Origin of the sequence: Paenibacillus sp. FSL L8-0641, from assembly GCF_038006265.1 — a bacterium.
Taxonomy (GTDB): Bacteria; Bacillota; Bacilli; order Paenibacillales; family Paenibacillaceae; genus Paenibacillus; species Paenibacillus polymyxa_D.
In genome coordinates this window covers 1,935,416-2,050,758 of sequence record NZ_JBBOUW010000001.1, presented here as the reverse complement: position 1 = coordinate 2,050,758, position 115,343 = coordinate 1,935,416, and the positions used below count along the sequence as shown (strand labels likewise).

Below are 115,343 nucleotides of genomic sequence, written 5' to 3'. Positions count from 1 at the left end.
CTTAACGGGCCCGTTTCATATTTGTGCCACACTGCGACAGGCTCTGCTGTACTCAAGCCTTGAATAGTACTTGCTCGTCGAACCTCAATGCGGTCATACTCTGGTACAGATCCGGTGAAATAATAGTATCCGTCACTATGCTTGTAAATCCAAGGGTCTGCCCGTTGCTCAATGACCGGATTATTAAAGGGTACAGTTTGATTCATGGTTATTCTCTCCTCTATGTGTAGTATGTAGTTCATACAATTAATCGCTGATACGCTTTCCCCAAATGGAAATTCCCTTTTCATTCATACCCGTGAAAATTAAAGTATGGCGACCAAGCTCCCAGTCCCATGAAGGAAGCAATAACAATTCTTCCTTAGTTCCTTCGGATGTATTGCTCCAATCTATTGTTAGAGTACGCTTGCCATCAAAGCTCCAGTGACCTTCAAGAGAACCGCTGGTTGCCCGCCCTCCATCTTTCAGACGGAGCGGTTCAGCTTCCACTTGGCCGTCTACTTCCTGCTTTATCACGATGCGCTCCCAGTTGCCGGATAATAGCCTTTTGGGTATATCCTGCTCCTTTTCGCCGGCATAGCGCTCTGGAGAGACGACCGGCCAGCCCTCTGCCGTCCACAATATTCTGCGTACATGCAGGTACGGCCAGCTCTTGTCCGTTTCTCCTCGCGCATGATGTACAATATAATAATCCGCACCGTCCTTCAGGACAGAATTGTGACCTGGCGCAACCCAGCCTTCTCCTTCGCTGAACCGATAACCGCCCAATACCTTGTTTCCAATCTCGTATTGAGGCAAATAGCTGGTATCTGCCATATCATGTCCATTCATGTCCACATAAGGGCCTGTGATAGAATCTGAACGGGCAACGCGAACATTGTAGTCCTCAAACAAAGAATCATACGAGACGAACAAGTAGTATTTACGGAACATTGGATTGTACACAATGTATGGTCCTTCTACAGCACCGTCCTCAGTTGCCCGATCTCTGGCAGCGATATTTTTACCATAGCCAGATTCTTTGAGCTTTCCAGTCTGGGGATCAAGCGGTGTAATATAAATACCGCCGAAAAAAGAGCCGTATACCATCCATGGATTACCCTCTGCATCCAGCACCGGATTGGCATCAATCGCATTCAGCTTGTCATGCTCTTCCGTTTTAACGACCAGCCCCTCATCCTTCCAAGGGCCTTCCGGGGAGCTGGATGTCTGCAATCCGATCGCAGACCGTGTGCTGCCAAAGGTAGAAGCAGAGTAATACATCCGATAGGTATCACCCATCTTGATGATGTCCGGTGCCCACAGATTGGTTGCCGATGACCACGATTCTGCTTCCTTTGGAATGCCGGGGAGTGCATACTGCACCCAATTCCAATGAATCAGATCAGTCGATTTGCGTACCATAACACCAGGTCTCAATTCTCCACCTGTCTTTACATCCGTTGAGTAGACATAATAGCCTTGATCCGTTTTGATAATCGCCGGGTCATGTGCATTGTTAATGGTCCAGCGCTGTTCATCGTTAATCGTACTTTGATCATACAAGTGATCGGGAGGCGGAGCCTGCGGATACACAGGGTCCGGAGTGTTATCCCCACAGCCAGATAGACCCAGCATGAGCAGCATAACCATAACTGTTATTCTCCTCCTTCCTTTACCCATTACATATTGTAACTGCCTTACATCATTCATGCGTACCCTCCAAGTGTCAATTAACCTTTGACACCCGAAATAGCAACCGATTCAATAATTTGTTTCTGGAAGATCAAGAATATAATCAGTACAGGTAACAAGGCTATTATTGATGCTGCCATTATAAGCGGATAGTCCGTCTGAATGGCGTAAGTCGCATTAAAATTCGCGATAACCAGTTGCAGTGTCTGCGTTTCTGGTGAGTTCAAGTAAATAATCGGTGCCAAATAATCGTTCCAAATCCCCATGAACCATAAAATAAGCTGTGCCGCAACTGCTGGCTTAATGAGCGGGAACGTTATCGACGAATAGAGTCGGAAATAAGAACTTCCGTCAATTTTCGCAGCTTCGATAATGGCATCCGGTACACTAAGCAAGTACTGCCGCAGGAAAAAGATCATAACTACATTTCCGAACAAACCCGGAACGATCAGAGGCAAAAGTGTATCGACCCAGCCAAGTTTGGAAAACATCATAAACTGTGGAATCATAACCGTTGGGTATGGAATCATCATAGATGCGATGAGTGCCAAAAACAGTTTGTTTTTATGAGGGAATCTCAGCTTTGCAAATGCAAAAGCGGCCACACTGGATGTAAAGGTACCCACAACGGTAACACTTACAGCCACAATCACGCTGTTCTTGATCCCGCTTAACAAAGGTCCTGCTTCCCAAATTTCCTTATACTTGCCAAACTGGAACACCTCTGGTATCCATACTGGTGGAAGAGCAAAGACATCCTGCTTTTCTTTCACTGAAGTGGACAGCATCCAAAGCAGCGGGGCGATCATCACAATCGCTCCAATCGCTAGTGCAATAAAGATAATGATATTGGTAACTTTCGTTTTTTGACTATGGGACATAATCAGACTCACTCCTTTCCGCGAAAATCAATCCCCATCAAAGGACGATTTTTCATTCATTTTGAATTGAATCAAAGTTACGATAAAAATGAAGATGCCGAGAATCATAGCCATCGCGGAGGCATATCCCATTTGCAGGTTTTTAAATGCCTTATCCCAAATATAAAAGACGATTGAGGCGGATGAGTATTCCGGACCCCCTGTAGGTGTCATAATGTTCATTTCAGTAAAGATTTGCGAACCACCAATGATATTAGTTACGACCAGGAAGAAGGTTACTGGTTTCACCATTGGCCATGTGATATTGCGGAACATTTGGAATCCGCTAGCTCCATCTAGCTCTGCTGCTTCATAATAAGAGCGAGACACGCTCTGCAGGGCTGCCAAATATAGCAGCATCGTATATCCGAGACCCTTCCAGACGGTCATGAGAATCAAGGCCGGTTTGACCGTATCCTTATCCATCAGCCAGTTAGGACCCTTAATACCGAATATTTCGAGGAATTGGTTCACCAAACCATAGTCCCCGTTGTATGCCCAGTTCCACATAATAGAAACGGCAGCCAACGAAGAAATAACCGGGATATAGTAAATCACACGAAATGTTGTCGTACCTGGAATCTTGCGATTCAAACCTAGTGCCAGCAGTAAAGCTAGTACAAGACCGATTGGAATACCTAGCATTAAGAAAAGAGTATTGTACATCGATTTATAAAAGAGCTCATCGCTAAATAAATCTTTAAAATTGTCGAGACCAATAAAGTTCATTTGTCCCAATCCGTCCCAATCTGTAAAAGAGCCGTATAATGAATAGACAAACGGGAATAACGTAAAGATTAGCAGACCGAGAATAGGTGGAAGAATAAATAAGTATCCATATACCTTCTCTTTGCGGTAGAGATTAGATTTGGTTATCACAGGGCTCACCTCTGTTTCTAATTTGGAATGAAGATGATGTTAGCAGCATGATATTCAGCCACTAACATCATCCTTTTTTCCTCTATTTACGCATTATTTCTGTGATTTTTTCTCTTGCTCCACCGCTTTATCCAGCAGTTTCTGCATCTTCGGTTGTTCTTGTTTCACATAATCTGCCGCCGTAATTTTACCATCCAGCACAGGTTGAATATCTGTGAAGAAAATATCGTACCATTCTGCATTATACGTATAGTTGCCTGGTAATGAGCGTCCATAGTCATTTACGATATCAATAAATTCTTGTTTATTGTTAGGCTTGGTTTTCGTATCTTTGGACCATTCATCAGCCATGTCCAGCAGATTCGGAATTTGTACCTTGGCATCTACGAGCTGCTTCATTCCTTCTTTAGAAGTCGTCAGATAGTTAACCAGTTCAACAGCTTCATCCGGGTATTTTGTTTTAGAGGAAACGCCGATACCCAGAGAACCGATCCATGTTGCTGATTTGCCAGTCGATCCGGCTGGGAACGGCAGTAAATCATATTCGAATGGCAATTTTTCAAATGTACTCATATCCCAAGGACCTACCGGGAAGAATGCCATTTCGCCCTTCATCCAACGTTGGTATGTGTCCAATGTTTGTGATTGTTCAATACCAGGTGTGATTTTATATTTGTTTTGCATGTCAGCAAAGTACTGAAGCGCTTCCGCAAATTTCGGATCATCAATCGTTACTTTCGTTTTGCTCTCATCCAGCCAATCAGCCCCATTACTCCATACAAAGGCTTGCAATGCCCACTGAACGTTAAAACCTGTACCGTATTGATCTGGCTTGCCGTCACCATTGGTATCTTTGGTCAACTCTTGGCTAACCTTGATAAATTCATCCCATGTATACGGTTTGTCTTTGTCAGGCAATGGAACGCCCGCTTTTTCGAACATCGTTTTGTTGTAGCCAAGTGCGAATGGACCTAAGTCCTTCGGCATACCGTAAATATCTCCTTGACCGGCCATTTTACCGTCATAGCGATACAAATCTATACCGTATTTCCAGATGTTATCCAGTTTAATATCCTTGTTCTTCTCAATGTAAGGAGTGAGATTCTTCAATACCCCACTGTTTACATAAGCTTTCACATCTCCAGGGGCAAAGTAAAAGATATCTGGAAGATTATTTCCTGTGATCGCAGCTCTTAGCTTTGTAGCATATTGATCCGCTGCCGTCACGACCATTTTAACCTTTACGCCAGGATGTTCCTCTTCAAATTTCTTGATTACTTCCTTATAAGCCTTTTGTTCATCTGTGCCACCACGGAACATGAATGTCAGTTCCTTACTTCCATCACTACTGGAACTTCCCCCACTACAACCAGCCAGTGCAGCCACCATTAACAACAGAACAACCATTGTTATTGCAAAACCTTTTTTCTTTATCAACGCGACCCCTCCTAAATTTAAATGAAACCGCATACATTTAGTGTTAAAATAACTTCATACCACTCGGCCTAATCTTTAACTGTGCGGTACACAACCCGTTGTTGATTGCCGCTGTGATTATCATCCCTCTCATGTACCATATAATTAACATTTTACTTTATCAATAATGAATTCGTTTACAAACAAAATATAGCATGCCTTTCCTCGGTTCGTCAATGTATTTTTCAATCTTTTTAAATAATTATAAAACATAGATTAGAGTAACATGGAAAGCAAAATTAAATCGTATTTAAGTTAACTTTTATCGAAATAATCAGTGATAAAGCTTAAATACGATTTATTTTTGAAGTAATTCTTAATTCGGAGTTTAATTTGCTCCCCTCTTTATTTAGTAAAAAAAAATTTACAAAAAAGCAGTTTACTTCTTTTTGATTTTATTTTAACATAAATCAAAGTAAATATATAAGCGCTTACATCACAATTTTTATAGATAAGGATGGTCTATAGCTATGATTTATATTAAGGACTTAATGTCAGGATTAGATATTTTTAAAGCACTGGGTTCAGAAATCCGCATTCAAATTCTCGAGTTACTTGCCTACCAGGGACAAAGTATGAATGACATTGCTAACAAACTTAATTTGAGCAACGGTACCATTACAATGCATATTCGAAAATTGGAAGAATGCGGCCTTGTGGAGATCAATACCGTGAGCGGCAAGCACGGCACCCGAAAAATGTGCTATTTGAACAAGGATAAACTGATGGTAGATTTGCGCAGTAGAGAACAAAAAAATGTGTATGAGGTTGAGATTCGCGTAGGTCATTATAGTAACTATCAAGCGTCCCCCACTTGTGGATTGGTGACCCGAGACAGCATTATCGGCGATTTTGATGATCCACGCTATTTTGCAGATCCCGGGCGGCTGGAGTCGGAAATGATCTGGATGGCTGAGGGCTTTTTGGAATACCGTATCCCCAACTATCTGAAAGCGAATCAATCCTTTAAAGAAATTCAATTCTCCGCAGAACTGGGCTCAGAAGCACCCTGCTATTGTGAGGAATATCCCTCCGACATTTGTTTTCACATTAACGGTATCCCTATTGGGCACTGGACCAGCGCCGGAGATTTTGGAGAAGTGCCGGGGGTTCTCAATCCAGATTGGTGGCCACCGCATCTGAATCAATATGGTATGCTCAAATTAATTCGCATCAATCAACAAGGCAGCTTCATTGACGGGTGCCGCATTTCCGAGGTCACAATAGATGATATTAACCTTAACTATAAAAGCGACATTACACTCCGTCTATCTGTAACCGATGAATCAGAAAACAAAGGAGGACTCACTATTTTTGGCAAAAGATTCGGGAATTTCAGTCAGGATCTGCTTGTGCGCGTGCTTTACGATGTGCATGGGGAGGACAACGCCAACTCCTGACTCGCCACATGTAAAAATAGGCCGAAGCCTGTATTCATGGAATACATGTCCTCGGCCTAAACATCCTGATCCTCACTTAAAGAGATATAGATCAATAAATAAAAAATGACTGCTATCCCAAACACCAGCCAGCAAAAGGACAGCAAATGAAGCCTAGGTCCAGCATATACTCCCCATCTCCAAATATCCGTAAGGAGCACCAGTGGCTGCAACAACACATCCCAGCTATTCCAGCGAGCAAATCTGCCTATATATACGCCTATGCTGTCCAGCCACAACAACACCAAAACTACAGCCCATGCGAGCCCCTTTGAACAAATCCTCCTCAGCATATGATGGATCACCAACACACAAAGGGATGTAAGAAAAAGGCCAAGCCCTGCTGCTGAAAAAGACGTAAATAAGATTAACCAAAATTGGGTGTTCAACCAAAAACGTGTATCAGGATTCACATCGTAAAAACGAAACGCATGAAGTAACTCAGTCACCAAATAAAGAGCATTCGGCAGAAAAAACAACCATACCATTGAGGAGAAAAATAAAAGAATACTCCTCACTTTTGTACTTCGCAGTCTGGATAAAGCCATCATGCCGAGAGTGATAAAGACCGGAACCCAGGCCAGGAATATATCCCAGTACAGAAATTGATACATCCTCGTTCCGCTTGTGGACTGTAAATACATAATGAGCCCGAAACAGCCCAACGTAGCTACAAGCAGCACTCCCAACAAACCGGGCAGCTTGTAACCCTTCCTTCTTAACAGCAAGTTTCCATCTACCTCCTGCCTGAGTTACGTATATGCGTCTTTTCTAATCCTAATTTTATAACGCTTTCATATTAAGAAAGAGGGTCTTTGTCTGTTTACTCCACGTTTCGTATGTCCTCAGATACATGGTTTGTTATCGTCAAGGCATCAAAGGTAACAGCACAGCCCTCCCCCACGGGAGATTGAGCAACAACTCCGACTTTTAGCTGGTTAGGAACATTCATCCCAAAATATCTCGCCAGCTTCCAATGCTGACCATCTGATGAATAATGAAATGCAAAGCAATTTCCAGCTCGTGCCACTCGTAAATACGGATTGGACACGTCCATCGCCCCAGAGATACAATCATCAGATGTATCCCGAGTGACCACACTAAGAATAGATGGAGTGTTTTCGAAATATTCAAAACACAGCTTAGCCCAGCGGGTATCATCCGCCATTATCATCAAACATCCTGAATCATAAGGCTGCTTCATATCAACACGAACCCTCGTCCATATTGTAAAATCACCTTGAAGCGTTGTATGCAAAAAGGGTGCGGACGATTTAGTCGCTGCGCCGGACGGATCCCTAAAGAAATCTGCCTGTGAAGGTGCAAAAATTTGCAAAGACTTGGTATCATCAAATCTCCATTCTGTCGGCTCATTGTTCCAGCTCCAATCCGCCGGCAAAACTTCACCGCTAAAGCGTTCAAATACGTTCATATGGATACCATTCCTCTCTGGCAATATAGTCATATAATACATTGAAATCTGGGGCACAATCCCCTTGATACCACTATATACGTTATTTTCCAGTCGTCAATAATGATGATATGTCTTTAAAGTTTATGAAAAAAAGACTTGCCATCCTGAAATGTTGTGCTTATAATTACACCTAACTTGATACAGTAACAAATTTCAATGACGAGAACGAGTAAGCTATACAGCGGATTTGCAGAGAGTTGGGGCAGGTGAAAGCCAACATTCCGAGGGTAGCCGAACGCCATCTCTGAGAAGCGGGCTGAACCTGAAGTAAGCTCTGCCGCCTTTCCAGCGTTAACCGGAACACGTATTGATGGATACGTGAACAGAGTGTCATTTCCTATGGAATGAAACTAGGGTGGTAACACGGGTATAAACTCGTCCCTTTTACAGGGGCGGGTTTTTTTGTTTTTCAAAAAGGAGGAAATCATCATGACAAATGTATCGACAGTAGTATCTATAACCGATTTTTTGACTCCAGCTGTACGGGAAATGCCGCCTTCAGGCATCCGTAAGTTTTTCGAATATAGTACAGGCAGAAAAGATATTGTATCGCTTGGTGTCGGTGAACCCGACTTTGTAACCCCTCAACATGTCAGAAAGGCCTGTATCACAGCACTGGAAAATGGCAAAACATCATACACACCAAATGCCGGTCTTCCTGAGCTTCGTGAGGAGATTGCCGGGTATCTGGAGAGCAACTTCAACACATCCTACAACCCGACAGATGAAATCATGGTTACCATTGGCAGCAGTGAAGCCCTAGATTTGGCACTACGCGCCCTCATCTCAACACACGATGAAATACTCATTCCGGCTCCATGTTATATTTCGTATTCGCCCATCACGTTTCTGAACGGAGGACATACCGTAACGGTTGAAACCTCTGCGAATCAGCAGTTCAAGCTGACAGCTGAGGCACTTCAAGCCAAGCTGACTCCACGATCCAAAGTGCTTATTCTCTGTTACCCGAATAATCCAACGGGTGGGGTGATGACCTATGAGGATTGGCTACCGATTGCCCGCCTGGTTGAGGAGCATAATCTTGTCGTCATATCAGACGAAATTTATGCTGAACTGACCTATGGACAGAAGCATGTAAGCTTCGCTGCTCTGCCAGGAATGAAAGAGCGCACCCTGCTCATCAGCGGCTTTTCCAAAGCATTTGCGATGACAGGCTGGAGGGTCGGCTATGTGTGTGGCCCCAGAGAGTTGATTTCAGCTATGCTGAAGATTCATCAATATACCGCCATGTGCGCTCCTATTATCGGGCAAATTGCCGCTATTGAATCCCTGCGTAACGGGCTGGAGGAAAAAGATCGTATGATGGAGTCCTACAATCTGCGTAGAAAATGGTTCGTTGAAGGCCTATGTCAGACAGGACTGCCATGTCACGAACCAAACGGTGCCTTCTATGCTTTTCCCTCCATTATGCACACAGGGTTAAACTCAGAGCAGTTTGCCAAGCGGTTGCTGGAAGAAGAAGGAGTCATTACTGTACCCGGTTCCGCATTTGGCTCAGGCGGCGAGGGCTTTATCCGCTGCTCGTATGCATCATCGCGAGATCAGTTGGAAATGGCTTTGGAGCGCATTAGCGCATTTTTGAAGCGCCTGTAAATGCGATTTTTCCTATCTTGAAATGAACATGAGTACTGGATGAACCCTACTGTAACAGCTTCTGAATAAGCTTTTTCTGGTGTGCTGGCAAGCCTTCCGGCCATTCCCCTACACGGCAATAACAAATGTCGGAGATTTCGGCGCTTGGTCGGAAAGTACCCGGGATAACCCGGCCTGTGAAAATGAGATCCACACGGTTCGGCGTCTGACCAAACTGGGCTTGTGCTAATGAGGTGATCTCTACCTCCAGCCCGGTTTCTTCTCGGACTTCGCGCTGTAGTGCGATTTCCGGCTGCTCTAGCTCCATCCAGCCACCGGGAATTCCCCATGGTTGCTTCCGATATACGTGCTTTAATAGCAGCACTTCCCCGGCATCATTCGTAAAAATGCCCAACACAGCAATCAAAAATTTGTGCTGCGCCCGATACACCAATGCATTTTTCAATCGAGTGAACGGCGTGTGCTTATACATGAATACAAGCCAATCCCGTGGAATTTTATTTACCAGCTTAGCCAGCATCGTGCACCTCCTGTTGAGCATTACGGCTGTATAACTGAGCATTTTCCGCATCAAAACAAACAAAAATAATCTCATTCAAACCGGCATGTTCACGTACAAAACGTGTCACTTCCTGTATAGCAATATCCGCCGCCTTTTCTTTGGGGAAACGGTAGATGCCTGTGCTGATATTCGGAAAGGCAATGCTTCGTGCATTCAGTTTTAAAGCTAATTGGAGTGTATTATGGTAGCATTTCGCCAATAGCTCCTCTTCCCGATGGTCGCCACCATTCCACACAGGGCCGACGGTATGAATAACATATTGGGCATCCAGCTTGCCAGCTGTGGTATAAACTGCCTCTCCTACGGGACATCCACCCTTCTTGTTTCTGATACTTACACAATCTTCTAAGATAGCCGGACCGCCAGCCCTATGAATCGCGCCGTCTACGCCACCGCCACCCAGCAAGCTTGTATTGGCTGCATTGACAATAATATCCGCCTTACAACGGGTAATATCCCCTTGCATCACACGTATTGTCACGTTTAATAGTTCAATTTGGGTATCCATTGATCCTCTCTCTCTTCTAAAAATCAACTCGTTTATATAGTCATCTTATAGTCTCTACAGGCAATTTCTACTATATCGTCATAGGTTTTCAACATATAGTGCTTTAGATTTTTCCCCCGTGCGCTTGCTATTGTAGCTAATAACGGCGTATCTATAAGCTCATCAAAGCTGCTGCCCTGCGTATATTCCCGTTCAGACATGTGCAAAGCGACGTCCAATTCAATCATGTTGAAGTAGTAGACTTCTGTAAATATCAGTTCATAAGGCACAAAATCATCTGCTGCTTCCGTTGCCAGCCCCCCATTAATCTCTCCCTTTAAAATCAGCTCCTTCTTCGAATAATTCATATGCACATGGTCCAAATAGATCGCATCTCGTCCATACAATACTCCAATCGGGGTTTGAACGGCCTTTATCTGTGGCATCCACGCTACCCTCCCTTCATCTCTATTTCCCATCCAGCAACATAAGTGCGGTCGCAACCGCATGATCCACAAAAGAACGCTCTGGGCGTGATTTCATCATCACGGTAATCCCGATTAACAAAGAGACCAACATATGCGCCAAAGCCCGTGCATCCATAGTCGCCTCAAGCTCCCCAGATTGAATACCACGTTCGAGGGTCTCCTGAAAGACAGCAGAAAGATACATTTGATGTTCTCTAGTTAAAATTTCGAATTTTTCATCATGAGGGGCTAATTCTACCATCGTGTTGATGCAAAAACATCCCTTATTGGGTCCTTCCTCGTACTCTTCTGCCACCACTCCTCCAAAAAAATTGTAAAATGCTTCTTTTACAGATGAACTATTTTGCAGTTTAGTCCTTACACAAGCTGCATGAGATTGCGTATATTTGCGCAGTGCGGCTTCGAATAATTGCTTCTTGTCTCCAAAAGCAGCGTAAATGCTAGGACGCTGAATTCCCATTTTGAAGGTTAAATCGCTTAAAGAGGTAGCCTCGAATCCTTTTTCCCAAAAAATTTGCATCGCTGCATCCAACGCTTGATCTTCATCAAATTCCCGTGGTCGAACCATAAGCAGCTCCTTCTTTTCGTATCGTTCAGTATATTAAGATTGTATGATTACGAAAAGGAACTGTCAAATATGTGCAGAATAAACTCTTGACATAACATATATGCACGAGTTATATTGACCTAAATTAATTACATACCAATCGGTATATTATACTTAACGGTATGTAACTTACAGAAAGCGATGTGGTATGTGAAAATGAAGACGTCAGAAGAAAAAGCGGTACTCTTCCCTCATCAAACGGTAGCAAATGCTACCGAAACAGCCCCCATTCCCTCCCTGTCCCGATCTGTGGCACTCCTATTTGCCATAGCCTGCGGGCTGGCTGTCGCTAACATTTACTATGCACAGCCACTGCTGGATGCGCTGGCAAATGAATTTGGCATTACGCACTCATCGGTAGGCATGGTCATTACCATCACGCAAATTTGTTATGCATTGGGTTTATTGCTGCTCGTCCCGCTTGGCGATCTTTTGAATCGACGGCGGCTGATTGCTGGGCAAATGCTACTGTCCGTGCTGGCATTAAGCGTGGTTAGCTTTGCTCCTACTCGTACAATACTGCTTATGGGAATGGCAATGGTTGGACTGCTGGCTGTAGTTACTCAAACACTCGTGGCTTTCGCCTCTACCTTGGCTAATCCGACTGAACGGGGTAAGGTCGTAGGTCTGGTGACCAGTGGAGTCGTTATCGGCATTCTGCTTGCACGAACCGTGGCCGGTGTATTAACTGATCTGGCAGGCTGGCGTTCAGTTTACCTTGTTTCTGCTATACTTACGCTGTTTATGGCTGTAGCTCTGTTGCGGGTGTTGCCAAAGAACGAACCCACGAGTGCGGCACTTTCCTATCCGCAGCTGCTCCGATCGGTTATCTTGTTGTTCGTGCAAGAACGAATTCTACGCATTCGCGCTGTCCTTGCGTTGCTCATTTTTATGGCATTCAGCATATTGTGGACTTCGCTTGTGTTACCTCTCAGTGCCCCGCCTCTATCTCTTTCACATACAGCCATCGGAGCCTTTGGCCTGGCTGGAGTCGCCGGAGCATTAGCAGCAGCACGAGCAGGGCGTCTTGCTGATCAAGGCTTGGGACAACGGACGACAGGTATCGCACTCGTTGTATTGCTGCTGTCCTGGTTACCTATCCGCTACACCGAGCATTCTTTGTTCGCTTTAGTTCTTGGCGTAATACTTTTGGATTTGGCCGTACAGGCTGTACATGTCACCAACCAAAGCTTGATTTTCAATGTTCGCCCTGAGGCACGGAGCCGACTTACCGCAGGCTACATGATATTTTATTCCATCGGTAGCGCCACCGGGGCTATTGCTTCCACTCATATGTACATCTATGCCGGATGGAACGGGGTGTGTCTATTAGGAGCTGGTGTCAGTGCTCTGGCTCTCATCTTTTGGGCTGTGACCCGACGTTCAACTTGATGGGGAGAATGCTATGGATTGAATCAGAAAAAACCGCCGGGTCCACGACAATGACCGGGTGGTTCTCTTCTGTCACGACAAAATCATCACTTGATTGCGATATAAATCAAAACAGGTTCATCAGGACTGCCATACACTTCAAAATCACCTGTGTATGTCCGCTCCCCTTGTCCCGTGGCAGCCCACTCCCAGATCGTCTGCCATACTCGGAAGATAGAAGAGGGTTCCTGAGTTGTCTGAAAAATGGCGTAGCGTGCAGCCGGAATAACAAGTTCTTCAAGATCGTCAGGAGTTTGGAAATCAATAGCCGCTTCCTTCCCGATAAAGAATGTATACTCGCCCAAAGCTCCATTTTCATAGTCAGTATAGCAACCATAGACGGAAGCAGATCCTTCATGCCCCCTGATCCGACCTGGCACACCCTCGCTCCAAAAACGTTCCCACATATTTGGAATGATCCCGTGAGATGTTTGTTCCTTCTGATTATTTGTACGTGCTTTTAGTCCAATTAAATGGATTTCACCTCGGTATTCCTCCCGAATGGGTCCATCAAGTTGAAGCTCTGTATCCTCTAAAGACCTCCACCTTTTCAAATGCGGTAGGTAATTACGCAGCATCGAAGTCGCTTCTTCTGCCTGCATCCCCTCTTCTACCAGGATAGGCACACACTGCTGAATCATCCCCTCCATAGTCAATTCAGGCTGTACAAATTCGCCTTCCTTGTAACAATACTTGCAATACTCATCCGTTTTATGATGTTGTGCATCCGTTCCATATTGGTCCTCATGCTCCAGCGGCATCCCACAACTTTGACAAGCTTTATCCATCCTCGTAAATCCCCTTTCGCTATCTGATATCAGGTATGCCACCAGTATAACGAAACAAACCTGACAACTATGGGTCAGGTTTGTTTTACTTTAATCTAAGAATTCCTTTATGATTCCCGAACTTCTTCGTAATTAGACGCAATACGCAGCGCCATCTTATGAATCTTATCCCGCAAATGGGCTGGTTCTTTGACAACCACATCCGGTCCCAGGCTTAAAATAAATCCGTACGCCCATGCATCCTCAGGAAACGGGACCGAGACCGTATAGATCCCTTCCTCCTGCTCGGTCAATGCTTCTACGCCAAACCAGTCCTCCGCCAGATGCCTTGAGTTACGGTTAAATTGTAGCGTAAATGGTTGTACGGCCCTGGATACCTCCATCCGCCCCTCATTCCACGGCAACACTTCATAAGAAAGATCCCTGCGAGCAAAAACGGTCTCTGTAACCACAAGGTCACTCATGCGGGAAAGCTTGAATAGACGAAACTGCTCCCTATCGGGACAATATGCATATACAAACCATTGTTGTCCTTTCAGAACGAGCGTATGCGGTTCAACATTCCGTTCTGTAATGGCTCCCCCCGCATTTCGATAGGTAAAGGCGACAGTGCGCGCTTGGCTCATTGCTTCTTTTACCTTTATCAATTTGCCTTCCTGCGCAGCCCGATTTCCCCATCCCGAATGATCGACGATAAACTGTGTGGTATGGACACTAAATTGCTCTTTCCCAGACTCTGGTATAATACTTTCAAATTTATGAAGTAACCGCGACACATTCGGGCCACCCAACGACGAGGACAAACTCTGCAGCCCCATTACAATGTCCTTGACATCATGATCCGTCAACATACTACGATCCAGGCGGTATCCTTCCATCAAGCCGATCCCCCCATTGGCTCCCTGATAAGTCACCACCGGAATACCTGCCATACTAATCGCTTCAATATCTCTATAGATCGTCCGGATCGAAACCTCATATAAATCAGCCAGTTCCTTCGCTTGTATTCTATTTTTCTTTAGTAGCAAAATGACGATAGAAAGCAATCGGTCAATTTTCATTTTTTCAAAACCTTTCACCATTAATAAAAATAAGCCATGAACTCCTCATCGTATTCCTTCATCTTACTCTATCTCTTATCTTGGGATTTAGCAAAAATCCATTGAGCGACTTTCAATAAACAAGATATAGATCGAAATGGTTTAGTTCGTCTATATCTTGCACTTCAGAGCCACTAGTATCGAATTTTGCAAAATCCGGATCTAAAATGAATCTGTTATTCTTCAATTAAAATAACCTCAGGTACTCTATCCAGCCGAATAGAATGCCTGAGGTTTCAATAACTCCTTACAAATTATGATTCGTAGCGCTTCAGCACAATGACCGCATTATGACCACCGAAGCCGAAAGAATTAGATAGCCCAATATTTAGTAGAGCCTTGCGCGCTTCGTGAGGCACATAATCCAGATCGCAAGCCGGGTCCGGATTGTCCAGGTGCATCGTTGGTGGAATGATGCCCTCCCGTAGGCTTTGCACAAGCGCAATCGCTTCGACCCCGCCCGCAGCTCCCAGCATATGACCCAGCATGGACTTATTCGCAGTAACCGGAATCTGATAGGCATAGTCGCCAAACAGTTTGTGGATTGCCAAAGTTTCAGCGGTATCCCCTACAGCTGTACTCGTTGCGTGGGCACTGATCACGTCCACTTCTTCCGGGGAGATGTGAGCCGAACGAAGGGCCGCTTTCATCGCCAAGTAAGCTCCGGTTCCTTCGGGATGCGGTGCAACCATGTGATAAGCATCCGAACTCGCTCCATAACCGATGACCTCACCATAGATTTCCGCTCCCCTCCGGGTAGCGTGCTCCAGCGACTCCAGTACTAGGATGCCTGCTCCTTCGCTCATGACAAAACCGTCACGATCTTGATCAAACGGCCGGCTTGCTATCGAAGGCTCCTCGTTACGTGTGGACAAGGCTGTTGCATTAGCGAAACTTGCCAAGGCCAATCGGGACACCGCTGCTTCAGCTCCACCGGCAAAAATGACATCCGCATCTCCTGTACGAATCGTCCGAAACGCCTCTCCAATTGCTGTATTCCCAATAGAGCAAGCCGTCACGGGGGAAAGCGTAGGTCCCATCGCTCCAAACGCGATACTAATTTGAGCAGCAGCCATATTTGAGATCATCATGGGTACCAGCGTCGGGCTAACTCTGCCCGGTCCACGCTGTAGCAGTACATCTACATTGTCCACCAACGTATCCAAACCGCCGACTCCCGATCCCACATAAACACCGACACGCTCCAAATCGGTGTGATCCAGTTCCAGACCGGAATCCTTGAGCGCTTGCTCTGCCGCATATAGTGCAAACTGAGTAAACCGATCCATTCGTCTAGCATCTTTACGTCCCCATTGCTTTTCTGCATCAAAATCCTGTACCAGTCCAGCAATTTGTGCTTTCAAATCGGACACATCGAATGTATCAATTTTACGTATACCTGAATTGCCTTCCAGCAAATTCTTCCACAACGTGTCCACTTCATTACCCAGTGGGGAAACGACACCCATACCTGTTATCACTACTCTTTGCATAAGCTATTCATTCCTCCTGCTCGGTGACTTACTTATAATCCTCATTTTACCCTCGTCTTATCCTATTACAAGTGTTTGTTTATCCTGGTATAATGAACACTACTATAGTACACGCCTTATTGGCTCACTTCGGATATACCCATTGAATGGAGAGAAAATACCTATGAAAACGGAAGCACGTCTGGAAGCACTATCTGTTTTTCTAAAAACAAAAAGAGCCCGCCTACACCCACATATGGTCGGTCTTCCCCAAGGATCACGTCGGAGAACACCAGGCTTGCGCAGAGAAGAAGTCGCTCAGCTGGCTGGTGTCAGTACGACCTGGTATACCTGGCTGGAGCAAGGACGAGATATTAAGGTGTCCGCCTCTGTGTTGGATGCTATTGCTGCCGCATTGCAGTTGAACACAGACGAGCGCAAATATTTGTATGATTTGGCGATCGAGGCTGGGTCTCACAGCCTTCCTGCTCCTGCAGAGCAAGCCGTCATTTCCCCCTCTCTGCAAAAGATCGTACAAGAGCTGCACTACTGCCCTGCTATTATTTCAGATCGGCGCTGTCATATTGTTGGCTGGAACGCCGCTGCTGCTCATGTTTTTATGGATTTTGCCGAGCTACCACATGAGCAACGCAATATGATTGAACTGCTATTCACCAAAAAGGAGTTTAAAAGTCTAGCTGTGAATTGGGAACACTTTGTAAAGGGGTTCCTTGCTATTTTCCGCGCTTATTACGGGCAATACGTGACAGATCCCTGGTATGCACAATTTATACAAAATATGAGCCAGGCCTACCCGGAGTTTAACGAGCTTTGGAATCAGAGTGAAGTAAGCTCTGCACCGGAGGTGCTCATTGAATTTCGTCATGCGAAGGCTGGCAAAATGCTATTTGACCTAACTTCTCTTCAGGTACAAGGCAGTGTTGATCTCCGTTGCAGCATCTACACCCCCAATGCGCAAACCTCAACGGAAAGTAAACTCCAAAAGTTAATGGAAGGCAGCTAAAGGATTTCATCCCTCCTGTTATGAAGATATCATTTTCCGTCCATACTACATCTACGATCTGTGCAAAAATAGATGCCACGTATGTGACAGAACCAAGAGCTTCAACTGTGCTACTACCAGGAGGGAGGGAATCATCATGAAAGCCAAATCGACAAGTTCCCCGCACATACACAATCAAGCGCCACTGCCTGTTCCGGTGCAATTTGATCGAAGCTGGCAGGATGAGCTGGATCAACGCCTACGCAAAGGCGGCCCTTGGGGAGATTGGAATCTGTATCAGCTGGCCATTGAGGCAGAAAAAGTCAAACTGGTGCCGAACTTCGATGAGCTTCAATGTCTACAGCATTTGCAAGACCTCACTCCACTACCCCATCAGCTGGATACCGCTCGGAAGGTACTGTTTCAAATGTCCGGACGTGCCATTCTTGCCGATGAAGTCGGCCTGGGCAAAACGATCGAAGCTGGAATGATCCTAAAGGAATATCTGGTTCGCGGGCTGGCTTCCAAAGTGCTTATTCTCGTACCCGCATCCCTGGTCCTACAATGGGTGCGTGAGCTGAACAGCAAATTCGGTATTCCCGCTGTCGCCCAGAAAAAAGCGTATTCTTGGTCTTCCGAGGTCGTCGTGGCCTCTATGGATACCGCCAAGCGGGAGCCCCATAGTAACATCCTGCTAGATACCGATTATGACCTGCTCATTATAGACGAGGCTCATAAGCTGAAAAATAAAAAGACATCCAACTACCAGTTCATTATGAAGCTGCGTAAAAAATATTGTTTGCTTCTGACAGCAACACCTGTACAAAACGATCTGTCTGAGCTGTTTAACCTGATTACACTGCTCAAGCCCGGTCAATTGGGGAGACATGGCGATTTTTCAGCCAACTTTGTTGTAGATAAACGTCTGCCCAAAAATGAAGATCAGCTCAAGGATGAGCTATCTAAAGTTATGATCCGCAATCGTCGCGGAGAAGGCCCGGTTCAATTCACCAAACGAAATGTTTCCAACATTCACTTGGAACTTTCGCCGGAAGAGCAAGCACTGTACGATGGGGTGACCTCTTTTGTCAAAGAGCAATACCAGGCGAATGGCGGAAATCTAAGTAGCATGCTGTCTCTCGTCACCCTTCAACGGGAAGTGTGCAGCAGCCGGGACGCTGTGTTCGTGACGCTGGTCAATTTGTCTAAAAAGATGGCCCCAGACTCTCCCCTACGCGATCGTGTCTGGGATTTGGTTGCACACATTAAAGCGATCAAGGCCAATTCCAAAGCAGAAAAAGCGCTCGAGCTTATCCGTCAGATGAACGAAAAAGTGATCATTTTTACAGAATACCGGGCCACACAGGAGTATTTGCTAAACTATTTCCGTGACCGTGGCCTATCTGCTGTTCCTTACCGAGGCGGTATGAACCGTGGACGCAAGGATTGGATGATGGATCTGTTCCGTGGACGCATTCAGGTCATGATTGCCACCGAAGCGGGTGGTGAAGGCATTAACCTGCAATTTTGTCACCATATGATTAACTTCGATTTACCATGGAACCCCATGCGCGTGGAGCAGCGGATCGGACGGGTGCATCGACTTGGACAGACGCATGATGTTAATATTTTCAACTTGTCCACAACCGGAACGATTGAGGAGCATATCCTACATCTGCTGCATGAAAAAATAAATATGTTTGAGATGGTCATTGGCGGATTGGACGTTATTCTGGAGAAGTTTGAGAAGAAAGAATCTATTGAAAAAAGTTTGTATAAAATCATGCTTGAATCCAGTAGCGATGATGAAATTCGCAAAAAAATGCAAAAACTGGGCCACTCGCTGGATTCCATCAAACAGGAAATGGAACAACTGCGCACAGACCAGCCAAACACCGAGGATTTATTAGGCTTAGCAGGCAATACGGTTCCTCCGGGTAAAGCTCGACGCAGTGTGAAGGGAGGTCGCTAGTTTGACCATGGATGCACAGCAAGTCAAGCGTTTTGTCCACACTTATCTGGAAGCTACCGGATGCAGTGTCATTGAGAGGTCACCCCACCATGTAACCGTCAAGCTTTCTCCAGAAGCGGATAAAGCCTTAACAAACCGGCCCTACTATTGGGGATACGTAGAGCGTACTGGCGTTCCAGCGCAGACGATGTCCTTCACCTTCATCTTTGATGCGGAAGCCTATCGCACAGAACAGGAACGTTTAGCGGACCATACACCCCCAACTCCAGCATCAGGCAACGCAGCACAAGATCAGGTCATGGGGCGTTTCTTCGGTCATGTACCGACATTACCACAATTGGGACCTGGACGTATTTTGCAGGAGGAGCTTCGATATGGAAGCCGTCGGCTGCACCAAATTTTTGAAGCCGCACGGGATGGAGGAAAATATGTTTATTTGTTTGAGCAGCCTGATGCCCGTCAGTTGTCTGCCCGCTCTCCCGTAGTCTATGAAGCTTGGCTCAGCATCTGCTATAAAATTGAATTCGCTTGCGATTTGAAGCGTGAGGAACTTCATTGGCTAGGTATTTCGCTCAAAAGCGGCACCATTGTAACCGATTTTGGCGCCATGCTCGAAACCCGGCAGCTCAGCCCGCTGCTGGCGGGCAATATGCATGTACAGCCTGCCAAGCTATCTGTCCCGGAAGCTTCCACCTCGCTTGAAAGCTACCTCACTGAACAACTCCGTCAGCAAGATTATGGTTGGGCTGAGCAGGCGAAGGAACGATTGCGCGAGGAATTGGAGGTCATTGACCACTACTACGAAGATCTAATCAAGGAGCAGAAAGAGGAAGAGGAAAAAAAAGAAGCCATATCCGAGCAGCATCAAGCCCGCCGTAAAGAAATGGTATGGCAATATGAGCCAAAGGTACTCGTATCCGCCATTAACTGCGGGATATTTCATCTGCGGTAACCGATATCTCTCGCTCCTTCGCAGGAGAATTGCAGAGATATCGTCAGCTTGTAACATCTTGCTTCAGCCTACATCAGTTTCCGCTGCTGCAACCACGAGTTTGGTGAAACATGTCTCCTATGTATCGACAGCAAAAAGCGAACCTGGATACGACATTTGCGCCGACAAGGTGCAGCAGTCTTTTTATCGGACAGGCTGTATGCTGGATAAAAAAGAATGCCTCCGTCGGGCAATCAAGCCGACAGAAAGGTGGATTTCATTGAAGAAGAATCATTCCGGGCACTATAGCATAGGTATGATCGCAGCTGTTCTGATCGGCCTGTCCGCAGTCTGTCCGTTCACTTCCATTCATGCGGCTCCCTCAGTCGCTCAAGACAACAATTTAAACTCGGAGTCTCTTTACAACGATAGCTCGCGGGTTCCTCCATTGGAATCCGCGAGTCCTGCTACTCCTTCCCCTTCCCAGGATGACGTTTCCGCAAGTTTTCCTACACAGGAGCAAGGCGTACCTACGGGCGTAAAACAAGCTGCGGACAACAAGGTACAATCCTTATCGTCCCAACCCCCTTTTTCCTTGTGGAAAGATGCTGAGCTGAGCTATCATCCGCTCGGACCTGGAACCCATAGTTGGCTTGTTCAAGTAAACCGTGCAGGAGAATACATCGGCTACCTGATTATCGGATCAGACTCAAATGGCGCATATCAACTCAACGAATATGGGAATGGTCCAGGTGGACCTTATAGTATGGATGTACTTCGCCAATCTCTGGTGTCGCTCACAGAAACCGATCTTTCATCTATCGACAAGCTGCAAATCACACCTATGTATGAGGAACCGCTACTAGCCTACTGGCTGGTGCGTTCCTCTACAAGCAGCCAAATATGTATTGATGCTGTAACTGGCGATCCGTTACCTGTAGAAGTGGCAGATGGGAGTTGGAAACATAAGCTTCAGAACAACGTATTCTCTTCATCTGTTCCCTTTTTGAAAACACAGGCGCAGGCGGTTACGGTCTTGTCTGCTCCTTTCGATCCCTATGACGACCTGGGGTGGCTTCAACCCAAACAAAAGCTTTCCGTCCGTAACACAGGCCAATTTATGGATACACTGAGTATTTCGCCGCGTATTATATTTTCTGCCACAGGTATCAATTTTGCCTTTGGGGGTCCCTTATCTATTAGTGGGTATCAGTCCTGGATATCCCCAGATCATCCGTCCCAATCCAATTTATATGCGTTAACCTACCATCATGGACTTTCCCGATTTGTACCATTAAAAAAGTTATTATCAGCTGGCGAATTCTATCGTTTGGACTCCTAGTTATAAAGAAACATGATAATGATTCGGAATGATCTCTACAACATAAAAAGAGACCTCAAAATGGCATACCCTATGCCTCTTGTGGTCTCTTTGGCGAGCTTAATGTCGCTCCCTTCGCCCTCCGCGTGTGGATTTCATCCACATTTTCAGAGCGAGAGGCAACATGCCAAACCATTTGCTCCCCCACGGCTCTCTGGCTTGTTTTTGACTGCGCCGAACATCACGCGGCGTTTCCATATAGCGAACAATCCGCTGCGTAATATACGTCACCAGTTCGTCACTCTTCGCCATCCTCCATGACCTCCTTCAATCTGCGCCCATCCTTTCCATTTACGTTGCTTGGAAATATCGGATTTACACGTTAGGTGCAGATACAACTAGCTTGCTCATTTTCCAAAAGGTCTAACCCTTGTGGGAATAACTATGCATGGTTTCCCTTAAATGGAACATACTATCTTCAATCAGTAAATAATCAATTCGTCCACTGGAGGAATAGAACGTGCGGAATAAAAAGTTAAACAAGATAGGGCTGACAAGGCTGGGATTGAGTCTATGCATCCTTTGCAGTGCTGTATTTGCCCCATTTACCTATATAGCTGCTCAGCCCGACGATAAAAGTAACGAACCGAACAAGTATACAGATGTTCCGCCCAACGTACATTCGTCCTATCACGCTTTTGCCAAGCCCGTTGTCCTGATTGATGTAGGTCATGGCGGTGTGGATGGTGGAGCAAGTCACAAAGGAATTTTGGAAAAAGACATCAATCTCGCCATTGCTCAAAAGCTGTACTTGATTTTACGATCCCAGGGATATCCTGCTGTTCTGAATCGGGACAAGGATTACGCACTGAGTGACGACAACCGTTGGCTACAGTCCAAATCCCGGCATCTTAAAGACCTCGCCCAACGTAAAAGCCTAACAGAACAACTGCCCACCGCTTTGGTTGTAAGCCTGCATGTCAATTGGACCAAACGTGCCGAAAAACGGGGACCCATTGTGCTGTATCAGGATGAAGGCAGCAGCTATCTGTTAGCTGAACGGATTCAGTATTCATTAAACCGCTTATTTTGCATGAATAGAAAAACAGTGTACGGAAAACCCTTTTATCTTTTGAATAAAATCCAGCATCCTGCTGTCATTGTGGAAACCGGATTTATAAGTAACGAACAGGACAGAGCTATGCTTTCCGAGGATCGTGGTCAAAAAAGCATTGCAGGAGCTATTGCCGAAGGCATTATTGCGCATCTGACGGCCTGGTAGTGTTGGTGGCTGGGTCTCCCGTCCATCCCCATACAGTCCGTACCAAATCGCTAATACCCACAAATTTAGCGTGCTCCTTTAGCTTGGGAACCGACGAATGAAGAGCGGAGGATGTGTACATGCCCGACACGCCGACATGCCCAATCGTTACGCAGGTGTTGTGCTCATCCAGCCATTCAAACACTTTTGTAAGTTGCCGATTCACATGGGCGTGGGTATGGACATCATCCAGAAAAATATCATTGCGTACCGGTGGCATTCCTTTTTTAGCGGCAAGCTCAGGCACCACTGACCAATAATTAGTACGGCTATCGACAAAAAATAGTCCATGCTCCTTACAAACATCAAGAACTACAGACATAATGCGCTTATCTGAAGTGACCTTGGAACCCATGTGGTTGTTCATCCCTATCGCATAAGGAACATCCTTAATGGCTGCTGTCACCTTAGCGTGTACTTCTTCATCCGTCATATTAGCCTTAATTGCTCCGGGTCCGAGCCATTCGGGCTTTCCCTGTTTTGGCTCCATTGGAAGATGAACGATGACGTCATGACCACGCTTGTGCGCTTCCATAGCGTCCTGTTTGGTTGTAGACAGGAAAGGCATCACAGCAACAGTAATCTTAACGGGTAAATTTAAAATTTGCTCAGTTCCTTTCATATTGTTTCCCAGATCGTCAATAATGACAGCAACCATCCTTTGCGACTCGTCCTGTTTGTCTATTGCTTCTGCAACACCAGTACTACAGACCATGAATAACATGCATACCGAAATAGAGAACTACGGTTCTTCGTATTTTGGAGCTTGAATGGAATACAGGTACATAAGCTGGCTCTTTCCGACCGCGAGATGCCTTTAAAGCCTTTTTTATTATATTTCTCATGTGCAGCTTCCGTCGTGTACTCATTGCGGGTCAGCCTCCTTCTCTGTCCCTTCATTGTGTGAGTAACCTCGTCTAAATATGTATAAGGCAGACCATGGAATACTCCCTAATCTGCCTTATCGTGCGTGGAAACGTATGTTAAAGCCGCTTACCAGTTCTTATCAATAAATTCATCACGGCCCGATTGAGCCCGATCTTCCTTATAGTGCTTCACGTTTTTCTTATGGTAATCCTGATGATAATCCTCTGCTGGATAAAAAATCGAAGCCGGAAGGATCTCCGTTACAATTGGCTTATCAAAGCGTCCACTTTGTGCCAACTGCTCCTTGGACTGTTGGGCAAGCTCACGTTGCTGTTCTGTATGATAAAAAATTGCGGGTTTATACTGTGTGCCCCGGTCCTGAAATTGACCTTCCCCGTCGGTAGGGTCTGTTTGTGGCCAATATAATTCGAGCAGCTTTTCATAAGGAAACAGCTCAGGCTCAAACGTAATCTGCACCACCTCGTAGTGACCTGTAGTTCCTGTTTTAACCTGCTCATAGGTGGGATTGGGAATCGTTCCTCCAGTGTATCCTGACACAATGCCATGAATGCCCGGCTGCTCTTCAAACGGAGTCACCATACACCAGAAGCACCCACCTGCAAAAGTTGCTTTCTCCATCTTACATCCAACCTTTCAATAACTTCATAAAATTTTCTATCATATCTGGAAATCCATAGTTTGCGTGAAGACAAGAAACGTGTTCAGCTTAAACTATGAGCAAATCCCCAGAAATATAAGAAAAAGGTCTCTAAAACTGCTACGAGAGCAATTCTATAGACCTTTTCTAATGGATGCGGTCGAGAGGACTCGAACCTCCACGGGGGGTTAGCCCACACGGACCTGAACCGTGCGCGTCTGCCAATTCCGCCACGACCGCATATAAATTATCGTTTATCCTCGAAAGATCAATCTTTCTTAGCGACAAGATAGATCATACCATGCACATATCAAGATGTCAAACCTTTTATGTTCGTTAATTTCCTCTTGATAAAAAAGGAATAATAAACTAAAATAAGAACATAGGTTCTCGGGAATGAACGTTCCTTTCCTTCAATCGTTTATGAATTATCATCACATTTTCCTAAGGCGGTGAATGGTAATGACCTCTTTAGATACTACTCAGCATGAATGGTCTCTTGTGAAAAGTTATCTGCTCCTTACCTTTATTCAAAAAGTATTTGAGCGGGACAGCCTAATTCTTGAAGAAAGCGGTATGCTGAAAACCCCTGATCTTTATGTCGAAATGGTTAACGCAGGTGTAGATCGTACCGGAATCCTACTGTCTGAAGTAAAACATGAATTTAATAAATATCACATTCATGTTCTGGATATACAACAAAACCACTCCGGCGTTCACGCCACCTATATAAGTAAAGGCAATAAAGAACAGTTCAGTATGGCAATGCCAGCATTCCGCAAAGAAATGTATGAGCGGATGCGAGCATATCTGGGGCTCTCAACCTCTATGCCCCATACAGCTGCCCTTCCTTTACTAAAGAAACATCGCCCCGAATTACCAAACAATTCAACTTCCAACCCCCTACGCATCGTTGATCGAAGTTTGGTTACATCCTCTTTGGCTTATAAGCGTAAAACGTCTCGCCCTGCTGCTGTTGCCGCAAGCAGAAGAGCATAATCCCCGCACAATAAACACGCAAAAAAAAAGCTTCCGCAGACACCAACTGTCTCGGAAGCTCCTTTCCATATCCATCATATATCCAAATCGATCTATAACCGCTAAGATGAAGCATAAGCATATCTATTAATGATTCGCTTTATTGCAACGCCTTCTGTACACGCGTAACCCCTTGACTTAGAGCATGTCCTCCACCTACCGCTGCGGCTACAGCAATGGTCTCCATAATCTCCTGATCACTAGCTCCTTTGGACCGCGCCTCGTCTACGTGATAAAACGTGCATACTTCATTGTTGGCAAATAAGCCAATGCCTAGTGCAATCAGTTGCTTGGTTTTCTCATCTAAGCTGCCGGCTTGAAAGCACTCTCCGGTAAAGCGATGATATGCATGAACTACCTCGGGCAACTGATCTTCCAAATGGCTGATTTGATCCTTATATGCATGTACTTTTTCGTCCATAACCGTCATTGACACAGCACGTCCTCTCTGTTGGATTTTCCTTCATTACTGTGTCCGATTTAGAGTTTCTGTATGCCTAATGAATCACCCAGTTATTTTTATCCAACACCCATTCCTAATCCAGATCTATCGGATTGTGACGTGGCTCGCTGAACGGCTGATATGTATAGCTGCGATCCAATTTGACCACACGTCGATTCTGGCGGCGAATAAGCACCTGTTCATCATCCCATGCCAGTACAATGCCAACAACATCGTTGGTCTCCAATCCATCGCGTACGACACGCACCTTTTCACCGGAGAGTCGATAAGCATCCAATTCTTCGTCCATAATCATCCTTGTCCCCTCCTTATACACTTTTTTTAATAACACAGCGACCATGATTCTATGCATGAAAAAGTTTAAAAAGAGACCTAAATGAATCATTTAGGTCTCTTCTCACTTACTACTTATATGGATTGCCAACAGAGCGACAAATTATCCCGACTGATTTACACTGTGATCATGTTCTTTTGTATCGTTCTTCTCGTACCAGAAGTCCAGCACTTGTGCAGACAACACTCGCTGATCTACATACTCCACTTGGTGAGCAGTAAATTCTTCTTTCCAAGAGAAGGACAATTCTTCGCATAGGTTAACCAACGTCAACAACTCAGACCAGGCCACATAGCGTTTATACCAAAAAAACTGAGGATGTTCAATCATATAGGGATACAAATCATCAAATTCCGTATGCTTACAATCCAAGGCACGCTCAAAGTGTACTTTAGCCGCTGCCAGTTTTTCCAGAAAAAACTGTTCGGTCAATTGTTCTTTCCCCATGTTGCTGCCTCCTCTCCAAAACCTTAACTATATTATAAGCGAAATTGAAGCTCATGCAAAGGTTATTATTAGAAATAAGGAACAGGAGTTTTGAATTGTTACTATTCAGCAAACTCAATCTTACCGTCCGCTAACGACGAAATTTTGACCAATGACTCTACACGAATACCCTGCTCACGGATGGTTCTCGCTCCGGCCTGAAAGCTTTTTTCCACCGCGACACCGAATCCAACCAACTCCGCTCCGGAGCGTTGAATGATTTTAACCATGCCTCGCGCCGCATCACCATTAGCGATAATATCATCAATGAAAAGAACACGATCATCTTCGTGAATAAATTGACGAGACAGCATAATATCCGTAACAATACCTTTAGTAAACGAAGGTACGCGTTCACACAGCGCGTCTGGATCAGCTAGTAGGGTCTTTTTACGACGAGCGAATACCAACGGGACACCCAATTCCAAAGCTGTCGCAAACCCGATGGCAATACCTGAGGATTCCACGGTCACTACTCTGGTGATCTTCTCTTCCCGGAAACGTGCTGCGAACTCTCGTCCCATTGCCATTGTCAATTCTGGATCAACTTGGTGATTAAGCAAACCATCCAGCTTCAGTACCTGATCTGATGCAATCACGCCTTCATTTATAATTCGTTCCTTTAATACTTCCATTACATGACCTCCCACGGCATTCCTATGCGGTAAAAGTACCATACTTCACCCGCCGCTTTCAAGCTATAGCTGCTTTCCATGCGGTCATGTGACATTTTTTTTACGCTTGTTCCAGAACCATACGGTGATTCCTCCCACAACAATTAAAAGAATAACGACCAGCCCTACCCGATGCGTCACCTTCTCCATTAGCTTCGCCACCTGCTCCCAATGCATGCCCACCGCATGTCCAATCCCCAAAAATGTACCGCACCACAGCAAAGCTCCTGCTGATGCATAACAGATATAGCGAAAAACGCCTAGACGGGTCGTGCCTGCCAGATATGAGGATACATGTCTCAAGCCGGGGACAAAATATCCGAACAGAATTCCCCAAGTACCATAGCGCCCAAACCAATTTTCAGAAGAGGCAATCCTGGAAGGCGTAAGCCTCACCCATTTTCCGTATCGATGCAATAGTGGTTTGCCCAGCAGACGCCCCAGTGTGTAGCTAAGCATCATACCCGTCATACTACCGAAAAATGTGACTGCCAGTGCAGCAATGAAGTTGTAGTGCCCTTGAGACACGAGTCCGCCGAAGGCGATCATTAGCACTTCGTCGGGTATCGGCATACCCGCTACTCCAAGTGCAAGTAAGCCGAACATTGCCAAATATCCGTATTCTAGTATCCATGCAAGGATTTGACCCATAAATTACGCTCCCGTCAAGCTATTCATTAAATTCACTTTAATTATTTTCAGTCTCATCCAGTCATGTCCTATTTCAGTTGAACATAGTTTGTATTATATGCTCGCTGCAGCGTTATTCAAGCAGGCAAGGAGGGACTGGGGATGAAACGTAATATTCATGTTTTTCAGATTGCTTTTACATACATCGGCACAATCGTCGGTGCCGGATTTGCTACCGGACAAGAAATTCTGCAATTTTTTACGCAGTACGGTCGTTGGGCTACTCTCACTATTATGCTGTCCACAATCATATTTGTATGGTTGGGTACGAAAATGATGCTGATCGCTCATGATATTTCAGCCAAATCTTACGAGGACCTGAACAAACATCTTTTTGGCGCCAATGCCGGGAAATGGATTAGCTGGTTCACGCTCATCGTGCTGATTGGCGTAAACAGCGTCATGTTGGCAGGAGCCGGCTCTGTTTTTGTAGAGCACCTTCACCTGCATTACCAAACCGGACTGCTTATTACACTGATTGGTACTTATTTGCTGCTAAGTAAAGGCATTAAAGCCATCTTACACATGAACACCGTGGTTGTCCCTCTGATGATCATCATGTCTCTTCTCCTCGTTCACAGCACGCTCTCCATGCCCAATCCTCAGAGTTTTATTACGAATACGACAGATCACAGTACATTTCGAACCTTGCTCTCTCCACTGCTGTACACGTCCTTCAACCTAACTATGGCCCAAGCCGTGCTTGTACCACTTGGCAGTCAAACCTTTTCCCGAAGAACCATCCGCTGGGGCGGAGTTTTGGGCGGAGTTGGTGTCGGGTTTATGCTGATGGCTGCACACTTTGCCATGTCAGCACATATGCCGGGTATTCAGCAATTTGAAATCCCTATGGGAAGCATTGCTTATCGTCTGGGTGCCTTTGTCGAAATCATATACATTCTACTCATTTTCATGGAAATCTTCAGTACCTTTGTGGCCGACATTTACGGAGTCAGTCTGCAAATTCGTCAACATGTCCAAATTTCGCCCAAGCTCATCACACTATTCATTATGCTCACCTGTTTTTTAATCAGTCAGTTCGGCTTTAGCTCACTGTTATCTGTTCTTTATCCTATTTTCGGGATGCTCAGTCTGATGTGGGTTAGTAAACTGATCATGGCAGGACGCGGGAGACCTTTCCGTTCCTCACGTCCTCACTCCAGCCTTCGGCATTCTGATCCCAAATCAGGTGATACTCGTCATGGTTAGTGTGGAAATTTCAAATACATTTTCTTCAACTCGTTAACCGCTCGACTCAAAGAATAGCTTGATTTAGCCTTATCGCAGGCAGATCTAGCCAACTCATAACGATAGGCAGGATCAGCGATGACCTTTTCTAATGCGTCTGCTAGTGCCTTCGGATGGTCGGGTGGCACGAGCAGACCATTGACCCCATCCTCAATCTGTTCCGGTATTCCTCCCACTTCTGTGCCTACCAATGCCAGACAACTCAACGCTGCTTCCGCAAATACCGAACCAAAGGCCTCCGCTCGAGAAGGCAAAACAAATACATCAAAGAAAGGCATAAACTCTTCTGGATGAAGGGTATATCCATAAAAAATCGTCTCATGGTATATATCAAGCTCTCGCGCCATCTCTTCCAGCTCAGGGCGAACCGGGCCATCTCCAATAATATGAAGCACAAATTCCATATTTCTTTTTTTAAGTTCAGCACAGGCCCGCAATAAAATATCCAATCCTTTCGCCGGAACAAGGCGGCAAACGGTTATGAGCTGTGTCACTTCATTTTCGTGTGGAATGGGCTTGAAGCGCTTCTCATCATATCCATTCGGAATGACTGCAATGTCTTGCGGATTCTGAACGTAAGGAGTTAAATAATGCTGAAAAGAATGAGATACCGCTATCAGGCGATCCGCCTTCTGCTCCATTTCCCCGTACAGTGATACCAAGAATTGGTGTTCAGGCCCGTTCTCCTCTATTTTCCCGTTTAGGATTAACTCCTTCTCATAGGAAGAGTGAATCGTCTGTACAAGCGGGATGTCAGGAAAAACAGTTTTCATAGCAATCCCGGCAATGGGGTGATGAGCATGAATGAGGTCATAGGGCTTCTGAATACGAAGCCGGGTCCACCACAAATAGTCACGGTACGTCTGAATATATTTTTGAACGATTGGATATTGTTCATATCTCGTCCAGTCAAAGGTATCAAAAATTACTTCGTCCCTACCCTTGTTACGAATCCGTTTAGGGATTGAAAATAGCTCCATTTCCCAACGGGGGGATGTAAATCGCTCTTGCAGATATGGAATCATGGATGAAACACCTCCCGGTTGCTCGGGTGGGAAAAAGAGAGCCTGTAGCAATTTCATGACGTGCTTCCCCTTTCAAGCATTAAACTGCCCGGATCACAGATGTATGTATAGGTTTCCGGATTTTCTGAAAGATGATATATTGAGAATAAATGTTAGTCACAAAAGAAAATTATAACATTTTAAATGGGATAAATCCTGTCTATTGTATCGGAACGATATCAACCGTTCAATAGATTGACTATTTTTGCAAATGGAGTCGGTGATGTTGACGTTGTTGTCCTTATCGGGAACCTTGGGTCCCCCATCTCTGGCCGAGGCCGTAAGTGCAGCCTGCGGTTTGTATATTATACTCATGATGGCACTGATGTGCGTGATCATATATAGCAGACAACGAAAAAAAGCCTATATCCTTTTTTCAGTTGCCGCTATTATTATTATGACATATGAAGCCATGAATCTCTATTCAGCAGGCGGAGGCAAGATGCAACTCCAAGGAATCGTGTGGAAAAATGTACTGGAGGCGTCTGCCTTCGTACTCATCAATGCCGCCGTATTTCAACTATACCGGAAGCTGAAACGTGTGCAGACATGGACCTTGCTACTGCTGGGTGCGTTATTGATATTGCCGGTTACTGCCTGGACAGCAGGTTTGTTGCCCGCTTGGATCAGCGCAGCGAAACTGGTTGGGTTCACTCTATTTTATCGAGTACTGGTGCTTATACTGAGCCTTGTGTTTATCACCCCACGAATCGGGCAGCCAAAGAAGTATGTGGCGGGCTTATTCATGTATTCGCTCTGGCTCGGCTATTTATGGCTGCGAAATGACATCCCTGAAGAAGCTGGCAAATCAAACACAGTCTTATATATGTCATTTTTACCATTGTTGTACTACACTACGTTATTCATCATTCTATTTGAACGAATTGTGGAGCTGCTCCAAAGGATTTACCGTTCTTCCATCACCGATGGCCTGACCGGGCTATATAACCGTAAATATTTTTCGGGGCGACTACGGCGATATATGGACCAGGGAATCCGCGTGTCGGTCATTTTTTGCGATATTGACAATTTCAAAAAGTTGAATGATACGCAGGGTCATGCTCGTGCCGATGAAGTACTCAAACAGGTGGCACAGATTATGGAGGATGAACTGGATGAAATCGGACTGACCGGACGATATGGTGGCGAGGAACTGGTCGCAATGGTTGTGGATCGACGGGCCAAGGTTGGGCATGTCGCAGAACGTATCCGCGAACGGGTCGCGGAAGAAAGCATTGTCACGATCAGTGTCGGACACAGTACAGTGAAGAAGGAAATGAACCCGGATGAACTGGTGAAACAGGCCGATCAAGCGATGTACATATCCAAAACGACAGGTAAAAACAAGGTTACAGCTTATAAGGCAGCCGAAGTGAAAAAAAGTCGGGCAGCACGCGCACAATAATTTGTAAACTGCGATTCGTTGTTAAAAGTTGAGTTTGAATAATTCTCTGTCTGGTTGTCTATACCCTAAAATGACGCACAGGAATCTTATAAGAGCCTGTGCGTCATTTATATTTAATCTGCTCATCAAACTTCTGACGTTGCAGACGCTATATCCCGGCCGATCCATGCCAGCTCTTCACTAGTCAGCTCTCGATAGCTGCCCAGTGGAAGCTGTTCATCCAGCTTCAATGGTCCCATGGCCGTTCTTTTCAAATAGGTCACCTTTTTACCAACCGCCTCGAACATACGCTTCACTTGATGAAATTTACCCTCATGGATGACAAGCGAAATATAGGAAATGACTTCTCCATCTGCCTGGTACGGATGTTCGTGGCGAAGAATAGTCAACTGTGCGGGAAGGGTAACATACCCATCATCCAGTTCCACTCCTGCTGTAAATTGAAGAATATCCTCCTCCGTGACATGACCCGACACGGTAGCTTCATACGTTTTAGGAACATGCCGCCGTGGAGAAAGTAGCTCATGCGCTAGTTTACCGTCGTTGGTCAATAGCAATAATCCTTCTGTATCTTTATCTAAACGTCCTACTGGAAAAGGCTCAAAATGTCGTTCCTCCGCACTCAGCAAATCCAGTACCGTCCGCTCCCTTGTATCTTCAGTTGCAGAGATGACACCTGGTGGCTTATGCAGCATGATATAAATATACTCCCGAAAAACAACACGTTCCCCGTTCACTTCAATCTGATCCTGGTATGGATGAACCTGTAAGCCGCTATCCTTGGTGGTCTTCCCGTTTACCGTGATTATCCCTTGCTTCACCTGTCGCTTGATATCACTACGGGTGCCATATCCCATATGGGTTAAAACTTTATCCAAACGTTGCGTTTGTCTCCCTTTTCCACTCATACCGATGTCCACCTCCAGCCTGTAGGGTATTCATTTTTGAGCATGCCATCCTGCCATTTGCCCCACCCAGCCGAATAACCATCAATGCACACGAGAGTATGGCCTTTGGGCTGGACTTCGTTCCGCAGTGCCATTCTCTCAACGGGGATGGACAAGGTCTCCCCTTTTAAATACCGGATGGCCTCAGCATCTGAACTGGAGAGATTGATGCTTCTAACCGCCTCTGAAGAGCGTAATGCCACCGCCAGCGGGTGTGAAGGCACAAAGCGACCATTCTTGTCAGTACCCATAAACCAGCCTGGTCGCACCACTTTAAGGCCGTCCAAACGATGTGATGCCAGTGGCGACTGATAAATGCGATCTCCATAAACCACCGTATAGCCTGTAAAAGACACTTCCAGCTGCTCCTTCACAAATTGGTGATAGGATTCCAGCACATCCTGTGGGGAGCGTACAGCGGATTTTACATTCTCTTTGCCAGATCGGGACTTAATGCCACCCAAGCCGCGCGCGGACTTTCCTTTACCGGATTTCCCGTCCACTCCTCTTCCACTTCGTTTAGGCTCACCAGTTCCATGTCTTCCTTGACGGCTTGGCGTCTGCGCTTCCCTGACGGACAAAAACGGCTTCTTCCGTTGATACGCTTCATCTATGTTCAATGCCCTATCATCTTTGTCCTCAAATGGAGTCAAATCCTCCGATTCAGTGTGATCTTCTATCGCAGCGGCATGCCCCCCCTGATGCTGCAATACAGCGATATAATGGCCTTCTCCCTCTACGAGATGCGGCCAAAGGCGTGCTGTTCCCCGCAGCTCGGGGTATGCTGACGCGACCTCTTCACTCATCCATTCCGGGTGTCCTGGTGCAAAGCCTGCTTCTGATGAAACAGGGACTACGTCAAAATCGGGGTGAGCCTCCAGAAATTCTGCGATCATTCCTTCATTTTCTTCTGGCGCAAAGGTGCAGGTCGAATAGACAATTCTCCCTCCTGCGCTCAGCATTGAGGCCGCTACACGCAAAATGTCCCGTTGCATGACTATACATTTATCTACCGAATGCGTTTCCCATTGTTTTGCCATGTCCTCATCCTTGCGGAACATACCTTCTCCCGAGCAAGGTGCATCAATTAGTATCTTGTCAAAAAAATGTGGAAAGGCATCGGCGATTCGATCCGGGCTTTCATTCAGTACCACGGCATTACGCACACCGTACAATTCCACATTTTTAGCCAACGCTTTGGTTCGGTCCGCGCTAATATCATTTGTCACCAATACGCCGCTTCCTTGTAGTTTGGCAGCTATTTGGGTCGATTTCCCGCCCGGTGCAGCACATAAGTCCAATACAGCTTCGTCCTGAGCTACATTGAGCAGCTCAACCGGAGACATTGCACTCGGTTCCTGTACATAGTACAGCCCCGCATGGTAGTAAGGGTGTAATCCCGGCTTTGTACCGTGCGGAATATAAAAACCCGTGGCACACCACGGAATCGGCCGCAGTTCGAACGGAGAACGTTTCTTAAAGTTCTCTACCGGAATTTTTAATGTATTGACGCGAATCCCGGCATGGGGCGTGTGGTCATAGGCAGTCATAAATGCTTCAAATTCTTCGCCGAGCAATTGTTCCATGCGCTTTACAAATGCTGTGGGGAGCTGTACACCCATAATCGTAATCATCCTGTCCTTTTAAAATAATTTTTATTGTACCATATTCAACCTGTTATCCCGCAATATCCGTGTGATTTACAAACTTTCACTACAAGATGTAATGTTGTATAATAATAAGATTCATAGCTGCATATTTTGAATTTTGATAGGAGAGATTGCATTGAACGCACAAAAATCCAACAAAAAAAAGCTTATACCTGTCATCGGCTTTTTTGTTGTGCTGGTCATTTTGATTGGTGTGCTGCTCGCTTTAAATTCAGGCACTAAAAACAAGCTGTATGGCGTTTCCACAGCCTCGTTAAATCCTGCTACTCAAGAGCTGCTGAATGACCCAAACTATCAGCAAATTATTAAGCCGGAAGATTTACAGAGCAAAATTGACAAAAAGGAAAACTTTTTCGTCTATCATTTCGCCTCCGACTGTGTGCATTGCCGCGCCACTACTCCCAAGCTCTTGCCTTTGAGCAAGCAGGAGAACATCACGATGCACGAATTTAACCTGCGTGAGTATGAGGATGGCTGGGACAAGTATAAGATTGAGTATACCCCTACGCTCATTTATTACGAAAAAGGCGTGGAAAAGGAACGTATGGTAGGCGGGTTGAAGGAAAATCCTTCGGACAATGGATACACACTCGACGATTTCAAAGCCTTCTTTGAGAAATATAAAAAGAACGTAACCTCCTAGGCAAACCTTCACACACCTGAAAACGATAAAGCAGCCCGATCCTCATGAAACGGATCGGGCTGCTTGCTTATCATGCGCTTCAAACTCAAGGTGCATCCTTCGTTTCCGCTGAGACAGAACCTGAGCCGCCAGCGGCCTGTCTTCGCCTAATAGAAGCTTCCAGCGCCTGCTGACGCTGCTCATGCTTTTCCCCACGCCGAGGACCTCTTTGCTGCGGAATGTTGACCGGAATAGACGACGATGCCTTCTCCACGGCCCGGCGCAACCCGGGCTCGACGATTTCAATCGTCATATCCCGATAAACCGGCGGTTCTTGCTGAAGCTCTTCCGTGCCGGTCATAACAGCTTCAGCAAGCTGACGAGCGCAAATGCGCGCCTCTTCCACCAGCTTCACCATATTAATGCCCAGCGCCTGCGAAGGAGCATGCTCCAACCGGTGGACCGCACTATCCAGCATCATATGTCCACCACGATAGTTACCATTCCGAAAATGATACAGTCCTACAGCAACTTGCAGCAAACCTTTATATACAGGGTCACGGTCCAGCTTAAGCCACAGCTCTTCCAGTACCTCATGACATTCAAAGTAATCCCGATCACGATTGAAGTATACCAAATAAGTCACGTATAGCGGTTCGTAGGAAAGGTGTGCCATTTAATACTCATCCCTGTCTTCTTCCTTGGTAGAGGCTTCTAGCATCTCCTTGACCTCATCGTGAAGCAGCTTGATTCCTTCCATGTCGTGCCGTTCCCACAGTTCATTGAATCTGCGCTGCGCATCAATCGTTTCACTGATCTTATGGTAGAAATACAGCCGATGCATGCCTGTTAGCACTTTGGAAACGATATTGGCTTCATCCTCGAATTTTTTCTGCGCTTCCAATATTTCAAGACGCATGGAAGACATCTCATTATCCAATACAAAGGCTGCCTCAGCTGCCTTTTTCAACCGTGTACGCATATTATCAGGCAAGCTTTCACGATACTTATAGCTAAGAGAATGCTCTATGGTTGCCCAAAAATTCATAGCCAAAGTACGGATTTGAATTTCTGCCAGCACGATTTTCAGCCCGACTGCTGTCTGAACCGGATACTCCACAATCATATGAAAGCTGCGATAGCCACTGTCTTTATAATTGGTGATATAGTCCTTTTCATACAGTACGGTCAAATCCTTACGTCTTCTGATATATTCGGCCACCCGCCGAATATCCTCTACAAATTGACACATAATGCGAATACCTGCAATATCCTCGATTCCCGTCTCCAGCTGATCAGAAGGAACCTGTAATCTCTTCGCCTTATCGAGGATGCTTGATATTTTTTTAACCCGTCCGGTTACGAATTCGATAGGAGCGTATTCCTCGCGCTTTTTCAGCTCCGCACGCATTGTTTTGAACTTGACCTTAAGCTCTTCCACCGCCTGATCATATGGCAGTAAAAATGTTCCCCAGTCTCTTCCGTCCATCCCCGTACCTCCTGTCTCTTCCGACAACACTTTTTTATCTGTGATCTGCACCAACTGCCTCGGTAATGTGTCTAAAGCCGTCCTTTCGAAGCAGCTCACGCAGGCCAGCATGTATAGCTCTATTTACTTCCGGCCCTTCGTAGATCAATGCTGTATAAATTTCAATCAGACTTGCGCCTGCTTTAATTTTGTCATAGGCATCACGGCTCGTGAATATACCGCCTGATCCGATAATAGGAAGCTTACCTTCCGTCTGGCGATACACCCGTCCGATGACCTCTGTGGAACGGTCACGCAGCGGCTTACCACTCAGCCCTCCTGTTTCACTCGCATTTCGGTGCGTCAGACCAGCTCTGGATATTGTTGTATTGGTCGCAATAATACCGTCTACTCCACTGGCAGCAATCGCATCTGTCATATATTCCAATTCCTCGTCCGATACATCTGGCGCAATTTTAACCAGTACAGACTTGGCATTGCCATACTTTTTCGCCTGAACTCCCATCTCTGCCCGAACCGCTTCCAATAGCGACTTCAGTTCATTACCATGCTGGAGCTTTCGTAAATCCGGCGTATTCGGCGAGCTAATATTCACTACAAAGAAGTCCGCATACGGATACAGTGCGGAAATACACTTTTCATAGTCCTTATGAGCATCCTCATTGGGCGTGATTTTATTTTTGCCGATATTAACTGCGACCGGAACAGGTCGATGTTTGAGTGCAGCCAGACGCTTGGCCATGCTCTCAGTACCCAGATTGTTAAAGCCCATCCGATTGACTAATGCCTCATCGGGAGGCAGTCGGAACAAACGTGGCCGATCGTTACCGGGCTGTCCCACAGGTGTCACCGTTCCCACTTCCATAAATCCAAACCCGATGGAAGAAAAACCAGTAACCGCTTCTGCATTTTTATCCAGTCCTGCAGCCAGTCCAATCGGGTTGGGAAAATGAATGCCAAACAGATCAACGGCAAGATCCTTCGTTTCCTTGACTCCGTACATTCCTCGCAGTGTCGCTGCTCCACCAGGAAGTGAGCCCGCATGTTTTAAACCGTCAATGACTACATGATGGGCCGTCTCTGGACTCATTTTAAAAAAAACAGGTTTCGCAATCCTTCGATACAACACGATTCATCCACTCCGTTCTATGCCCTTGCACAATCCTAAAAAAACATCTCTACAAAATAGTTTAGCTTTTTCCATACCAAAAAGAAAGTAATTTGCGAGGTGCAACATCAGAACAATTCAGTTGTCATGGAGATGTCATTGAAAATGTATAATCAAACCATTTACAATGGACATAGTAAGACAAGACCTTAGCTCGTTAGAAAAGAGGGATTGCTGATATGAAGACCAAGCGCAAGCCGCCCAGTCTGCAAAAGAAAAAGGATGAGGTGAACAAGAAAGCGATTGTATGGACCGCCGTCAGCTTTGTTCTCCTCATCATTGTAATTATTCTGGTCATTGTTTTAGCACAAGCAGGAAATCGTTAAACACCAAGTAGCAATAGCATCAAAATTTTAATTTAGCCAGTGATAGGTTTTGCGGGGATTCGTCTGGTCATGCTGCGGCTCACTTGTAAATCGAGAACCAGGCACAAGCACTTGATCAGGCAATCCCCCGTTACCAATGACTACCTCCGTACCCGAAGGTACGAGTGCAAACAATTCCTCCACATCCTCTTTACCCATTCGGACGCAACCCAAAGACTCATTTTTGCCAATGCTGTCCGGCTCGTTCGTGCCATGAATAGCATAATTCGTTGCAGACAGTTGCATTCCACGGCTGCCAAACTCACCGTTGGATTTTCCGTTCGGATTTACTACTTTATCGGTAACCACAAATTTCCCTTCTGGTGTTCTTTCTCCACCCAAACCGATAGGATAATTTCGAATAAGTACATTGCCACTTACCAGGGCGAGCCTATGCTTAGATTTGTCCACCACAATTCGCAGCGGTTGCCCCAGAAAAGGCCTTCCGTGCAATGACGATGCCAGTAATGGACTGCTTTGGGCCGAAGAGTCAGCGTCTAAATCTACTACCTTCCCTGTTCCCTGTCCTGGTGAAGCAAGTAAATTACGCATAGGTGTAAAAGCCTTCCTCATCCCGTCTGTTGTACCGTACATCGTGTTAGCGGGAAAGTCCCGAGTCAGTTCATCAAGACTCTGGGGAAGACGTTGATGCTGTGAGCGAAAAGCACGCATGGAGCTATTCAACACAGCTAATTCCTCCTGTCCAGCAGCCCATTTTAGACCTGCTTTGCGAAGATTTTCACTGTCTGACGGCTTGCAAGCGCACGCAGCGGCGTCGTAAGACTGAACAGCTAATCCACCGTTTCCTTTGTTTTGTACACCAAGTAAAGGCTTCATACCCTCTTTCCAGAGCAGCCACGAGCCCCCTTGCTCCATACCCAACACCGTAGTCTTGGACGGCAGTCGGCTAGTGTTAGCCAACAAATCAGTAAGCCCCGTTCCAGCTCCACTCCCTTTTCGAGCTTGAGCCGTAAACACACCACCAACCACACCGACCTGGGCCATCTCCTTCGGATCAGCAGTGGCCACTTTCGTAACTTCAATATTATCACTTGCTGCCTGCTCAGTTCCGGATGGATCAAATGTATTCTCATTTGAAGGTCTCGGTGAATTAGCTGAAGGAACCCATATGAGCAGTAGTACCATTAACGCAGTTAACAGGTGACGTGTTCGAGCCGTTCTTCGCTCCTTCTCCTTGGACATCTGAACCAGTTTATCCTGATATTCCATCCATACGTCTGCCGGAATCTGTTTATGCTCGAAGGCTTCGAACACTTCTCCTGCGCGATTAAAGCAATAATTTGCTTTGCCCTCCTGACCGCTGCTCTCATACTCTTTGCCGAGTAAATACCAGGCCATTTTATTATCAGGGTGTTTTTTTACATACGATTTAAGATGAGGCGAATGGTTCATCGGATCCTCCTGATCGTGTAATCTTGCATACTTCCTATTATGTATATCGGTAAAAATAGACTTGATGGACAGCACATAAGAAAAACGTCTATCGACGTACTTTCACAGAAGCCAGACCGCGCTTGGCAGAAGTTTTTCTTGCGGTTATAGAATGGTTCAGCCTCCGCTGAACCATTCTATAACCTAAAAAAACAGCACCAACAGCTTACTTTCACCGTTATACGGCGAAGGGAACTGTCGGTGCTGTGCCTATCAAAGAAGCCTACGCTTAACCTTCTTTATTGAACGGCTCGTCTGCTACTTTAATGGAATCCGTAGGGCAACCGTCACAAGCATCCTGCATATCATCAAACAGGTCTTCTGAGATCGCCTTGATGCCTTGGTTGGCATCCCCTTCAAAGATCACTTCAGCCAAACCTTCATCATCATAATCATAAATGTCTGGTGCTGTAGCGCCACAGGCTCCGCATGCAATGCATGTATCTTTTTCTACCCAAGTGTATTTAGCCATAACTTTTCTCTTCCTCCTATACAATCAAACAAACCAGCTTTTGCATTCTATTCACATATTAATACAAACCCAATATTATTACAAATTATTTTCCTTTATCCTTCATGCAAAAAATGCTTATAACGTAAGCTTCTGCTTGCACTAATCTATCCAAAAGTTCACTCCGGAGTTGGTAGATTGTCTTTTTGCAGCGAAGTTCCGCGCAACTTGGAGTTGCGAAGAAGTACCGAAGGATCATCTCCCAGCATCCCAGCGGTCAAAATTGCATTTTCACCAAACTTGTCGCGAAGTGCATCCATCGTCTTCAATAAGCTTTCTTTCTTGGGCTGATCCTGGTATTCAAATAGATCCATTTGAACGGCCGCTTCCTCCTTTGGAATAAGCTGCTGTAGCGTAATCCCCAGCAAGCGCACAGGCTTATCTTCTCCCCAATGGCGACGATACAACGCACAAGCTTCCTTATATATGTCCTCTGCACTTTCCGTAGGAGTGCTCCTGACTTGAGAACGCGTAAAGGTCTTCATATCCGGCGTCCGAATCGTCAATTGTATACCTCCTGCCAGCATACCGTGTCGTCGAAGCCGCCTGGCTACCTGATCACTAATGTTAAGAAGTACCCGATGGGCTTCTTCCAGCTTTACCACATCCATAGGCAGGGTAGTCGTGTGACCAATGGACTTGTTTGGCTCCCGTTCAGTGCTGACTGGAGAATGGTTAATCCCATTAGCGGCCAATTTTAACCACGAACCCGTCACACCAAATACGCCAACCAGCATATGCTCATCGGCCTTAGCCAGTTGTCCAATGGTGCGAATGTTCATTTGTAGAAGCTTATCTGCCGTTTTGCGGCCCACACCAAACAATTGACCACAAGGAAGGTTCCACAAAATGTTGGGTACATCACGCAAACGTAGAATAGATATCCCGCGTGGTTTTTTCAGATCAGAGGCCATTTTGGCCAGCAACTTGTTGGGAGCAACTCCAATTGAACAGGGCAGACCCAATTCGTCTTCTACTCTGCGCTGGATTTCCTCAGCAATTTCCATAGGTGTTCCAAACTGTTTAGAGCCAGAAATATCCAGATAGCACTCATCAATTGAAGTTGCTTCCAGCATAGGCGTATACGAATAGGCAATACTCATAAATGCTTTGGAATAACGACGATACAAGTGAAAATCAGGCTGTATTACGATGAGCTGCGGACAGATCCGACGAGCCTGCTGAACGACCATCCCTGTTGAAATGCCCAATCGTCGAGCTTCATAAGAGCAGGTTACAATTACACCTTTACGCAGCTCGCTACTGCCTGCCACCGCGGTAGGCAGCCCCTTATATTTCTCCGGCTCCTCCGCTGCATGAACGGAACAATAAAATGCATTCATATCCACATGCAGAATAACTCGCCCACCAGCCGGATAATAAGCACTGACATCTTTCATGCTCAACCCTTCTTTTTAACTGTAAATTCACCCGTCATCGCGGGAATATGTGTTTTGATTTTATACTTGAGATAGCCTAAAATGCTATTTCTATTTTACATAAAAAATAAAGGTTTTGCGGCTAAAAATGATAATTATATATTACAATTGAAGTCATAAGTTGATATAATCGACTAACATACGAACACGACAAACTAACGCTTTCCTGTTTTTAAGCGTTAAACAACTAAATTAATGTGCTTAAAAAAGCAGAGCATCACCAATCTGAGCAATCCGCAAAGGAGGAGTCCCTCATGTCCACCGCTATTTCTATCTTTGACACAACGCTGCGAGACGGCACTCAAGGAGAAGGAATTAGCTTGTCTGCTGATGACAAATTGAAAATCGCCAAAAAACTCGATGATCTCGGTGTTCATTATATTGAAGGCGGGATTCCCGGAAGCAACAGCAAGGATATCGAATTTTTCAAACGGGTACAAGAACTGGGCCTTCAGGCAAAGATTGTCGCCTTCGGCAGCACGCGCCGCAAAGATAGCATCGCAGCACAGGATGTCAATCTACAACGAATTCTGGAATCCGGCGCTCAGGCTGCTACACTTGTCGGTAAATCTTGGGATTTTCATGTACACACAGCCCTACAGACGACACTGGAGGAAAATCTGTCTATGATTTACGACTCCATCGCCTTTTTAAAGCAAGGGGGCATGGAGGTTATTTTTGATGCTGAACATTTTTTTGACGGATATAAAAACAATCCCGAGTATGCAATGGCCGTTATGAAAAAAGCAGAAGAAGCAGGCGCGGATTGGCTCGTGATGTGCGATACAAACGGCGGTACCCTACCGCATGAGATTCAGGAAATTGTCACTATGCTGCAGAGCCAAATAACGAGGTCGCAGTTGGGTATTCATACACACAATGACTGCGAATTGGCTGTAGCGAACTCTTTAAGTGCTGTACAAGCAGGCGCAAGGCAGGTTCAGGGTACCATCAACGGCTACGGTGAACGGTGTGGTAATGCTAACCTATGCTCCGTCATTCCTAATTTGCAGCTCAAGCTGGGCTACGACTGTCTAGATACTGAGAAGTTAAAGCAACTCCACAATACAGCCCGCTTTGTGAGTGAAGTCGCCAACGTCAATATGCCTGTGAACCAGCCTTATGTAGGCAATGCAGCTTTTGCCCATAAGGGGGGCATCCACGTGTCAGCCATTCTGCGCGACTCGCGAACTTATGAGCACATCGCTCCTGAACTCGTGGGGAACAAACAGCGGGTTTTGGTCTCCGAACTGGCCGGGCAGAGCAACGTGGTATCCAAAGCGCAAGAACTGGGCATCACCCTTGACCCATCCAGTGATGGGGCACGTGGCGTAATTAGCCGCATCAAGGAACTAGAGCATCAGGGATACCAATTTGAAGGCGCGGATGCTTCGCTGGAACTGCTCATTCGTGAAGCAGGTGGTGAAGTGAAGGAGATGTTCTCTTTTGAGTCCTTCAAAGTGCTGGTAGAGAAAACAGCCGGCCGCCCGGTCGTATCCGAGGCATTCTTGAAACTGAATGTCGCAGGGACGAGTGTCTATACCGCAGCTGAAGGCAATGGCCCTGTCAACGCGCTCGATAATGCACTCCGCAAGGCTCTTTCTCAATATTTCCCTGCCTTGCGGGACATGCATTTGGCCGACTACAAGGTACGTGTGCTTGACGAAAAGGATGCCACTGCCGCCAAGGTACGTGTGCTCATTGAGTCCAAAAATTACGAGGACGTCTGGAGTAACGTAGGTGTATCCGAAAATGTAATTGAAGCCAGCTGGGAAGCTCTCTTGGACAGCTTCCGTTACGCATTATTGGAAGCACCGACTCCAAAAAACGATCAGGCAGAGCTTACTCATCATGGATTAGTTAATCACTAATCAGGTGCTCGCATGAGCTTATAAGGTGCCTTTGGGGGTCTACTCGGCTCCCAAAGGCATCTTCTTTTTTTCAAGATTTTCTATTTTGCGTTCCAACTCCTGCTCACTGAGCATGCCAATTATGATTTCGCGGACCTGTCCGTGATGATCAACCATTACATGGGTTGGAAAAGCCACCCCTCCAAATCGTTCAAACAATGCTCCTTGCTCATCAAGTAAAATGGGAAATTGGAGGTCCAAAGAGCGGGAAAACCTCTGCACATCCTCCAATCGATCATAGCGAGTTACATTGATACCATACACATCCACATCATCTTTGTACTTACTATAAAACTCATTCAGCATAGGCGCTTCTAATCGGCACGGATCGCACCACGAAGCCCAAAAACTAATAACCAAAGCTTTATTGCGCGTGGCCCCTACATCGTAGGCCTTGCCGTTTAACCCCTTTAAAATCATAGAAGGAAGCCGTTGACCAGGCTTTATCTTTTTCATTACCTCTACCGCATGCGTTTCAGCCTCTACCTCTTTCTCAGCTTCAAGTTTTTCTCTACCATATTCCTCTTTTAATGGTGCGTTTTTCATGGACAGGCTTGCTGCATAAGTTGTGTTTGCAATCCCCCCCCAAGAAGCCCCAATCACAACCAGCATAACCATCGCTCTGATGAAAAGAAATCTTTTCACAGTCTTATCACCTGTCTTTCATCTAAATGACCCTTACCTTCTCCATAGGATGCCCATACTGTTCCCACCTCTAACCTTCTAAATCTGAACAGGACGCAAAAGAACAGCAAACCCACGAAATCGCGAACTTGCTGTTTTTATGTGTAAATGAATGCTATGCCTTGTACTGAATCAGGCATGACTTAAATGCGCATAAACATCTGCTAAATTGGTCACATTACGCTCCAACATTTCCTGAACATAAGCAACCCACAACTTAGCCGTCATTTTCGCATCCTCTAACGCATGGTGCCGCCCTTCAATCGGAATGGATTGATAGGTCAACAATTCATCCAAACTGTAGGTTTGATGTTGCTGTGGCTCGAGCCATTTGGCAAGCATCATCGTATCCAGAACACGGTGAGTTAACTGAACTTTAGATGTTTTCCATAACGCAGCATTCAAAAAGGCCTTGTCATGGGCGCTAGCATGTGCCACAAGTACTCGCCCACCTACAAAGGACATAAAGTCGTGCAGTCCATTCATAAGCGGTGGAGCTTCATCCGTCATTTCCCGGGTAATCCCAGTTAGCTCGGTAATATGCTCAGGAATCACAGTCCGTGGATTGACAAGCGTATAAAACTGCTCTTTTTCCATAATCATGTCCCCGACAACCCGAATCGCCCCGAACGATAAAATCTCATCTCCATGCTGTGCTGAAAATCCCGTTGTCTCCAGATCAAAAACTACCGTCTCCAAACGATCCAGCGGGGTCCGCAATACTTCAGAGCGCCGTTGCTCCCGGGTTAAGGAGCGAATAAACGCCATCTGCTGAGCCGTAGGAGCCCCCATTACAGATGCGATCGCAGACGGCACTCCTCCTCTGCGGAGAGCGCTCCAGAAGCCAGTTCCCTGCGCTGGTTCCTTCATGACCTTCTCCCTTCCATAAATCGCAACTGCCTTTGCAACGCACGATGTAGCCGCCTTACTGTCGAAAGCGCCTCGCGCAACTCATGCCAGCCTTTACTTTGTTTGAGCGGCTTTACAGCCAGGTAGCCATTACTGACCAGCAATCCATCATTCTTCTTCACCGGAGTAGCCATTCGAAGCTGAATCGCGATCCGAAAGGCTCGCTCGCAAGCATCGAGTAAAGGCAACGGCGCCGCTTCCAATGATGCGAGACGACTGAGCCTTTTGAGGGTGGAGGTTTCCTCTACACCATGTTGCAACGCCAAAAAACGGACTGCGTTCACCAGCGGAATGTACAACCCGTATTTCACATCAAAATCGCCCGCATGCTCACCAAAGCGCTCGGTAACAATCTGACCTAAAATATTAAGTGTCGCTTTATGCCTCACCGTGTTCCGAAGTACCGCCGAGGGTAAATCAGGATGTTTTCGGAACAACTTATAAAAACTTCGTTTCCAGTTTGCAGATAATTGCTCATCTCCAGCGATATGCCTCATATCAGACGAGATAATCAGATAACGGATCGGCTCCCAAGCAAAATCGTCCGACCATTTTGTTAGCTGTTTTTGCCATTCAGATAATGTTTGACGCCACAACGGCTCCGAGCACATTACTTTCCCCTCACATTTGGGATATCCCAAATACTCTAACATCGCAGACACTTTGCGACCAAACTCTCTAAAATATAATTCTTTGTCGGCAGATATCGTGTCACTGATAATCATACCGTTATCCTGGTCACTCCACAGCGTTGATTCCGAGCGCCCCATGCTTCCGAAGGCTATAAATGCGTAAGGGACGGGGGGAGGGCCGAAGCCATCCTCAACCATCCCTTTTTCGCACATTTGTACAGCTCTGGCCGCGATGCGGTCATGCATTTCATTCGCCGTTTGTAACCAGTCTGATAACGGAGCGGAGGCTTGAGAAGCCAGCAACCATTTTTGAGAGTCGACCCTGGCCCGCCTTAGCAATTCAGGTGTATCTGCATGATCAATCGCTTCGGCGGAACTCACCCAAGGAGCCATATTTTGCAGTTCCATACTTCCATCTCCTCCGCTCATCCATACTGGTTCTTTATATTTTACATATTAGTTCACAATTCCAGAACGCTTTTCAGCCTCAGCAACCAACTTCATTTGCTCAGGATAGCCGTACGTACCGTGTTCACTGATATCCAATCCCATTGTTTCTTCCTCTTCTGTAACGCGAATACCCATAATCGCTTTCATCGCACCCAGAATAATGAAGGAAATGACGAACACGAAAGCCAAAGTGCCAATCAGTCCAAGCAGCTGTACTCCTAATTGGGTAAATCCACCACCATAGAACAGACCCGCTTGACCTACACCAGTTATTTTTACAAGCTCAGGAGTAGCGAAGAACCCTGTGGACACTGCGCCCCACATCCCTGCAACACCGTGCACGGAGAAAGCATATACCGGGTCGTCTACTCTTGCACGCTCGAACCATTGCGCTGTGAAGAAAGTAACGATCCCTGCAACTGCACCAATGACCAATGCCGCCCAAGGTGCTACAAAGGCACAAGAACCAGTAATAGCAACCAAAGCCGCCAGCACACCGTTTAGCATAGCAGGAATATCTGCTTTTCCATATACCATCCAGGATACGAGCAAAGCGAAAACCCCACCTGCCGCAGCAGCAATATTGGTTGTCAAGGCCACATATCCAAAGAATCCGTCGTTCATAGCCGATACAGCACTACCCGGGTTAAACCCAAACCAACCAAACCAGAGAATAATAACACCCAAGATAGAGTACACCTGGTTATGACCAGGGATAATGTTCGGCTTGCCATCTTTATTAAACTTGCCCAGACGCGGTTTGAGCAGCAGCGTAGCTACGAGTGCTGCCGTAGCGCCTGTCAAATGGACTACCGTCGAACCGGCATAATCCTGCATCCCCAACTTACCAAGCCATCCACCGCCCCACACCCAGTGAGCTACAACCGGATAGATCACGATGGAGAACAAAATACCGAAAATAATGTATACACTTAATTTTGCACGCTCTGCCATCCCTCCACATGCGATAGAAAGTGATACCGCAGCGAAAGCAAAGTGGAACAAAAACATAATTGTAATCGGAACATCCAGACCTGAGAGAGCATCAAACGATGCAGCCGCATCCGTACCACTCATGAAGAAACCCGTCAGTCCCATAAATCCGTTTCCGCCATCATTACCAAAGCCGAATCCAAATCCAAGTGCCCAGAAGGACAAAGCCGCAACACCCGTGGTGAGAATCGTTTTACCAGCGACATGACCCGCATTCTTCATTCGAGTCGAGCCTGCCTCCAGCAATGCAAATCCCGCTTGCATAAAAAATACAAGTATAAATGCCAAGAACGTAAAGGCCGTGTTTAGCCCGGCTTGAAGTTGAATATTTGTCGGACCGTCAGCAGCAAACGCACCTACCGGAAAAGCTAATACTGTCAGCATGGCCAATAATACAACTAACCACTTTTTTCTCATGAAGCCCACTCCCTCGAATGTTAAGTTTCTTTACATTTCATGAAATTCTTATTGTCATTATAATCAGAATACATGAAAGTTGACAAGATTTTTTTTATTATGTTAAAAAAATATGGTTCCAAACACTCCATGTCATATTTACTAACTATAAAAGTAGCTTGTTTCTGTTCAAAAAAAGCATAACGTTTGACTGTATGGTTGGGAATCATGTAAAATATTCTTTATAAATACTCCGTTTGCAAATGCTAATATTGAAGGTTGAACGAAGAGCGCGAGGTGAAGACAGATGGGGATATGAAGCTGTATCGAATTGGTGAGCTAGCCAAGACGGCTGGTGTCAGCGAACGAACTATTGATTATTACACAAAGCTTGGTTTGATCACACCTGAAGAACGATCATTGAAAAATTATCGGCTCTATAATGATGAAACCTTAAACAGGCTTGAACGTATTAACCAAATGAAACAAGAGAAGTATAGCCTAGAGGAAATCAGACAGACACTGATTAAATGGAACTCGGTTGCGGGGGAAGAGCACGTCACTGACAAACTAACGAGTCTGGAGATGCACATGCAGCGTCTAGAACGTGAAGTCAATGAACTACAACCTCTCTTGGGGCAGCTCAAGCCCGTTCAAGCGCGCAAGTTGCTTACTGGTCTACTACCACAAAGCGCCGCTTGTATCGAAGCTCTGAAGTATCTGCTGGAGCATAGTTCTATGATGTAGATACCCGGGCTAGTATGATGAACAATATTGGAGGGTTGCTGTATGATGGGTATGTATATATTGATTATTCTTGCGTTCGGATTATCCTTATGGGCGCAATTCCGTGTAAAAGGTACTTTTAATAAATGGTCTGATGTCCCAAATGAAAATGGGTTGACCGGTTATGATGCAGCTCGGCATATGCTAGATCGCAATGGTTTGCATGATGTGCCTATTGAACCAGTACCTGGTGCGTTATCTGACCATTATGATCCAATGCAAAGAGTCGTACGGCTGTCCGAGCCCGTTTATTATGAAAAATCCATTTCCGCAGTTGCCGTAGCTTGTCACGAGGTTGGTCATGCCATTCAGCATAAAGAGCATTACCCCATGCTGGCACTCCGTCACCGGATCTTTCCAATCGTAAACTTCGCTTCCGGGATTGCACCGTTTCTGCTGATTGCCGGTTTCTTATTCAGCTACACGAACCTGATTGGCTTGGGTATTATCTTTTTCTCGGCTACTGTTGCTTTTCAATTAATTACATTACCGGTTGAATTTAATGCTTCCAACCGGGCCCGAGAAATTATGGTTTCCGAAGGGTTTATCCGTAGTGATGAAGAACGGGGTATAGCCAAAGTATTAAATGCTGCTGCATTAACTTATGTGGCTGCAGCTCTTGTTTCCTTGCTGGAACTAATCCGCTTAATCGGTATCTTTAACAGCCGGGATTAATTGCTTGTGTTGCAAAAAAGGTTGTTCCTCTACCAAGTTAACGGTAGGGAACAACCTTTTTCTTTATCTAAAACCAATCAGCTATACTCACTGTCCTAAATCCGCTTTTGCACTTCCACTCGGAGTAGCAACACTACCTTTAAGGCCAAAATATTGCAACAAAAAAGTCCGGAATGACTTTGCAACTAATGGTAGCTTGTCATCTTTGCGATGAATCAAGCCTATAGTTCTAGTGACTTCTGGATCAACAATTGACACTCTTGCAGGTTGAAGCGGGTTGGTCTGAAACAACGCCATTTCAGGCAAAAGGCTAACGCCCATACCAGCCGCAACTAATCCGCGTATCGTATCTGTCTCTTCACCTTCAAAAGCAATATCTGGGGTAAATCCTGCCTCCAGACAAGCCTGCCAGACAATCGGGCGTAACGAATATCCATCTCTGAACAGAATAAATTTTTCTCCTTTAAGCTGACTCAGCGTGATATGTTTGGCCGTAGCTAAAGGATGATTGGGCGGGAGAACAGCAAACAACTCCTCGGTCAGCACCACATCCCCCTCCACATGATCATGACGATCCGGAAAAGGAGATACAAAAGCCAAGTCCACCTCACCCGCTAACACATCACGAATTAAACTCGGATACATCCCCTGTTTAAATCTAAATTTAACATTGGGATACCGCTTTCGGAATTCAGCCACTACCGTAGGAATAAGATGAATCCCCAAACTGTGCGGAAAACCGATGCGGATTTCGCCCCCCTCAGGATCCAAAAACTCATGAACCTCCAAAACAGCTCGCTCCAGATCTTTTATTATCGTCTCAACCCGTTTGCAAAATAGCTGTCCCACTGGCGTAAGCTGCAAATTGCGACCCTTTTGCATAAAAAGATTAACTCCCAGCTCCTCTTCAAGCTGATGAATTTGCCGACTTACCGCAGATTGCGCCACATGTAGCTCCTCGGCTGCCTGAGTGACATGTTCTTTCTGCGCTACCTTCATGAAGTATTGCAACTGTCGTAATTCCACTCCGATATTCGCTCCAATCTGTTTTTCAACATCCGGAAGAAGACGTCAATCGAACATCATCCTCTTTCTTCCCTGCTAACTTACGGTAAAACTGTCTTTAGTGGCGTTTGCGCTGGCCAGTCAATCTAATTAATAATCCATACATGAAAAATCCACTGAGTAATCCCCCAAAGTGAGCGGTCCAATTAATGTTCGCTACAGCAAAAGAAAACAGAATGCCAAACCCAAGCAGCGTGTACAGCGTTTTGCGCGAAGCATCATCCATCAAGGAACGTTGGAACAAGGCAACGTACAGAAACGCCCCATAGATGCCATAAATCGCTCCTGAGGCCCCTACAGAGACTGTCGTTTCCGCCACCATGTTGTAATGGGCAATGGACAGTATGTTCCCTACAATACCCGTGACCAGATACAATAACACATAGCGGAAGGACCCCAGCAAACGCTCCAGCGGAGGAGCGAAGACGAGTATGGCAAAGGAATTGAACAGAAGATGATCAAACCCTGCATGTAAAAACATGGCTGATACATATCGCCACAGTTGATCGGTGAATGGCGCCTCATTAATCAAAGCTCCATATCGGATCAGCGTCAAACTATTTTCCGATCCACCCTGTACGGTGAGTACAACAAACATCACAATATTGATGAGCAAAATCAGACAGGTTACTGGGTAAAACCGCAAATAACTTTTCCAGTTCTCATAACGTAAAAAAATCAAGGCAATCCTTCCTTCATGGGTGTCTCCACCTTATTCAAATTGGACAATGTCTTTTATAAAAGATTATAATAGATTTCGGCAACGATAACCAATGCTAAAAACCAAGGAGGCTATTACATATGGCACAAGAACGTACAGGAGCTGCTACTTTTAAAGGCAATGCTTTGACACTCTTAGGTCCTGAACTGAAGGTTGGAGATCAGGCACCTGATTTCAAATTACAGAAAAACCTGTTAGAAGCAGCTACGCTCCAAGACTTTGCAGGCAAAGTCAAACTGATCAGTGTTGTTCCTTCTTTGGATACAGGTGTGTGTGACGCACAGACTCGACGTTTTAACCAGGAAGCTAATTCCCTTGGGGATCAAGTCGTGGTGCTGACTGTCAGCGTCGATCTGCCTTTCGCTCAAGCTCGTTGGTGCGGTGCTGCCGGTATTGACCGCGTATTGACACTGTCCGACTATAAGGATCATTCCTTTGGCGAAGCTTATGGTGTGTTCATCAAGGAATTCCATTTGGATCATAGAGCTATTTTTGTGATTGATCAAAATGACAAAATTGCTTACGTAGAATACTTGAGCGAAATGTCCGAACACCCTGACTATGACCAAGCGATTGCAGCAGTGAAAAAACTCGTCTAAATCAAGACTGCATATTAAAAAAGCGAGTGAAGGGTTGCCTTCCTCGCTTTTTTGACGTTTGTCTGCCACATCACTGCTCACACATCTACAATCACTGCACAACCTTATGAGCAGACAGCTTCTTGTCAATCACAGCGAACAGTTGCAAAATGATGCGGTAATTCGCGCCCAAGTCCCCTAGCGATCCGCGTGAAGCAGAATAAATATCCACCGCACTCCGAACTGGTGAGACAGACAATATGGAAACGGTAATGTCGACGGTTCTACCGAACGCCGTTCGCTTCTCTAACGTAATTTCACCTACGGATGCTACCTCATGAAGAACCTTGTAGCCAGGAATTTTTTTTAGAATAGATGATACTTCTTCCCAAGCCTTGTCTCTCGATAAGTTATAATAGCGTGTCTTCATTTGGGGGTCCTTGACCCGGTCGCTTGTACCTTCTTGGCTGCGCACAATCCCTACCAGAGTCCTCTTCAACGACAAGACATTTCCTCCTTCACGATAATCGTTGCCATAATGCAGCACATCGGTTTTTTTGCTGCAAGCGCTTTATAAAACGTTAAACAACAAAAAGTTAACCGACCATACCTGTGGTATGCGACCTTAGTACCTCATGTCTTAGTTTAACATTGTTGCATACAAAAAACACCCTGTTTCTGCAAGAAGCATAAACAGAGTGTATTCATTATCTTTGGAGTACCCGCCGATGCCGTCCGACCATAGCGTCTTCTGAACCTGCTTTAGCAGGTGGGTGACCGCAGAATAAACTTTTGAAGTCCCCTTGTCAGGAATTGACAGGGCTTTTCAGCTATTCATCCGTATAGATCTCCCTAGACATTGTCATTGGTTCAAAACAACAAATGACCGTAACGTGCATCGCAGGATATGACCTTATTATAGCGCTTCTCACTCAGAAAGTAAATGCTAGGAGAAATATGTTTTATTTTTAGAGGTTATCACTTTTCTTGTCTTCAATGCTTGCCGTATCTTCATCTTTCTGCTTCATCTTTTCCATTTGATCCTGCATTTTAAGGAATGTTCCATAAAAATTAAAGAAAGCGAACCAGGCAACTACACTACCGATGAAGAATAAGAAAAGCACAGGATATTTGACTCCGATAAATATAACAACGGCGCTACCGAGCATGGTAGAAAATACACGGAATGGTCGAATCAGCGTCAGTAAAACCGCATTTTTGATAATTTGTCCGGTAGACATATGATAATGAGCCACCATCGAAAAGAAGTTAAACATAGACACAAGCAAAATAATGATAAGAATGAGCATAATTACGCCCACGATTTGCAAGTTGCTGAGTTGTGTCATATATACGGTATAATCCACATACATGATGACAAACAGTAACGTGTAAAAGATACCCCCGATTAGACTCTGCTTATAGTTCTCTTTGTACCCTTTAAAAAAGGTACGAAACACGCCTGTATCGGTATCCCCCATTACCCATTTGCGAACCACTGTGAACATAGCCGATGTGGCTGGAAATAAAGTAAGCGGTGCCAAAACAGCCATCGCCCAATTCATTTGTAAAGATTCATTAGCCAAATTCTGATTCATTACAAGTAGTTTCAGTATGAGGCAGAACACAAAAGGCGACGAACATAACACCCATAACAAATTTGTAGCCGCCAGTCGGGTAATCCACTCGGTCAGGCGGTAAATACCACCCATAGCTCCTTTAAACTCCAATGTCAGTCTCTCCCTCCGCAAGCCTTGGCAGTTCCAAGACTCATGTTGCTATGCCTATAAATTCCGGCTCTTGGCTATATCATACCGTATTTCAGCCCTAATGCGCCAGTGAAATCAATAAGCGCCTCATTAAAGCAGATTGCTAAAAGGTTCATACATACTGATTCAATCATAACAAAAAAGCCGAAGCTTCATCTGCTTCGACTTTTCATTATTTCATTTCTTATTCGGAAGAGGAATCTTCACGTCTTGCAGGACGACGAGTTTCCCCATTGCTGCTCGGGCGTGGTTTGCGATCTCCACTGTACCGGCTTCCGGAATCACGGTTGTAGCCACCGCCTTCTTTGCCACGGTTGTAACCGCCATATCCACCTTTGCTGCCACTACCGCCGCTACCACCGGAACGGTTGGAATTGTAACCACCGTTGCTGCGACCGCTGTAGTTGGAAGGCTTGCGACCGCCAGAACGCACGTCTGGTTTACGACGTTTTGCACGGATCGGATCTTCTGGAGTCAGCTCAATCGATGCTTCTCTCTTCTCACCAGTCATTAGTTTCAGAGCTGCGGAGAGAAGTTGTACAGAATCATATTGCTCCAGCATTTGAATAGCCAAACCTTTATACTCGTTCAGCTCGCCGCTTTCTACAGCCTCTAGGAGACGTTCAGCAATGATACGTTGTTTGCCTTCCAGAGCTTCAGCCAACGTTGGAAGCGGCTTGCGTGGAATGCGGTGACGAGTTACACGTTCGATAAAGTGCAAATGGTCAATTTCACGAGGCGTTACGAAAGACCAAGCTTCCCCTTCTTTACCTGCACGTCCAGTACGTCCAATACGGTGAACATAGCTTTCTGGATCTTGCGGAAGGTCAAAGTTCACAACGTGAGTTACACCGGAAACGTCCAAGCCACGGGCAGCTACATCAGTCGCTACGAGCACATCGATGCTTCCGTCACGGAATTTACGCATTACAGCATCACGTTGGTTTTGAGACAAGTCACCATGCAAACCGTCTGCAGAATATCCGCGTTTTTGCAGAGCTTCAGCCAGCTCGTCTACCCGACGCTTGGTACGACCAAATACGATAGCAAGTTCTGGGGATTCCATGTCGATCAAACGGCTCAATGCTTCGAATTTTTGACGCTCAGGAACTTCGATATAGGCCTGATCAATCAGTGGAGCACTAACTTGTTTAGGAATAACTGAAACATGCTCAGGATTTTTGAGGAATTGTTCAGCCAATCTTTTAATATTAGGAGGCATTGTAGCCGAGAAAAGCATCGTTTGACGCTCGTCTGGAACTTGCTTCAGAATGGATTGAATATCTTCCATAAAACCCATATCCAACATTTCATCTGCTTCATCCAAAACAACTGTGTTTACATCTTCCAGCTTGATGGTTTTACGATTAATATGGTCAAGCAAGCGTCCTGGCGTACCAATAATAATTTGAGGTTTCTTTTTCAAAGCGCGAATCTGGCGTACGATATCTTGTCCACCATAGATTGGCAAAGTACGAAGACCTTTGAAACGGGAGAGTTTTTCGATTTCTTCAGCTACCTGGATAGCAAGCTCACGTGTTGGTGCCATGATCAGAGCTCTGATTTTTTCGTCGCTTCTAGAAATTTTGTTGATCAGCGGAATACCAAACGCAGCAGTTTTACCAGTACCTGTTTGGGCTTGGCCAATCATGTCTCTGCCTTGTAGTGCAATCGGGATGGATTGCGATTGAATTGGTGTTGCTTCTTCAAAACCCAGTTCTGTAATCGCCTGAATTACTTTCGGTTCAAGATCAAATTCTGCAAATGTCGTCAAATTTATTCAAACTCCTTCTTAATGGTGGATGTGGTGGACAATCCACAATGTTGTCTGTATTCTTAAGTAGCGATATTATTGTATAAGTTTTCCCCAATACAGTGACAGTTTATTTAGACCTATAACTGCAACTTTCTGTAATGAATTTGGGGAACCTATCCGATACATCTTAAACGAATTTATCCTTTTTAAAACAGTTTAAATTTTAAGTGTTTCTCTGGACATAGGTCCCTACTCAAGAATATCCACATCGCATTATAGCACAGAACAATTCATGAATACCAGCAAGTTGCTTCCCGTATAATTTAAATGAGGTGAAAATAAGTTGTTAAAAATGGTGTTAAACTGCTTAACTGTCATTCTTGGAGCCGCTGCCATTGCATGCGGTTTTAATCTGTTTCTCGTGCCACACCACTTGCTGAGCGGAGGAGTAGCTGGGCTTTCCATGTTAATCGGCTACTTCACAAAATTTGATATCAGCGCGATGTATTTTATTATCAATATCCCGATGCTTATTACAGGCTGGTTTATTTTAGGCAAGCGTTTTATTAGCCTGAGCATTTTATCCGTTGTCGTTACAACATGGATTTTGGCCTTGGTGCCGGTGCGATCTGTCGTGTCGGACCCCCTGCTAGCCTCCGTTTTTGGAGGAGTGATGATCGGCGTTGGAGCAGGAATTTCCTTTCGGGTAGGGGGGTCTACGGGCGGTTTTGACATTATCGGTTCCATCGTCACTCGTTATCGTGACTTCCCCGTAGGAACTGTACTTGTTGGCATGAATGGACTGGTCATTCTTGCAGCAGGATATTTGAACGATGATTGGAATATTGCACTTGCGTCGATGCTATCTATTTTTGTGACTGGCAAAGTGTTAGATCAAATCTATGTCAGTCACACGAAGATTACCGTCTACATTATTACAGAACACACCGACAAGCTACTGGAGCGGATGTTAACCACACCACGCGGTGTTAGCAAAATAAAAATTGAAGGCGCATTTTCACATACTGAAAAAGACATGCTGATGACTGTCACGACACGCTACGAGCTAGTTGAATTAAAACGGATCATTAAAGAAGTGGACCCTTCTGCTTTTGTCAATATTGTGGAAACGGTTGGGGTGATGGGTTCATTTCGCCGAAGATAAGCACAAACCCAAGTGTCAAAATACAGTTTCTGTGGTACACTATATGTGCGCTGTTCCCATAGTATATAAAGACCAGCTTTACCTGCTATTTCACAGGCACTTTGCTTTTCCGAATCGTATTGAATGATTCTTTTGGAATGATTCCGAGCAGGAAAGGGTGATTTTTGTGGAAATGGAAACGGTAAAACTGTCCGACATTGTCTTAAGATGGTATCCGGAAATGCTCCCTTCTCTCAAAAAGGATGAGCTGAACTCGATGATTGTGCTTCGGGACGGGATGTCCATACTCAAGCCAACGGATGCGCTAGAAATTATTCAGTACAGTATTTGCGAGCATCAAGACAATAATTATCTTCAATAAATTTCTTTACCAAGTGCCGCTTCTTCCGGTTGCATCTACAACTGCGAAGAGAGCGGCATTATTTATGCATTTTTATGGATTCAATAAACATAAGTTGGGTTAATCATGTAAGACTGTGCCTGATGATTCCAGTATTGGTTACAAGCGTGTTTTTTTTCGATACATAACTTTACGTATAATCAGGTAAGCGACATCCATAAGGGAGAGAGTTAGGAAATGAATATGATTTGGGCAATTATGCTATTGGCGATGGGGATAGGCGGAAACGGGGACCAGTCAGCCAACACTCCAAATGTAAAAGATACGGTGGCAACAACAATTAGCAGCGCCATGATTCAGGCTCAGCACAATAAGATGAAGGTGGATGCCTCCAATCCTCCGGTTAAAATTGACCCACAACCGACGACTCCTGCTATCAAGGGCATCTATGTCACAGCTTATAGCGCAGGCGGTTCGCGTATGACCCAGCTGCTTGAACTGCTTGATAAGACAGAGCTCAATTCCATGGTTATTGATATTAAAGACGATGCAGGTTATATCACTTATCCAACGTCCAATCCCGAGCTGCTCAAATTGGGCAAGCCGCAAAAATTCATTCGGGATATTTCCGGTTTGATGGACCGATTGAAAAAGCATAATGTTTACCCGATTGCTCGTATTGTCGTATTTAAAGATACGGTACTGGCCAACAAAAATCCCGAGATGTCTTTCCGTAATCCTGACGGCTCTGTCTGGAAAAACGGCAAGGGAGACGGGTTCGTCAATCCCTATAATAAAGAAGTATGGGATTATAATATAGCCATCGCTAAGGAAGCAGCCAAACTTGGTTTTAAGGAAATTCAATTTGACTATGTACGTTTCCCCGAAGGCTTTGAGAAAAGAGCAGACAAGCTGAAATATACCAAATCAGATCAATCCCGCTCGGATGCAGTCGCTGAATTCGTACAATATGCCCGCAGAGAGCTTGCTCCATTAGGTGTACGAGTATCCGTAGATATTTTTGGATATGCCGCATCCGTTCCTGCTGCGGAGGGAATCGGACAGGATTTCACTAAAATTTCCGAAAATGTGGATGTCATTTCACCCATGGTTTATCCAAGTCACTACACCACAGGCTGGTTCGGTGTAAAAGACCCTGATAAGAATCCCTACCAGACGATTAAAGGCTCCATGGTCGATACACACAAAAAGCTAGATCCGACAGGCAAGCTAAAGCCAATTATTCGTCCTTGGATCCAGGATTTTACTGCAAGTTGGTTAGGAAGCGGACATTATGCTAAGTATGGAAAAACTCAAGTAGAGGACCAAATTCGAGCGCTTAAGGATATGAAAGTGGATGAATATTTACTCTGGAATGCCACAAACCGCTATTCAAGCGGAGTAACTTACAAATAATTTATCCCTCCGGACTTCTCGTTATCTAATACGAAATTTAGAAATTATATAATTTTTTTCGAAGGCTGTCCCGTTGTTTGGCGAACGGGTGCAGTCTTTTTTATTACTGTTCAAATGTGGCGGTATCCCTTACAATAAATACTTACATGTTATGATACATACGAATATTCAATCCCTAGTAAATGAGGAAAACAAAAATGCAATTGACTTCAACAACGGGGCAGAAATGGAAGCAGCTTTTATACATTTTGCTCCCTATCCTGATTACCCAGCTTGCACTATCTGCCATGACTTTTTTCGATACGAATATGTCGGGACACTTTTCCCCTGCCGATCTGGCTGGAGTAGCCATCGGAGTAAGTCTGTGGATTCCTGTACAAACAGGCCTTAACGGAATACTTATGGCTATCACACCTATTGTATCTCAATTAGTGGGAGCACAGCGCAAAGATAAAGTCTCCTACTATGTCATTCAAGCACTTTGGCTCTCTCTTGCCCTATCCATGGTCGTTTTGATTGTGGGCATCATTTTGGTCAAGCCTATTCTAAATGGTATGAATCTTGAATGGAGAGTTCATAATGTAGCTCTGTACTACCTTTGTGCGATGGCCTTCGGTATTGTGCCTCTATTTGCCTATACGGTGCTCCGAAGCTTTATGGATGCATTGGGACAAACCCGCTTTACGATGTTAATCACGCTCATGTCGTTACCCATCAATGTCTTGTTGAACTATCTACTTATTTATGGGAACTGGGGTTTTCCGCGTCTGGGAGGTGTAGGCTCCGGGGTGGCAACGGCAACCACCTACTGGATCATTATGCTGGTCGCTGGTATCACTGCGCATCGGGGAAAAATATTTGCCGAATACCGAATCTTCAGCAAAATATACGGGATTGCTGCTAGTGCTTTGAAAGAGCTCATCAAGATTGGAGTACCGATTGGATTTGCAATATTTTTTGAGACTGCCGTCTTTTCAGCCGTCACTCTCTTCATGAGTAGCTATAATACAGCTACCATAGCCGCACATCAGGCCGCGATGAACTTTGCATCTACGTTATATATGATTCCACTCAGCATTTGTATGGCACTTACGATTCTTGTTGGCTATGAAACAGGAGCTACTCGCCCGCGGGATGCCAAAGCTTATAGTGTAATGGGCATCAGCAGCGCAGTAGGTCTATCACTGATTACAGCTATTGTACTGCTTATCTGGAGTGAACAGGTCGCTCGACTTTACTCCACCGATCTGCAGGTCATTCAGTTGGCACAGCATTTTCTAATCTATGCGATTTTCTTTCAGATATCTGATGCTGTCGCTACACCTACACAAGGAGCGCTACGCGGGTATAAAGACGTCAATCCAGCCTTTTTGCTCACATTCCTCTCCTATTGGGTCATTGGGCTTCCTGTAGGATATATACTGGCACGCTGGACTTCATTGGGGCCCTACGGCTACTGGATCGGTTTGATTACAGGGTTGGCAGTAGGCGCTATTTTACTTCTCTGGCGTCTGGTGAAAGTACAACGTCGTTTCTCCGAAAAAAAACAACACGCAGAGGTTATTTAGCCTTTGCGTGTCTCGATTACATATGCTGCGCCTAAAGTTATTCGTTTTTTCTCCACAATAGCCACTTCGTTCAGCTTGGGAGGATATAGAAAGTGTCTCTCCACATGTTGTTCAATCTCTTCAAATGCCTGTTCTTCATTTTCAGCAGCGAGAATGACAGTCAGCGCTCCTTCCGAACTATCCACTTCGATTTTGAATAGGTACATGTATGACTACCTCCTGATAGGACTCAAAGCTAAAAAATAGCGGATGACTCGGGTCATCCGCATAATTTTGATCTTTTCCAATATCAGAACCGATCTACTGTACGTAGAAGGCTCTTATTATTGGGACAAACGCAAAGCAAGTTCATAAAGCTCCATGTTGAAATCTTTTTTAGTATTTACAACCTTGTCAATATCTGTAGCTACCAACTTACCGTCGATCGTTCCGCAAGCCTTATCAGATATGCCCTCGATCAATTGGCGAACAGCAAAGTCACCCAAACGGCTCGCCAGGTTGCGGTCAAACGCGGTTGGTGTGCCTCCACGTTGGATGTGTCCAAGCACTGTAACACGAGGCTCATAATCCGGACAGTTTTCTTGGATTACCTTTGCTACATCTTCACCTTTGCCTACGCCTTCCGCAACGATAATAATACTGTGGCGCTTGCCATGCTTGAAATTTTGTTTCATACGATCAGATACTTCGTTCAGGTCAAATTCTACCTCAGGCACCAAAATTGTTTCTGCGCCAGAAGCCAGACCCGCATGCAAAGCAATATCACCACAATGACGTCCCATAACTTCAACAATGGAAGAACGTTCATGAGATGACATTGTATCACGCAGCTTGTTGATTGCGTCCACTACGATACTAACCGCTGTATCAAAACCAATCGTGTAGTCCGTGAAGGAAATGTCATTGTCAATCGTACCCGGAAGACACATGGTTTTAATGCCTTGCTTGGTCAGTTTGTTAGCTCCTTGGTAGGAACCGTCTCCACCAATCACGACTACGCCGTCAATCCCACGGTCACGCAAAATTTGCGCGCCTTTTTTCTGCCCTTCTTCAGTCGTAAATTCCAGGCATCTTGCAGATTGAAGTACAGTACCCCCACGTTGGATAATATCTCCGACGCTTCTCAGATCCATTGGAAAAATATCGTCGTTCAAAAGGCCTTGATAACCACGTTGAATCCCGAATACTTCCAGTCCGAAATACAATCCGCTACGTACGACGGCGCGAACTGCCGCGTTCATCCCTTGTGAATCTCCACCACTTGTTAATACTGCAATTTTCTTAACTGCTGTCATGGTTTATGACCTCCTCAAAATAATCATATAAGCCTTCTTATCCATCGACTGTTTAATAAGAAAAACAAACGCATGAGCGGACTATTTTTCATTAAACGTCTCGAAACAGCGCGAACGTCTTGCTGCTCGCTAACTTTAGGGTCGGATAAATATAAAGCCAGCAATCCCTCGATAATCATCCGGTGAAAGGAGCTGGCAGGGACATCTGCAATATCAGCCCGCGCCCGATTCACAACGTAGGCGATCCGGTTTAGCATCATGTCGGTATCTTCATAATAATTGCAAAAGTTAAGATCTCCGCCCTTCCGGTCTTCGTCTTGATCGATTAGATAATCCAGCAAAATATGAAGACTGCACACATGTGGAAAATACGATGCATGTATTGAGGCAGCCCCCGCATCTGTCAGATGCTGGTCGCTGGCAGCAAGAAACAGCATAAAGACCCCCAGAGTTGAACCGGTAGCCGCAGCAAACTCATTCCAGCGCAACTCTGGTGTACGGTCTTTATGAAGCGACCACCAGTCCAAAAGCGCTTGTTCCCGCAGCTCGGGTTTAATATGCTTGTATACTTGCAAATCCGTGTATAATCGCGCCAAATCCTGAACGTAAGGCATTGCCGCCTCATAGCCCGGAAGCCTGCTTACACAAGACTGACAGGTTGTCACCAGCCCAGTCAAATAACCGCCATCCTCCTGCTCACGACGCAACTCATAATAATTCACTGGCCTAGCCGTCGGATTAATCGCATCCAGCATAGCCTGATGCAACAGCCTGAAATCATCCGGGTCCATGGACGTACTGCGATCACACAGGTTGTCCAGATAATCACTAATGGTCTGATACGCTACGATCAGCGGAATTAACGTCTGCCGGGCAGACATATTAGCTGCGGCATAAACCGCTCCACCCACGCAGTGAAATGTCTTATCCGCTATGCTCGCAAGCGCCTGGCTTCGCAGTTCAGGGTCCGGAATTTGTTCGGCCTTGCTCTTCCAGTTACTCAATTCTTGTTTCGTTTCAGGGAGAATGTGCTTGTACATTCGGCTCATTAGACCTATGGGGCCTCTCGGTACTTGATAACGTCCTTGCTCAACATAACTCAAATGACGGTGCCTCCACATTGTTGTCTACGTAATTATACCTATCCAAACCATATCCATTATAATATGATCGTCCTTTTAGCACAAATGAACAACCTCACTTTTTTCTTTAAAATTCAAGAAAAATGAGCTGTTCTCATTAAAAGACTTTATACCTGTAATGTTTTATTAGCCGAAAATAGTATAAAGGGCCTACCTATCCTTGTCCTCTGCTGGCTTCACGCCTTGGATTCCCTCTCCCATACTTGCCTGCTTCCATTTCCCGAAAGCATAATAGAAAATGACTGCTACGGCAGAGATAGCAAAACCAACAGGAAAGCTCCACCATACAGCATCTAGACCATACTCATCAACAAATGCATAGGCCAAAGGTATACGAATGCCCCATAATGAAATAATGGTAATTAAAAGCGGTATCATTACGGAACCCGTTGATCGAACAACCCCTGTAATGACATTGGTAACACCGAATATAACAAAAGACCACAAGGTGATCATATTAATCCGCATTCCCAATTCCAATGCACCCCCCGTAGAAGGAAGAAACATGAGCAAGGCCTGACGGTTAAACACGTAAATTAATACCACAGCTCCACCAGTCAATACAAAATTATACACAATCCCAATCCAGGTTGTCGTGCGCACTCGATCCCAACGTCCGGCTCCAATATTTTGAGCGGCAAAGGAAGATACAGCTGCACCTAACGCCATCAGATCGAATTAATCGTTCCATTCAGGGATTGCAGAATGTTGCCGAACAGCATCGGCAAAGAGAACATAAACAGCGTTTTGGCAATAGGACCTTCAATCAGGGAAGGCTTACGACTAGCCTCTGCTGCACTCATTTTCTCAACTCCTTCAATCTATAATGTCTTCTGCCTAGTTTTATTACGTATAATACCCTATTCCTGCTCAATCTTCTCATATCATAAACGTATTTACGCAAAAAAGCGCAGTCCCTTAAAATAAAGGAACTGCGCTCTCAATTCATAGTTTAACCGTAATATATAAGACATCCGTAGAAACGGAACCATTCTTACAATTCAGTTACACTTACAGTTTGATTACGTTAGCTGCTTGGGGTCCACGGTTACCTTCAGTAATTTCGAATTCAACCGCTTGACCTTCTTCCAAAGTTTTAAAGCCGTCGCCTTGGATTGCGGAGAAATGTACGAATACGTCCTCGCCACCATCCATTTGAATGAAGCCATAACCTTTTTCTGCGTTAAACCATTTAACTGTACCTTTCAAGTGAACAACCTCCTAAAAATACCGCCATCTATGGCGAATATCCATATTATACTTCATGCTTTTTCACAATGCAATTGATGTTTTTCCGGTTTTTTTGGGCTGGAATGATTTGCTTTTGCGGCGGAAACTGCGGTATCATGAACCAAAACATCTATAAAATCGGAGACATGCATATGATGAAAAAACACGAAATATACAAAAAAGACAATTGGAACATGATGACTGTCGAGGTGCAGGGCCGTTACATCGTTCTACGGGAAATATCCGATGATTGGGGCGAGGAAGCCCACACGTTTTTAAGCCGCCCGGCGCTGATGCATTGGGCTCAAAATCGGTTTCCCAAGCAGTCCTTTCAAGATAATGAGGAAGAATGGCAGCGGATCATGAACGCTTTCAAACAGGTCTAGCCTATTCATGGTGTCCAACAGCTATCTCATCTTCATTATTCTGGCCTTCACGCTGGGCGGAGTGCTGATCATGAAGCGTGATACGATACCGACTCCTCTCAAAAAGTGGATGGCCCTCACTGCTGTAATCATGGTTTGCTTTGCCTTTTATCTCATTGTATACAGCTTATTAAATATAGGTTCCAACCCACAGTAAGGAAAATTATACTTTCGGGCGTAAGAGGTCATACTATGGCATAACAAGCCATGGTATAAGGAGGATCTGCCGTTACATGCATCCTGTAAAACCTCTTGCCCTGCTGCTTACGGTAAGCGTGGCGGTTTCTTCGTTTTGGCATCCGTCCCTTACTGCCGCAGCCCTACCCCACATTACGTTCGATCAGAGGAGGCTCTCCATGAGTGAAATTGTAAAACGCGCTGATGCGCCAGTGGAAAATACATGGAAATTGGAAGATCTGTTTCCCAACCGCAAAGCATGGGATCAAGAATACGAAGAAGTCAAACAACTAGCCAAAAAGGCTGAACAATTCCAAGGCAAGCTCAATTCAGCAGAATCGATTGGCAACTGCTTTAAATTGGAAGATGAATTGTCGCTGAAAACCGAGCGTGTATATGTGTACGCACATCTGCATCATGATGAGGATACAGCTGAACCTACATACCAGGGTCTTTCGCAAAAAGCCAAAAAATTAGGCGTTGAGGTTAGCGAGTCTCTTTCTTTTGTGACACCTGAAATTTTGGCACTGCCAGATCATCAGCTCGATGCCTTCATTGAAGATCCGAAGCTTGCAGATTATCGGTTCACCCTTCAAGAAATGAAGCGGGAAAAAGCACATATTTTGGGCAAGACAGAAGAAGCGCTGCTCGCTCAGGTTGGCAATCTGGCTCAAGCCCCGCAAACGATTTTCGGCATGCTCAACAATGCTGATCTGAAGTTTCCAAAAATTAAGAATGAGAACGGCAAAGAGGTTGAGCTGACTCATGGCAGCTACATTCAATTCCTCGAAAGTCCGCACCGCGAAGTACGCGAACGTGCTTTTAAAGCGGTGTATGACACGTATGCCAAAAATAAAAATACAATTGCTTCTACACTAAGTGCCAATGTGAACAAAAATATTTTTTATTCTCGTGTTCGCAAATACCCTTCTGTACTGGAAATGTCACTATACGGTGACAATATTCCGAAGGAAGTGTATACGAATCTCATTGACACCATTCATGAAAGCTTGCCCCTGCTCCATCGTTACATGAAGTTGCGTAAGAAGTTGTTAGGTGTGGATGAGCTCCATATGTATGATTTGTTCGCTCCACTTGTGGACGAATACAAGATGGACATTACGTATGAAGACGCCAAAAAGCAAACAAAGGAAGGCCTTAAGCCACTGGGCGCGGACTATCTGGCTTCGTTGCAAAAAGGCTATGATGAGCGCTGGATCGACGTATACGAGAATGAAAACAAACGTACGGGTGCATACAGTTGGGGAGCTTATGGTACCCACCCCTATGTGTTGCTGAATCATAAAAATAACCTGAACAGCATGTTCACACTTGCTCATGAAATGGGGCATGCGTTGCATTCGTACTATTCAGACAACGCATTGAAGTATAGAGATGCACAGTACACCATTTTCCTGGCTGAAGTGGCATCCACAACCAATGAAGCGTTGCTAATGGACTACCTGCTGAACAAATCAACCGATCCAAAAGAGAAAATGTACCTTCTCACCTACTATGCAGATCAATTCCGCACAACGGTATTCCGTCAAACCATGTTTGCGGAATTTGAGAAAATTGTACATGAACGCGCTGAACAGGGGGAATCCCTCACACCGCAGCTTTTATCAGAGATTTACTATGATCTGAATGTGAAATACCACGGACCAGGCATGAAGGTAGATAAAGACATTGAAATGGAATGGGCACGAATCCCCCATTTTTATAACAGTTTTTATGTCTACAAATATGCTACTGGCTTCTCGGCAGCAACCAGTTTCTCGAAACAGATTCTGGAAGAAGGCCAGCCAGCCGTTGACCGTTACTTGGGCTTCTTGAAGAGCGGTGGCAGTGATTATTCAATCAATATTTTGAAAAAAGCTGGCGTTGACATGTCCTCTCCGCAGCCGATTCGCGAAGCGATGAGCGTATTCGAAGAAGTCATCACAGAAATGGAAAAGCTAACTGAAGGAAAGTAAAACCGTGCGCATTTAAAATCCAGCATTGAAATGATGCACGGATAAATCCCTTGTCCATGGCGGGCAAGGGATTTTATAATGTAACGGGAGGAGGTGGCATTTTGAAAACACAATGGTCTTTGATCGCAGCTCTTGTTATTGCTTTGTTAACAGCTGTATTTGCTGTTATTAATGTGAATTCGGTTCAAGTGAACCTTCTATTCAGTATGGTCAGCATTCCTTTGATTCTGCTTATTCTCGGTTGCACTCTTCTAGGTGGACTTATTGTCGGTTCTTTCGGTATTTTCCGCCAATATAGGCTTCAGAGGGAGATTAAACGTCTGACGACTCAGCTTCATACACTACAAGAAGAGCACACATCCACGGTAGAAGCAAACGCGGATGTGACCTATGACACGACTGGTTCTTCCAGCACAGGGTCTACATCCGACCAAGATATAGAGCAACCGTCCTCTAACTCTGATCGGTTGTCCAAATGAGGAGGAGCAACAAATGACGATTCAATTAAATGAGAATTATATGATGAACTTTTTAAATCAGCTACTGAACACACCCAGTCCCAGTGGATATACACACCATGTGATGGAGCTGATTCGTAAAGAAGCGGAAAGCCTCGGGGTACAAATCGAATGGAATGCAAAGGGCGGTGCCATCTTGACTCTGGAAGGTCAGGAAACGGACCATACGGTGGCGCTGAGCGCACATGTGGATACATTGGGCGCAATGGTGCGTTCCATTACAGCACAAGGCACCCTACGTCTGACATCCGTCGGCGGCTTCATGATGAACAGTATTGAGAATGAATACTGCCTTATTCATACCAGAAGCGGACAAACGTATACAGGCACTATTCTGTCCAGCCATCCATCTGTGCACGTCTATGATGATGCACGGAGCTTTGAGCGCAAGGAGAGCCATATGGAGGTACGGATTGACGAGCTTGTCGAGTCAAAAGAAGACGTGCTTCAGCTCGGTATTGCAGTGGGCGATTTTATTTCGTTCGATGCGCGTCCAGTCGTTACACCAAGTGGATTTATCAAGTCACGGCATCTGGATGATAAAGCTAGTGTAGCTGCGCTGTTTGGTTTACTGGAATCTGCTGTACATGGAAACTGGAAGCCTCGACATACCGTTAAATTGCTCATTTCTAACTACGAGGAAGTGGGGCACGGAGCGGCTTACATACCTGAAGGAATCAGTGAGATGATAGCTGTCGATATGGGCTGCATGGGTGAAGATCTGAGCTGCAAGGAAACGGATGTTTCTATCTGTGCCAAAGATTCCTCCGGGCCTTACGACTATACTATGACAACCCGTCTAATTAAGCTGGCCAAAGAGCTGAATATTCCGCATGCGGTAGATATTTATCCACACTACGGTTCGGACGCTTCGGCTGCACTACGAGCAGGTAATAACATCCGTGCTGCGTTGATCGGCCCTGGCGTACACGCCTCCCATGCTATGGAGCGCACGCACAAGCAGGCCGTGGTGAACACTGCCCATCTGCTTGCAGCTTATGTGACAGTTTAATTCGAATAACGACAATCAGCCTGTTACATCGTCGAATAGATCAGTAAATAAAAAAGCAAGTCTTCCGGTTTTTCGGATACTTGCTTTTTTAGTCTGAGCAACATGAAGAAATAGCTCTGGCAGAATGCTATTAATGTGGCTTTATCATTGCTTAAGATTTACTTTGTTCAATCTGCTCGGCCAGCTCATTAAGGTAGGTCCAGCGTTCCATTTGGTGCTCCAAATGCTGTTCTGCCTTCGCTTGCTCAGCCATGAGCTCCTGTAGTCGTGCTGAATCACTAAAAGACTCTTCCATCTGCCGCTGAATGTCGGCCAACTTCTGTTCGGCTTGTTCAATCAGCTCATCAATTTGCTCATATTCCCGCTGTTCCTTAAAGGTGAATTTAAGCTTGGTTTTACTTGTCTCCTTGACTGACTCGGAAGGACCCGCAGACTTAGGCGTGGAAGAGCGATTCGAGGAATCCGTACTCGTCGAGACAGACGTATTCACAGAAGATTGAGCATTTTTACTAATCCATTCTGCATACTCGCTATAGTCGCCTACATGTACACGTACCTGTCCATTCCCTTCAAACGCCAGTATTTTGTCCACTGTTCGATCCAGGAAATAGCGATCATGAGAAACAATAAACACCACGCCCGGGAATTCATCCAGATAGTCTTCCAAAACGGAAAGGGTTTGAATATCCAGATCATTTGTTGGTTCATCCAGCAATAGCACATTCGGTGCCGACATCAGAACACGAAGCAGATACAAGCGCCGTTTTTCACCCCCGGACAGCCTGGAAATAACCGTCCATTGCGCGCTTGGTGCGAACAGGAAACGCTCCAGCATTTGTGCAGCTGTAATCGTCGAACCGTCTGCTGTACGAATCACTTCGGCTTCTTCCTTAATATATTCAATAACACGTAAAGACTCGTTCATTTCCTGATGTTCCTGAGTAAAATAGCCAAGCTTCACCGTCGGTCCCAGCACAACGTTGCCGGAATCCGGTTCTATATGCTGGGCAATCATTTGGAGCAAAGTGGATTTCCCACTACCGTTAGGACCTAGGATACCAACACGATCACCAGGAACCGCAATGTAGCTCAAATCCTGTATTAGCTTACGAGAATCTACCGATTTGGAAAGATGCTCGATCTCCAATATTTTTTTACCCAGACGTGTGGAGGCGACGGACATATCTACAGATCCAGAACGAGCTTCCGGTTGCTGATCCCTAAGCTGCTCATATCGGTCAATACGCGCTTTCTGCTTGGTGGAACGAGCCTTTGCTCCACGGCGGATCCAAGCCAGCTCATTACGCAGCAGGTTCTTCCTTTTTTGTTCCGTAGACGCTTCCCGCTCCTCGCGTTCTGCCTTCAGCTCCAGAAAACGGGTATAGTTAGCCTCATAACGGAAAAGGCGACCATGATCGAGCTCCAGCATGACATTTGCAACTCTATCCAGAAAATAGCGATCATGCGTGATCATTAACAACGCACCACGTCTTTTTTGCAAATACTGCTCCAACCATTCAACGGACTCATTATCAATATGGTTTGTGGGCTCGTCCAGAATGAGCAGCTCGCAGGGTTGGATCAAAGCCGCCGCCAAAGCCACCCGCTTACGTTGCCCACCGGATAGAACGCCCATACGAGACTCAAACTGGGTGATCCCCAGTCGGGTAAGTATATTTTTGGCCTCACTCTCCAGCTGCCATGCCTGGAACGTATCCATTTGCTGACTTGCTCGCAATAGACGTTTTTGAAGCTCCTCGCTACCCGGATTTAATTCCAACAACTCCATGGTTTCTGTGTATTCACGGACCGCTTTCATCTCAGGCTGACTGCCATGAAAAATATGCTGGAGTACCTTCATTTCAGGATCAAACTCCGGATTTTGTGCTAGATACTGAATTCGCACATCGTTGTTCACTGCAATATTGCCATCATCCGGCGGCTCTAAGCCGGAAATCACGCGTAAAAATGTTGATTTACCGGTGCCATTTACACCAACGACTCCTATTTTGTCACGTTCATCCATACCAAAGGAAGCATCCTCAAACAACATTTTCTCGCCATAGCTTTTCGTTATATGTTCAACGGTCATAATATTCATACGGATTCCCTACTCTTCCCCAATTTTGTGATGCATCCTGTTTATTTTAACACAGACACAGCCAATGATTAAAAAAACCGTTATCTGAATGAATTCAGTACGGTTTCTTAGCAATAAGATGTCAGGATTTTTGTATTCCGGCTTTACAGCCATGCATAAATAAGTTCGCTGCTAGTTCAGCCGTCTGATCCACGTCACATTCTCGGAAATCTTTATTTAATAAAATATCCATTTTTAGGCGCTCCAACATCCCAATGAATGCCTTCGCATGAAACTCGGACTGCTGTACACCCTCTGACGCCAGTTTATTTTTGACCAAATCAGTATAGTCCTGAATAAATCCCCGCATAAACTCCATTAGATCGGGGTCACTGTTGGGGGTCATAAAAAATAATTTCGTATGCTGCTTGCGCTTGAAATAGTAGTGCAGATGCAAATTTGCCATCCGCAGCAGACCTTCTCCCAAAGTACGATTGATTAATGCGCCTTGCATTTCGGCTAGGTATTGCTCGCAATCTCTACGTGTGACTGCTGTAAATAGCTGCTCTTTGCTTTTAAAGTACAAGTATACTGTGCCTTTGGCAACTCCCGCTTGTTCTGCAATCTCGGAAATTTTGCTTTCATAAAAGCCTTTGGTGCCAAAGACTGTGTAAGCGGCGTCCAAAATGGCTTCATATTTATCTCCGTGTATATCGCCCATCTTAGCACCTCCTTATACAAGGATCGAAACACCGTCAATTCTTATAATAATTATTCCCTTGTAACGATCCCCAGCTCCGTGTTCAGAGTATAAGAAAAATACCTGCAAGAGCGACCAATCCTCCGAAAATAGAACTAATGCTATTCACCCGATCATTACTCATCCAACGCCAGCCTCGTACATAGACCGTCGTTTGTCCACAATGTGAGTCTACTTCTACTTCCCGTCCACAAACCGTGCAGGAACGCATCATTTGCACCGTAGCACCAAGATAGGAATCAGCAAAGGCTCCAGCACTACCGGATATACCTCCAACCAGTGCCCACAGCCATAACGGCAAGCTCGGCGTTCCTATGGCGTGTCCAAAGCCCCATGCACCTATGCCAATCAGTAGACCCCCAGCCAAGGCCGCAGCCGTTCCCAATACAGATACTCCGCCTGAGGTTCCAGGTGCCAGCACCTTCCCGTTAAGCACTGAACGGGGTGGCTTACGACTCAGACTGCCAAATTCCGTTGCCCACGTATCGGAAGTGACCGTAGCCATGACACCGACAAAAGCCAGCTGCCACGTAACATGGGGCCATATCGCATAACCCAGGCATAACAGCATACCTAATCCCCCATTAGCCCATACTTGGCCTGCATCCCGGTTGCCGGTTTTGGCATACGATTTTTCCAGCTCAGCCTTGCGCTCCTTTTTGAACCTCGACAGGAGGGTTGACGTGATAAAGAACAAGAGCAATGTGCCGAACCAGAACAGGTTACCCGCCCCATAATATACGGTTCCCATCAGTACAGCCGCAGCAAAGCCAGATAAGGTTAAGGATTTTTTATAAAATGCAGCTCCCGCCACCACAGCAGCACAAAGCAATCCGATGATCCAGTCCATGATATACCCCCGCTTTTGAAATGAATCTCCGTTTTTCTTTATTCGTTCTGTATATTATTGTACAACGCTCCACGCTTATATAAAAGCCGTGTCCCATGCTTTGGCACAGGACACGGCCTTCAAAACATTCCCTTTTTTAATCCTCTTCTGTGGATTCCGTTCACAAATTTATGCGATGGTGAAGCTTCCCTGACGCTCACTCCCCCAGAAAAGCTCAAAGCGATCCCCGCTTGCTGTAGGCCCTACTCCTGCTGGAGTACCTGTAAAAATAATATCTCCCTCGCCCAGTCCATAATGAGTAGCTATATATTCAACGATGTGCTGGATAGAAAAAATCATATTTTTGACATGTCCACGCTGCACTTCCTGTCCATTTTTGAGCAAGGAAAAATCCTGCAGCTCCAGCATGTCCAATTGTTCTAAAGGCAGGAATGGTGTCACGGGAGCAGACGATTTAAAGCCTTTGGCGGCGGTCCATGGATGGCCTTTTTTCTTGAGAACACTTTGTACATCACGCAGGGTAAAATCGATGCCGAATGCAAATGCGTTCAGACACGTATCTGCGGACATGCCCGGTTCGTATTTACGTCCTACAGCTACAACCAGCTCAGTCTCAAAATGAATATCTCCCTGCCCCTGCGGAAGCTCCAGCGTGGCGCCATCCAGCGGCACAACCGCATGAGACGGCTTCAAAAAAATCATTGGTTCTGCGGGAACCTCATTACCCAGCTCCTCCGCATGCAGTTTATAATTGCGCCCAACACAGTAAACATTACGAATTTCCACGTTCATTACGACCCTTCACCCTTCCCGCGTATGTAGTCCAATTATTAACGTATAAGTTTACGTATATAGTGCCACATCCGATGCTTGGAAAGCAAAAAAACCCGTTCCCAGCGATCCGGCCAATTGGTGCAAATCATCAATTCAGGATGCAATGAGGCCAATTTCCGCATTATACGGCGGTCATCCACCGTCCACGCCATGACAGTAATACCGCGTCCAGTGAGATCTTTCATCAAGTTTCGATCCAAACGCGGATAGCCTATAGATAAAAAAGTGCATTGTAGCTGTTCCAGTTGCTTTGCCAAGTCATCTGGACGCGCATCAATAATCAATCCGGTACGGATCTCAGGACACAGCTCCTTAGCCCGGCGTAATGCAGCACGCTCAAAAGAGGTTAATACCACCTCTCCCTCCATCCCTCTCATCGCAATTTCACGGAGTACGGCTTTCTCCAGTCCTGGATACATATCTCCCGCTGTTTTAAGCTCAATATTGAGCGATACGCGGCCACGACATAAATCCAGCACCTGTGCGAGGGAGGGGATTATTTCTCCACGGTATTCTGCACTTTTCCAGCTACCAGCATCAAGTTGTTGCAATGCTTTCCAGTCCGAATCCTTTACTCTCCCTGTACCATTCGTCGTTCGCTCCAGTGTAAAATCATGAATTACCACCGGAACACCGTCCTTTGACAGCTGTACATCCAGCTCAATCCAATGTACAAATGGTTGCTCCAACGCAAGCTGAAAGGCTGCCATCGTGTTCTCAGGAGCAATCCCCGAAAAACCGCGGTGAGCCACACACAAATTATTCATCTTGTTATGACCTCCATCCACAAAGGAGTCCCTCATACGCTCATTCCGTCAATTCCTATATTAACAATTTCTTTCGAAATTCTATTGAGCACTTACTGTACCATCCGTCCCAATCGAGACATTTCCCGGTGACAGTGCCGCCACTCTCTGCAAAATTTTGCTGGCCTCCGTATCCTTCAATGGGATCGGCTGACCCAGCTCCGCCCGATAAGGAGTCAGCTTCATCTCGCAAGCCCCTTTACGGGTACAGGTTGCCTGAAATATCGCTGTATCCCAAGTGGCTGGCACCGTTGATTTAGAAAAAATAAAATTGCCTGTGCTGTATGCAATCCATTTACCTTTATATTGCTCCATCCCTTGAAGCACATGTGGATGACCGCCAATAACAAGATCAGCTCCAGCATCAATAAAAGCGTGCGATAACTCGGTTTGATGGGGCTCAAGTGCAGTTGCGCGCTCCTTCCCCCAATGGGTAATGACAATCACCAGATCGGCCTGCATTCGTGCCTCACGGATAGACTTTACGATAGCGGTCGAATCATAGGCTCCTGCTACACCGGGCAGTTTGGCGCCCGCATTCCAGTTGGCTTCAGGCATAACACGTGTAGTCCCCAACAAGGCAATTTTGATCCCTTTACGTTCAAAATAATGCGGTGCATATGCTTCTTTTGCATTACGTCCGGCTCCAGCATGGGCTATGCCCTTTTCATCCAGATATTTCAGTGTATCCAGTAATCCGCCTGTGCCCTGATCCAAAATGTGATTGTTGGCCAAATTGACAGCGTCTATCCCTGCCGCAGCCAACGCAGTTAACGCTTTGGGCGAAGATTTATACACATACGTTTTATTTAACGCACCCACACCATTCGTTGTCACGGGCGTTTCCAGATTGGCAATCGTCAGATCGTCTTTATGAAACAAGTTTCCGAGATATTGATACGGAAAATCAAACCCATTCTGCTCCAAACGCTGCTCAACTTTACCGGAAAACTGCACATCCCCTACAAAGTGAAGCGTGACTGTCGGAGAGTCTGCACCGTCTGTTTTGGATTTCTTTATATCCTCCGTTCCTCCCTTATCGGTGGATGGATTACCGTCGTATATATCCTTATTGGACGTATCGTTCTGTGCTTGCCCGTCTTTCCCCGAGGACAATTTTGCTCCTGTGGAACTGCCTTCGGGAGCATTTGTGTCAGACGTTGTCGCGGGACGATTGCTTGTGTCTGAAGCAGTAGATTGCTTTGTTTCATCGTCGGCAAATTTATTTTCTGCATGGGGGCCTTCATCCAGCTGTTTATTTGACAAGGCTGTAACATTTTCACTGACCGAGGGAGTAGACCGATCTGCACTAGCAGATCCTGTTTGGATTTTCTTCTCCGTTTGCGAATACCCGGCATTTTCCGCAAGAGAGCCACTGTTGTCGTGTTCAAATATGTAATAATAACCGAAAAGACCTACAATCATAAGCAGTAGGACCAGATTTGTAATGATCCAAGCCTTGCCTATTTTTGGTTTTCTTGCTTTTTTGCGACCTTCATTTCGCTGTGATCTGGGAGGGTACATTCTTCACTCCTTCTATGCTATTGCATTTGCATAACTTCTTTATTAGCTGGCGAACTTTACACCTTCTCCATTATATATCAAATTTCAATATAAATAGAACCCCTCGCCTGGATCGCGAAGGGTTCATTATCGAACATTTACACCTGTACCTTGACTGCTTCCTGTTGTGTCGTTTGGACGGCATTGGAGGCCCATTCCTTAGCCTGACGGATGCAATCCGGTAAGCCAATTGCATCATAGCCAGCGCCCAACACATACACTCCCGGCATCTCAGTGCGTAACTCTTCACGCAAATCAGCTATAGCCTGCGGGTGTCCTACCGGATATTGCGGCATGGAATTGCGAAGACGTGTAATTTCCGTGAACAACGGAGTCGCTGTAACTCCCATCATCTCTTTCAGATCCTTACGTACCAGTCCAATCAACTCATCATCCGGTAACTCTACAGTGTCTTCAGCTCCTGCTCGCCCTACATAACAGCGCAACAGCACCTTATCATCCGGGCTGGTATGAAGCCACTTGGCAGACGTCCATGTACAAGCGGTCACGCTGCGTCCTTCTTTACGAGGAACCAGAAAACCAGAACCGTCAAAGACGTTCTCAATATCTGTTTTATCGAAGGCTAGGACCACGTTTGCTACGGAGACGTAATTAACAGCTTCCAGTGCAGCCACATTGACATGATCTCGCAATAGCGGCGCAGCAGCAAAGTTGGGAGTCGTTACAAAAATATCATCCGCCTCCAGCATCTCTCCATTGTCCAGCATAACGCGATATGGGCTGCCTTCACTTTGCGGTGTCTTTGTGAATTCTGTAACAGCAATACCGGTGCGTAAATCACAGTCATACAAATCATTCAGTAACGCATGCACCAAACTTTGCAAGCCTTGACGGAAGGTCAAAAAGGCGCTTTTTTTCGTACCCGTATGTGTTTCAGCTGGTTTTCGACCTGTCATCATTCCGTGAATGAGACTTCCGTATTGCTTCTCTACCTCAGCAAATTGTGGGAAGGTCGCTTGCAAACTTAGTGTCTTCATGTTGGCAGCATAAATCCCTGCCAGTAGTGGTTCGGTTACATTTTCTAGCACTTCTTTGCCAAGTCGGCGTTCAATAAAATCACCCAACGCCTCATCTCCCGGTACACGGCGAGGCGGAATGACAAAATCCATCATAGCCCGCATTTTCCCGCCTAAAGAGATCAAGCCGCTGCGCAAAAAGGGTTTCAGCTCCGTTGGAATCCCCAGCACCAGTCCAGGGGGCATCGGATGAAGCTGTCCTTCATGCAAAATGTATGTCTTTTTAGCCTCAGGATTCGTGCTCACCAGTTCATGATCCAACTCCAGCTCTTTTGCCAGGTCTATCATGGCCGTTTTACGGGCCAGAAAGGAATCTGGCCCCTTTTCAATCACAAAACCATCTTTATGCAGTGTTTCAATTTTTCCACCCAGCACGGATGCTTTCTCCACCAGCGTAATTCGAGGTGTGTAGCCAGCTTCTTTGTACATTTTTCGTGTATAAAAAGCAGTGCTAAGCCCGGTCAAGCCTCCGCCTACAATTACAATATTACGTAACCTTTGCTCCATTATGTCCTCATCCCTTTTTCCATTGGTCTATGATGACATCACTAAGTGTCTCCATATACAGTGGATCACTGTTGAGTGAATCAATACGCTGAAAACGCATATCCAATTCCTTCGCCAACGCCTGTGCTTCAATATCCAGATCGTATAACACCTCTAAGTGATCAGAAACAAAGCCAACTGGTGCAGCCAGCACATACTCCACTTGCTCCTCTTTAAGACTGTGCATGGTATCCAAAATGTCTGGCGCCAGCCATGGTTCTGCTGTACGACCGGCGCTTTGCCACGTAAACTGCCAGTTGGTAATCCCCACCTTGTCCGCAACAGCCTGCGAAGTAGCCATTAATTGCTCTACATAAGGATCACCCATAGCCAAAATCCGCTCAGGCAAGCTGTGCGCACTAAATAGAACACGAACCTCATCCCGCTTGGCTCCAGCTTCTTCAAAAAGCGCCAGCTTGGCGTTCACACGCTCAGTTAGCGTCTTAATCAACTTTGGATGAAGATAATAGCTCTCCACAAATGATATGGCCAGATCCAGTTCCTGTGCCTTAGCCTGTGCGCGCTTAATATAAGTGCCTACACTCATAACGGAATAATGCGGAGCCAGCACGACACCCACCGCAGCACGAATGCCATCTTGCACCATGGCTTCCACACCGTCCTCAATAAACGGTTTCGCATGTTTGAGTCCCTGATAACAGGCAAATTCAATGTCCGGGTTGCGATTTTCCCGATTTAGGGTTTCCTGCAGGTTTTGAACCTGCCGATCCGTATTCTGACGCAGCGGAAACACACCGCCCACAATAGCTTCATAACGATCCTTTAATTCCTTTAGCTGCTCCGGCGAGGGAGCATTACCGCGACGGATATGTGTATAGTAGGCTTCCACCTGATCCAGACTTTCTGGCGTCCCGTAGGACATAACCAGCACACCCACTTTGGTTTTCATTAGCAGATCACCTCTTAACATTTCTAATGGTTTAATTCTTTGACAAAATCGAGTGGGAATACTCATGTACATAATCAGTAAGCTCTCTTAGCTTATCTAGCGAGGCTTCAGGAAATAAACCGTGACCGAGATTGAAAATGTAACCCGGCTCCAAGATACCTTCATCTACAATGGTTTTCGCATACTGCTTGATAACATCTATTGGCGCAGTAAGCACATAAGGATCCAGATTTCCCTGTACACCAAAACCGTTGCCCAAGCGACGACGTCCTTCAGGTATACTTACCCGCCAGTCCAGTCCAATCACATCGGCTTTTAACCCATTCAAGTGTGGGAGCAATTCACCAGAGCTTACGCCCGGAAAATAAATTTTAGGTACATCCAGATCAGATAATTCATGAAAAATACGTGTGATAGTCGGCAGCACAAAAGTTTGAAAATCATAGGGCGAGAGCGCACCTACCCAACTATCAAACAATTGAAAAGCCTTACCGCCATTAGCGATATGAGCTTGCACGTATGTAATAACCATGTCCCCTAGCTTATCCATCAGGCGATGCCACAACTCAGGCTCTCCATACATCATCGCTTTGGTGCGAATATATCCTTTGGAGGGTCTTCCTTCTATTAAATAGCTTGCAATGGTAAAAGGCGCTCCAGCGAACGTAATCAATGGCACTTTCAGTTCACGGTCCAAAATGCGGATCGTTTCCAAAATATGACCCAAATCGCGTTCCACATCAATTGGACGCAACTTGTCTACGTCTGCAGCTGACCGGATCGGATTATCAATAACCGGTCCAATATTTTTGACAATATCAAAATCAACCCCTAGCGAGGCCACCGGATTCATAATATCAGAATATAAAATTGCAGCGTCCACCCCGAGCTTGCGCACGGGCATCAAAGTCACTTCCGCGGCCAACTCGGGCTGGCGGCATATCTCAAGCAACGTGTATTTTTCTTTAATTTTGCGATACTCAGGGTCATACCTTCCGGCCTGCCGCATGTACCATACGGGAATATGATCCACAGCTTGCTTGCGGCAAGCGCGGATAAAAGTATCATTGTAGGTCATGACTTCAGCCTCCAGTTCGAATCATAAATACTATATTTTAATTATGCCCTTTTTCAAGAGTCGTAACAACCGTAGCTCTCGAACAAACCATGACAAACCCATGACATTTGGATAAAGTTTCAATGAAGTGTGCTATACTAGAGAAATGGCTTTTTTTAAAGCTCCGGAGAAGTTATGCGTTGATACGTAGGATTTACAACAGGATGAGAATGGGCAGAAAGGAAGTGAAAGCACATTGAAAACGTGGGAGACGTGGGAGACGTGGAAAATCAATCTCATTGTGCTTTGGTTCGGTCAGTTTCTGGTCAATGCGGGTATTACGATGATTACTCCGTTCCTCGCCCTGTATCTGGCTCAGGACCTTCATGTGAAGGGAGAGCACGATATTGGTCTATGGGCTGGAGTTATTTTTGCCGCTAACTTTTTGACCTCATTTATGTTCCAGCCTTTGTGGGGCAAGCTGGCTGACCGATATGGACGTAAAGTCATGCTGCTTCGCTCAGGCTTTGGTATGGCTTTGGTCATCGGATGTATGGGTTTGGTCACCCATCCGTGGCAACTGCTGGCGCTTCGCCTGCTGAACGGTACGATTTCGGGTTTCAATCCGGCATCGATTTCCCTAGTATCGGGTACCACTCCCAAAGAGCGAACCGGATTCGCTATGGGGATTATGCAATCCGGTCAGATGGCCGGCACGATTCTCGGTCCTCTGCTAGGCGGATTTTTGGCTGATTGGGTCGGATTCAGACCGATTTTTTATATTACAGGCGCTCTGATTTTTATAGCCTCACTCATTGCAATGTTTCTGGTTAAGGAAAATTTCAGTAAAGCGGAAGCCGCACGCACACCGCAAATTTCGGTTCTTGCCGGATTAAAGGAGCTAAGCCATACGCCCCAGCTTCCGGCTTTGTTCACCGTAACGTTTCTGCTCCAATTTGCCATGATCAGTACGGTATCTCTGCTGCCGTTATATGTGCAAAAACTGTATGGGTCGGCAGAAGGAATTGCGCTGATTGCCGGGTTCGTTACAGCTATAACAGGCGTATCCAATATGATTGCTGCACCGCTCCTTGGAAGATTGAGTGACAAGATAGGAGCGCACAAGATCTTGACCATTGCACTGCTCGGAACGGCGGTTATGCTCATTCCGCAGGCTTTTGTCAATGAAGTGTGGCAACTTGTCATTATCCGTTTTTTCATGGGTGTATTTATGGGCGGTCTGCTACCAAGCGTAAATGCGCTGATTCGCACGTATACACCGGAAGGAATGGAAAGTCGTTCTTTCGGCTTCAATACCAGCTCGCTCGCGCTTGGGAATATGCTGGGTGCTGTCATTGGCGGGGTGCTATCCGGGTTTATCGGCATCGAAGGACTGTTTATCATGTCAGGTGTCCTGTTAATCGTCAACATATTCTGGGTACGCATGAAGCTTTTTGATCGTAAGGCTACGCCTGATTTCAGGTAAGAAACCTTCAGGTAAGACAAGCCCACCTTAACAGACAAGAACCTCCTTGCCCACGCTATAGTGGACAAGGAGGTTCTTTTTTGTATAGATAGCTATACATGGGGAATGAACGCTATTTAACTCGAGCTAGCGCCAATCCATCGTAAGCTGGCAAAAGCGTGCTGACCAGCCGCGGATCTGTTGCTATCGTTTCGTTAAAACGTCTCACGGCCTGAACGGCAGGGCCGTTCTTATCCGTATTCAGCGTCCGTCCGCGAAGGAAACAGTTGTCTCCCGCAATAATGGCACCTGGATTCGCCAGAGCAATCGCATATTCCAGATATACTGGGTAATTTTCCTTATCTGCATCAATGAAGAAAAAATCGAAAGTTCTTCCCTCTTCCTGAAGTTCTTTCAAGCTGTCCGCTGCGGGTCCAATACGATATTCGACACGGTCACCGTATCCATTGTTTTCCATATGTCGATGTGCCAGCGCTGCGTACGCTTCTTTCAGCTCCAGTGACACAATACGGCCCTTTTCTCCCAGCCCACGGGCCAGACATAATCCACTGTAGCCGCCTAATGCGCCGATTTCCAGTACATGCTGTGCGCCAGATACTTCAATTAGAAAGGTCAACAGTTTTCCATAAGGATGGGCAACGGATACTTCCGGCATACCTTCTTTAACGATAGCCTCCCTAATACTGCGAAGTGCTTCATCCTCTTGTACCAGCTGGTCTACATATTGTTCAGGCGTCATATTGGGTGTAATTTCCACGGTTCATCTCTCCTTATTGCTTAATCATAACGCAGGTAGGACGTGGTGTCCTTCGTAAATTTTTTACCTTAATGATTTGTCTCTTCGAGTACAATGACCTATACTATAGGGATTGAACCAAGCTTACATGATTATGGGGACGGAGTGAATACGTTTAATGACTCAACTGCAACTAATTGCGACTGCGCCAATGGGACTTGAAGCCGTCGTGGCCCGAGAACTCAGAGAACTCGGGTACGAAGATCTAACCGTCGAAAACGGCCGCGTCGTTTTTACCGGAGATTATATGGATATATGCCGGTGTAACCTGTGGCTTCGCACATCAGACCGCGTACTTATTAAAATGGGTGAATTTGCTGCAACAACCTTCGATGAGCTGTTCGAGGGTACCAAAGCATTACCCTGGCAGGATTGGATTCCTGTAGATGGTGAATTCCCCGTCGAGGGACGTTCGCACAAATCACAGCTTAGTAGCGTACCAGCCAGTCAGGGAATCGTCAAGAAGGCGATTGTAGAAAAACTCAAGGAAACCTACCATACAGATTGGTTTGCTGAAGATGGCCCTCGTTACGTCATTGAGGTCATTCTATTGAATGATCGTGCGTTGCTGACGCTTGATACAACCGGTCCAGGACTGCACAAACGCGGCTACCGTAAACTCGTTACAGAGGCGCCCCTCAAAGAAACGATGGCTTCTGCTCTTATTCAGCTTAGTCGCTGGAGCCCGGACCGCCCCTTCTATGACCCATGCTGCGGTTCCGGTACTTTATTGGTCGAAGCTGCCATGCAAGCCTGGAATATTGCGCCAGGACTGAGACGTACCTTTAACTCGGAAGACTGGCCTGTCATTGGCAGAGAATTATGGGATCAGGCTCGCGACGAGGCGATGGATTTGACCCGCGATGACATTCCTTTTGAAATTGCAGGTAGCGATATCGATCCAAATGCCATACAAGTTGCTGAGGCAGCTGTAAAAGCAGCAGGCTTTGCTAAAGACATCCCTCTTAAGGTGATGCCTGTAACTAAAGTCAGACTCGAAGGACAATATGGTGTGATGATTACAAACCCACCTTATGGCGAGAGACTGAGCGAACAATCCGAGGTGGAAAAGCTGATCCGTTCACTCGCACGCACGGCAGCCGAAATGAAGACCTGGTCCTTCTTTGCCATCAGCTCCACCAAGCAATTTGAGCATTATTGGGGCCGTAAAGCAGACAAGCGCCGGAAGTTGTTTAACGGCCGGATTGAATGCCAATACTATCAGTATCTAGGCCCTCTGCCTCCGCGCCGCAAAGATACTTCGCCGTTGCAGCCTTAAATAAGATGAAGCCTAGGCCAGGAAACGAACTCTCCGTTCGTTGTTCTGGCCTGATTTGTGCTGTATTTTCTTTACTTAATCATTGAAATGCGCGAGATGAGCGCTATAATAATTAAAGGCATTTCGGTTTTAACATTACGTTAATATGTAATTTATACTAGCCGAACATTTCTGCCAGAGGGGGTAAAGTGTTGGTTATTCGCACGTCCAGTGCAAGTCGCACTGGTAACACGTTCAGCAGAATGCTGCTGTCTCGATATTTTGGACTAGGTCTGTTTTTTGTGCTTATGATCGGCAAGCTCGTACTGATTCACTATAACTTGCATGCCCAAAATATTGACATGAATCCGCTGGATTATGTCATCGCTATTGGTTCGCTTTTACTTGTGAGCTTCTGGACCTTATGGCTGCCACGTCGCGGACGTTTGATTGCTCTTGTGGTGCTCGATATGTTGCTCACCGCGCTCATTTATTCCGACATGGTTTATTATCGGTATTTCCAGGATTTCATTACGATTCCCGTCTTACTTCAAGCTGGACAAGTTGATTCTCTAGGCGGAAGTATCGCATCCCTTATGTACTGGAGGGACATTCTCTTTTTTGCAGACTGGATTCTATTCATTCCGTATGTCATATTTGTGGCTTCCTTACGACGTCGATTTACCACGAATGATACTTATTTAAAAGCATCCCGAAGCTCCTACACAAAGAGGTTCCTGCTTCGCTTCTCTAAAGGAGCATTGGCCTTCCTGATTGGCTATGTATTAACATTTGGGCCGATCAAATATTATACCTCCACGTGGGCAACTGGCATATTTGTCGGCAACTGGTGGTCGATGGCCTTGTACAATGTAACAGGGTTGATCGGATTTCATGGATATGACATCTACCGCTATGGTCAGGATCACCTTGGTCCTCAGCCTACATTGGCTCAAGCGGAATCCGATAAGGATAAGGAATGGTTTAATCAGCACCAAAAGTTGCTTCAGGTAAAAAATGATCTATCTGGCAAGTATAAGGGCAAAAACGTGATGGTCATTCAAGCTGAAGCGTTCATGAACTTTTTTATCGGCAAACAGATCAACGGTCAAGCGATTACGCCTAACTTTGACAAACTGACGAAGGAAAGCATGTATTTCAACAATTATTTTCACCAGACTGCGCAGGGCCGTACTTCGGACGCGGACTTCTCTACACATGCTTCGCTGCATCCGCTCCCTACAGGCTCAGTATTTATCCGTTATGCGGACCATAAATTCGATACGTTACCTTCCATTTTGAAGGATACTGGATATAGTCCCAATGCGTTTCACGTGTATGACAGCAGCTTCTGGAACCGCTACACTATGTATAAGGCAATGAACTATGACAAGTTCTACAGTAAAAAAGATTTTAAAATTGATGAGCCATTGGGCTGGTCCCTGGGAGACAAATCCTTTTTCCGTCAAACGCTCAATGATCTCACTACCGAAGTTAAGCAGCCGTTCTACGCCTATATGGTCGGTATCTCGAGCCATCATCCGTACAACCTGTCACCTGACGCGGTAGATTTAGACGTTGGCGAGTTTGAAGGTACCATGTTCGGAGACTATCTAAAATCTGTCCATTATGTAGATGAAGCACTAGGCGAATTGGTAGATCAGATGAAGAAAGACGGACTGTGGGATGATACGATCCTGATGTTTTATGGGGATCATGATAATTCTATTAAAGACAAAGCACTGTATGAGAAATTTTTAGGCAAGCCACTTACGGATCTGGACATGCAGAAAATCATGAATCAGGTGCCATTGCTTGTGCATCTTCCTGACGGAAGTCAGGCGGGCACGTATACAGAACCGGCAGGTCAGTTGGATCTGACTCCTTCCGTAATGCACCTGCTTGGGATTTCTACAAAACCATATCATTTTATGGGAAACGATCTGTTTAGCGGGAAGCCTCGTATGGTTGTGCTACGTACTGGTGCTTTCACGGATGGACGAGTGTACTACATTCCATCTGAGGACGGTACATTCTCCAAAGGGACCTGTTACAACCTGAGTACAGGCCAGCCTACAGACGTAAACGCCTGCGGACCGGGATATACCGAAGCTCTCAATCGGTTGAACATATCCGATCAGGTTATCACATACGATCTTATTCGCGAATGGGAACCACAAACAAAGAAGTAACTCCTTCTGTATCTGTATCTAATAGACTTTATGTGGGAGGTTGCTGATACAGCATCTTCCCAAACCCCTTTAACGATGTCGCCGCATAACTACTCTGTATATAACAAAAAAGCACGATCCATCGGCTTGTAAGTGCTGTGGATCGTGCTTTTTTATGGATTGTCACTCGACTGCGCTCGTTGTTACCAGTCACAAATGCTTAGGAACGCAACGTTTTTTTGGCCTGTTCAAGCCGTTGTACCTCTTCACCAAGCATATCCTCCGCAACTTCTACTGAGTCGTCACCAAGGCTATCCTTCGCCTGCTGTATGGCATGTTCAGCATGAGTGCGAGACTGCTCCGCCTGTTCAATCAGTTGCTCAGCTGGATGTGACAATGCCTGAGAGACGGCATTGTGGAGCCTGTCCACCGAGTTTTGTGTTTGAGCCTCAACACTGTGATTGTCGAGATTGGAATCATATTGGGCCATGAGTCACTCCTCCTTCTGGGCAGTGGTCTACATCCATTAGCATGGATCAGAAGAAGGGGAACTATTCAAAAATTGCGAATGCTGCGTACTGGAACTATTTGATAAAGCGCGCAGCCTTCTCCAATACTTCATCCTCCGTGGCCGCACTCACATAACGTCCGTTCACATACACAAACGCCCGTTTCCCACAAGGACCGCAATACGATTTGCAGCCGATTTTGATCTCGGCATCTGGTGCCATCTTTTGCAACTTGGGCAAGATTGTTTTCAAGCGAATATGATTGCATTCATCACATACGCGAATATCGTTGGCCATCTGTCATCCCTCCGAGCTCCGGCTTAGTGGTCGCCGTGATTACCTTGGGAAGGGTTAGTAATGACAAATCCTTCTTCGGGGAAGTACAAGTAATCAATTTTCACACCATCCAGCAGCGGCTGGCCGCTTTCCAAAATTACGTCAATGCCTTTATCTGTAGATACGACAGTATCTGTTTCTTTAGGCGTGTCCAAATCCAGCCCGTAATGAGCATGATCTCCATGAGCATGAGTAATAACAACGCGCAGGCTCTTCCCTTGGTTCTCTTCCTTATCCAGTTCAAGTTTCAATACTTTAGCTGCGTTACGAGTAATTTTGCAGTTCATCAAACTTCATCTCCTTCATATTCATTAAATGAAATGTGGTTTATTGGATAAATCACAATTATGTTTAGCATAGCAAAAGGCAATATTCCTATTGTAAAGAAAATCGTGAAAAATCGCAATCACGAAATTCATAAGCTTATCTACCGAACACGTACATGTTGCTTTTTAAGCACATCTGGATATTTTCGTTCGGCACGGGTCACAAACCAATTCATAAGCAATAACGTCACACCAATATCGTCGATGGGCATAAATGGCATGACATCAGGTAATACCCAATAGAGCAACACAGGCACCGCAAAGAGTAATTTTTCTCCCAGCGGAATCCTTGATGAAGTAATCAGTCGGGGCATACGACGAAATACATGTGACCATTGACGGAGAGATAGTAATCTTTTCCACTTCATAGGTTGTTCACTCCATTTCCAATGCTCCTAAGTATATATACCCCATTGAAGGGACATGTAAAGAGGAACACTTATAAAAAACGTGTTCCTCCTAATACGTGCAAATGATTCAATACGTTTCAGTAGGCCGAATTTTTTACCATGACAGCACTGTTGCCATTAACATGCCCACTTCTGCTGCAATATCATCGTAATCACGCATGGGCAGCGGATTTACGCCTAGACCGACTTCAACGGTAAACCCCGGTTTACCAAATCGCTGTATAAACCAATCCTTGTACCCTGCATCGCTCCCACCCAGCTTTACCGCCCGGTAACCTGTTGCGGCAGCTAGCCGTAAGGCCCAATCTCGGCTCTCCTTAGGCTCTAGATCCCGATAATTCCAATAGATCTCCTGTCCCTGACTGTGTATGGATAACACCATGTCGAACTGTTCGCGCTCCGTTAGATCGGCAAGCGCCTTAGACTCCGGTTCAGACAAAGGTGCAGGCCCTGCATAGTCTCGTCGAGACGGACCTGTTTTACCGCGTCTGCGCACCTCTTCTTCCCAATATGCCGGAAATTGATCGTTGAGGTCGACACCACGAATATTCGCCTTCCAACCGCGATAATCAGCACGTCCTTCATTCCACTTTTTGAGGTCATGATACAACGGATGAGTTGGGAGTATACCTTGTTGCACCAGCTCTACCCCATCCGGGTTGACCATCGGAACCACCCATAAGGATGTATGCTCCAGCAAATCCCGCGGAGAACCTCCATACACCCATTGAGTGGCCCCTACATGTTCTTCAGTCCCACCGATCCCTTGTGCATATTGCTCTATAAAACGCAGCAAACAAGGCGTCGTCAGCCATTCATTAGCATGAACTGAAGCATTGGCGTGAATTTTACGCGTTCCCTGCCCAATACGTACATAAGGAATATCCTTCCCCATGACACTGGTTCCAATGCTGCCAACTTCAATAAACGGATATCTGCGGGCCAAGGCCGCTAGGTCTTCCTTTAAATCTTCATATCCATACTCTCCACGTAATCGTACAATCTGATCCTGATGGTCTTCAGGAATAACAATAGTTTTTCCTTCCATAAAATCATGCTCCGCAAGTCCGGGGTTGGCTAGCCGTAACTCATTAAGCTCCACACCAAACTGCTTGGCAATCTGTCTTGCATACTCACCAGGCTGAATAACGTATTTACGATCCGTAGACGGACGAATATATAACACTTGACCACTAATCAGATAGGGTTGCGTGGCGGCCCACGGATTATCTACGATTAAAGTATCCGCCGATAGTTTAAAAGCCGAGGCGACCCGGTGCAATGTATCTCCTTTTTGAACGATATATTCCCTCATCTTCTACGCCCCTTCCATCTGCCTTACTGCATGTTATGCAAACGCGGCGTGTCTTGATGTAGCGAAAAGCAAAACAGCCGACTTCTTTTGTCCAATGACAAAAAGTCGGCTGTCTCGTTAATCCAAATTGGTGACTTGCCAGACGACAGGCGTTTGGCGAATTTGCTCCCCGAGCCACTGTGCGGCAATGCGCTGGAACAATTCAGGATCGCCGGAACAAAAAAGCTGATGTACCGGGGTTTCGTCCCCAGCTTCCAACTTGTCTTTGTTATACAAAATGGTACTCGTCTCACGCGCCGTTTCATCTGCCGAGCTAATGAGCTTTACTGCAGGCCCCATGACTTCTTGAATCGTTTCCTTCAAAAAAGGATAATGCGTACAACCAAGAATCAGACAATCAATCGGATACGTTTGAATAGGTCTCAATGTCTCCTCCACAACCTGCGATGTCGTCTTAGAGCGAAATAACCCTTGCTCCACCAATGGAACAAGCGCAGGACACGCATGGCTCACCACGTCTACGTAAGGAGACAATTGCTTGAGCGCAGCTGTATACGCTCCGCTTCGAATCGTACCGACAGTCCCAATCACCCCGACATGCCCGGTAGCAGTCGCGCTAATCGCAGCACGAGCCCCGGGGTGAATGACTCCGATCACCGGAATGGATACCTTTTGGCTTATATAGTCCAATGCCGCGGCAGTAGCCGTGTTACAAGCAATAATAATGACTTTCGGATCAAATTGAATCAGAAAGTCAACCATTTGCTCTGTAAATTTTTTAACCTCTTCCGATGGTCGGGGGCCATACGGAGTGCGCGCAGTGTCTCCAAAATAAATGATTTTTTCCCGTGGAAGCTGACGCATGACTTCTTTAACAACCGTCAAACCTCCTACACCGGAATCCAATATTGCAATCGCTTGCTGCACGTACACACCGCTTCCTTTTTTGTTCAAATATGAGTTATTTCATCTCGGAAAGCTATCCGTTGCTACATACCTTATGTCGTATCAGTGTAAAAGGTACCCCAAAAGATTACCCTAAAACGAGGAAGTGATCAATAAAAAGGCTCCATCCCAACGGGAGAAGCCACGAATTCAAACCGTATTCAGTGTTTCACCTATTTTTTACAGACCGTTACAGCGCATCTTTTTCCGTATCTTCTTGAGCAGTCGCTGATGAAATACTAACCTCAGGAATCATTTCACTCTTTTTACGCCATTGCCCAATTTCATGAATGACGGCTGAGGCTGTCTCCTTAATTTTGTCAGTATACTCAATTGAAGTGTCTGAAATTTTCCCCGCTAGCTCCTGTCCCTTATCACTTACGTTGCGCGCCTGATCTGTAATATTCTGACGCAGCTCACGACCTGACTTAGGGGCAAATAATAAAGCAACAACCGAACCAACAATGCTGCCTGCCAACGCGCCTCGGATAAAACTTTTGCAGTTCTCCTTCATCATCATCTCTCCCTTGTGCCCGGGCGAATGCCCATCTGTTAGTGCATTATAAGCATGGGGAGCTTGTCATGATACAGAAAACAAGCCTGAAAAGTTTTACTTTTTTTTAGAGCGGATACGATACAGGCAGCAACGGCCCCCATCTGCCAAACAATCCTCACGAACAACTTCGGCATCAAGTAGCTCCTCAAACATTTGCTGCTCGCATTCACAAGCCTTGCGGTAACGGCCTGCAATTTGAGAGATAGGACAATTGTATTCCACAATAGAGTAGCTACCATCCTCTTCCTCGCGCCACTCTGCCATATATCCGGAAGCATTCTGGATGCCCGAAAGCTTTTCCACACGTAAAGCCAGTGTAGTCTCCCCCTCTATATGAGGGGCGTAACGCTTCATCATTTTACGTTTTCTACCATCAAACAGCGAGTAAACAGCTTCCATTCCCTGTTCTTCATCGAGTTCCTCTAACAGTTCCAGTAACAAATGATCATAATTACGTGGAAACTGCTCGCTTCCCTGCTCGCTCAGGCTGTACAAAAATGTCGGGCGTCCCATCGCCTGTCTCACGATCGTAGCCACGATCAGACCATCCTGCTCCATCAATTTGAGATGCCTACGCACTCCCATTTCGGTAATGCCTAATTGAGCTGCCAAGCTTCCGACGCCCACAGGTCCCTGGGTTTTCAATAGTGTCATGATCATGCGCCTAGTGGGCATTTCGGGTACAATATACTTATCCGTCACTTTTGCCTTTACACTCCCTCGGGCTGGGGACCCAATTCCTTATTTAAATAATCATGCACGTTAGATGCAAAAAGCTCCAGCAACCCAGGCAGCTTTGTTGTAAGCGGGTGAAGGCTTGTCCGGTCCCAATGGAAATACTCCTGCACTAAGGGTTTACGTAAGCCTACCAGCTCTACTAGCGAATGAAATACGGTATCATCCAGTACACCTTCCTCATGAATGATACCGATAATATCCTCATAGCTACTGGCGTCACGCATAATAAATCCGTCGATGATATAGCTTCCTACGTCCGTTACCGTCTCAATGGCCAGATGAAGACAGCGCTCCTGCACTAGCCCCTGCAACAGATCGCCGTTCCAGGAAGCAGAAGTCTGGCGAAGTCCGGCGACAATGTCGGGAACAGCCCCTAGTCGAAGCTCAATTTGTTCCCGGTTGACATAATACAAGGTCCTGCACCTCCAGTACCGCTTTAGATTTCATAATCAACTGCGATAGATACATCCTTCACTTCATTCATGTGTACAATAATTTCCTGGTGCACAGGGTGTACCTGATACGTTTGCAAATCCTCCAGTGTTTCGACAACAGCGGTAAGGGAAATATCATAAGAACGTTCCGAACGAATCACATCCGTACCTACTTCGAGTGACAGCAGCTCTTTGATTTTGCCGTTCATGCTGCGCAATATGGATGCTGTGTGCTCAATGCTTTCGGGGGAGCGGTCTTTCAATTTGAACAAAACAATATGTTTAATCATGCGTATAGGCTCCTTATCTTAAAATGTTCTCTTGAAAATTTTATCATAACGCCCCACATACGGAAAGAAACTTTGTAATTCTAGCGATCTTTTCCACCATTTTCCCCATCAGACTCCTTGTCCTTTAATAGGGCAAAAAAATTCTTGAGCTTCGGTGGGAGCGGTAAACCCATTCGTGAGCAGTTTTCCGTAATAGAGATCAATTCATTGGATAAATAAAAATACGTTGCCGCCCCTTTCATGATTTCGGTACCCATCAGGAGGTCCACATGATGCGCCAAAGAAATTACCATTAGCATTAAAGCCTTTCTCGCCAACCCCCAAAAGCCGGCTTTACTACTTAAACCTTGCCCAGTCTTAATTGCTGCGGCGACTCCAGTCACATAATCGACAGCCATTGCAACCGTGAATAGCACCATTAGCTGATTCCAGCCGCCAAAGGCAAACGTAATAAAGGCTCCTGCGGTAGCACAAATCATACTAAACATACTCGGATTAATATTCATACCTTCCTCCTCTCGGGGCGGTTACTGTAATATATGCAGCGACGTGATAACCCGTAAAGTCATATGACCTGTGCATAGACATGAATTCATAGATTCATATAAACCATGCTGCAAACTTCACATTTTTGAGCAAATACAACAAAAAGACACCTTCCAAACCACTATATAAATGGTTGAAAAGGTGCCTTTTCTTTCATGCTATTCAATTAACGATGATCATTCCAAAAATTAAGCGGAGTCAGGTTATCATTCAACGGCTCGAACGAATAGCCTTCTTTCTGCAAAGCAGCCATGATTTGTGGAAGCACCTTGATCGTAGATGGCTTATCATGCATAAGAACGACTGGTGTTCTGCCTTGCTTTTTCAGTCTCTTAATATCACTCAGGACCGTCTGTACAAAATGCTGTGGATTTTTAGTATAACGCCAATCATTGGAATCGATGTTCCAGTCCCAAATATGATAACCTGCACCCGTCAGTTGATCACGATATGCTTTCTTCAAATACGGTTTGCTGCCATAAGGTGTACGAATCAAAGAAGTGCGTTTCCCTGTGGCCTTAAATAAAATGTCGTTATCCTGATTCATCTCTGCCAATGCTGCTGCCGGGGATGCATAGATCTTTTTCACCTGGTGTGTCATCCCATGTAGGCCCAAACCATGCCCTGCGTCTACCATTCTCTTCATCACTGCGCTATGTTGGCGAATTTCAGGTCCCAGCATGAAGAACGTAGCCTTGGCATTATATTTGTCCAGAATATCCAGCAGCTGCGACGTATGCGCTGTAGGACCATCATCAAAGCTCAAATAAATGGTGCGGCTGTTAGGCTTGGCATTTCCCGTGCTGCCTGTATTGCTAGTTTTGCCTGGCTTGACAGCTGCGTACTGTTTAATTTCTGCCGCGAATGTATTCAAGAACTGAGCATCAGACAAACTAGCATTTGCGTTCTGAATTCGATACAGATTACTTGTTGGAAGTGTAATAGTGAAGCCGAACGCATCTGTCAAAGTGCGAATTGGCACCATTGTACGTCCTTCATGCTCGAACACATCCCCCTTGTTTAAATCCAGCGTAAAGCTGCGATTATGTCCAGTCAGTACCAATGTATTTCCGTTGGCCGAAGTAGAAATCCCCATCTTTTGCCCTAACGTAACGATAGGAACATACAGCTTATCATTTTTCATTACGGGCTGAATTGTATTCGAATCTAGTAACACATCATTGACCCCCAGCAAAGGAGCCTTCGCTTGTGCACTCGCCGTATTCGTATGTATACCTAGCAAACCCAAACAACAGATTGCCATCAAGCATACAGCCATCCATTTTACTTTTAAAAGCTTCATCCATTACACCATCCTGTGCTGTATTTTATAATGTGCGGGAGCTATCTCTAGCTTGTCTATGAAGTTATACAGACATGACGATATAGACATGGCAATATAGACATTCACTCAACATATAGAACATAAACGCATCTCAACCGACTGAACCGGACGTCTTTTGGCCCCCTATATATATTAATAGATTACCAGACTATAGTAGGTAAATATAGTAAAACAATTTGAAAACAATCTCGCAACCCCACTGCCAAAGAAGGTTACAAAGTTGTGAATAAATCTATTGAGTTAGAGGATGGATACAATTAATAAATTGCTTTTTTGGAACTAGAACCTATGAAACAAGTCTTTCATGTATTTTGTACACAGTATTAATGGCTAGAACAGATCACTTGCCCTTTACCCGTTAGGAAACTGTCTGTGTTATCATTTATAATATTTCTCGAACCTGCTCGTGTTTTTTTAAATGAGAGAGAATTCCTAATTGAAAATAATGTGAATCACAAAAAAAACCCCAAGAAGATTTGCAGTGCACCCCTTAGAATAGACATTGGAATAAACCCCTGGTTTATCCGATGAAATCTAAGGGGTGCATTTTTTATGCCGGCGAAAAAGGGAACAAAGTTTAACGAGTATACGTTTGAAACCAAGGTAGAGGCCATACGACTCCATATTGAAGAAGGTTGGACGTATCGTAGACTCATGGAGAAGTTTGGAATCGCAGATCGACATCGATTAAAAGAATGGATGCGCAAATACAAGCAACTCGGTGAATTCGGGCTCATGGACCAGCGAGGACGGCGTAAGGAGTATATCGACCAGGATAGGTATGTACAGAAGCTGAGACGGGAAAATGACATGCTAAAAAAGTGTTTGGAAATCTGGATACAGGAGATGAAGCACACAAATATATAACCATTGAGAAAGCTGCGAAAGACTATCCTATTAGCAAACTGTGTACGCTTTTCAAAGTCTCCAGAAGTGGATATTACGCCTTCTTAAAGCGTAGAGGAGCAGATCGAGATCGGGACGCGAAAGCACTTGTGAAGAAAGTGTATGAGCAGTATAACGGGGTCTACGGCTATCGCCAAATCCAACTATTTTTGCAGCACGATCATGGAGTCTGGATGAACCATAAAAAGGTACTCCGGCTCATGCAGGTCTTGGGAATCCGCTCACAAATTCGCCGGAAACATCGCTGCAACTATGCTTCCTCTACGAAAGGTCGTATGGCGAAAAATCTGCTAAAACAGGATTTCAAGGCGGACAAACCTAATCAAAAATGGGTCACAGATATCACGCAATATCGTGTGGGAGATTGCTGGCTATATCTGTCTGCGATTAAAGACTTGTTCAATAACGAAATTATCGCGTACCAGATGAGCCATAGAAATGATAACGAACTGGTTTTACAGACGTTTCGACAAGCCTTTAAACAGCAAAAAGACGTGACTGGCCTCATCGTTCACAGCGACCAGGGATTCCAGTACACGTCCCATGCGTACCATGACATGCTGCCAAAGGTTGGCGCCCGGATCAGCATGTCTCGCCGAGGCAATTGTTATGATAATGCCTCGATGGAGAGCTTCTTCTCGCATCTCAAAACGGAAGGGCTCTACCCATATGATATCCGAAATATGGACGAGGCACAAAGGAGAATAGAAGAATATATTCGATTTTACAACCAATGTCGCCCACAACGAAAGTTAAATAAGCTGCCTCCGAAAGAGTATCGGAAGCAGCTTATAGCCTAGGGTCTTTTTTCAGTGTCTATAAAATGGGGTATTGACCAGATTTCCCCTTGAGGTCAACAATATTAAAAATCATCGGGATGAGACCAATCAAAATCATCTTCGGAAAGATTATCTCTTGCGTTAAGCATACCCATAAAATATTTAACTGTATCCTCTAATGTTTCTGAGATTGTCTTACCAAACCCAACTCCACTCTCCGCAGAATCATCCTCAAGACTTTTAAGTTGGATATTCGTGAAACCTGCGAAAGTACCATTCGGTCGCTCGTAGACTTTTACCTTAAATTTTCCAAATGGAATCTTATTCAACTCCCAAACTTGAAATTCCGCAACGCATTTCTCAATTCTGGAAATACCTGTAATATTCATAGTTTTCCAATGTTCCAAAATACCACCCACCGTTTTATTGTTTTCCAAACGAAATAATTGTACCATCCGGGGCTAAATCAATATACTTTCCATTCTTCTTGTATCTAATTACTCCCTGTACTTTTCCATCCACAGGTTTTTTTGTAGCACCACGCAGATTTTGAGCAAACCCTTCAGCTTTTCTGATATATTGGGCTACATCTTCGGCCCCTACCTCTGTCCCATGCTTCTTAAAGTGAGAGATTGCCGAATCCCCTACGGAATCGAAACTTCCTTTATTCCATTTTGACAAGTTAGAATTTGTTAGATCAAAAGGATTACAGTTGATATTATGAACCCAAATCCCCAAATCACTAACAAAGTAGGTGTGGAAGTCATCGACTGTAAAATTGTACACCTTAACCTTCTCATCATGCTTTACAATATTGATTTTATCCACCGTCAAGGTATTTCCGTTGCTTTGCTGTAGCTTATTCCCTACCTGTAAGTCAGCTGCTAAGACCCAACCTTTACCTTCAACCCAAAACGGATGGTTTTCGGTTGTTTCGATAATTTGATCGCCTACCGTAAGTTCATAGGTGATCTCCTTATCATTTCGATACAGATGCGTGACTTCCTTGTAAGCCTGTTCATCTGTTACTTCATCCTTGGCGAGAACCTTATCTCCGACTTCAATGTCTTCGATATTCTTCTCCCCTTCGTCTGTTTGAACTTTAGTCCCCGCCGTAAAGCAATTACAAGGGAGTGCCTTGGCTGATTTCAGATTTTTTTCTGTCAATTCAACAGAACGTTCAACATATCTTCCCTCCTTACTCGTCAGCTGTATGATCAATTTTCCACCTTTAACAAACTTACCAACAGGTATAAATCCTGCCAGAGCAAGTGTTTTGTCATATGCGGACGATTTGGGATCAAGTATCGTGTTTATATCATCTACAATCAAGAAATTGGCTACAGCCGTGGATGCCTGAATAGTTCCTGCTTTAAACTCATTCCAGCATGTCCCCATGCCTACTCTTTGACAATGAATAGCCGTCTTCTGGTTAGTATAAAATATTCCGCCTTTAGTCGTAGGCATAAGTTCATGCCCACTAGGGTCTACATATCCAAGCGGATTATTGGCTACATACGCATACCAGTTCAAGCTCTGCGGATTGCTGATCTCTCCCTGATACGTATCCTCACCCATAAAACGTGCTGTGCCGGGATCGTACCAGCGAGCCCGTAGGTACTGTAGCCCAGTCGTGTCATCCCAATACTCGCCAGCATAACGCAGCACGTTCGGAACGGTCTCTTTGACCTTCTCCGGGCCACCCCAGATATCGTAGCTGTAGCTATTTAGTTCCTTGCCCGAACTATCACTTAGTCCTACCACATCACCGTGGCCATTCAACTGATAGTATTGCAGTTGTCCACTTGCTTTGTCTTGTCTGGCCCACAGTTGACCGGACAAGTCATACACATAAGCGTAGATGATTTTCGCTGTTCCACCTTGGACCTCGGCTTCCGCAATTAGCTTCGCTTCTCCGTCATAGTAATACCGAGTCGTTTCTCCGCCCTCTGTACGCTCGTACAGTAGACCGTCTCCGTTATAGCTGTACCCGACCTCTTTGCCTTCACCGCTCACCTTTGTCAGACGGCTGACAGAATCATACATATATTCAGCGTTTTTCATACCGAACACTTTGCCACTGCCTTCGGCGCTTCGGTTCCCGTTTGAATCGTAGCCATAGGTCTTGTTCTTCTCACCTGCGGCTTCGCTGGCAATACGGTTTGACGGGTCATACCCAAATTGGTCCGTTGTTCCGTTTTGTGTACGTCCGATGATGTTTTTATTCCCATCCCGTTCATAACCAAATTGGTGTAGCGGTGTACCGCCTTGCTCCACCGTAACCCCGGACAAATCCAGTCCGTTATAGCTGAATCGCGTACTCAGCCCTCTGCTCGAAGCCTGACCTTTCAGCAAACCATTCGGTGCATAATCAAACGTCATGCTATCCAGGGATCCACCCGCAGCAGCCGTCGCTCCTGCAAGGCTCTGCGCGTTTGCCGCACCGGCCCCAGCGCTAATGTCCATTTGGGTAACTCGGCCCACACTATCCAGCTTGGATTGAACGTGCATAGACGTGCCAGCAGCATCTGTTAGCACATAGCCTGTACGAGACTGCTTGTTGTATTCATAGCTGATGTGCGTTCCATCAGGGTACTTCAGCCCAGTCAACGCTCCATCTGATAAATCATAGGCATAGGTGGTGGTTCCCTGACCATCAGTCATGCTGGTTCTTCGTCCTGCGCTGTCATAGGTGTAATTGGTTTTAAAATCGGGACCCGCCGCTTCGGTAACTAATCCGTCAGCGTTATATTGAAAGGTAATGGCCTCCGATTTTCCTGTCAACATACGGGTGATGTTACCATCCGTATCGTAAATATTTAACGTAGTTCCCCCACTTGATTTCTCAAGTAACGTACGTCTGCCCAGTTCGTCATACGAATACACATTCTTTTGCCCATCAGAATACTGAACAGTCTTCAAATTTCCGGCCAGATCATACATATAGCTAACCTGCTGCCCGGATGGATCTGTGACCGAAGTCATTTGTCCCAGAGCATCGTAATCATAAATCATACGTTGACCGTTACCATCCGTCCGGCTAGTGACCATACCCGCATTATTGTAAGCTAAAGACTCCAGCGGCTGAAATGATCCATTCTTAGCCTCTTGTGTGGAGGTCACACGACCTAAAGCATCCGATACTTCACGCACACGATAACCGGACGCATCCGTCTGAGTGACAGTACGATCCACTGCATTATACGCCATGGTATCTGTTGTTCCATCCGCATAGGTCGTCTTTACAGGTCGTCCAAAAGCATCATAGGCATAGCGAGTGGTTGCTTGTTCGGCATCCGTGCTTTCTACCATATCTCCATGATCATCATAACCATATCCATAGATTGCATCATCCACCTGCTGCTGGAGCATCTGCCCGAACGGATTGTACAATCTTTCAACGCTTACACCATCGGGTCCGGTAACAGTGACATCATTCTTATCATCCTTGTACACCACGACAGTTTGAGTGCCGTCCGGATAAGTAACCTTGGTTACACGCCCCATTGCGTCATACACATAAGACTCCGTTTTGCGTTTGGCATCTGTTTGGGACTTGATTTCTCCGGTCGGATAGTAATCATACGTATACTCAACACCTTTAGGCAAAAGCTGCCTTGTTGGGAGGTGAGAACCATAAGGAGAATCATAATCAATAGACACATTAGCATCGCTTCTGTCGTCAATTTGAGTTTTCTGGCTGCTTACATTCCCTTTTGTATTGTAAAAAGTAGAGCTGTGCGATAATAGCTTTCCTTGCTCTGTGCCTTCATAGTTTTTTAGCTCATACAAATTGCCCTCTGACTTGTAGGTGCGAACCGTCGTCAACGTTTTTCCTTCACTTATTTTGTTGACCGTCTGAGCGGGTTGAACCCAGAAAAAAGGCTCATTAGAGGTTTTATACGTATGAACAGTCTCCGATCCCGTACTTTGGGATATTTTCAAAGGAAGACCATATTCATTGTAGTCATAGGAGGTCGTTACAGGTTCTGACGAAGAACCTCCCTCCGTATAGGACTCTTGCATTTGCACAGGCAAATTCCAATCCATGGCATCATTATACGTGTAATCTATATGATAGCCGGTAGAATCTCCCTCTTGATCATAGCTGTTTAGAACAAGCTTGTCCGGTGTGTTATCTCCTCTAAAGACTTTACCGAAATGAAAGGTTTCCGCTGTACGTGTCCCTTTGGCAACCACCGTCCATTCAGCGTTTTTCCCATAGTTGGCTAGATCTTCTCCGGAATAGGTGAAATCAATTTTATTTAAAAAACGATTGCCTGCGGTTGTACTGTACATATCAGCGCGTGAAACCACCTTGAACACGCCTTGTGTACCGTATACACCTATCTGCTTGTTAAATGCTTCATAACGAATGTCTGTGATCGATGAAGTAGGTCGTACAATTCGTGTAAGCAACGCCGATGCATTTTGCTGTAGGGCTCCAGTCTTTCCTTCACCATCTACGACCACATTAAAAGGAGCGTCCATGAATGTATACGCATAGCTTGTGCTTCTGGAAAGAGAATCCAACACTTCTGACAGCACCTTGCTGCTTCCCTCGCCACTTTGGCGATAGGTGTACTGATGGTCCGTGCCCTGCTCTTTAACAACAATTTGCCCGGCATTGTAAGTGAAGTCAAGCTCTTTGCCATCACTGTTTCGAATCGATCGAATAAGCTTTACTCCACCAGAACTTGTATAATCAAACTCCACCCGATTCTTATACGCATCCTGGATTAAAATCAAATAACCGTCCTGATCGATATAATAGTCATTTCCATTCAACACTGCTATTTTGTACGCACTGCTTACTCCCTGCACACTTGCGCTTTGATCTGTACTGATCTTCAGATCTTTGTATGCATATCCTTCTAGCTGCAAATCATCTCTCAGTTCATAGGAGCCTGTTCCCGGAATATACAAATACCGTTTACCATCCTGTTTCTGCATATGAGGAAGATCCCATTTCCAGCCTCTCCCCAGACCAGAAGCTGCTTCTTCCTCGCGGATCGCACTTGTGTTTGTATACAACCCTTCATTTTGCTGCACACCAAGCTGGTTACTTGCCAATGAACTGTTATACACACGAGTCAGTGCAAAGGGTAATGAACCCGGCAACACCAAGTCCGTATTTTGCACGACAAGCTGTCCTGAAGCGGTGGACACACTGTTGTCACCGTAATCCAGCCCATAACGCGAAGTATCATCACTTAGCCTACTTTGTGCAATCGCCACCTGATCAAAAGGAGCATAGACATCTGTTGTAGCAGATACCTGCAATAAACTTTGTTGAAGTAAATCCTGCCCGATCAGTCCATTTTCTCCTAGAGTCGGAGCATATACGGAATCATTTACTCGGGGTATAGATGGGATATCCATCTCAGTCGTGTTTGGAGCCGGCTCTTTACCCTCTTCCTTATCTAGTGGATGTTGATGTTGCCTTTTCATCCTGGGTAGCCTGAGCGGGCTTTTCACCCTCCTTCAGCGCAGCCGACTCATCGGAAGGCTCCACCTTTGCATTTATGCCCAATGTCAGTTCATTCTGCTGTACCCACAAGCTTGGACTTTGTTCTGGTAATGAATTTTCTCCACCATCTTTTTGCCATGCTTTATAAATATCATATAAGGTATAGCCTTTGGATAACTGTGCATTGACCCAAGCCTGATCCTTACCTGTTTGCTGTGCAAGCCATGCTCTGGTAATAATCTGCGGAGTAGAAGACGAAGAAGATTGAGAAGCTGCTGCCTCTCCGTGTCCTTCTTCTCCATATGCCCATGTGCTCCATGGACCCAGCAACATCAGCACACATAGTAGACTACAAATATAACGTTTAAACACTCGCTCACCCCTATTAATAATGCCTATACATCTAATGATCTGTTATATTTTTTCGAAGCCAAGACATCCTTTTAATCTGTAAAAGGAAATACCTTTTTTGTCCGTTTAATGACGTTTCCGTTTAAGTCATAATCCAGTTGAATTTGATCACCGGTGAATAAAATAACTTTATTCAGTCGGTTTCCTTTGCCGTATTCGTATGAAGTATCTTTGCCAAGCGCCATATGGGCTGCCTTAATTACAGTTTGTAATGCACCGCTATTAATTTCTGACAGCTTCACATAAACCGTTTGACCTGCCTTCATCTCATACTCTAAGACCGTGTAATCCCAACCATATATTTGTGCTTGTTCAGTTGAGGAGACAAGCTGACTACTAAAATCAGGGTCCGTAAACAAGGCTAGAATTGGCTGCTGCGCAGCAAAGTTGGATTTCTCCTTCACCGCAAAACGGTAAATCCCGTCTTCTTTGGGTGTAAACCGATATTTCCCTTGTTGGCCTACCGTAAAGTCAGCTTCCTTATCTATAAGCTCAATTAGCTCGTCCAGCTTGCTGTCATCGTTATTTTTTACAGCAAACACACGATAAGGCGCTCCAAAGTTAACAGCAGGAGTAGTTGCAGCTACGGAAAGATGAATATTTGCGTTAGCTGGCACTTGCTGTTGAGTATCTGTCGCCTCTTTATGTTCTCTAATCACTTTTCCAGCACGATCTGCAACAGTGAACTGATATGTTCCACCCGTTGCTTTCGCATTCGTCAAAACAGGTGCTTCCTGGCTCCCGCGATTGATCCATACTTCCTGCTTGCCGCCAGACAAAGACGTTTTTAATAATGCTGGTTCTGTGCTTGGATCTGCTTTAATGTCATTGTTGAAATGAATGGTTACAGCTTGCGGCGAAGTGACGGTTACAACAAGCGTACCTCCTGCTCCAAGTGAGATTTCAGGTAGAGAAGCATCCATACCTGCCCTATCCACCTTGGAATTCACACCGCTACCTTCTCCATACATGGCATAGTCATAGAGACGGCTTTCGTTTGAAGCATCTGTGGTTAATGAGGAAGCCTGTGAGCCAACATTATGGAATACATAGCTTTCTCCCTGCTTGATGGTAACCTGATTGCCTGTTGGCACCTGAGCATCCTCAACGTCGAATATTCCTAACACAGCTCCATAAGTCACGGGTACATCCGAGACCGTCGTTACAATGGCATAACCTCCAGCCTGTACCAACGGCAATTGAGTCGTATCACTGGCCTGACTGTATACCGTCCCGTCTGCCTTGTAATTCATGTAATTCCACTTCATACCGCTGACTGAAATGACGTCTAGGGCCTTGTCCAAAGTGCTTACATTTATAAATTTCCGGCTTTCACCGCGTTTTAGTGTAATTCGATGGAAGGCAGCCTGCCCGCTAAGCAAAGCCTCCACCTTATTGCTATAGGTAAAGGTAATTGGCCGATCGGATACATTGGTGACAATGGCTTTACCGCCAGCGACAATCTCTGGGTCCACTGTATTGTTGAAATGATCTGATGTCAGTAATCGAAGTACTTTATAACTTGCCGAATCAAAGCGTGCACTTCCACTACTTTTGTCATGCCGCAATGAATTCGATTGACTATCATGATTACGAAACTCATACGAATCTCCCGGCTCCAGCGTCGTTTGCCCAATACCATTATCATCTTCGCTGGCCTTAAAGCTCCGATAGATACCCCCAAACGTGATTGGCGTGTCACTGGTTACCGTCACACTGGCCTTTTTACCTGCGCCAACCAAAAAGGTTGAGTTCCCGGTATTGCGCCTGGATTGCTCTGTATCATCTGCTTTATACAGGACCACATCAAATTTTCCTTTAACAGTTTTGGCTGTGCTGTGCAGATTCCTCAAATGATCACTAATATTGGTAAAAGCATAACTTACACCTTTCGAAAGTGTTACCCGCAAGAAAGCAGGATGGCTACTCGTTTCCCAGGAAAAATCATCTGTATAATCAAAGATAATAGGATTCGGACCGATCACAGTCACAATGGCATATCCCGAAGGCGGGATCATGGGACCAGACTGGCTGTTAAAACCAGAGGAATTTACCGTTCCATCCGGCTTGTAAATAGCATAGTCGAACAAGCTTCCTACCTTTTTGGAGTTATTGTAGATCGGATTCATCAGCGTACCATTGTTGTGGAAAATGTAGCTCTTGCCTACCTCAAGCTCCACACGGCTAATTGCATCTCCACCCACTGGACGGGCAATAAAATTGCGATACGGAGCCCCGTATGTCACCGGGTTTGCAGTGACCTGGGTAATTACCGCGTATCTGTCCACAGCAATCTGCGGCTTCGCCGTAGTACTACTGCCGCGTGAAGCCTCTGTTCCGTTTGCCAGATAAACAACATAGTCAAGTTTATCTTTAGATGTACCGTCACTTTCCACCGTATCCAATCGGGTTCCCACATTGATAAATTGGTAGCTTTCCCCCTGATTTAGGGTAACCCGCGCATAAGCCGGCTCTCCGGTACTCTCTATACTGTATTTTCCGTATGGAAACCCTAAAGTCACCGCATTTGAAGTTGCGCCTGTAATAATCAGTTCCTCGCCATCACCCAAAGAGGGATGAGCAATGCTATTAAGATCAGATGCGGATAAAGTTCCGTCTGCCTTGTATTTTGCGTAATCAAAACGGCGATTGTCTGCATTTGAACCATCATGCTGAATCGAACGTGCAGTCCATCCTTCATTCACAATCCGATAGCTTTCATTTTTAGAGAGCGTAACTCGCTCTAGTGCCGGGTCCTCCGATGTACTGTATGTGAAGACGTCCGTTACTTTTACGGTTAATGCTGCTGTTCCTGTATTCGTAATAAACGCTGTGCCTCCCCCAGGAACACCAATGGGGCTTATGCCATAGTCCATATGGACAGTGCTGATGTCTCCGTCCTCTTTGTAACTTACACTATCGTACAAAATGCCTTTTGATTGAGAAGCGTTGCTATATATGGACTTACTGATCGTATCTGTATTCTCGAATTCATAGGTTTCCCCAGGTTCGATAACGATTGACGTATACTCCACCGTTGCCGCCAAGCTCATCATGAGTGCATTATAAACGCTGTTTGTTACAGAAGTTGGCGGATCAAAAGAAACTGTTTCATTAGTGATCTCCTGTTCCTTCTGTACCAAATCTGCTTGGTCCAGTTGCGTTCCGTCCTTTAAACCTTGTTTTTCCGCTCCTGCCACACTAGACAAGCACAGCAAGGTGTTCGTTGCCAAAAGTGCCGTCAGAAACCATACCATTACCTTTTTACAAATCATCTAGCTGTATAACCTCCCTTTTTCTCGTCAAAAAAATGCATGTTGGGCTGCAAAGACCCACTTTTCTCTCTGTACATCCTTACAATCGTACGAAAAGAACATATTACCTCCATTTCCATTAATAATGTTACAATTTAATATATCGACACCTTAAACTTCCATTTTTATAGGCCAAATGGACCTTATTTTCCATAAACCGGTTAAGCCCATGGGATTAAAAGAAAATCAGGAGAGGAGTCACTTGCAAACCCCCCTTCGGGTATAGTAGTATGTGGTTAAAAAAAATCGGAGGGTATATGCCTAAACAACAAGATAAACATTCCATTCAGGCGTGGTCTCTGATCAATCGCAAATATTTGGGAAAAGGCGTGCGTGTCAAACGTTTTCGTAAACCAACACGCTGTCAAGTGCGCAATCGCGTTTTGCTTGCCGTTTTGATGGCTAATGACATTAAACTGTCCCAACTTGCCGAGGAGCTTTCTATTTCCTCCCGTAGTGTCAGTGCGTGGGTATATGAAGGTCGCATTCCCGGCAACACTAATCTGGAAAAGACGTGTAATACACTTGGTTATCCGCACCATATCCTATTTAATGAAGAGGTTGTCCGGCGTTCACCACTCATCTGTCAACCAGCGCCGTCCCGTTTTATGAAACGGACTGTGACTCGTTCTCCGGTTAAAAATCGGATTTTGGCGGGTCTATGCATGGTACATGATATTTCGGTGACCGATGTGAGTCATTGGATTGGAGTTCACCCCGGTACATTTCGGAAATGGTTGCATCAGGGTACCGTTCCTTCGCAAACTTTCCAGGATCAGGCGGAACAGTTTTTCCGTATTCCAAAATCCATTTTGTTTGCTGATGCCATGCTGAAAAAGTAAAAATGTCCGTAAAAGAGAAATGATTGTAATTTTCATGAAAGTCTTTGAAAGGAACGCATTACCATCTTTCATTCGCTGAGACTTTCACATCATGTAATTTCACAGAATATAAAATGCAAAAAGCACAGTCTACCGATTCCTCGGTGTACTGTGCTTTTTAGATAACAGAGCATTTAAATATTTCTTGCTTATATTTTATCAGTATCTTAAGAATGAATGCTTACCGCTTCAGTTGAACGTCCCGCTTCTTCCTTAATGGACTTTAGCTTTTTCATCACAGGGTTGCTCCACGTCCAAAGTAGTCATGAAGACGGCAGTATTCCTCGTACAGCTTATCATACACGGCCGCGTTCTCAGGGATCGGTTTGAAGCTCTCGTCCCGTACACGTGCCATATGACGCGCTGCTTCGATGATATCATTGTATCCTCCAGTTTCAGCTCCCGCAGCCACTGCTGCGAACATGGCCGCACCCAGCGCAGGAGTTTGGGTGGAAGCAGCAACCTTAAATAAATTCCCGTCCGGTTACGTCAGCAACGTATACCCGACAATAAGCCCTGTCAGGTTAGTGTCGACCAACAGAGAACGGTTACAGACCGATTGCATTGACCCTTTATTCTTGGTTCTGCTTTCATTATATAGTTGTACGTACAACTTAGCTAACCTTTTTATGTTTTTTCGATAGATTTATGTACTTATTTTCAGAAAAGATATAACAATAACAGTCTATTTCTGCAATCCAGAAAACAGACTGTTCGGTATGGCGAGAACCATGCCCATCAAATATGAAGCGTTACAGCTGTATACTTACTAACCTGTCCTTACATGTTAAGTAATAAAAGTGACTGATCTCCCAGCCTAGTGTTCTCCAGGCATGACCTGGACAGGCCCTGTAGATTCACGAACGATGAGCTCAGGCGGTAGAATTAACTGACGATCTTCTTCATGGTACCCCTTCTCTTCAATCATCGACAGCATGGTATCGGCAGCACGTAACCCCAATTCTTCCTTTGGATGCCGAATTGTCGTTAGCTTGATTTCTGTTGCTGTCGCCAAAAACGAATCATCAAACCCAACCAGCGATAGATCATTGGGTATATTCAGACCCGCCGAACGTACAATATCCAGGAGTCGAACAGCCAACTCATCATTATAGGTCATCCATCCAGTAGGACGCTCCCCCGCCTCCATCGCCAGCAGCCTCGACGCACGTTGTAGCGGAATCTCATTTTTTTCTTCTGTCCGGTAAGTCGTTACTGCGTTCGGGTGTAATGTCACTCCGTATTTGCGGTGAGCGGCAACAAATCCCTTCATACGAAGAATCCCCTGCATATCATCGGTTTTGAAAAATCCGGCCAAGCGTCGATGTCCCAGCTTAATCAGATGCTCGGCCGCCAAAAAACCACCCTTTTCATCATCTACTCGCAGACATGGCGCATCCATTTCTTCATAACGCGCATTGATCATCAAATAAGGGATTTGGCGATTTTCCACGGTTAAATAATAGTTCAGATTGGGGTTACGCTCTCCACTTTTGGTCGGTTCAATAATAATTCCGCTCAGCGGTTGACTTAACAGCATTTCCAGGCACTGACTTTCTTGCTCAGGGTCATTACCTGTACTTGACAGCAGCATCTTGTAGCCCTGGCGACTCAATTTGGATTCAATTCCCTGTACAATGGATGGGAAAATATAATCCGAAATATAGGTTGTAATGACTCCAATAATCTTTGGATCTTCGGGCTGTTTACTGTCACGTGTCGCAACAAAGGTTCCCTTGCCCTGCATCCGAAACAGCCAGCCTTCCTGCACCAGCTCACCCAGCGCCTGACGCACCGTTTGCCGACTAACGGCAAAACGTTCAGACATTTCATGCTCAGATGGAAGCTGACTTTGCGGCTCAAGTCTGGATGAATGAATCCAGGACAAAATTTCCTGTTTAACTTGTATATATTTTGGCGCCATAATTTCCTCCGTACTCGCAATATCGTGTACCTGTTTATATTCCACGATTATAGCATACCGTTCATTTGTACATACAAATGTCACAGGAGCAGGATATCCTCGTATTGCTGCCGGAGGTGTAAACCCATTCGCTTATCCCTTCCTTGCCACACAAGATTGGCTGAATATCTAAGGACAATTTACGTAGATGTTGCACATTACGAACGAAGCAATTGATGTTCGTTCATATACTTGAGCCCAGTATAGCGATCACGCAAGGTATGAGCCGTGCGCAATGCACGAGCGAGCTGTTCCTCCGTAACTCCTAGCTCGGCAATGGTAGATGGGCCTCCGACCTGAGCCAGCCATGCACGCATCTGCTCCGACGTAGGCAAAGCCTGATACACCTTAAAAGCCTCTACATCTTGACTGGATGCTAAATCCCTGTACAGGTCAGACAGCAATGCGGATGCTACGCCTACTTTGGCACCATGCAAAACTTGCTTGCGTCCCTCTGCAATAAAATCCATTTCAATTCGGTGGGAAATATGATGCTCTCCCCCTGACGCTGGACGGGAATGATCTATCATCAGCATCGAAATACCGGATGCAATCAGCGCATTCATCAATACCTCGACACCAGCCTTGCTGCCTGCCGAAATCTCATCGACATGCTCTACACAGGCACGCAAAGCCTCCTCGGTAATGCGATTAGCCACAGGCGAATACGGCTCGTTTCCCAAATCTCTGGAAACATGCCAGTCCGCTAGTGAGGTGAACTTACCAAGCATATCGCCAAAACCTGCAGCAGTCATCGTCTGTGGCGCATTTGCCAGCACGGACAAATCAGCAAAGATCGCCTCTGGCGGAACTGCTTGGAATGTCTGCTTGCTGCCGTCCACAATCAGTGGTGCGCCTGCGGAGGTAAAACCATCCACCGAAGCAGCCGTCGGTACTGACAAGAAGGGACGATTCATTTTATAACATACGAAGCGAACCAGATCATGAATCGTGCCAGAACCTACAGCAAGTACAGCCTGACTCTTATCCGCCACACCCAGCAGCACCTTCATAATGTAGGTTTCATCAGCAATGACATCCCCTACAGCATTCGGAGGTAAACGGACTACATCAACTGTCAAACCTGCCTCCCGGATCAGCTCAGCTACTTTTTTTCCAGCCGCAACCGAAGTATGCTCATCTTCTACCAGAGTTACATGACGATAATCCTGTTGGTTCAAATAAGGAACAACAGCCTCCAATGCTCCATCTCGTACCTCAATAAACAATTCAACCTTTCGGTGAGGATGATCAGCGTTACTAGCCTGCGCCTCTTCGTTCCACAGCTTGATCTGTTCATTCATATTCATTTCATCAGCCTCCTGAAAAAGGAATAATTTGCACAAGAATGATACATAATGATTAATAGATTCCGTTTGAAAACGATTACTATTTAATTGTACGCACAAGTGTGTGTCTAAGTCCAGAGAAAAAGTACAAGTTACTTTTTAATTTATACATTCGAAAGGAACATGTTTATGAAATTTGGAACGGATATTGCCTGCGCACTTGGGTTACTGGCAGGTACAACGTTTGGCAGTGGTATTGCATTTTTGTTCGGCTGGCAAGCTTACCGGGCCCTGACTTCTGTTGCAATCTTTGGCATTGCGGGGATTATCATTACCATTGCCGTTTTTCGCTTGCTGCACCGTAAGTCGCTTTCCACGTCTAATTCTCGATAAATGCTGTTAGTGAAACGAGTGCAACTTGTATTTTGCTAGAATATAAAAAAACGGGCCTCTTAAGCCAATTGCATCGCTTGAGAGTACCCGTTTTTATTTTACACATATTCACTTATGAAGTCGTGTCTACCTCTGGGTTAACATCTAATTCATAATCAATTTCATCAAACCCGAATCCAAATAATTGGAGGAAATCCAGACGGTATTGTTCGAGATCGCCCAATTCAGATACATTTTCTGTAGTAATTTCGGACCAAGCTGCTTTGACAGCCTGCTGTACATCGTCTCTCATTTCCCAGTTATCCAGACGGATGCGTCCTTCTTCATCCGTTTCCACCGTGGACCCACTGTATAGCGTCTCGAACAGACGTTGTGCCTGCTCAATACATCCCTCGTGCAGTCCCTTTTCCTTCATGACCTTAAACAGCAAAGAAATATACAATGGTACGACTGGAATAGCCGAACTGGATTGTGTAACCAAAGCTTTATTCACAGAAACGTAGGCTTTTCCATGATAACGTTCCAGTTGCTTTGTTAGAGTATGTGCTGTAGCTTCCAAATCATTTTTAGCTTGGCCAATGGTTCCTTTACGATAGATAGCCTCCGTAATTTCGGGACCAATATACGAGTAAGCCAGTGTGGTTACCCCTTCAGCCAGCAGATCAGCTTCTTCCAACGCTTTTAGCCACAAGGACCAATCTTCGCCACCCATTACCGTGATGGTGTTCTCAATTTCCTCCTGCGTAGCCGGTTCCAGCGTAATTTCTGATACGACACCTGTATTCGTATTCACTGTTTTATTAGAAAAAGACTGTCCGATAGGCTTGAGAACGGAATTAAAAGTTTCACCCGTATCGGGATGTGTCCGTCGCGGTGAAGCGACACTATACACAATCAGGTCTACCTTGCCCAGCTTTTCCTTTACCAGCTTCAATGTCTCCTGCTTAATTTCATGAGAAAAAGCATCTCCATTAATGCTTTCTGCTATGTAGCCAGCTGCTCTGGCCGCTCTTTCAAAGGCTACTGTATTATACCAGCCTGCTGAAGCCGTGCGCCCCTCTGATGCGGGACGTTCATAGGATACCCCTACGGTATCCGCTCCCAGCCCAAAGCTCGCAGCAATACGAGAAGCCAGCCCATATCCAGTAGATGCTCCGATCACAAGTACCTTTTTAGCTCCTTGTATTGATGTACTGTCTTTGATGTAGTTGATCTGACGATTAACATGAGCCGCACATCCTGCAGGATGTGCAGTCGTACATATGAAACCACGAATTTTCGGTTTAATAATCATTGTAAATGGTCCCCCTACTTTGGCATTCATTTAATATGGATGGAATGGTTGTCCAGTCATTACTATATAGCAAATCAGCTTGTGGCTCAACATATAACATAGTCTTGAAGGTAACCGTTCATATACTACGACAACAGACATCCCCGAACTACCGACTCTATGAAAAAAAAGAAAATCGCCGTAAACATCATAGTCTACAGCGCTCTTTCACTCCACTATTCATTTTGGCTCACTTTCTAGCAACATTACATCTTCTCCTTGCTGTTGTCTTTTTTTGATATTCGCTCTTCCCCAGGTACACATTAAATCAATTATTTCATTTGCTGTTATACCATATTCCGTTATATAATACTCCACTTTTGGAGGCATCCGATTATACACATGTCTGCCAATGATGCCATCCTTCTCAAGTTCACGGAGCTGCTGTATAAGAACCTTTTGAGAAACGCCTGGAATACTACGCTGTAATTCACTTGTCCTCTTTCTACCAGACATTAGTAAGCATATGATTAAGGATTTCCACTTACCTCCGATGATCTCAAGTGTTGCTTCTATGCCTAAATTATATTGTTTCATAGTACCACCTTTTCAACGCTAAAATAACAAAGTTTATCTAATCTATAATTGCATATCATCACTCTAAGTCCAATGCACACTTTCAAGTAACTATCTTACTTTATTGTGTGTATTTACTTTTTTTAAAGCATACAGAATAATAATAGAGCATCTACTAAGGCAAATATGTTACGTAAGAAAGGTGATTTATGATGAAGACTCTCGTGATTTTAGCACATCCGAATATTGAAGATTCCAGAGTAAATCAAAGATGGAAACAAGAATTACTTCAGTATACCAATGAAATTACAATTCATGAGATTTATAAAGAGTATCCAAACTGGAGCATTGATGTTTTGAGAGAGCAAAAGTTACTTGAAACACATAGTAATATCATATTTCAATTCCCTTTATATTGGTATAGTTACCCACCTTTATTAAAAAAGTGGTTTGATGATGTTTTTACTCACGGATGGGCTTATGGTTCACAAGGTGATAAGTTAAAACGAAAGAAGCTAGGGATAGCCATGTCCATTGGCGATAAAAAAGAAAATTACATACCTACTGGTTCCGTTTCTTTCACTGTTGATGAAGTTATAGCACCTTTTAAAGCAAGCGCAGTACATGTTGGCGCCATAACATTACCCTATTTCGCTGTCTTTGGAGCCTCGTTTCAAGCAAGTGACGAAGACATTAATCAGAGTGCAAAGGATTATATCAAATATATATTTCAGTATAAATAAAATAGTTATAATAGTACACGCATCTTACCCATATAAAAACAGGCTCTTGGTGGCATCCAGCCAATCCAAGAACCTGTAAATGTTAGGCATGATGCGGTCGAGAGGACTCGAACCTCCACGGGGGGTTAGCCCACACGGACCTGAACCGTGCGCGTCTGCCAATTCCGCCACGACCGCATATTATGTATTCACACCGATGTTTTTCAATCACGGTAATTTAGATTATATCTTCCATAGAACATAAAATCAAGCTATTTTTATCTTATATTTTCTATGAATCATTCCCGTAAATATAAGAAAATCACTGGATATCACAAACCAGATATGGTAAAATGGGTCCATCAGGAAAGGAGGTGCGTCAACATCAATAATCACATGTTGAGCGTATCCCTTACCCGGTCCGTTATTCTCTAATTTACAGAGTTGACGGAGGCGCGGGATACGGATCAAAGCTTTAATTAAGCGCCACGGGTAAAAAGACCGTCCTCGGACGGTCTTTTTTATTTCAACATCATCTATAAGATTACATACTGTACTGTGAAGAGGTGACACGATGTCGATTAGACCCGCAAATGTGGAAGAGCTCAACGAGTTGGCAGCCATCTGGCTAGATGCTTCCATAGAAGCCCATCATTTTATTGCTCCGCAATATTGGACATCTCAAGTTACCGAGATGGAAAACAGGTACCTTCCTCTCGCTCAAAACTACGTTATCATACAAGATGATCATAGCATTGGCGGCTTCGTTTCCATGTTGGATGGATACTTGGCGGCTCTGTTTATACGTGTTGATTCTCAAAGGAAAGGCTATGGCAAGCTGCTATTAGATTGGGTGAAGAAGCAGCATGACGAAATTCAATTAAAGGTGTATCAGTCAAACACGAAAGCATTTAACTTTTATACTAAAAATGGATTTACCGTTCAAGCAGAATCTGTGGATGCCGAAACTGACGAGAAAGAATTTGTAATGGTATGGACAAATCATGAACGATAATGAAGTACCTTTAGCTATATAGTCTTCTTATTTAACCCATAGACCTCGGTATATAAAATCTCTTTACACGGAGCAAAATCCTGTTCAGCCAACGCACCTGGATAGCTCATAATTTGAAGCCGCAGATCAGCCTGTCCTTCTCTTAAAGGGGGCTGTACATAGTCAAAATGGTTCAGATGAAACCCCAAACGTTCATAAAAACCAATTCTTCTCTGAGTCCATTCATCCACTGGTGGCTCAACTTCCAGCACTACCGGTTTACCGGACTGTAAAATAAACTTGCTCATAAGCTCTTTACCTAACCCGCCACCCCGTATAGCCGAATCTACGGCAATATGCTCTACAAACCGAAAATCTGTAAACTCCCAGCCCGCCAAAAAAGCTATTGTTTGCCCTTGTTCGTCTTTTTTGGTAAGTAAACGATAACACGGATGATGAAGAAGAGCCCTCTGTGACTCGAATGTCCTGCATTCCGTTTCAGGAAAAGAAGCCTCCATAATCGCATATACTTGAGAGAATTCAAGTTCATTCATTTATACTTTCAACTCCTCTAACGTTAACTTGTTGGTCTACTAATGTTATTTACATTACGGTCCTAACCCTTTAGACCTTGTTTAATTCCATAAGCGTCAGCAATATGTGTTCCAACAGCTCTGGAATGTCTTCCATCTGATCTTCGTTAATTTGTCTGGAAAATCGGAGTTCAATCCTGTTTTGGTATGTAGATGTCCTCTCTCCGTAAATCTGACTAAGCGTTTGTACCGGTCGAAGATCGGGCTTCCAAATTTCGGTCAGTATATTTTCAATCCGGTTGCATTGTGACTCAATTTCACGAATTTCCATGTAAAAACTCAGCAACAAGAGACATCCCGGAATTTGATCTTTGATTTCCAAAATTTCCGCAGCCAAGTTGTTTAAATCCGCCTTTAGTTGAACCTCTGCTGTCACACTCGGGTGTTCTCTCAGTCTGAATTGGACAACAAATTCACGTGACATCACGGACATTTCCAATCTGTCGATCCGCTGTGTAATGTCAATACGTGAATCCAAATTATCCAGATCATAAACTGCATTTTCCATGGCTACTTTTAAATTATCAAAAACGGTCGGGTCGAACATTTTTCTCACCCCCAGTTGTTGAGTATAACATAGCTTGTGTTACTCCTAAAATAGGATGCCCCTTTTCACAAAAGCATATTAAGACGGGATTTTATAGTATACAGTAAGTTGGCTAACTCTTAATTGATGTTTAGTTGATAAATTTGTAAAAACGCATAATTGTGACAAAAATATATATATTTTTGTTTATTGTTACATTTTTATTCCAATTCATTGGAATAAACTATATAATACTGGATGGGATTAGCAAATTCCATTGTATAAATCCCAAAATAAAAGAAGGGAAGAGATGATTAAATGAAAAAGGCAGTTTTTTCTACACTAGGTCTTGCACTTCTATTAAGCACATCCACCGCCGTTGCATCTGCTCAAGAAGCTCAAGAAGCAGTACCCGCATTACAAAAGGAATCTATCCAGCCTTCTAATTCTTGGTACGCCGACACAGAGCCTAATAACTGGTTTGATGAGATTACCAGTGAAATAACAGTAGGAGATGGAATCGATATCTATGGGAGCTTAGGAAGAAAAATCCCTGGAGGATATGCAGGCTATTATGACTTTGTCGATTATTATAAGTTTACAGCTTCTCAGTCTGGATTCTACGAATTTAATATTCAAGGAGAGATATATCCCAAAGCATGGATGAGGCTTAGTGTGGCTGACAGTAATGGAAGCGTGAAAAGAAGTGCAGAAGAACGTCAATACCGTTTAGGTTTAAATCTTAAAGCTGGAGAAACTTACTACTTGTTAGTAGAAGCAACTGATGCTGATGTTGGTCAATTGTTCGACTATAGAGTTTCTTCTACGATTAAATAAACTAAACAGCCAATGGAGCATATCAAAAACGTAATCCTTTTTACAGGGACTATGTTTTACATCTTTGAACACCTATTATCTTACGACAAATGTAGCTATATCGTCGTAGAAGAACTGACAGTTACGTTCATATCTTCTTCGTCTTATGGCTCGTTTGTACCTCTGCATGATGGAAACAATCACCATCTTATAACAATTATACTCACATATTATTATTTCTTTTGTGTATATGATTATTTAGTGAATGATATAGAATAACAACCTAAAATTAATATGTATACTTAAATGAATGTAAACCAAAAAAAGTGAGGGCTCTTATTCATGAAAAAAACATTATTAGCTTCATTAGGTCTTACACTTATGTTGAGTACTACTGCCAGTGTCGCTTTAGCTGCAGAAGCAGATTCTGTACCAGTTGCAAAGGAAACCAACCAACTCTTCGGTAATGGAACTGACAGGGAGCCTAACAATTGGTATGATAAGGCCAGCGAAGTTTGGCTAGGTAGTGATATATACGGAACCATAGGGGAACTCATTGAAGGAAGAGACTATGATACTTACGATATGTATAAATTTAAAGCTTTTCAGACCAAGTGGGTTGATTTTAAAATTGAAGGGGATAAGTATCCTAATGCATGGTTAAATTTGACTCTAACAGATAGCGATGGTCATATGATTAAAACAACAGAAGAAGGACAGAATACTTTAGGTAAAAAACTTGAGGCTGGCAAAGAGTACTACTTAGAAGTGGGAGTGCCAGGCTACGAAATCGGTCAATTGTTCTGGTACAAGATTTCCGCCAAAATTGAGGAATAAAGATACTAATTCAGTTTCCTATACAAAAAGCCTCGCCCCTATCTCAAGGGGCGAGGCTTTTGTAGTTCATTCATTCTTCGGTACAGTCATTTAATCACATCTATTTCTTACGACAAACGAGAACTAAAGTCCTCGTAGGAGAACTGACGGATTACCTTAATGCCTTCTTCGTCGTTGTAGCTGGCGATGGCTGGCAGGTTGACTCCGTTGAACATGTGGTTTTTGACCATCGTGTAATGGGCCATGTCGCAGAATACAAGCTTGTCTCCCGGCTTCAATGGCTCTTTAAAGGAATAGTCTCCAATTACATCTCCGGCCAAGCACGTAAGCCCACCAAGTCTATAAGTATGTGCATACTCACCAGGTTTGCCTGCATCAATGATATTCGGGCGGTAAGGCATAGCCAGCACATCAGGCATATGACATTCAGCCGAAGTATCCAGAATGGCAATATCCATTCCGTTCTTCATCGTATCCAATACAGTAGCCACCAGATATCCAGTATTCAAAGCAATAGCTTCGCCCGGCTCCAGATAAACCTGCACACCATATTTATCCTGAAAATATTGAATACAGCGTACCAGCGTGTCCAGATCATAGTCTTCTCTGGTAATATGATGACCGCCGCCGAAATTGAGCCATTTCATGTTCTTAATGTATGGCCCGAATTTCTCATCCACGACTTTAATGGTGCGCTCTAGCGTATCTGAATTCTGTTCACACATCGTATGAAAATGAATACCGTCCACGCCATCCAGATCCTCAGGTCTAAAGTTAGCCAGAGTCACACCCATTCTGGAGTTGTTGTAGCAAGGATCATACAACGGCGTTTCGATTTCCGAATATTCCGGATTCACCCGAATGCCGATGTCGATTTTTTTGGAAGTTACGCCTTGCACTCTGCTTTTGTAGCGTTTCAGTTGATCAAAGGAGTTGAAAACAATATGGTCAACATACTCCAATAGCTCATCAAATTCACTGTCAACATAAGCAGGTGCGTATACGTGAACTTCCTTGTCCATTTTTTCGCGACCAAGTCTAGCTTCGAACAACGAACTGGAGGTTACCCCTTTTAAGTATTTGCCAACCAGAGGAAAAGTCGAAAACATCGAAAATCCCTTAAGAGCGAGCAAAATACTGCAGCCTGTCCGTTCTTGAACGGAATTTAAAACCTCAAGGTTTTTGACAAGAAGTCTTTCGTCAACAAGATAGCAAGGTGATGGAAGTCCTGTAATATCAATATTCATCGCAGACCTCAATCAAGCAACGTTGGCGTAAAGTTCTCTTGCCATGGCAATCCGTGTTTATTTAGGGCTTCCATAAATGGATCTGGATCAAATTCCTCAACATTGTAAACGCCTGGTTTTTTCCAGATACCTTTGATAATAAGCATTGCGCCGATCATGGCAGGAACACCAGTGGTGTAAGAAATGGCTTGGGAGCCAACTTCTGCATAACATTCCTCATGATCACAAACATTGTAAACATAATACGTTTTTGGTTTTCCATCTTTCATACCTTGGATGATGCAACCAATGTTTGTTTTGCCTTTTGTTCTTGGACCCAGAGAAGCCGGATCTGGCAAAATAGCCTTCAGGAATTGCAGTGGAATGATTTGTTGTCCTTCGTAATCAATAGGCTCGATCGAAGTCATGCCTACGTTTTGAAGTACATTCAAATGATTCAGATAATTGTCCGAGAATGTCATCCAGAAGCGGATTTTTTTCACGCCTTTAATATTCACTGCAAGAGATTCCAGTTCTTCATGGTACAAAAGATATATATTTTTCGGTCCAATTTCAGGAAGGTCGTATACCTTTTTCTCAGAAAGTGGCTCAGTTTCAATCCATTCTCCGTTTTCAAAGTAACGGCCCTTCGCCGTAATTTCACGAATATTGATTTCCGGATTAAAATTAGTTGCAAAAGGATATCCGTGGTCCCCTGCATTCGCATCCACAATATCAATCGTATGAATTTCATCAAAGTAGTGCTTTTGAGCATAAGCTGTAAATACTCCAGTCACGCCTGGATCAAAACCGCTGCCCAGCAGAGCTGTAATTCCTGCTTTTTCGAATCTTTCTTTGTAGGCCCATTGCCAGCTGTATTCAAACTTCGGCGTATCCGGCGGTTCATAGTTCGCCGTATCAACGTAATGAACACCTGTCTCAAGGCAAGCATCCATTATCGTCAAATCCTGATAAGGGAGAGCCACATTGATAACTACATCCGGTTGAAAGCTTCGAATCAAGTCAATGACCATGTCGGTGTTGTCAGCATCAAGCTGAGCCGTTTGAATCTTCGTACGACCTCCACCCAGCTTCTCTTTAAGCGCATCGCATTTCTCAACAGTTCTGCTTGCGATACAAATTTCTTCAAATACATCTGGGTTTTGGCAACATTTATGCACCACAACGCTGGCCACGCCACCGGCGCCAATAATCAATGCTTTTCCCAAAATAAATAACCTCCTTATTCCATACGCTAATCGCTAATCATTCTTGCAAACAAAATGATTATAAAGACATCCCACCAAATAATCAAGAAAAACGATAATTTGCT

115 protein-coding genes, 2 tRNA genes, 1 other RNA gene, 3 pseudogenes and 1 other annotated feature (1 of these 122 cut by a window edge) are annotated in these 115,343 nt (G+C 45.2%); of the genes and pseudogenes, 37 read left to right on the top strand and 84 right to left on the bottom strand.

Annotation, left to right across the window (positions count from 1 at the left end):
• The 5 genes from MKY16_RS09350 to MKY16_RS09330 all read right to left on the bottom strand — a co-directional run.
• Nucleotides 1-206, bottom strand: the start of a protein-coding gene (locus MKY16_RS09350) for a glycoside hydrolase family 43 protein (protein WP_029516753.1). 766 nt of this gene lie to the left of the window's left edge; only the first 206 of its 972 coding nucleotides appear in the window; the start codon lies at nucleotides 204-206; its stop codon lies beyond the left edge, outside the window.
• Between the two features lie 40 nt (nucleotides 207-246).
• Nucleotides 247-1,632 carry an arabinan endo-1,5-alpha-L-arabinosidase gene (locus MKY16_RS09345; protein WP_340957560.1) on the bottom strand — a complete coding sequence of 462 codons (1,386 nt, stop codon included), beginning with the start codon at nucleotides 1,630-1,632 and terminating at the stop codon, nucleotides 247-249.
• An 80-nt stretch (nucleotides 1,633-1,712) separates the two neighbouring features.
• Nucleotides 1,713-2,555 carry a carbohydrate ABC transporter permease gene (locus tag MKY16_RS09340; protein ID WP_029516751.1) on the bottom strand — a complete coding sequence of 281 codons (843 nt, stop codon included), beginning with the start codon at nucleotides 2,553-2,555 and terminating at the stop codon, nucleotides 1,713-1,715.
• 27 nt (nucleotides 2,556-2,582) lie between these two features.
• Nucleotides 2,583-3,473 (bottom strand): carbohydrate ABC transporter permease, encoded by an 891-nt coding sequence (locus MKY16_RS09335; RefSeq protein ID WP_013309768.1) that lies wholly within the window; start codon nucleotides 3,471-3,473, stop codon nucleotides 2,583-2,585.
• Between the two features lie 93 nt (nucleotides 3,474-3,566).
• Nucleotides 3,567-4,910, bottom strand: a complete 1,344-nt coding sequence (locus tag MKY16_RS09330) for an ABC transporter substrate-binding protein (RefSeq protein WP_029516750.1) — start codon at nucleotides 4,908-4,910, stop codon at nucleotides 3,567-3,569.
• Between the two features lie 509 nt (nucleotides 4,911-5,419).
• Here MKY16_RS09330 and MKY16_RS09325 point away from each other — a divergent pair.
• Entirely contained in the window at nucleotides 5,420-6,349 is a 930-nt protein-coding gene (locus MKY16_RS09325) for an ArsR/SmtB family transcription factor (protein ID WP_029516749.1), read from the top strand.
• Between the two features lie 56 nt (nucleotides 6,350-6,405).
• Here MKY16_RS09325 and MKY16_RS09320 read toward each other — a convergent pair whose 3' ends face one another.
• Both MKY16_RS09320 and MKY16_RS09315 read right to left on the bottom strand, forming a co-directional pair.
• Nucleotides 6,406-7,116: a DUF1361 domain-containing protein gene (locus MKY16_RS09320; RefSeq protein WP_318626708.1), complete on the bottom strand. Its 711-nt coding sequence runs from the start codon at nucleotides 7,114-7,116 to the stop codon at nucleotides 6,406-6,408.
• Nucleotides 7,117-7,211: 95 nt separating this feature from the next.
• The gene (locus MKY16_RS09315) at nucleotides 7,212-7,820 is read right to left on the bottom strand and encodes a DUF1349 domain-containing protein (RefSeq protein WP_318626709.1); all 609 of its coding nucleotides are present in this window, start codon (nucleotides 7,818-7,820) and stop codon (nucleotides 7,212-7,214) included.
• A 189-nt stretch (nucleotides 7,821-8,009) separates the two neighbouring features.
• Nucleotides 8,010-8,248: a binding site (T-box leader), on the top strand.
• A gap of 43 nt (nucleotides 8,249-8,291) precedes the next feature.
• Here MKY16_RS09315 and MKY16_RS09310 point away from each other — a divergent pair.
• The gene (locus MKY16_RS09310; RefSeq protein ID WP_029516747.1) at nucleotides 8,292-9,476 is read left to right on the top strand and encodes an aminotransferase class I/II-fold pyridoxal phosphate-dependent enzyme; all 1,185 of its coding nucleotides are present in this window, start codon (nucleotides 8,292-8,294) and stop codon (nucleotides 9,474-9,476) included.
• 46 nt (nucleotides 9,477-9,522) lie between these two features.
• Here MKY16_RS09310 and MKY16_RS09305 read toward each other — a convergent pair whose 3' ends face one another.
• Genes MKY16_RS09305 through MKY16_RS09290 form a run of 4 tightly spaced genes read right to left on the bottom strand, consistent with a single transcriptional unit; the run spans nucleotide 9,523 to nucleotide 11,581 of the window.
• On the bottom strand, nucleotides 9,523-9,996 hold the full coding sequence (locus MKY16_RS09305) for an NUDIX hydrolase (RefSeq protein WP_069011350.1): 474 nt from the start codon (nucleotides 9,994-9,996) through the stop codon (nucleotides 9,523-9,525).
• Nucleotides 9,986-10,546, bottom strand: coding sequence for an O-acetyl-ADP-ribose deacetylase (locus MKY16_RS09300; protein WP_340955113.1), 561 nt, complete (start codon nucleotides 10,544-10,546; stop codon nucleotides 9,986-9,988). The genes MKY16_RS09305 and MKY16_RS09300 overlap by 11 nt, the downstream gene beginning before the upstream one ends.
• Nucleotides 10,547-10,578: 32 nt before the next feature.
• On the bottom strand, nucleotides 10,579-10,971 hold the full coding sequence (locus MKY16_RS09295; RefSeq protein ID WP_322251450.1) for a hypothetical protein: 393 nt from the start codon (nucleotides 10,969-10,971) through the stop codon (nucleotides 10,579-10,581).
• 22 nt (nucleotides 10,972-10,993) lie between these two features.
• Nucleotides 10,994-11,581 (bottom strand): TetR/AcrR family transcriptional regulator, encoded by a 588-nt coding sequence (locus MKY16_RS09290; protein WP_340955110.1) that lies wholly within the window; start codon nucleotides 11,579-11,581, stop codon nucleotides 10,994-10,996.
• A gap of 195 nt (nucleotides 11,582-11,776) precedes the next feature.
• Between MKY16_RS09290 and MKY16_RS09285 the strand changes: the two genes are divergently transcribed.
• Nucleotides 11,777-13,012 carry an MFS transporter gene (locus MKY16_RS09285; protein WP_340955108.1) on the top strand — a complete coding sequence of 412 codons (1,236 nt, stop codon included), beginning with the start codon at nucleotides 11,777-11,779 and terminating at the stop codon, nucleotides 13,010-13,012.
• An 86-nt stretch (nucleotides 13,013-13,098) separates the two neighbouring features.
• Here the strand turns inward: MKY16_RS09285 and MKY16_RS09280 are convergent, their stop codons facing one another.
• From MKY16_RS09280 to fabF, 3 genes are all read right to left on the bottom strand, one after another.
• Nucleotides 13,099-13,839: a zinc ribbon domain-containing protein gene (locus tag MKY16_RS09280; protein WP_340955106.1), complete on the bottom strand. Its 741-nt coding sequence runs from the start codon at nucleotides 13,837-13,839 to the stop codon at nucleotides 13,099-13,101.
• Nucleotides 13,840-13,946: 107 nt separating this feature from the next.
• Entirely contained in the window at nucleotides 13,947-14,900 is a 954-nt protein-coding gene (locus MKY16_RS09275) for a helix-turn-helix transcriptional regulator (RefSeq protein ID WP_029516740.1), read from the bottom strand.
• A gap of 293 nt (nucleotides 14,901-15,193) precedes the next feature.
• Nucleotides 15,194-16,432: a beta-ketoacyl-ACP synthase II gene (gene fabF / locus MKY16_RS09270; RefSeq protein WP_029516739.1), complete on the bottom strand. Its 1,239-nt coding sequence runs from the start codon at nucleotides 16,430-16,432 to the stop codon at nucleotides 15,194-15,196.
• A 163-nt stretch (nucleotides 16,433-16,595) separates the two neighbouring features.
• Between fabF and MKY16_RS09265 the strand changes: the two genes are divergently transcribed.
• The 4 genes from MKY16_RS09265 to MKY16_RS09250 all read left to right on the top strand — a co-directional run bounded on the left by MKY16_RS09265 (nucleotide 16,596) and on the right by MKY16_RS09250 (nucleotide 21,659).
• Entirely contained in the window at nucleotides 16,596-17,435 is an 840-nt protein-coding gene (locus MKY16_RS09265) for a helix-turn-helix transcriptional regulator (RefSeq protein ID WP_023988057.1), read from the top strand.
• A gap of 136 nt (nucleotides 17,436-17,571) precedes the next feature.
• A complete protein-coding gene (locus tag MKY16_RS09260) occupies nucleotides 17,572-19,386 on the top strand; it encodes a DEAD/DEAH box helicase (protein ID WP_039270042.1) in 1,815 nt (604 codons plus the stop codon).
• 1 nt (nucleotide 19,387) lies between these two features.
• Entirely contained in the window at nucleotides 19,388-20,338 is a 951-nt protein-coding gene (locus MKY16_RS09255; protein WP_340955104.1) for a YqhG family protein, read from the top strand.
• Between the two features lie 259 nt (nucleotides 20,339-20,597).
• Nucleotides 20,598-21,659, top strand: coding sequence for a hypothetical protein (locus tag MKY16_RS09250; protein ID WP_340955102.1), 1,062 nt, complete (start codon nucleotides 20,598-20,600; stop codon nucleotides 21,657-21,659).
• 99 nt (nucleotides 21,660-21,758) lie between these two features.
• Here the strand turns inward: MKY16_RS09250 and MKY16_RS09245 are convergent, their stop codons facing one another.
• Nucleotides 21,759-21,950, bottom strand: a complete 192-nt coding sequence (locus tag MKY16_RS09245; protein WP_340955100.1) for a YqzE family protein — start codon at nucleotides 21,948-21,950, stop codon at nucleotides 21,759-21,761.
• A 208-nt stretch (nucleotides 21,951-22,158) separates the two neighbouring features.
• Here MKY16_RS09245 and MKY16_RS09240 point away from each other — a divergent pair, with 208 nt between their 5' ends.
• A complete protein-coding gene (locus tag MKY16_RS09240; protein WP_340955098.1) occupies nucleotides 22,159-22,920 on the top strand; it encodes an N-acetylmuramoyl-L-alanine amidase in 762 nt (253 codons plus the stop codon).
• Here the strand turns inward: MKY16_RS09240 and MKY16_RS09235 are convergent.
• The 3 genes and pseudogenes from MKY16_RS09235 to MKY16_RS09225 form a co-directional block, all read right to left on the bottom strand.
• Nucleotides 22,895-23,828, bottom strand: a pseudogene (locus MKY16_RS09235) (divergent polysaccharide deacetylase family protein). The gene MKY16_RS09240 and the pseudogene MKY16_RS09235 overlap by 26 nt on opposite strands.
• Before the next feature lie 124 nt (nucleotides 23,829-23,952).
• On the bottom strand, nucleotides 23,953-24,465 hold the full coding sequence (msrA, locus tag MKY16_RS09230) for a peptide-methionine (S)-S-oxide reductase MsrA (RefSeq protein ID WP_340955096.1): 513 nt from the start codon (nucleotides 24,463-24,465) through the stop codon (nucleotides 23,953-23,955).
• A 174-nt stretch (nucleotides 24,466-24,639) separates the two neighbouring features.
• A tRNA-Leu gene (locus MKY16_RS09225) sits at nucleotides 24,640-24,724 on the bottom strand.
• 222 nt (nucleotides 24,725-24,946) lie between these two features.
• Between MKY16_RS09225 and MKY16_RS09220 the strand changes: the two genes are divergently transcribed.
• Entirely contained in the window at nucleotides 24,947-25,483 is a 537-nt protein-coding gene (locus tag MKY16_RS09220; RefSeq protein ID WP_340955095.1) for a hypothetical protein, read from the top strand.
• 139 nt (nucleotides 25,484-25,622) lie between these two features.
• Here MKY16_RS09220 and MKY16_RS09215 read toward each other — a convergent pair whose 3' ends face one another.
• From MKY16_RS09215 to MKY16_RS09195, 5 genes are all read right to left on the bottom strand, one after another.
• On the bottom strand, nucleotides 25,623-25,952 hold the full coding sequence (locus tag MKY16_RS09215; RefSeq protein WP_013309744.1) for a carboxymuconolactone decarboxylase family protein: 330 nt from the start codon (nucleotides 25,950-25,952) through the stop codon (nucleotides 25,623-25,625).
• Nucleotides 25,953-26,058: 106 nt separating this feature from the next.
• Nucleotides 26,059-26,280 (bottom strand): hypothetical protein, encoded by a 222-nt coding sequence (locus MKY16_RS09210; RefSeq protein WP_029516731.1) that lies wholly within the window; start codon nucleotides 26,278-26,280, stop codon nucleotides 26,059-26,061.
• Nucleotides 26,281-26,421: 141 nt separating this feature from the next.
• Nucleotides 26,422-26,766, bottom strand: coding sequence for a hypothetical protein (locus MKY16_RS09205; RefSeq protein WP_007429850.1), 345 nt, complete (start codon nucleotides 26,764-26,766; stop codon nucleotides 26,422-26,424).
• A gap of 101 nt (nucleotides 26,767-26,867) precedes the next feature.
• Nucleotides 26,868-27,440 carry a xanthine phosphoribosyltransferase gene (locus MKY16_RS09200; RefSeq protein ID WP_039270032.1) on the bottom strand — a complete coding sequence of 191 codons (573 nt, stop codon included), beginning with the start codon at nucleotides 27,438-27,440 and terminating at the stop codon, nucleotides 26,868-26,870.
• 84 nt (nucleotides 27,441-27,524) lie between these two features.
• Nucleotides 27,525-28,130 (bottom strand): DedA family protein, encoded by a 606-nt coding sequence (locus MKY16_RS09195; protein ID WP_039270030.1) that lies wholly within the window; start codon nucleotides 28,128-28,130, stop codon nucleotides 27,525-27,527.
• Between the two features lie 141 nt (nucleotides 28,131-28,271).
• Here MKY16_RS09195 and MKY16_RS09190 point away from each other — a divergent pair, with 141 nt between their 5' ends.
• The gene (locus MKY16_RS09190) at nucleotides 28,272-29,378 is read left to right on the top strand and encodes a YkvI family membrane protein (protein WP_165147779.1); all 1,107 of its coding nucleotides are present in this window, start codon (nucleotides 28,272-28,274) and stop codon (nucleotides 29,376-29,378) included.
• Here the strand turns inward: MKY16_RS09190 and MKY16_RS09185 are convergent.
• Complete coding sequence (locus tag MKY16_RS09185; RefSeq protein WP_029516727.1) at nucleotides 29,375-30,499, bottom strand: glycosyltransferase family 4 protein; 1,125 nt, start codon at nucleotides 30,497-30,499, stop codon at nucleotides 29,375-29,377. The two genes, MKY16_RS09190 and MKY16_RS09185, sit on opposite strands and share 4 nt — an antisense overlap.
• 205 nt (nucleotides 30,500-30,704) lie before the next feature.
• Between MKY16_RS09185 and MKY16_RS09180 the strand changes: the two genes are divergently transcribed.
• Entirely contained in the window at nucleotides 30,705-31,886 is a 1,182-nt protein-coding gene (locus MKY16_RS09180) for a GGDEF domain-containing protein (RefSeq protein WP_029516726.1), read from the top strand.
• A 125-nt stretch (nucleotides 31,887-32,011) separates the two neighbouring features.
• Here the strand turns inward: MKY16_RS09180 and MKY16_RS09175 are convergent, their stop codons facing one another.
• Both MKY16_RS09175 and MKY16_RS09170 read right to left on the bottom strand, forming a co-directional pair.
• A complete protein-coding gene (locus tag MKY16_RS09175) occupies nucleotides 32,012-32,794 on the bottom strand; it encodes a pseudouridine synthase (protein WP_069011089.1) in 783 nt (260 codons plus the stop codon).
• Nucleotides 32,791-34,455: an RsmB/NOP family class I SAM-dependent RNA methyltransferase gene (locus MKY16_RS09170; protein ID WP_340955092.1), complete on the bottom strand. Its 1,665-nt coding sequence runs from the start codon at nucleotides 34,453-34,455 to the stop codon at nucleotides 32,791-32,793. Before MKY16_RS09170 ends, MKY16_RS09175 begins: the two co-directional genes overlap by 4 nt.
• Nucleotides 34,456-34,618: 163 nt before the next feature.
• On the opposite strand from MKY16_RS09170, the gene MKY16_RS09165 reads away from it, so the two are divergent.
• Complete coding sequence (locus MKY16_RS09165; RefSeq protein ID WP_039270024.1) at nucleotides 34,619-35,146, top strand: thioredoxin family protein; 528 nt, start codon at nucleotides 34,619-34,621, stop codon at nucleotides 35,144-35,146.
• Between the two features lie 85 nt (nucleotides 35,147-35,231).
• Here MKY16_RS09165 and MKY16_RS09160 read toward each other — a convergent pair whose 3' ends face one another.
• The 3 genes from MKY16_RS09160 to MKY16_RS09150 are packed head-to-tail and all read right to left on the bottom strand — an operon-like array spanning nucleotide 35,232 to nucleotide 37,743.
• Nucleotides 35,232-35,801 carry a DUF309 domain-containing protein gene (locus MKY16_RS09160; protein WP_029516722.1) on the bottom strand — a complete coding sequence of 190 codons (570 nt, stop codon included), beginning with the start codon at nucleotides 35,799-35,801 and terminating at the stop codon, nucleotides 35,232-35,234.
• Nucleotides 35,802-36,614 (bottom strand): GTP pyrophosphokinase, encoded by an 813-nt coding sequence (locus MKY16_RS09155; RefSeq protein ID WP_023988035.1) that lies wholly within the window; start codon nucleotides 36,612-36,614, stop codon nucleotides 35,802-35,804.
• Between the two features lie 34 nt (nucleotides 36,615-36,648).
• Nucleotides 36,649-37,743, bottom strand: a complete 1,095-nt coding sequence (locus tag MKY16_RS09150; protein ID WP_340955091.1) for a quinone-dependent dihydroorotate dehydrogenase — start codon at nucleotides 37,741-37,743, stop codon at nucleotides 36,649-36,651.
• 218 nt (nucleotides 37,744-37,961) lie between these two features.
• Between MKY16_RS09150 and MKY16_RS09145 the strand changes: the two genes are divergently transcribed.
• Complete coding sequence (locus tag MKY16_RS09145) at nucleotides 37,962-38,108, top strand: hypothetical protein (protein ID WP_023988033.1); 147 nt, start codon at nucleotides 37,962-37,964, stop codon at nucleotides 38,106-38,108.
• 27 nt (nucleotides 38,109-38,135) lie between these two features.
• Here MKY16_RS09145 and MKY16_RS09140 read toward each other — a convergent pair whose 3' ends face one another.
• The 3 genes from MKY16_RS09140 to MKY16_RS09130 form a co-directional block, all read right to left on the bottom strand.
• On the bottom strand, nucleotides 38,136-39,560 hold the full coding sequence (locus MKY16_RS09140) for a L,D-transpeptidase (protein ID WP_340955090.1): 1,425 nt from the start codon (nucleotides 39,558-39,560) through the stop codon (nucleotides 38,136-38,138).
• Nucleotides 39,561-39,828: 268 nt separating this feature from the next.
• Nucleotides 39,829-40,071 (bottom strand): ferredoxin, encoded by a 243-nt coding sequence (locus MKY16_RS09135; RefSeq protein ID WP_013309730.1) that lies wholly within the window; start codon nucleotides 40,069-40,071, stop codon nucleotides 39,829-39,831.
• Between the two features lie 158 nt (nucleotides 40,072-40,229).
• Nucleotides 40,230-41,510, bottom strand: coding sequence for a DNA polymerase IV (locus MKY16_RS09130; protein WP_340955088.1), 1,281 nt, complete (start codon nucleotides 41,508-41,510; stop codon nucleotides 40,230-40,232).
• 293 nt (nucleotides 41,511-41,803) lie between these two features.
• On the opposite strand from MKY16_RS09130, the gene cimA reads away from it, so the two are divergent.
• Nucleotides 41,804-43,420: a citramalate synthase gene (gene cimA, locus MKY16_RS09125; protein ID WP_340955086.1), complete on the top strand. Its 1,617-nt coding sequence runs from the start codon at nucleotides 41,804-41,806 to the stop codon at nucleotides 43,418-43,420.
• Nucleotides 43,421-43,459: 39 nt separating this feature from the next.
• Here the strand turns inward: cimA and MKY16_RS09120 are convergent, their stop codons facing one another.
• The 4 genes from MKY16_RS09120 to MKY16_RS09105 form a co-directional block, all read right to left on the bottom strand.
• A complete protein-coding gene (locus tag MKY16_RS09120) occupies nucleotides 43,460-44,104 on the bottom strand; it encodes a TlpA family protein disulfide reductase (RefSeq protein ID WP_340955084.1) in 645 nt (214 codons plus the stop codon).
• A gap of 171 nt (nucleotides 44,105-44,275) precedes the next feature.
• Nucleotides 44,276-45,013, bottom strand: coding sequence for an exonuclease domain-containing protein (locus MKY16_RS09115; RefSeq protein ID WP_340955082.1), 738 nt, complete (start codon nucleotides 45,011-45,013; stop codon nucleotides 44,276-44,278).
• On the bottom strand, nucleotides 45,010-46,092 hold the full coding sequence (locus MKY16_RS09110; RefSeq protein ID WP_340955080.1) for a DUF294 nucleotidyltransferase-like domain-containing protein: 1,083 nt from the start codon (nucleotides 46,090-46,092) through the stop codon (nucleotides 45,010-45,012). The genes MKY16_RS09115 and MKY16_RS09110 overlap by 4 nt, the downstream gene beginning before the upstream one ends.
• Nucleotides 46,093-46,140: 48 nt before the next feature.
• Complete coding sequence (locus MKY16_RS09105; RefSeq protein ID WP_029516714.1) at nucleotides 46,141-47,544, bottom strand: ammonium transporter; 1,404 nt, start codon at nucleotides 47,542-47,544, stop codon at nucleotides 46,141-46,143.
• 294 nt (nucleotides 47,545-47,838) lie between these two features.
• Here MKY16_RS09105 and MKY16_RS09100 point away from each other — a divergent pair, with 294 nt between their 5' ends.
• On the top strand, nucleotides 47,839-48,270 hold the full coding sequence (locus MKY16_RS09100) for a MerR family transcriptional regulator (protein WP_049816952.1): 432 nt from the start codon (nucleotides 47,839-47,841) through the stop codon (nucleotides 48,268-48,270).
• A gap of 42 nt (nucleotides 48,271-48,312) precedes the next feature.
• Nucleotides 48,313-48,984, top strand: coding sequence for a zinc metallopeptidase (locus tag MKY16_RS09095; RefSeq protein WP_023988023.1), 672 nt, complete (start codon nucleotides 48,313-48,315; stop codon nucleotides 48,982-48,984).
• Between the two features lie 87 nt (nucleotides 48,985-49,071).
• Here MKY16_RS09095 and MKY16_RS09090 read toward each other — a convergent pair whose 3' ends face one another.
• Nucleotides 49,072-50,010 carry a LysR family transcriptional regulator gene (locus tag MKY16_RS09090; protein WP_340955079.1) on the bottom strand — a complete coding sequence of 313 codons (939 nt, stop codon included), beginning with the start codon at nucleotides 50,008-50,010 and terminating at the stop codon, nucleotides 49,072-49,074.
• A 97-nt stretch (nucleotides 50,011-50,107) separates the two neighbouring features.
• Nucleotides 50,108-50,731, bottom strand: coding sequence for a rhomboid family intramembrane serine protease (locus tag MKY16_RS09085; protein ID WP_069011083.1), 624 nt, complete (start codon nucleotides 50,729-50,731; stop codon nucleotides 50,108-50,110).
• A 119-nt stretch (nucleotides 50,732-50,850) separates the two neighbouring features.
• Between MKY16_RS09085 and tpx the strand changes: the two genes are divergently transcribed.
• Nucleotides 50,851-51,369, top strand: a complete 519-nt coding sequence (gene tpx / locus MKY16_RS09080) for a thiol peroxidase (RefSeq protein WP_340955078.1) — start codon at nucleotides 50,851-50,853, stop codon at nucleotides 51,367-51,369.
• Between the two features lie 91 nt (nucleotides 51,370-51,460).
• Here tpx and MKY16_RS09075 read toward each other — a convergent pair whose 3' ends face one another.
• From MKY16_RS09075 to MKY16_RS09060, 4 genes are all read right to left on the bottom strand, one after another.
• Nucleotides 51,461-51,853, bottom strand: a complete 393-nt coding sequence (locus tag MKY16_RS09075; RefSeq protein ID WP_013309718.1) for a DUF1499 domain-containing protein — start codon at nucleotides 51,851-51,853, stop codon at nucleotides 51,461-51,463.
• 210 nt (nucleotides 51,854-52,063) lie between these two features.
• Nucleotides 52,064-52,258: non-coding RNA, 6S RNA (ssrS, locus tag MKY16_RS09070), on the bottom strand.
• Nucleotides 52,259-52,316: 58 nt separating this feature from the next.
• Nucleotides 52,317-53,078: a YesL family protein gene (locus MKY16_RS09065; RefSeq protein ID WP_029516710.1), complete on the bottom strand. Its 762-nt coding sequence runs from the start codon at nucleotides 53,076-53,078 to the stop codon at nucleotides 52,317-52,319.
• A gap of 223 nt (nucleotides 53,079-53,301) precedes the next feature.
• Nucleotides 53,302-54,891 carry a DEAD/DEAH box helicase gene (locus MKY16_RS09060; protein WP_029516709.1) on the bottom strand — a complete coding sequence of 530 codons (1,590 nt, stop codon included), beginning with the start codon at nucleotides 54,889-54,891 and terminating at the stop codon, nucleotides 53,302-53,304.
• Between the two features lie 325 nt (nucleotides 54,892-55,216).
• Here MKY16_RS09060 and MKY16_RS09055 point away from each other — a divergent pair, with 325 nt between their 5' ends.
• The 4 genes from MKY16_RS09055 to MKY16_RS09040 all read left to right on the top strand — a co-directional run bounded on the left by MKY16_RS09055 (nucleotide 55,217) and on the right by MKY16_RS09040 (nucleotide 59,362).
• Nucleotides 55,217-56,038 (top strand): YitT family protein, encoded by an 822-nt coding sequence (locus tag MKY16_RS09055; RefSeq protein ID WP_029516708.1) that lies wholly within the window; start codon nucleotides 55,217-55,219, stop codon nucleotides 56,036-56,038.
• A 172-nt stretch (nucleotides 56,039-56,210) separates the two neighbouring features.
• Complete coding sequence (locus MKY16_RS09050; protein ID WP_080658605.1) at nucleotides 56,211-56,399, top strand: hypothetical protein; 189 nt, start codon at nucleotides 56,211-56,213, stop codon at nucleotides 56,397-56,399.
• Nucleotides 56,400-56,615: 216 nt separating this feature from the next.
• Nucleotides 56,616-57,794: a putative glycoside hydrolase gene (locus tag MKY16_RS09045; RefSeq protein ID WP_340955076.1), complete on the top strand. Its 1,179-nt coding sequence runs from the start codon at nucleotides 56,616-56,618 to the stop codon at nucleotides 57,792-57,794.
• 197 nt (nucleotides 57,795-57,991) lie between these two features.
• Nucleotides 57,992-59,362, top strand: a complete 1,371-nt coding sequence (locus tag MKY16_RS09040) for an MATE family efflux transporter (RefSeq protein WP_340955074.1) — start codon at nucleotides 57,992-57,994, stop codon at nucleotides 59,360-59,362.
• On the opposite strand, the gene MKY16_RS09035 is transcribed toward MKY16_RS09040, so the two are convergent.
• From MKY16_RS09035 to MKY16_RS09010, 6 genes and pseudogenes are all read right to left on the bottom strand, one after another.
• Nucleotides 59,359-59,568, bottom strand: coding sequence for a DUF3906 family protein (locus MKY16_RS09035; protein ID WP_013309710.1), 210 nt, complete (start codon nucleotides 59,566-59,568; stop codon nucleotides 59,359-59,361). The genes MKY16_RS09040 and MKY16_RS09035 overlap by 4 nt on opposite strands.
• A 117-nt stretch (nucleotides 59,569-59,685) precedes the next feature.
• Entirely contained in the window at nucleotides 59,686-60,657 is a 972-nt protein-coding gene (gene pfkA, locus MKY16_RS09030) for a 6-phosphofructokinase (RefSeq protein ID WP_039269999.1), read from the bottom strand.
• 23 nt (nucleotides 60,658-60,680) lie between these two features.
• Nucleotides 60,681-61,760, bottom strand: a complete 1,080-nt coding sequence (locus MKY16_RS09025; RefSeq protein ID WP_039269998.1) for a tetraprenyl-beta-curcumene synthase family protein — start codon at nucleotides 61,758-61,760, stop codon at nucleotides 60,681-60,683.
• 189 nt (nucleotides 61,761-61,949) lie between these two features.
• Nucleotides 61,950-62,468: pseudogene (locus MKY16_RS09020) on the bottom strand (MATE family efflux transporter); the annotation flags it as partial.
• On the bottom strand, nucleotides 62,468-62,602 hold the full coding sequence (locus MKY16_RS09015) for a hypothetical protein (RefSeq protein ID WP_340955073.1): 135 nt from the start codon (nucleotides 62,600-62,602) through the stop codon (nucleotides 62,468-62,470). The pseudogene MKY16_RS09020 and the gene MKY16_RS09015, both read right to left, overlap by 1 nt.
• A 208-nt stretch (nucleotides 62,603-62,810) precedes the next feature.
• Nucleotides 62,811-63,008, bottom strand: a complete 198-nt coding sequence (locus MKY16_RS09010) for a cold shock domain-containing protein (protein ID WP_013309706.1) — start codon at nucleotides 63,006-63,008, stop codon at nucleotides 62,811-62,813.
• A 173-nt stretch (nucleotides 63,009-63,181) separates the two neighbouring features.
• On the opposite strand from MKY16_RS09010, the gene MKY16_RS09005 reads away from it, so the two are divergent.
• The 5 genes from MKY16_RS09005 to MKY16_RS08985 all read left to right on the top strand — a co-directional run bounded on the left by MKY16_RS09005 (nucleotide 63,182) and on the right by MKY16_RS08985 (nucleotide 67,137).
• A complete protein-coding gene (locus MKY16_RS09005) occupies nucleotides 63,182-63,415 on the top strand; it encodes a hypothetical protein (RefSeq protein WP_013309704.1) in 234 nt (77 codons plus the stop codon).
• Nucleotides 63,416-63,422: 7 nt separating this feature from the next.
• Nucleotides 63,423-63,611 (top strand): hypothetical protein, encoded by a 189-nt coding sequence (locus tag MKY16_RS09000; RefSeq protein ID WP_029516701.1) that lies wholly within the window; start codon nucleotides 63,423-63,425, stop codon nucleotides 63,609-63,611.
• 199 nt (nucleotides 63,612-63,810) lie between these two features.
• On the top strand, nucleotides 63,811-65,607 hold the full coding sequence (pepF, locus tag MKY16_RS08995; protein WP_340955072.1) for an oligoendopeptidase F: 1,797 nt from the start codon (nucleotides 63,811-63,813) through the stop codon (nucleotides 65,605-65,607).
• 56 nt (nucleotides 65,608-65,663) lie between these two features.
• On the top strand, nucleotides 65,664-66,086 hold the full coding sequence (locus MKY16_RS08990) for a LapA family protein (protein WP_039269994.1): 423 nt from the start codon (nucleotides 65,664-65,666) through the stop codon (nucleotides 66,084-66,086).
• 13 nt (nucleotides 66,087-66,099) lie between these two features.
• Nucleotides 66,100-67,137 (top strand): M42 family metallopeptidase, encoded by a 1,038-nt coding sequence (locus tag MKY16_RS08985; protein WP_340955071.1) that lies wholly within the window; start codon nucleotides 66,100-66,102, stop codon nucleotides 67,135-67,137.
• 151 nt (nucleotides 67,138-67,288) lie between these two features.
• Here the strand turns inward: MKY16_RS08985 and MKY16_RS08980 are convergent, their stop codons facing one another.
• The 9 genes from MKY16_RS08980 to hemE form a co-directional block, all read right to left on the bottom strand.
• Nucleotides 67,289-69,238 carry an ABC-F family ATP-binding cassette domain-containing protein gene (locus MKY16_RS08980; protein WP_340955070.1) on the bottom strand — a complete coding sequence of 650 codons (1,950 nt, stop codon included), beginning with the start codon at nucleotides 69,236-69,238 and terminating at the stop codon, nucleotides 67,289-67,291.
• A 121-nt stretch (nucleotides 69,239-69,359) separates the two neighbouring features.
• Nucleotides 69,360-69,938 (bottom strand): TetR/AcrR family transcriptional regulator, encoded by a 579-nt coding sequence (locus tag MKY16_RS08975; RefSeq protein WP_029516696.1) that lies wholly within the window; start codon nucleotides 69,936-69,938, stop codon nucleotides 69,360-69,362.
• An 82-nt stretch (nucleotides 69,939-70,020) separates the two neighbouring features.
• On the bottom strand, nucleotides 70,021-70,827 hold the full coding sequence (locus MKY16_RS08970; protein ID WP_340955068.1) for a DUF92 domain-containing protein: 807 nt from the start codon (nucleotides 70,825-70,827) through the stop codon (nucleotides 70,021-70,023).
• 168 nt (nucleotides 70,828-70,995) lie between these two features.
• The gene (locus MKY16_RS08965; protein ID WP_029516694.1) at nucleotides 70,996-71,619 is read right to left on the bottom strand and encodes a fumarylacetoacetate hydrolase family protein; all 624 of its coding nucleotides are present in this window, start codon (nucleotides 71,617-71,619) and stop codon (nucleotides 70,996-70,998) included.
• A 38-nt stretch (nucleotides 71,620-71,657) separates the two neighbouring features.
• Entirely contained in the window at nucleotides 71,658-72,428 is a 771-nt protein-coding gene (locus MKY16_RS08960; RefSeq protein ID WP_029516693.1) for a glycerophosphodiester phosphodiesterase, read from the bottom strand.
• Nucleotides 72,429-72,509: 81 nt separating this feature from the next.
• Nucleotides 72,510-73,991: a CapA family protein gene (locus MKY16_RS08955; RefSeq protein ID WP_340955066.1), complete on the bottom strand. Its 1,482-nt coding sequence runs from the start codon at nucleotides 73,989-73,991 to the stop codon at nucleotides 72,510-72,512.
• A 137-nt stretch (nucleotides 73,992-74,128) separates the two neighbouring features.
• On the bottom strand, nucleotides 74,129-75,574 hold the full coding sequence (gene hemG / locus MKY16_RS08950) for a protoporphyrinogen oxidase (protein WP_069011072.1): 1,446 nt from the start codon (nucleotides 75,572-75,574) through the stop codon (nucleotides 74,129-74,131).
• A gap of 7 nt (nucleotides 75,575-75,581) precedes the next feature.
• Nucleotides 75,582-76,523, bottom strand: coding sequence for a ferrochelatase (gene hemH, locus MKY16_RS08945; protein ID WP_340955063.1), 942 nt, complete (start codon nucleotides 76,521-76,523; stop codon nucleotides 75,582-75,584).
• A 31-nt stretch (nucleotides 76,524-76,554) separates the two neighbouring features.
• Complete coding sequence (hemE, locus tag MKY16_RS08940) at nucleotides 76,555-77,601, bottom strand: uroporphyrinogen decarboxylase (protein WP_340955061.1); 1,047 nt, start codon at nucleotides 77,599-77,601, stop codon at nucleotides 76,555-76,557.
• 235 nt (nucleotides 77,602-77,836) lie between these two features.
• Here hemE and MKY16_RS08935 point away from each other — a divergent pair, with 235 nt between their 5' ends.
• Nucleotides 77,837-79,066 (top strand): MFS transporter, encoded by a 1,230-nt coding sequence (locus MKY16_RS08935; protein ID WP_340955059.1) that lies wholly within the window; start codon nucleotides 77,837-77,839, stop codon nucleotides 79,064-79,066.
• A gap of 112 nt (nucleotides 79,067-79,178) precedes the next feature.
• Here the strand turns inward: MKY16_RS08935 and MKY16_RS08930 are convergent, their stop codons facing one another.
• A complete protein-coding gene (locus tag MKY16_RS08930; RefSeq protein ID WP_023987995.1) occupies nucleotides 79,179-79,823 on the bottom strand; it encodes an O-methyltransferase in 645 nt (214 codons plus the stop codon).
• Nucleotides 79,824-79,980: 157 nt separating this feature from the next.
• Here MKY16_RS08930 and MKY16_RS08925 point away from each other — a divergent pair, with 157 nt between their 5' ends.
• The gene (locus tag MKY16_RS08925) at nucleotides 79,981-81,141 is read left to right on the top strand and encodes a THUMP domain-containing class I SAM-dependent RNA methyltransferase (RefSeq protein ID WP_023987994.1); all 1,161 of its coding nucleotides are present in this window, start codon (nucleotides 79,981-79,983) and stop codon (nucleotides 81,139-81,141) included.
• Between the two features lie 188 nt (nucleotides 81,142-81,329).
• On the top strand, nucleotides 81,330-83,312 hold the full coding sequence (locus tag MKY16_RS08920) for an LTA synthase family protein (RefSeq protein WP_340955057.1): 1,983 nt from the start codon (nucleotides 81,330-81,332) through the stop codon (nucleotides 83,310-83,312).
• 199 nt (nucleotides 83,313-83,511) lie between these two features.
• On the opposite strand, the gene MKY16_RS08915 is transcribed toward MKY16_RS08920, so the two are convergent.
• The 12 genes from MKY16_RS08915 to MKY16_RS08860 form a co-directional block, all read right to left on the bottom strand.
• Nucleotides 83,512-83,781 (bottom strand): hypothetical protein, encoded by a 270-nt coding sequence (locus tag MKY16_RS08915; RefSeq protein WP_023987992.1) that lies wholly within the window; start codon nucleotides 83,779-83,781, stop codon nucleotides 83,512-83,514.
• 94 nt (nucleotides 83,782-83,875) lie between these two features.
• Nucleotides 83,876-84,097, bottom strand: a complete 222-nt coding sequence (locus MKY16_RS08910) for a DUF1450 domain-containing protein (protein WP_007429791.1) — start codon at nucleotides 84,095-84,097, stop codon at nucleotides 83,876-83,878.
• A 23-nt stretch (nucleotides 84,098-84,120) separates the two neighbouring features.
• On the bottom strand, nucleotides 84,121-84,423 hold the full coding sequence (locus MKY16_RS08905; RefSeq protein WP_013370462.1) for a heme biosynthesis protein HemY: 303 nt from the start codon (nucleotides 84,421-84,423) through the stop codon (nucleotides 84,121-84,123).
• Nucleotides 84,424-84,563: 140 nt separating this feature from the next.
• The gene (locus tag MKY16_RS08900) at nucleotides 84,564-84,830 is read right to left on the bottom strand and encodes a hypothetical protein (protein ID WP_340955055.1); all 267 of its coding nucleotides are present in this window, start codon (nucleotides 84,828-84,830) and stop codon (nucleotides 84,564-84,566) included.
• A 136-nt stretch (nucleotides 84,831-84,966) separates the two neighbouring features.
• Nucleotides 84,967-86,187 (bottom strand): M14 family metallopeptidase, encoded by a 1,221-nt coding sequence (locus MKY16_RS08895; protein WP_039269978.1) that lies wholly within the window; start codon nucleotides 86,185-86,187, stop codon nucleotides 84,967-84,969.
• Nucleotides 86,188-86,304: 117 nt separating this feature from the next.
• A complete protein-coding gene (gene racE, locus MKY16_RS08890) occupies nucleotides 86,305-87,114 on the bottom strand; it encodes a glutamate racemase (RefSeq protein ID WP_069011068.1) in 810 nt (269 codons plus the stop codon).
• Between the two features lie 208 nt (nucleotides 87,115-87,322).
• Nucleotides 87,323-87,646: a YtxH domain-containing protein gene (locus MKY16_RS08885; RefSeq protein ID WP_340955054.1), complete on the bottom strand. Its 324-nt coding sequence runs from the start codon at nucleotides 87,644-87,646 to the stop codon at nucleotides 87,323-87,325.
• A 96-nt stretch (nucleotides 87,647-87,742) separates the two neighbouring features.
• On the bottom strand, nucleotides 87,743-88,390 hold the full coding sequence (locus MKY16_RS08880; protein ID WP_340955053.1) for a helix-turn-helix transcriptional regulator: 648 nt from the start codon (nucleotides 88,388-88,390) through the stop codon (nucleotides 87,743-87,745).
• A gap of 8 nt (nucleotides 88,391-88,398) precedes the next feature.
• A complete protein-coding gene (locus MKY16_RS08875; protein WP_069011066.1) occupies nucleotides 88,399-88,839 on the bottom strand; it encodes a DUF86 domain-containing protein in 441 nt (146 codons plus the stop codon).
• 23 nt (nucleotides 88,840-88,862) lie between these two features.
• Entirely contained in the window at nucleotides 88,863-89,150 is a 288-nt protein-coding gene (locus MKY16_RS08870; protein WP_013309679.1) for a Dabb family protein, read from the bottom strand.
• Between the two features lie 80 nt (nucleotides 89,151-89,230).
• On the bottom strand, nucleotides 89,231-89,656 hold the full coding sequence (locus MKY16_RS08865; protein WP_165147826.1) for a phage holin family protein: 426 nt from the start codon (nucleotides 89,654-89,656) through the stop codon (nucleotides 89,231-89,233).
• 206 nt (nucleotides 89,657-89,862) lie between these two features.
• Nucleotides 89,863-90,999, bottom strand: a complete 1,137-nt coding sequence (locus tag MKY16_RS08860) for a polysaccharide deacetylase (RefSeq protein WP_340955051.1) — start codon at nucleotides 90,997-90,999, stop codon at nucleotides 89,863-89,865.
• 594 nt (nucleotides 91,000-91,593) lie between these two features.
• Between MKY16_RS08860 and MKY16_RS08855 the strand changes: the two genes are divergently transcribed.
• Nucleotides 91,594-91,908, top strand: coding sequence for a helix-turn-helix domain-containing protein (locus MKY16_RS08855; RefSeq protein ID WP_025722639.1), 315 nt, complete (start codon nucleotides 91,594-91,596; stop codon nucleotides 91,906-91,908).
• Complete coding sequence (locus tag MKY16_RS08850; protein WP_340843720.1) at nucleotides 91,863-92,747, top strand: IS3 family transposase; 885 nt, start codon at nucleotides 91,863-91,865, stop codon at nucleotides 92,745-92,747. Before MKY16_RS08855 ends, MKY16_RS08850 begins: the two co-directional genes overlap by 46 nt.
• Before the next feature lie 62 nt (nucleotides 92,748-92,809).
• Here the strand turns inward: MKY16_RS08850 and MKY16_RS08845 are convergent, their stop codons facing one another.
• The 4 genes from MKY16_RS08845 to MKY16_RS08830 all read right to left on the bottom strand — a co-directional run bounded on the left by MKY16_RS08845 (nucleotide 92,810) and on the right by MKY16_RS08830 (nucleotide 101,882).
• Nucleotides 92,810-93,133 (bottom strand): hypothetical protein, encoded by a 324-nt coding sequence (locus tag MKY16_RS08845; protein ID WP_069292099.1) that lies wholly within the window; start codon nucleotides 93,131-93,133, stop codon nucleotides 92,810-92,812.
• A 16-nt stretch (nucleotides 93,134-93,149) separates the two neighbouring features.
• Nucleotides 93,150-98,177, bottom strand: coding sequence for a polymorphic toxin-type HINT domain-containing protein (locus tag MKY16_RS08840; RefSeq protein WP_340955048.1), 5,028 nt, complete (start codon nucleotides 98,175-98,177; stop codon nucleotides 93,150-93,152).
• The gene (locus MKY16_RS08835; RefSeq protein WP_340955046.1) at nucleotides 98,146-98,568 is read right to left on the bottom strand and encodes a hypothetical protein; all 423 of its coding nucleotides are present in this window, start codon (nucleotides 98,566-98,568) and stop codon (nucleotides 98,146-98,148) included. Before MKY16_RS08835 ends, MKY16_RS08840 begins: the two co-directional genes overlap by 32 nt.
• A 71-nt stretch (nucleotides 98,569-98,639) precedes the next feature.
• Complete coding sequence (locus MKY16_RS08830; RefSeq protein WP_340955044.1) at nucleotides 98,640-101,882, bottom strand: hypothetical protein; 3,243 nt, start codon at nucleotides 101,880-101,882, stop codon at nucleotides 98,640-98,642.
• Nucleotides 101,883-102,178: 296 nt separating this feature from the next.
• On the opposite strand from MKY16_RS08830, the gene MKY16_RS08825 reads away from it, so the two are divergent.
• On the top strand, nucleotides 102,179-102,763 hold the full coding sequence (locus MKY16_RS08825) for a helix-turn-helix domain-containing protein (protein ID WP_007429779.1): 585 nt from the start codon (nucleotides 102,179-102,181) through the stop codon (nucleotides 102,761-102,763).
• Nucleotides 102,764-102,969: 206 nt separating this feature from the next.
• Here MKY16_RS08825 and MKY16_RS08820 read toward each other — a convergent pair.
• The 3 genes and pseudogenes from MKY16_RS08820 to MKY16_RS08810 form a co-directional block, all read right to left on the bottom strand.
• A pseudogene (locus tag MKY16_RS08820) lies at nucleotides 102,970-103,352 on the bottom strand (ribulokinase); the annotation flags it as partial.
• A gap of 267 nt (nucleotides 103,353-103,619) precedes the next feature.
• Nucleotides 103,620-104,726 carry a GntR family transcriptional regulator gene (locus MKY16_RS08815; protein WP_039270176.1) on the bottom strand — a complete coding sequence of 369 codons (1,107 nt, stop codon included), beginning with the start codon at nucleotides 104,724-104,726 and terminating at the stop codon, nucleotides 103,620-103,622.
• Between the two features lie 197 nt (nucleotides 104,727-104,923).
• Nucleotides 104,924-106,075 carry a sn-glycerol-1-phosphate dehydrogenase gene (locus MKY16_RS08810; protein WP_340884984.1) on the bottom strand — a complete coding sequence of 384 codons (1,152 nt, stop codon included), beginning with the start codon at nucleotides 106,073-106,075 and terminating at the stop codon, nucleotides 104,924-104,926.
• A 168-nt stretch (nucleotides 106,076-106,243) separates the two neighbouring features.
• On the opposite strand from MKY16_RS08810, the gene MKY16_RS08805 reads away from it, so the two are divergent.
• Nucleotides 106,244-106,447, top strand: coding sequence for a hypothetical protein (locus MKY16_RS08805; RefSeq protein WP_069011059.1), 204 nt, complete (start codon nucleotides 106,244-106,246; stop codon nucleotides 106,445-106,447).
• A gap of 112 nt (nucleotides 106,448-106,559) precedes the next feature.
• Here the strand turns inward: MKY16_RS08805 and fabV are convergent, their stop codons facing one another.
• Together fabV and MKY16_RS08795 are read right to left on the bottom strand one after the other, a co-directional pair.
• Nucleotides 106,560-107,741 carry an enoyl-ACP reductase FabV gene (gene fabV, locus MKY16_RS08800; RefSeq protein WP_029516672.1) on the bottom strand — a complete coding sequence of 394 codons (1,182 nt, stop codon included), beginning with the start codon at nucleotides 107,739-107,741 and terminating at the stop codon, nucleotides 106,560-106,562.
• Between the two features lie 219 nt (nucleotides 107,742-107,960).
• On the bottom strand, nucleotides 107,961-108,317 hold the full coding sequence (locus MKY16_RS08795; RefSeq protein ID WP_165145371.1) for a winged helix-turn-helix transcriptional regulator: 357 nt from the start codon (nucleotides 108,315-108,317) through the stop codon (nucleotides 107,961-107,963).
• A gap of 191 nt (nucleotides 108,318-108,508) precedes the next feature.
• On the opposite strand from MKY16_RS08795, the gene MKY16_RS08790 reads away from it, so the two are divergent.
• A complete protein-coding gene (locus MKY16_RS08790; RefSeq protein ID WP_165145368.1) occupies nucleotides 108,509-109,039 on the top strand; it encodes an NAD(P)H-dependent oxidoreductase in 531 nt (176 codons plus the stop codon).
• Between the two features lie 92 nt (nucleotides 109,040-109,131).
• Here the strand turns inward: MKY16_RS08790 and MKY16_RS08785 are convergent.
• Nucleotides 109,132-109,216 (bottom strand) — tRNA-Leu (locus tag MKY16_RS08785).
• A gap of 376 nt (nucleotides 109,217-109,592) precedes the next feature.
• On the opposite strand from MKY16_RS08785, the gene MKY16_RS08780 reads away from it, so the two are divergent.
• Entirely contained in the window at nucleotides 109,593-110,033 is a 441-nt protein-coding gene (locus tag MKY16_RS08780; protein WP_209949809.1) for an N-acetyltransferase, read from the top strand.
• 14 nt (nucleotides 110,034-110,047) lie between these two features.
• On the opposite strand, the gene MKY16_RS08775 is transcribed toward MKY16_RS08780, so the two are convergent.
• Entirely contained in the window at nucleotides 110,048-110,566 is a 519-nt protein-coding gene (locus tag MKY16_RS08775; RefSeq protein WP_340955041.1) for a GNAT family N-acetyltransferase, read from the bottom strand.
• A gap of 70 nt (nucleotides 110,567-110,636) precedes the next feature.
• Complete coding sequence (locus tag MKY16_RS08770) at nucleotides 110,637-111,152, bottom strand: hypothetical protein (protein ID WP_209949811.1); 516 nt, start codon at nucleotides 111,150-111,152, stop codon at nucleotides 110,637-110,639.
• 297 nt (nucleotides 111,153-111,449) lie between these two features.
• On the opposite strand from MKY16_RS08770, the gene MKY16_RS08765 reads away from it, so the two are divergent.
• Together MKY16_RS08765 and MKY16_RS08760 are read left to right on the top strand one after the other, a co-directional pair.
• On the top strand, nucleotides 111,450-111,968 hold the full coding sequence (locus tag MKY16_RS08765) for a hypothetical protein (RefSeq protein WP_209949812.1): 519 nt from the start codon (nucleotides 111,450-111,452) through the stop codon (nucleotides 111,966-111,968).
• A 321-nt stretch (nucleotides 111,969-112,289) separates the two neighbouring features.
• Nucleotides 112,290-112,784 (top strand): hypothetical protein, encoded by a 495-nt coding sequence (locus MKY16_RS08760; RefSeq protein ID WP_069012171.1) that lies wholly within the window; start codon nucleotides 112,290-112,292, stop codon nucleotides 112,782-112,784.
• A 107-nt stretch (nucleotides 112,785-112,891) separates the two neighbouring features.
• Here the strand turns inward: MKY16_RS08760 and nspC are convergent, their stop codons facing one another.
• Together nspC and MKY16_RS08750 are read right to left on the bottom strand one after the other, a co-directional pair.
• A complete protein-coding gene (gene nspC, locus MKY16_RS08755; protein WP_029516665.1) occupies nucleotides 112,892-114,031 on the bottom strand; it encodes a carboxynorspermidine decarboxylase in 1,140 nt (379 codons plus the stop codon).
• 8 nt (nucleotides 114,032-114,039) lie between these two features.
• Entirely contained in the window at nucleotides 114,040-115,239 is a 1,200-nt protein-coding gene (locus MKY16_RS08750) for a saccharopine dehydrogenase family protein (protein WP_209949814.1), read from the bottom strand.
• Between the last annotated feature and the right edge of the window lie 104 nt (nucleotides 115,240-115,343).

Bases quoted from the DNA above. Each gene is read 5' to 3' on its own strand.
- MKY16_RS09035 (WP_013309710.1), bottom strand. From the start codon at position 59,568: ATGTACCTATTCAAAATCGAAGTGGATAGTTCGGAAGGAGCGCTGACT.
- MKY16_RS09040 (WP_340955074.1), top strand. From the start codon at position 57,992: ATGCAATTGACTTCAACAACGGGGCAGAAATGGAAGCAGCTTTTATAC.
- hemH (WP_340955063.1), bottom strand. From the start codon at position 76,523: ATGAAAACCAAAGTGGGTGTGCTGGTTATGTCCTACGGGACGCCAGAA.
- MKY16_RS09190 (WP_165147779.1), top strand. From the start codon at position 28,272: ATGAAACGTAATATTCATGTTTTTCAGATTGCTTTTACATACATCGGC.
- MKY16_RS08925 (WP_023987994.1), top strand. From the start codon at position 79,981: ATGACTCAACTGCAACTAATTGCGACTGCGCCAATGGGACTTGAAGCC.
- MKY16_RS09205 (WP_007429850.1), bottom strand. From the start codon at position 26,766: ATGGGGAAAGAACAATTGACCGAACAGTTTTTTCTGGAAAAACTGGCA.
- MKY16_RS09315 (WP_318626709.1), bottom strand. From the start codon at position 7,820: ATGAACGTATTTGAACGCTTTAGCGGTGAAGTTTTGCCGGCGGATTGG.
- MKY16_RS09045 (WP_340955076.1), top strand. From the start codon at position 56,616: ATGAATATGATTTGGGCAATTATGCTATTGGCGATGGGGATAGGCGGA.
- MKY16_RS09300 (WP_340955113.1), bottom strand. From the start codon at position 10,546: ATGGATACCCAAATTGAACTATTAAACGTGACAATACGTGTGATGCAA.
- MKY16_RS08905 (WP_013370462.1), bottom strand. From the start codon at position 84,423: ATGAACTGCAAAATTACTCGTAACGCAGCTAAAGTATTGAAACTTGAA.
- MKY16_RS08825 (WP_007429779.1), top strand. From the start codon at position 102,179: ATGCCTAAACAACAAGATAAACATTCCATTCAGGCGTGGTCTCTGATC.
- MKY16_RS09000 (WP_029516701.1), top strand. From the start codon at position 63,423: ATGGTGTCCAACAGCTATCTCATCTTCATTATTCTGGCCTTCACGCTG.
- MKY16_RS09275 (WP_029516740.1), bottom strand. From the start codon at position 14,900: ATGAAAATTGACCGATTGCTTTCTATCGTCATTTTGCTACTAAAGAAA.
- MKY16_RS08955 (WP_340955066.1), bottom strand. From the start codon at position 73,991: ATGTACCCTCCCAGATCACAGCGAAATGAAGGTCGCAAAAAAGCAAGA.
- MKY16_RS09195 (WP_039270030.1), bottom strand. From the start codon at position 28,130: ATGGGTCAAATCCTTGCATGGATACTAGAATACGGATATTTGGCAATG.
- MKY16_RS08770 (WP_209949811.1), bottom strand. From the start codon at position 111,152: ATGTTCGACCCGACCGTTTTTGATAATTTAAAAGTAGCCATGGAAAAT.
- MKY16_RS09175 (WP_069011089.1), bottom strand. From the start codon at position 32,794: ATGAGTGGAAAAGGGAGACAAACGCAACGTTTGGATAAAGTTTTAACC.
- MKY16_RS08910 (WP_007429791.1), bottom strand. From the start codon at position 84,097: ATGGCCAACGATATTCGCGTATGTGATGAATGCAATCATATTCGCTTG.
- MKY16_RS09295 (WP_322251450.1), bottom strand. From the start codon at position 10,971: ATGCCACAGATAAAGGCCGTTCAAACCCCGATTGGAGTATTGTATGGA.
- MKY16_RS08765 (WP_209949812.1), top strand. From the start codon at position 111,450: ATGAAAAAGGCAGTTTTTTCTACACTAGGTCTTGCACTTCTATTAAGC.
- MKY16_RS08985 (WP_340955071.1), top strand. From the start codon at position 66,100: ATGACGATTCAATTAAATGAGAATTATATGATGAACTTTTTAAATCAG.
- tpx (WP_340955078.1), top strand. From the start codon at position 50,851: ATGGCACAAGAACGTACAGGAGCTGCTACTTTTAAAGGCAATGCTTTG.
- MKY16_RS08810 (WP_340884984.1), bottom strand. From the start codon at position 106,075: ATGAATATGAATGAACAGATCAAGCTGTGGAACGAAGAGGCGCAGGCT.
- MKY16_RS09265 (WP_023988057.1), top strand. From the start codon at position 16,596: ATGAAAACGGAAGCACGTCTGGAAGCACTATCTGTTTTTCTAAAAACA.
- MKY16_RS08805 (WP_069011059.1), top strand. From the start codon at position 106,244: ATGAAATTTGGAACGGATATTGCCTGCGCACTTGGGTTACTGGCAGGT.
- MKY16_RS09130 (WP_340955088.1), bottom strand. From the start codon at position 41,510: ATGAAAGATGTCAGTGCTTATTATCCGGCTGGTGGGCGAGTTATTCTG.
- pepF (WP_340955072.1), top strand. From the start codon at position 63,811: ATGAGTGAAATTGTAAAACGCGCTGATGCGCCAGTGGAAAATACATGG.
- MKY16_RS08860 (WP_340955051.1), bottom strand. From the start codon at position 90,999: ATGAAGCTTTTAAAAGTAAAATGGATGGCTGTATGCTTGATGGCAATC.
- MKY16_RS09160 (WP_029516722.1), bottom strand. From the start codon at position 35,801: ATGGCACACCTTTCCTACGAACCGCTATACGTGACTTATTTGGTATAC.
- MKY16_RS08865 (WP_165147826.1), bottom strand. From the start codon at position 89,656: ATGAATATTAATCCGAGTATGTTTAGTATGATTTGTGCTACCGCAGGA.
- MKY16_RS09180 (WP_029516726.1), top strand. From the start codon at position 30,705: ATGTTGACGTTGTTGTCCTTATCGGGAACCTTGGGTCCCCCATCTCTG.
- MKY16_RS09100 (WP_049816952.1), top strand. From the start codon at position 47,839: ATGAAGCTGTATCGAATTGGTGAGCTAGCCAAGACGGCTGGTGTCAGC.
- MKY16_RS09245 (WP_340955100.1), bottom strand. From the start codon at position 21,950: ATGGCGAAGAGTGACGAACTGGTGACGTATATTACGCAGCGGATTGTT.
- hemE (WP_340955061.1), bottom strand. From the start codon at position 77,601: ATGACCTACAATGATACTTTTATCCGCGCTTGCCGCAAGCAAGCTGTG.
- MKY16_RS08795 (WP_165145371.1), bottom strand. From the start codon at position 108,317: ATGAAACAATATAATTTAGGCATAGAAGCAACACTTGAGATCATCGGA.
- fabF (WP_029516739.1), bottom strand. From the start codon at position 16,432: ATGCAAAGAGTAGTGATAACAGGTATGGGTGTCGTTTCCCCACTGGGT.
- MKY16_RS09015 (WP_340955073.1), bottom strand. From the start codon at position 62,602: ATGAGTGCAGCAGAGGCTAGTCGTAAGCCTTCCCTGATTGAAGGTCCT.
- MKY16_RS08780 (WP_209949809.1), top strand. From the start codon at position 109,593: ATGTCGATTAGACCCGCAAATGTGGAAGAGCTCAACGAGTTGGCAGCC.
- MKY16_RS09260 (WP_039270042.1), top strand. From the start codon at position 17,572: ATGAAAGCCAAATCGACAAGTTCCCCGCACATACACAATCAAGCGCCA.
- MKY16_RS09185 (WP_029516727.1), bottom strand. From the start codon at position 30,499: ATGAAATTGCTACAGGCTCTCTTTTTCCCACCCGAGCAACCGGGAGGT.
- MKY16_RS08915 (WP_023987992.1), bottom strand. From the start codon at position 83,781: ATGGCCCAATATGATTCCAATCTCGACAATCACAGTGTTGAGGCTCAA.
- cimA (WP_340955086.1), top strand. From the start codon at position 41,804: ATGTCCACCGCTATTTCTATCTTTGACACAACGCTGCGAGACGGCACT.
- MKY16_RS09340 (WP_029516751.1), bottom strand. From the start codon at position 2,555: ATGTCCCATAGTCAAAAAACGAAAGTTACCAATATCATTATCTTTATT.
- MKY16_RS09200 (WP_039270032.1), bottom strand. From the start codon at position 27,440: ATGGAAGTATTAAAGGAACGAATTATAAATGAAGGCGTGATTGCATCA.
- msrA (WP_340955096.1), bottom strand. From the start codon at position 24,465: ATGGAGAAAGCAACTTTTGCAGGTGGGTGCTTCTGGTGTATGGTGACT.
- MKY16_RS09210 (WP_029516731.1), bottom strand. From the start codon at position 26,280: ATGATTATGGACGAAGAATTGGATGCTTATCGACTCTCCGGTGAAAAG.
- MKY16_RS09170 (WP_340955092.1), bottom strand. From the start codon at position 34,455: ATGGGTGTACAGCTCCCCACAGCATTTGTAAAGCGCATGGAACAATTG.
- MKY16_RS09135 (WP_013309730.1), bottom strand. From the start codon at position 40,071: ATGGCTAAATACACTTGGGTAGAAAAAGATACATGCATTGCATGCGGA.
- MKY16_RS08885 (WP_340955054.1), bottom strand. From the start codon at position 87,646: ATGAAGGAGAACTGCAAAAGTTTTATCCGAGGCGCGTTGGCAGGCAGC.
- MKY16_RS08775 (WP_340955041.1), bottom strand. From the start codon at position 110,566: ATGAATGAACTTGAATTCTCTCAAGTATATGCGATTATGGAGGCTTCT.
- MKY16_RS08965 (WP_029516694.1), bottom strand. From the start codon at position 71,619: ATGAACGTGGAAATTCGTAATGTTTACTGTGTTGGGCGCAATTATAAA.
- MKY16_RS09155 (WP_023988035.1), bottom strand. From the start codon at position 36,614: ATGGACGGAAGAGACTGGGGAACATTTTTACTGCCATATGATCAGGCG.
- hemG (WP_069011072.1), bottom strand. From the start codon at position 75,574: ATGGAGCAAAGGTTACGTAATATTGTAATTGTAGGCGGAGGCTTGACC.
- MKY16_RS09145 (WP_023988033.1), top strand. From the start codon at position 37,962: ATGAAGACCAAGCGCAAGCCGCCCAGTCTGCAAAAGAAAAAGGATGAG.
- MKY16_RS09140 (WP_340955090.1), bottom strand. From the start codon at position 39,560: ATGAACCATTCGCCTCATCTTAAATCGTATGTAAAAAAACACCCTGAT.
- MKY16_RS09325 (WP_029516749.1), top strand. From the start codon at position 5,420: ATGATTTATATTAAGGACTTAATGTCAGGATTAGATATTTTTAAAGCA.
- nspC (WP_029516665.1), bottom strand. From the start codon at position 114,031: ATGAATATTGATATTACAGGACTTCCATCACCTTGCTATCTTGTTGAC.
- MKY16_RS08760 (WP_069012171.1), top strand. From the start codon at position 112,290: ATGAAAAAAACATTATTAGCTTCATTAGGTCTTACACTTATGTTGAGT.
- MKY16_RS09220 (WP_340955095.1), top strand. From the start codon at position 24,947: ATGACCTCTTTAGATACTACTCAGCATGAATGGTCTCTTGTGAAAAGT.
- MKY16_RS08855 (WP_025722639.1), top strand. From the start codon at position 91,594: ATGCCGGCGAAAAAGGGAACAAAGTTTAACGAGTATACGTTTGAAACC.
- MKY16_RS08960 (WP_029516693.1), bottom strand. From the start codon at position 72,428: ATGAATAATTTGTGTGTGGCTCACCGCGGTTTTTCGGGGATTGCTCCT.
- MKY16_RS08900 (WP_340955055.1), bottom strand. From the start codon at position 84,830: ATGAAGTGGAAAAGATTACTATCTCTCCGTCAATGGTCACATGTATTT.
- MKY16_RS09110 (WP_340955080.1), bottom strand. From the start codon at position 46,092: ATGGAACTGCAAAATATGGCTCCTTGGGTGAGTTCCGCCGAAGCGATT.
- MKY16_RS09115 (WP_340955082.1), bottom strand. From the start codon at position 45,013: ATGAAGGAACCAGCGCAGGGAACTGGCTTCTGGAGCGCTCTCCGCAGA.
- MKY16_RS09050 (WP_080658605.1), top strand. From the start codon at position 56,211: ATGGAAACGGTAAAACTGTCCGACATTGTCTTAAGATGGTATCCGGAA.
- MKY16_RS09105 (WP_029516714.1), bottom strand. From the start codon at position 47,544: ATGAGAAAAAAGTGGTTAGTTGTATTATTGGCCATGCTGACAGTATTA.
- MKY16_RS09005 (WP_013309704.1), top strand. From the start codon at position 63,182: ATGATGAAAAAACACGAAATATACAAAAAAGACAATTGGAACATGATG.
- MKY16_RS09285 (WP_340955108.1), top strand. From the start codon at position 11,777: ATGAAGACGTCAGAAGAAAAAGCGGTACTCTTCCCTCATCAAACGGTA.
- MKY16_RS08980 (WP_340955070.1), bottom strand. From the start codon at position 69,238: ATGAATATTATGACCGTTGAACATATAACGAAAAGCTATGGCGAGAAA.
- MKY16_RS08970 (WP_340955068.1), bottom strand. From the start codon at position 70,827: ATGGACTGGATCATCGGATTGCTTTGTGCTGCTGTGGTGGCGGGAGCT.
- MKY16_RS08895 (WP_039269978.1), bottom strand. From the start codon at position 86,187: ATGAGGGAATATATCGTTCAAAAAGGAGATACATTGCACCGGGTCGCC.
- MKY16_RS08990 (WP_039269994.1), top strand. From the start codon at position 65,664: ATGGCGGGCAAGGGATTTTATAATGTAACGGGAGGAGGTGGCATTTTG.
- MKY16_RS08975 (WP_029516696.1), bottom strand. From the start codon at position 69,938: ATGGGCGATATACACGGAGATAAATATGAAGCCATTTTGGACGCCGCT.
- MKY16_RS09305 (WP_069011350.1), bottom strand. From the start codon at position 9,996: ATGCTGGCTAAGCTGGTAAATAAAATTCCACGGGATTGGCTTGTATTC.
- MKY16_RS08840 (WP_340955048.1), bottom strand. From the start codon at position 98,177: ATGAAAAGGCAACATCAACATCCACTAGATAAGGAAGAGGGTAAAGAG.
- MKY16_RS09280 (WP_340955106.1), bottom strand. From the start codon at position 13,839: ATGGATAAAGCTTGTCAAAGTTGTGGGATGCCGCTGGAGCATGAGGAC.
- fabV (WP_029516672.1), bottom strand. From the start codon at position 107,741: ATGATTATTAAACCGAAAATTCGTGGTTTCATATGTACGACTGCACAT.
- MKY16_RS08790 (WP_165145368.1), top strand. From the start codon at position 108,509: ATGAAGACTCTCGTGATTTTAGCACATCCGAATATTGAAGATTCCAGA.
- MKY16_RS09215 (WP_013309744.1), bottom strand. From the start codon at position 25,952: ATGACGGTTATGGACGAAAAAGTACATGCATATAAGGATCAAATCAGC.
- MKY16_RS09290 (WP_340955110.1), bottom strand. From the start codon at position 11,581: ATGGTTCGACCACGGGAATTTGATGAAGATCAAGCGTTGGATGCAGCG.
- MKY16_RS08830 (WP_340955044.1), bottom strand. From the start codon at position 101,882: ATGATTTGTAAAAAGGTAATGGTATGGTTTCTGACGGCACTTTTGGCA.
- MKY16_RS09345 (WP_340957560.1), bottom strand. From the start codon at position 1,632: ATGGTTATGCTGCTCATGCTGGGTCTATCTGGCTGTGGGGATAACACT.
- pfkA (WP_039269999.1), bottom strand. From the start codon at position 60,657: ATGACAGCAGTTAAGAAAATTGCAGTATTAACAAGTGGTGGAGATTCA.
- MKY16_RS08870 (WP_013309679.1), bottom strand. From the start codon at position 89,150: ATGATTAAACATATTGTTTTGTTCAAATTGAAAGACCGCTCCCCCGAA.
- MKY16_RS09095 (WP_023988023.1), top strand. From the start codon at position 48,313: ATGATGGGTATGTATATATTGATTATTCTTGCGTTCGGATTATCCTTA.
- MKY16_RS09310 (WP_029516747.1), top strand. From the start codon at position 8,292: ATGACAAATGTATCGACAGTAGTATCTATAACCGATTTTTTGACTCCA.
- MKY16_RS08815 (WP_039270176.1), bottom strand. From the start codon at position 104,726: ATGGCGCCAAAATATATACAAGTTAAACAGGAAATTTTGTCCTGGATT.